General features: G+C 63.1%; 109 protein-coding genes and 1 other RNA gene (2 of these 110 only partly in view). 41 read left to right on the top strand and 69 right to left on the bottom strand.

Annotated elements, in window-relative coordinates:
• From B0G82_RS11115 to B0G82_RS40035, 4 genes are all read right to left on the bottom strand, one after another.
• Window positions 1–139 carry the start of an acyl-CoA thioesterase gene (locus B0G82_RS11115; RefSeq protein WP_116139653.1) on the bottom strand. 368 nt of this gene lie to the left of the window's left edge, so 139 of the gene's 507 nt are visible here — the first part of the coding sequence; the start codon lies at window positions 137–139; the stop codon falls past the left edge of the window.
• A gap of 146 nt (window positions 140–285) precedes the next feature.
• Window positions 286–1,533, bottom strand: coding sequence for a helix-turn-helix domain-containing protein (locus B0G82_RS11110; RefSeq protein ID WP_121307389.1), 1,248 nt, complete (start codon window positions 1,531–1,533; stop codon window positions 286–288).
• Window positions 1,533–2,789 carry an MFS transporter gene (locus tag B0G82_RS11105; protein WP_121307388.1) on the bottom strand — a complete coding sequence of 419 codons (1,257 nt, stop codon included), beginning with the start codon at window positions 2,787–2,789 and terminating at the stop codon, window positions 1,533–1,535. The genes B0G82_RS11110 and B0G82_RS11105 overlap by 1 nt, the downstream gene beginning before the upstream one ends.
• A gap of 115 nt (window positions 2,790–2,904) precedes the next feature.
• Entirely contained in the window at window positions 2,905–3,048 is a 144-nt protein-coding gene (locus B0G82_RS40035) for a hypothetical protein (protein ID WP_199730076.1), read from the bottom strand.
• Window positions 3,049–3,275: 227 nt separating this feature from the next.
• On the opposite strand from B0G82_RS40035, the gene B0G82_RS11100 reads away from it, so the two are divergent.
• Window positions 3,276–3,995, top strand: a complete 720-nt coding sequence (locus B0G82_RS11100) for a helix-turn-helix transcriptional regulator (protein WP_121307387.1) — start codon at window positions 3,276–3,278, stop codon at window positions 3,993–3,995.
• Between the two features lie 182 nt (window positions 3,996–4,177).
• Window positions 4,178–6,601 (top strand): DUF6600 domain-containing protein, encoded by a 2,424-nt coding sequence (locus B0G82_RS11095; RefSeq protein WP_121307386.1) that lies wholly within the window; start codon window positions 4,178–4,180, stop codon window positions 6,599–6,601.
• Window positions 6,602–6,707: 106 nt separating this feature from the next.
• Here the strand turns inward: B0G82_RS11095 and B0G82_RS11090 are convergent, their stop codons facing one another.
• Entirely contained in the window at window positions 6,708–7,679 is a 972-nt protein-coding gene (locus tag B0G82_RS11090) for a thymidylate synthase (RefSeq protein ID WP_116139646.1), read from the bottom strand.
• Window positions 7,680–7,953: 274 nt separating this feature from the next.
• Complete coding sequence (locus B0G82_RS11085; protein ID WP_106283797.1) at window positions 7,954–9,348, bottom strand: sigma-54 dependent transcriptional regulator; 1,395 nt, start codon at window positions 9,346–9,348, stop codon at window positions 7,954–7,956.
• Window positions 9,349–9,883: 535 nt separating this feature from the next.
• Between B0G82_RS11085 and B0G82_RS11080 the strand changes: the two genes are divergently transcribed.
• Both B0G82_RS11080 and B0G82_RS11070 read left to right on the top strand, forming a co-directional pair.
• Complete coding sequence (locus B0G82_RS11080) at window positions 9,884–10,381, top strand: hypothetical protein (protein ID WP_121307385.1); 498 nt, start codon at window positions 9,884–9,886, stop codon at window positions 10,379–10,381.
• A gap of 324 nt (window positions 10,382–10,705) precedes the next feature.
• The gene (locus tag B0G82_RS11070; protein WP_106283800.1) at window positions 10,706–11,206 is read left to right on the top strand and encodes a dihydrofolate reductase; all 501 of its coding nucleotides are present in this window, start codon (window positions 10,706–10,708) and stop codon (window positions 11,204–11,206) included.
• 155 nt (window positions 11,207–11,361) lie between these two features.
• On the opposite strand, the gene pmbA is transcribed toward B0G82_RS11070, so the two are convergent.
• Window positions 11,362–12,732, bottom strand: a complete 1,371-nt coding sequence (gene pmbA, locus B0G82_RS11065; RefSeq protein ID WP_116139640.1) for a metalloprotease PmbA — start codon at window positions 12,730–12,732, stop codon at window positions 11,362–11,364.
• Window positions 12,733–13,049: 317 nt separating this feature from the next.
• Between pmbA and yjgA the strand changes: the two genes are divergently transcribed.
• Window positions 13,050–13,664 carry a ribosome biogenesis factor YjgA gene (gene yjgA / locus B0G82_RS11060; RefSeq protein ID WP_121308655.1) on the top strand — a complete coding sequence of 205 codons (615 nt, stop codon included), beginning with the start codon at window positions 13,050–13,052 and terminating at the stop codon, window positions 13,662–13,664.
• Entirely contained in the window at window positions 13,645–14,289 is a 645-nt protein-coding gene (gene mog, locus B0G82_RS11055) for a molybdopterin adenylyltransferase (RefSeq protein ID WP_121307383.1), read from the top strand. Before yjgA ends, mog begins: the two co-directional genes overlap by 20 nt.
• A gap of 6 nt (window positions 14,290–14,295) precedes the next feature.
• On the opposite strand, the gene orn is transcribed toward mog, so the two are convergent.
• A complete protein-coding gene (orn, locus tag B0G82_RS11050) occupies window positions 14,296–14,907 on the bottom strand; it encodes an oligoribonuclease (protein ID WP_116118010.1) in 612 nt (203 codons plus the stop codon).
• Between the two features lie 145 nt (window positions 14,908–15,052).
• On the opposite strand from orn, the gene B0G82_RS11045 reads away from it, so the two are divergent.
• From B0G82_RS11045 to B0G82_RS11035, 3 genes are read left to right on the top strand one after another with little or no spacing between them, the layout of a single operon-like run.
• Window positions 15,053–16,312: a M48 family metallopeptidase gene (locus B0G82_RS11045; RefSeq protein WP_121307382.1), complete on the top strand. Its 1,260-nt coding sequence runs from the start codon at window positions 15,053–15,055 to the stop codon at window positions 16,310–16,312.
• Entirely contained in the window at window positions 16,309–17,259 is a 951-nt protein-coding gene (gene rsgA / locus B0G82_RS11040) for a ribosome small subunit-dependent GTPase A (protein WP_106283805.1), read from the top strand. Before B0G82_RS11045 ends, rsgA begins: the two co-directional genes overlap by 4 nt.
• Before the next feature lies 1 nt (window position 17,260).
• Window positions 17,261–17,581 (top strand): DUF2007 domain-containing protein, encoded by a 321-nt coding sequence (locus B0G82_RS11035; protein WP_121307381.1) that lies wholly within the window; start codon window positions 17,261–17,263, stop codon window positions 17,579–17,581.
• A gap of 196 nt (window positions 17,582–17,777) precedes the next feature.
• On the opposite strand, the gene B0G82_RS11030 is transcribed toward B0G82_RS11035, so the two are convergent.
• From B0G82_RS11030 to rpsP, 6 genes are all read right to left on the bottom strand, one after another.
• Window positions 17,778–18,716 carry a CobD/CbiB family protein gene (locus B0G82_RS11030; RefSeq protein WP_106283807.1) on the bottom strand — a complete coding sequence of 313 codons (939 nt, stop codon included), beginning with the start codon at window positions 18,714–18,716 and terminating at the stop codon, window positions 17,778–17,780.
• 113 nt (window positions 18,717–18,829) lie between these two features.
• The gene (locus B0G82_RS11025) at window positions 18,830–19,552 is read right to left on the bottom strand and encodes a CoA pyrophosphatase (protein ID WP_121307380.1); all 723 of its coding nucleotides are present in this window, start codon (window positions 19,550–19,552) and stop codon (window positions 18,830–18,832) included.
• A 92-nt stretch (window positions 19,553–19,644) separates the two neighbouring features.
• Window positions 19,645–20,034, bottom strand: a complete 390-nt coding sequence (gene rplS, locus B0G82_RS11020; protein WP_106283809.1) for a 50S ribosomal protein L19 — start codon at window positions 20,032–20,034, stop codon at window positions 19,645–19,647.
• Between the two features lie 145 nt (window positions 20,035–20,179).
• Complete coding sequence (trmD, locus tag B0G82_RS11015; protein WP_106283810.1) at window positions 20,180–20,947, bottom strand: tRNA (guanosine(37)-N1)-methyltransferase TrmD; 768 nt, start codon at window positions 20,945–20,947, stop codon at window positions 20,180–20,182.
• Between the two features lie 25 nt (window positions 20,948–20,972).
• Window positions 20,973–21,701: a ribosome maturation factor RimM gene (rimM, locus tag B0G82_RS11010; RefSeq protein ID WP_116139628.1), complete on the bottom strand. Its 729-nt coding sequence runs from the start codon at window positions 21,699–21,701 to the stop codon at window positions 20,973–20,975.
• 120 nt (window positions 21,702–21,821) lie between these two features.
• Window positions 21,822–22,076, bottom strand: coding sequence for a 30S ribosomal protein S16 (gene rpsP, locus B0G82_RS11005; protein WP_007180912.1), 255 nt, complete (start codon window positions 22,074–22,076; stop codon window positions 21,822–21,824).
• 172 nt (window positions 22,077–22,248) lie between these two features.
• On the opposite strand from rpsP, the gene B0G82_RS11000 reads away from it, so the two are divergent.
• Both B0G82_RS11000 and B0G82_RS10995 read left to right on the top strand, forming a co-directional pair.
• Window positions 22,249–23,433, top strand: coding sequence for a PQQ-dependent sugar dehydrogenase (locus tag B0G82_RS11000; protein ID WP_121307379.1), 1,185 nt, complete (start codon window positions 22,249–22,251; stop codon window positions 23,431–23,433).
• Window positions 23,434–23,744: 311 nt separating this feature from the next.
• A complete protein-coding gene (locus tag B0G82_RS10995) occupies window positions 23,745–24,212 on the top strand; it encodes an NINE protein (RefSeq protein ID WP_116148289.1) in 468 nt (155 codons plus the stop codon).
• Window positions 24,213–24,228: 16 nt separating this feature from the next.
• Here B0G82_RS10995 and B0G82_RS10990 read toward each other — a convergent pair whose 3' ends face one another.
• Window positions 24,229–25,374, bottom strand: coding sequence for a PA0069 family radical SAM protein (locus B0G82_RS10990; protein ID WP_121307378.1), 1,146 nt, complete (start codon window positions 25,372–25,374; stop codon window positions 24,229–24,231).
• A gap of 106 nt (window positions 25,375–25,480) precedes the next feature.
• Window positions 25,481–25,969 (bottom strand): Lrp/AsnC ligand binding domain-containing protein, encoded by a 489-nt coding sequence (locus B0G82_RS10985; protein ID WP_106283820.1) that lies wholly within the window; start codon window positions 25,967–25,969, stop codon window positions 25,481–25,483.
• A 167-nt stretch (window positions 25,970–26,136) separates the two neighbouring features.
• On the opposite strand from B0G82_RS10985, the gene B0G82_RS10980 reads away from it, so the two are divergent.
• Entirely contained in the window at window positions 26,137–27,423 is a 1,287-nt protein-coding gene (locus B0G82_RS10980) for a D-amino acid dehydrogenase (protein WP_121307377.1), read from the top strand.
• 124 nt (window positions 27,424–27,547) lie between these two features.
• Here the strand turns inward: B0G82_RS10980 and B0G82_RS10975 are convergent, their stop codons facing one another.
• The 6 genes from B0G82_RS10975 to B0G82_RS10950 all read right to left on the bottom strand — a co-directional run bounded on the left by B0G82_RS10975 (window position 27,548) and on the right by B0G82_RS10950 (window position 33,887).
• Window positions 27,548–29,338 carry an acyl-CoA dehydrogenase gene (locus B0G82_RS10975; RefSeq protein ID WP_121307376.1) on the bottom strand — a complete coding sequence of 597 codons (1,791 nt, stop codon included), beginning with the start codon at window positions 29,336–29,338 and terminating at the stop codon, window positions 27,548–27,550.
• Between the two features lie 102 nt (window positions 29,339–29,440).
• Window positions 29,441–30,376, bottom strand: coding sequence for an FAD-binding protein (locus B0G82_RS10970; RefSeq protein WP_116118018.1), 936 nt, complete (start codon window positions 30,374–30,376; stop codon window positions 29,441–29,443).
• A 14-nt stretch (window positions 30,377–30,390) separates the two neighbouring features.
• A complete protein-coding gene (locus B0G82_RS10965) occupies window positions 30,391–31,140 on the bottom strand; it encodes an electron transfer flavoprotein subunit beta/FixA family protein (protein WP_116118019.1) in 750 nt (249 codons plus the stop codon).
• 237 nt (window positions 31,141–31,377) lie between these two features.
• Window positions 31,378–32,175, bottom strand: coding sequence for a MetQ/NlpA family ABC transporter substrate-binding protein (locus B0G82_RS10960; RefSeq protein ID WP_116139615.1), 798 nt, complete (start codon window positions 32,173–32,175; stop codon window positions 31,378–31,380).
• Window positions 32,176–32,209: 34 nt separating this feature from the next.
• Window positions 32,210–32,863 carry a methionine ABC transporter permease gene (locus B0G82_RS10955; protein ID WP_121307375.1) on the bottom strand — a complete coding sequence of 218 codons (654 nt, stop codon included), beginning with the start codon at window positions 32,861–32,863 and terminating at the stop codon, window positions 32,210–32,212.
• Window positions 32,853–33,887 carry a methionine ABC transporter ATP-binding protein gene (locus B0G82_RS10950; RefSeq protein WP_012433961.1) on the bottom strand — a complete coding sequence of 345 codons (1,035 nt, stop codon included), beginning with the start codon at window positions 33,885–33,887 and terminating at the stop codon, window positions 32,853–32,855. Before B0G82_RS10950 ends, B0G82_RS10955 begins: the two co-directional genes overlap by 11 nt.
• Window positions 33,888–34,126: 239 nt before the next feature.
• Between B0G82_RS10950 and B0G82_RS10945 the strand changes: the two genes are divergently transcribed.
• Window positions 34,127–35,044, top strand: a complete 918-nt coding sequence (locus B0G82_RS10945) for an alpha/beta hydrolase (protein ID WP_121307374.1) — start codon at window positions 34,127–34,129, stop codon at window positions 35,042–35,044.
• 28 nt (window positions 35,045–35,072) lie between these two features.
• On the opposite strand, the gene B0G82_RS10940 is transcribed toward B0G82_RS10945, so the two are convergent.
• Window positions 35,073–35,873: an enoyl-CoA hydratase gene (locus B0G82_RS10940; protein ID WP_121307373.1), complete on the bottom strand. Its 801-nt coding sequence runs from the start codon at window positions 35,871–35,873 to the stop codon at window positions 35,073–35,075.
• A 48-nt stretch (window positions 35,874–35,921) separates the two neighbouring features.
• Window positions 35,922–36,845: a histone deacetylase family protein gene (locus B0G82_RS10935; RefSeq protein ID WP_121307372.1), complete on the bottom strand. Its 924-nt coding sequence runs from the start codon at window positions 36,843–36,845 to the stop codon at window positions 35,922–35,924.
• Window positions 36,846–37,139: 294 nt separating this feature from the next.
• On the opposite strand from B0G82_RS10935, the gene mltB reads away from it, so the two are divergent.
• Complete coding sequence (gene mltB, locus B0G82_RS10930) at window positions 37,140–38,288, top strand: lytic murein transglycosylase B (RefSeq protein WP_241974522.1); 1,149 nt, start codon at window positions 37,140–37,142, stop codon at window positions 38,286–38,288.
• Window positions 38,289–38,393: 105 nt separating this feature from the next.
• Here the strand turns inward: mltB and cysM are convergent, their stop codons facing one another.
• The 16 genes from cysM to serC form a co-directional block, all read right to left on the bottom strand.
• Entirely contained in the window at window positions 38,394–39,296 is a 903-nt protein-coding gene (cysM, locus tag B0G82_RS10925) for a cysteine synthase CysM (RefSeq protein WP_106283257.1), read from the bottom strand.
• 272 nt (window positions 39,297–39,568) lie between these two features.
• Complete coding sequence (locus B0G82_RS10920; protein ID WP_121307371.1) at window positions 39,569–39,934, bottom strand: helix-hairpin-helix domain-containing protein; 366 nt, start codon at window positions 39,932–39,934, stop codon at window positions 39,569–39,571.
• Between the two features lie 77 nt (window positions 39,935–40,011).
• Window positions 40,012–41,004, bottom strand: a complete 993-nt coding sequence (gene rfaD / locus B0G82_RS10915; RefSeq protein WP_121307370.1) for an ADP-glyceromanno-heptose 6-epimerase — start codon at window positions 41,002–41,004, stop codon at window positions 40,012–40,014.
• Between the two features lie 145 nt (window positions 41,005–41,149).
• Window positions 41,150–42,157 carry a D-glycero-beta-D-manno-heptose-7-phosphate kinase gene (gene rfaE1 / locus B0G82_RS10910; RefSeq protein WP_116139604.1) on the bottom strand — a complete coding sequence of 336 codons (1,008 nt, stop codon included), beginning with the start codon at window positions 42,155–42,157 and terminating at the stop codon, window positions 41,150–41,152.
• On the bottom strand, window positions 42,123–43,526 hold the full coding sequence (locus B0G82_RS10905; protein ID WP_106283261.1) for a UDP-glucose/GDP-mannose dehydrogenase family protein: 1,404 nt from the start codon (window positions 43,524–43,526) through the stop codon (window positions 42,123–42,125). The genes rfaE1 and B0G82_RS10905 overlap by 35 nt, the downstream gene beginning before the upstream one ends.
• Window positions 43,527–43,682: 156 nt before the next feature.
• Complete coding sequence (gene lapB, locus B0G82_RS10900; RefSeq protein ID WP_106283262.1) at window positions 43,683–44,858, bottom strand: lipopolysaccharide assembly protein LapB; 1,176 nt, start codon at window positions 44,856–44,858, stop codon at window positions 43,683–43,685.
• 68 nt (window positions 44,859–44,926) lie between these two features.
• Window positions 44,927–45,220 carry a LapA family protein gene (locus B0G82_RS10895; RefSeq protein ID WP_012433972.1) on the bottom strand — a complete coding sequence of 98 codons (294 nt, stop codon included), beginning with the start codon at window positions 45,218–45,220 and terminating at the stop codon, window positions 44,927–44,929.
• Window positions 45,221–45,480: 260 nt separating this feature from the next.
• On the bottom strand, window positions 45,481–45,672 hold the full coding sequence (locus B0G82_RS10890) for a hypothetical protein (protein ID WP_116139600.1): 192 nt from the start codon (window positions 45,670–45,672) through the stop codon (window positions 45,481–45,483).
• 147 nt (window positions 45,673–45,819) lie between these two features.
• Entirely contained in the window at window positions 45,820–46,143 is a 324-nt protein-coding gene (locus tag B0G82_RS10885; RefSeq protein WP_012433973.1) for an integration host factor subunit beta, read from the bottom strand.
• A 21-nt stretch (window positions 46,144–46,164) separates the two neighbouring features.
• Window positions 46,165–47,898, bottom strand: coding sequence for a 30S ribosomal protein S1 (gene rpsA, locus B0G82_RS10880; protein WP_121307369.1), 1,734 nt, complete (start codon window positions 47,896–47,898; stop codon window positions 46,165–46,167).
• Between the two features lie 164 nt (window positions 47,899–48,062).
• On the bottom strand, window positions 48,063–48,749 hold the full coding sequence (gene cmk / locus B0G82_RS10875; RefSeq protein WP_116118029.1) for a (d)CMP kinase: 687 nt from the start codon (window positions 48,747–48,749) through the stop codon (window positions 48,063–48,065).
• A gap of 35 nt (window positions 48,750–48,784) precedes the next feature.
• Window positions 48,785–50,089 carry a 3-phosphoshikimate 1-carboxyvinyltransferase gene (gene aroA / locus B0G82_RS10870; RefSeq protein ID WP_121307368.1) on the bottom strand — a complete coding sequence of 435 codons (1,305 nt, stop codon included), beginning with the start codon at window positions 50,087–50,089 and terminating at the stop codon, window positions 48,785–48,787.
• Between the two features lie 18 nt (window positions 50,090–50,107).
• Window positions 50,108–51,049, bottom strand: coding sequence for a prephenate dehydrogenase/arogenate dehydrogenase family protein (locus B0G82_RS10865; RefSeq protein ID WP_121307367.1), 942 nt, complete (start codon window positions 51,047–51,049; stop codon window positions 50,108–50,110).
• A 52-nt stretch (window positions 51,050–51,101) separates the two neighbouring features.
• A complete protein-coding gene (gene hisC, locus B0G82_RS10860) occupies window positions 51,102–52,214 on the bottom strand; it encodes a histidinol-phosphate transaminase (RefSeq protein WP_121307366.1) in 1,113 nt (370 codons plus the stop codon).
• Window positions 52,215–52,292: 78 nt separating this feature from the next.
• Window positions 52,293–53,375: a prephenate dehydratase gene (gene pheA, locus B0G82_RS10855; RefSeq protein WP_106283266.1), complete on the bottom strand. Its 1,083-nt coding sequence runs from the start codon at window positions 53,373–53,375 to the stop codon at window positions 52,293–52,295.
• 78 nt (window positions 53,376–53,453) lie between these two features.
• Window positions 53,454–54,500, bottom strand: coding sequence for a 3-phosphoserine/phosphohydroxythreonine transaminase (gene serC, locus B0G82_RS10850; protein ID WP_241974521.1), 1,047 nt, complete (start codon window positions 54,498–54,500; stop codon window positions 53,454–53,456).
• Between serC and B0G82_RS39400 the strand changes: the two genes are divergently transcribed.
• Window positions 54,390–54,839 carry a hypothetical protein gene (locus B0G82_RS39400; RefSeq protein ID WP_241974718.1) on the top strand — a complete coding sequence of 150 codons (450 nt, stop codon included), beginning with the start codon at window positions 54,390–54,392 and terminating at the stop codon, window positions 54,837–54,839. The two genes, serC and B0G82_RS39400, sit on opposite strands and share 111 nt — an antisense overlap.
• Before the next feature lie 6 nt (window positions 54,840–54,845).
• On the opposite strand, the gene B0G82_RS10845 is transcribed toward B0G82_RS39400, so the two are convergent.
• Together B0G82_RS10845 and gyrA are read right to left on the bottom strand one after the other, a co-directional pair.
• Window positions 54,846–55,448, bottom strand: a complete 603-nt coding sequence (locus B0G82_RS10845) for a DUF2059 domain-containing protein (RefSeq protein WP_106283267.1) — start codon at window positions 55,446–55,448, stop codon at window positions 54,846–54,848.
• A 123-nt stretch (window positions 55,449–55,571) separates the two neighbouring features.
• The gene (gene gyrA / locus B0G82_RS10840) at window positions 55,572–58,208 is read right to left on the bottom strand and encodes a DNA gyrase subunit A (protein WP_116118031.1); all 2,637 of its coding nucleotides are present in this window, start codon (window positions 58,206–58,208) and stop codon (window positions 55,572–55,574) included.
• A 487-nt stretch (window positions 58,209–58,695) separates the two neighbouring features.
• Between gyrA and ompA the strand changes: the two genes are divergently transcribed.
• From ompA to B0G82_RS10805, 7 genes are all read left to right on the top strand, one after another.
• Window positions 58,696–59,343 carry an outer membrane protein OmpA gene (gene ompA / locus B0G82_RS10835; protein ID WP_012433983.1) on the top strand — a complete coding sequence of 216 codons (648 nt, stop codon included), beginning with the start codon at window positions 58,696–58,698 and terminating at the stop codon, window positions 59,341–59,343.
• Between the two features lie 193 nt (window positions 59,344–59,536).
• A complete protein-coding gene (ubiG, locus tag B0G82_RS10830; RefSeq protein ID WP_116118032.1) occupies window positions 59,537–60,235 on the top strand; it encodes a bifunctional 2-polyprenyl-6-hydroxyphenol methylase/3-demethylubiquinol 3-O-methyltransferase UbiG in 699 nt (232 codons plus the stop codon).
• Between the two features lie 31 nt (window positions 60,236–60,266).
• Window positions 60,267–60,980: a phosphoglycolate phosphatase gene (gene gph / locus B0G82_RS10825; RefSeq protein ID WP_121307365.1), complete on the top strand. Its 714-nt coding sequence runs from the start codon at window positions 60,267–60,269 to the stop codon at window positions 60,978–60,980.
• Between the two features lie 116 nt (window positions 60,981–61,096).
• Window positions 61,097–61,466, top strand: a transfer-messenger RNA (tmRNA) gene (gene ssrA / locus B0G82_RS10820).
• 162 nt (window positions 61,467–61,628) lie between these two features.
• On the top strand, window positions 61,629–62,873 hold the full coding sequence (locus tag B0G82_RS10815) for an integrase arm-type DNA-binding domain-containing protein (protein WP_121307364.1): 1,245 nt from the start codon (window positions 61,629–61,631) through the stop codon (window positions 62,871–62,873).
• A gap of 61 nt (window positions 62,874–62,934) precedes the next feature.
• Complete coding sequence (locus tag B0G82_RS10810) at window positions 62,935–63,396, top strand: hypothetical protein (protein WP_121307363.1); 462 nt, start codon at window positions 62,935–62,937, stop codon at window positions 63,394–63,396.
• A gap of 57 nt (window positions 63,397–63,453) precedes the next feature.
• Window positions 63,454–63,828 carry a hypothetical protein gene (locus tag B0G82_RS10805; RefSeq protein ID WP_121307362.1) on the top strand — a complete coding sequence of 125 codons (375 nt, stop codon included), beginning with the start codon at window positions 63,454–63,456 and terminating at the stop codon, window positions 63,826–63,828.
• On the opposite strand, the gene B0G82_RS39680 is transcribed toward B0G82_RS10805, so the two are convergent.
• The 5 genes from B0G82_RS39680 to B0G82_RS10785 all read right to left on the bottom strand — a co-directional run bounded on the left by B0G82_RS39680 (window position 63,825) and on the right by B0G82_RS10785 (window position 66,788).
• Complete coding sequence (locus B0G82_RS39680; RefSeq protein ID WP_158608136.1) at window positions 63,825–63,977, bottom strand: hypothetical protein; 153 nt, start codon at window positions 63,975–63,977, stop codon at window positions 63,825–63,827. The two genes, B0G82_RS10805 and B0G82_RS39680, sit on opposite strands and share 4 nt — an antisense overlap.
• 93 nt (window positions 63,978–64,070) lie before the next feature.
• Window positions 64,071–65,483, bottom strand: a complete 1,413-nt coding sequence (locus B0G82_RS10800) for a hypothetical protein (RefSeq protein ID WP_121307361.1) — start codon at window positions 65,481–65,483, stop codon at window positions 64,071–64,073.
• 84 nt (window positions 65,484–65,567) lie between these two features.
• Window positions 65,568–66,077 (bottom strand): hypothetical protein, encoded by a 510-nt coding sequence (locus B0G82_RS10795; protein ID WP_121307360.1) that lies wholly within the window; start codon window positions 66,075–66,077, stop codon window positions 65,568–65,570.
• 5 nt (window positions 66,078–66,082) lie between these two features.
• Window positions 66,083–66,331 carry a hypothetical protein gene (locus tag B0G82_RS10790; protein ID WP_121307359.1) on the bottom strand — a complete coding sequence of 83 codons (249 nt, stop codon included), beginning with the start codon at window positions 66,329–66,331 and terminating at the stop codon, window positions 66,083–66,085.
• Between the two features lie 10 nt (window positions 66,332–66,341).
• On the bottom strand, window positions 66,342–66,788 hold the full coding sequence (locus tag B0G82_RS10785) for a hypothetical protein (RefSeq protein ID WP_121307358.1): 447 nt from the start codon (window positions 66,786–66,788) through the stop codon (window positions 66,342–66,344).
• Between the two features lie 405 nt (window positions 66,789–67,193).
• Between B0G82_RS10785 and B0G82_RS10775 the strand changes: the two genes are divergently transcribed.
• Window positions 67,194–68,540, top strand: coding sequence for a hypothetical protein (locus B0G82_RS10775; protein ID WP_206751612.1), 1,347 nt, complete (start codon window positions 67,194–67,196; stop codon window positions 68,538–68,540).
• A gap of 424 nt (window positions 68,541–68,964) precedes the next feature.
• Here the strand turns inward: B0G82_RS10775 and B0G82_RS10770 are convergent, their stop codons facing one another.
• A complete protein-coding gene (locus B0G82_RS10770) occupies window positions 68,965–70,134 on the bottom strand; it encodes an IS91 family transposase (RefSeq protein WP_121306688.1) in 1,170 nt (389 codons plus the stop codon).
• A gap of 15 nt (window positions 70,135–70,149) precedes the next feature.
• Window positions 70,150–71,028 carry a site-specific integrase gene (locus tag B0G82_RS10765; protein WP_116147360.1) on the bottom strand — a complete coding sequence of 293 codons (879 nt, stop codon included), beginning with the start codon at window positions 71,026–71,028 and terminating at the stop codon, window positions 70,150–70,152.
• A 421-nt stretch (window positions 71,029–71,449) separates the two neighbouring features.
• Between B0G82_RS10765 and B0G82_RS10760 the strand changes: the two genes are divergently transcribed.
• On the top strand, window positions 71,450–72,598 hold the full coding sequence (locus B0G82_RS10760) for a hypothetical protein (protein WP_147439475.1): 1,149 nt from the start codon (window positions 71,450–71,452) through the stop codon (window positions 72,596–72,598).
• Window positions 72,599–72,818: 220 nt separating this feature from the next.
• On the opposite strand, the gene B0G82_RS10755 is transcribed toward B0G82_RS10760, so the two are convergent.
• Together B0G82_RS10755 and B0G82_RS10750 are read right to left on the bottom strand one after the other, a co-directional pair.
• A complete protein-coding gene (locus B0G82_RS10755; RefSeq protein WP_121307354.1) occupies window positions 72,819–74,264 on the bottom strand; it encodes an IS1182 family transposase in 1,446 nt (481 codons plus the stop codon).
• A 111-nt stretch (window positions 74,265–74,375) separates the two neighbouring features.
• Window positions 74,376–75,383: an SIR2 family protein gene (locus tag B0G82_RS10750; protein ID WP_121307353.1), complete on the bottom strand. Its 1,008-nt coding sequence runs from the start codon at window positions 75,381–75,383 to the stop codon at window positions 74,376–74,378.
• A gap of 284 nt (window positions 75,384–75,667) precedes the next feature.
• Between B0G82_RS10750 and B0G82_RS10745 the strand changes: the two genes are divergently transcribed.
• Window positions 75,668–76,258: a recombinase family protein gene (locus B0G82_RS10745; protein WP_121307352.1), complete on the top strand. Its 591-nt coding sequence runs from the start codon at window positions 75,668–75,670 to the stop codon at window positions 76,256–76,258.
• A 180-nt stretch (window positions 76,259–76,438) separates the two neighbouring features.
• Here B0G82_RS10745 and B0G82_RS39395 read toward each other — a convergent pair whose 3' ends face one another.
• The 9 genes from B0G82_RS39395 to B0G82_RS10710 form a co-directional block, all read right to left on the bottom strand.
• Window positions 76,439–76,792 carry a hypothetical protein gene (locus B0G82_RS39395; protein WP_147439473.1) on the bottom strand — a complete coding sequence of 118 codons (354 nt, stop codon included), beginning with the start codon at window positions 76,790–76,792 and terminating at the stop codon, window positions 76,439–76,441.
• A gap of 162 nt (window positions 76,793–76,954) precedes the next feature.
• Window positions 76,955–77,833, bottom strand: a complete 879-nt coding sequence (locus B0G82_RS10740) for a Rha family transcriptional regulator (protein WP_158608135.1) — start codon at window positions 77,831–77,833, stop codon at window positions 76,955–76,957.
• The gene (locus B0G82_RS39675) at window positions 77,817–78,119 is read right to left on the bottom strand and encodes a hypothetical protein (protein WP_158608134.1); all 303 of its coding nucleotides are present in this window, start codon (window positions 78,117–78,119) and stop codon (window positions 77,817–77,819) included. Before B0G82_RS39675 ends, B0G82_RS10740 begins: the two co-directional genes overlap by 17 nt.
• A complete protein-coding gene (locus tag B0G82_RS10735) occupies window positions 78,116–78,301 on the bottom strand; it encodes a helix-turn-helix domain-containing protein (protein WP_121307350.1) in 186 nt (61 codons plus the stop codon). The genes B0G82_RS39675 and B0G82_RS10735 overlap by 4 nt, the downstream gene beginning before the upstream one ends.
• A gap of 746 nt (window positions 78,302–79,047) precedes the next feature.
• Window positions 79,048–80,058, bottom strand: coding sequence for a helix-turn-helix domain-containing protein (locus tag B0G82_RS10730; RefSeq protein ID WP_199730074.1), 1,011 nt, complete (start codon window positions 80,056–80,058; stop codon window positions 79,048–79,050).
• 45 nt (window positions 80,059–80,103) lie between these two features.
• Window positions 80,104–80,418, bottom strand: coding sequence for a hypothetical protein (locus tag B0G82_RS10725; protein ID WP_121307349.1), 315 nt, complete (start codon window positions 80,416–80,418; stop codon window positions 80,104–80,106).
• Window positions 80,411–80,596 carry a hypothetical protein gene (locus tag B0G82_RS10720; RefSeq protein ID WP_121307348.1) on the bottom strand — a complete coding sequence of 62 codons (186 nt, stop codon included), beginning with the start codon at window positions 80,594–80,596 and terminating at the stop codon, window positions 80,411–80,413. Before B0G82_RS10720 ends, B0G82_RS10725 begins: the two co-directional genes overlap by 8 nt.
• Window positions 80,597–80,724: 128 nt before the next feature.
• A complete protein-coding gene (locus B0G82_RS10715) occupies window positions 80,725–80,934 on the bottom strand; it encodes an AlpA family phage regulatory protein (RefSeq protein ID WP_121307347.1) in 210 nt (69 codons plus the stop codon).
• Between the two features lie 117 nt (window positions 80,935–81,051).
• Window positions 81,052–81,885 (bottom strand): hypothetical protein, encoded by an 834-nt coding sequence (locus tag B0G82_RS10710; protein WP_121307346.1) that lies wholly within the window; start codon window positions 81,883–81,885, stop codon window positions 81,052–81,054.
• A gap of 481 nt (window positions 81,886–82,366) precedes the next feature.
• On the opposite strand from B0G82_RS10710, the gene B0G82_RS10705 reads away from it, so the two are divergent.
• A complete protein-coding gene (locus B0G82_RS10705) occupies window positions 82,367–82,726 on the top strand; it encodes a hypothetical protein (RefSeq protein ID WP_106283272.1) in 360 nt (119 codons plus the stop codon).
• Between the two features lie 106 nt (window positions 82,727–82,832).
• Here the strand turns inward: B0G82_RS10705 and B0G82_RS10700 are convergent, their stop codons facing one another.
• Window positions 82,833–83,099, bottom strand: coding sequence for a hypothetical protein (locus tag B0G82_RS10700; RefSeq protein ID WP_116139586.1), 267 nt, complete (start codon window positions 83,097–83,099; stop codon window positions 82,833–82,835).
• Between the two features lie 108 nt (window positions 83,100–83,207).
• Complete coding sequence (locus B0G82_RS10695) at window positions 83,208–84,287, bottom strand: substrate-binding domain-containing protein (protein WP_121307345.1); 1,080 nt, start codon at window positions 84,285–84,287, stop codon at window positions 83,208–83,210.
• A gap of 134 nt (window positions 84,288–84,421) precedes the next feature.
• Between B0G82_RS10695 and B0G82_RS10690 the strand changes: the two genes are divergently transcribed.
• From B0G82_RS10690 to B0G82_RS10675, 4 genes are read left to right on the top strand one after another with little or no spacing between them, the layout of a single operon-like run.
• Window positions 84,422–84,907, top strand: coding sequence for an NAD(P)H-dependent oxidoreductase subunit E (locus B0G82_RS10690; protein WP_116139582.1), 486 nt, complete (start codon window positions 84,422–84,424; stop codon window positions 84,905–84,907).
• The gene (locus B0G82_RS10685; protein ID WP_121307344.1) at window positions 84,904–86,466 is read left to right on the top strand and encodes a formate dehydrogenase beta subunit; all 1,563 of its coding nucleotides are present in this window, start codon (window positions 84,904–84,906) and stop codon (window positions 86,464–86,466) included. Before B0G82_RS10690 ends, B0G82_RS10685 begins: the two co-directional genes overlap by 4 nt.
• A 14-nt stretch (window positions 86,467–86,480) precedes the next feature.
• A complete protein-coding gene (fdhF, locus tag B0G82_RS10680; protein WP_121307343.1) occupies window positions 86,481–89,429 on the top strand; it encodes a formate dehydrogenase subunit alpha in 2,949 nt (982 codons plus the stop codon).
• A gap of 8 nt (window positions 89,430–89,437) precedes the next feature.
• Window positions 89,438–89,689 carry a formate dehydrogenase subunit delta gene (locus tag B0G82_RS10675; protein ID WP_116139576.1) on the top strand — a complete coding sequence of 84 codons (252 nt, stop codon included), beginning with the start codon at window positions 89,438–89,440 and terminating at the stop codon, window positions 89,687–89,689.
• A gap of 119 nt (window positions 89,690–89,808) precedes the next feature.
• Here B0G82_RS10675 and B0G82_RS10670 read toward each other — a convergent pair whose 3' ends face one another.
• The 3 genes from B0G82_RS10670 to B0G82_RS10660 all read right to left on the bottom strand — a co-directional run bounded on the left by B0G82_RS10670 (window position 89,809) and on the right by B0G82_RS10660 (window position 93,137).
• Window positions 89,809–91,533, bottom strand: coding sequence for an FAD-dependent monooxygenase (locus B0G82_RS10670; RefSeq protein WP_106283279.1), 1,725 nt, complete (start codon window positions 91,531–91,533; stop codon window positions 89,809–89,811).
• 147 nt (window positions 91,534–91,680) lie between these two features.
• A complete protein-coding gene (locus tag B0G82_RS10665) occupies window positions 91,681–92,781 on the bottom strand; it encodes a cation diffusion facilitator family transporter (protein WP_121307342.1) in 1,101 nt (366 codons plus the stop codon).
• Window positions 92,778–93,137 (bottom strand): metalloregulator ArsR/SmtB family transcription factor, encoded by a 360-nt coding sequence (locus B0G82_RS10660; RefSeq protein ID WP_181196614.1) that lies wholly within the window; start codon window positions 93,135–93,137, stop codon window positions 92,778–92,780. The genes B0G82_RS10665 and B0G82_RS10660 overlap by 4 nt, the downstream gene beginning before the upstream one ends.
• A gap of 137 nt (window positions 93,138–93,274) precedes the next feature.
• On the opposite strand from B0G82_RS10660, the gene B0G82_RS10655 reads away from it, so the two are divergent.
• On the top strand, window positions 93,275–95,122 hold the full coding sequence (locus B0G82_RS10655) for a tetratricopeptide repeat protein (protein ID WP_121307341.1): 1,848 nt from the start codon (window positions 93,275–93,277) through the stop codon (window positions 95,120–95,122).
• Between the two features lie 112 nt (window positions 95,123–95,234).
• On the opposite strand, the gene B0G82_RS10650 is transcribed toward B0G82_RS10655, so the two are convergent.
• Window positions 95,235–96,536 (bottom strand): MFS transporter, encoded by a 1,302-nt coding sequence (locus B0G82_RS10650; protein ID WP_116139570.1) that lies wholly within the window; start codon window positions 96,534–96,536, stop codon window positions 95,235–95,237.
• 299 nt (window positions 96,537–96,835) lie between these two features.
• Here B0G82_RS10650 and B0G82_RS10645 point away from each other — a divergent pair, with 299 nt between their 5' ends.
• Both B0G82_RS10645 and B0G82_RS10640 read left to right on the top strand, forming a co-directional pair.
• Complete coding sequence (locus B0G82_RS10645; protein ID WP_116139568.1) at window positions 96,836–97,360, top strand: GNAT family N-acetyltransferase; 525 nt, start codon at window positions 96,836–96,838, stop codon at window positions 97,358–97,360.
• Window positions 97,361–97,662: 302 nt separating this feature from the next.
• Window positions 97,663–98,769: a hypothetical protein gene (locus B0G82_RS10640; RefSeq protein WP_121307340.1), complete on the top strand. Its 1,107-nt coding sequence runs from the start codon at window positions 97,663–97,665 to the stop codon at window positions 98,767–98,769.
• A gap of 88 nt (window positions 98,770–98,857) precedes the next feature.
• Here B0G82_RS10640 and B0G82_RS10635 read toward each other — a convergent pair whose 3' ends face one another.
• The 3 genes from B0G82_RS10635 to B0G82_RS10625 form a co-directional block, all read right to left on the bottom strand.
• The gene (locus B0G82_RS10635) at window positions 98,858–99,583 is read right to left on the bottom strand and encodes a DUF2968 domain-containing protein (RefSeq protein ID WP_121308652.1); all 726 of its coding nucleotides are present in this window, start codon (window positions 99,581–99,583) and stop codon (window positions 98,858–98,860) included.
• Window positions 99,584–100,107: 524 nt separating this feature from the next.
• A complete protein-coding gene (locus B0G82_RS10630) occupies window positions 100,108–101,604 on the bottom strand; it encodes a type 1 glutamine amidotransferase (RefSeq protein WP_116139565.1) in 1,497 nt (498 codons plus the stop codon).
• Between the two features lie 150 nt (window positions 101,605–101,754).
• Window positions 101,755–103,512, bottom strand: a complete 1,758-nt coding sequence (locus B0G82_RS10625; protein WP_121307339.1) for a cation:proton antiporter — start codon at window positions 103,510–103,512, stop codon at window positions 101,755–101,757.
• A 205-nt stretch (window positions 103,513–103,717) separates the two neighbouring features.
• Between B0G82_RS10625 and B0G82_RS10620 the strand changes: the two genes are divergently transcribed.
• The 8 genes from B0G82_RS10620 to xdhC form a co-directional block, all read left to right on the top strand.
• Window positions 103,718–104,407: a DUF2848 domain-containing protein gene (locus tag B0G82_RS10620; protein WP_121307338.1), complete on the top strand. Its 690-nt coding sequence runs from the start codon at window positions 103,718–103,720 to the stop codon at window positions 104,405–104,407.
• 7 nt (window positions 104,408–104,414) lie between these two features.
• Entirely contained in the window at window positions 104,415–105,764 is a 1,350-nt protein-coding gene (locus tag B0G82_RS10615) for an MFS transporter (protein ID WP_121307337.1), read from the top strand.
• 208 nt (window positions 105,765–105,972) lie between these two features.
• The gene (locus B0G82_RS10610; RefSeq protein ID WP_116139557.1) at window positions 105,973–106,653 is read left to right on the top strand and encodes a GntR family transcriptional regulator; all 681 of its coding nucleotides are present in this window, start codon (window positions 105,973–105,975) and stop codon (window positions 106,651–106,653) included.
• Window positions 106,654–106,766: 113 nt separating this feature from the next.
• Window positions 106,767–108,146, top strand: coding sequence for an amidase (locus B0G82_RS10605; protein WP_121307336.1), 1,380 nt, complete (start codon window positions 106,767–106,769; stop codon window positions 108,144–108,146).
• 123 nt (window positions 108,147–108,269) lie between these two features.
• A complete protein-coding gene (locus tag B0G82_RS10600; protein ID WP_106283292.1) occupies window positions 108,270–108,779 on the top strand; it encodes a disulfide bond formation protein B in 510 nt (169 codons plus the stop codon).
• Between the two features lie 380 nt (window positions 108,780–109,159).
• Window positions 109,160–110,707, top strand: coding sequence for a xanthine dehydrogenase small subunit (gene xdhA, locus B0G82_RS10595; protein WP_181916703.1), 1,548 nt, complete (start codon window positions 109,160–109,162; stop codon window positions 110,705–110,707).
• Window positions 110,707–113,112, top strand: a complete 2,406-nt coding sequence (gene xdhB, locus B0G82_RS10590) for a xanthine dehydrogenase molybdopterin binding subunit (RefSeq protein WP_121307335.1) — start codon at window positions 110,707–110,709, stop codon at window positions 113,110–113,112. The genes xdhA and xdhB overlap by 1 nt, the downstream gene beginning before the upstream one ends.
• A 96-nt stretch (window positions 113,113–113,208) precedes the next feature.
• Window positions 113,209–113,377, top strand: the beginning of a protein-coding gene (gene xdhC / locus B0G82_RS10585; RefSeq protein ID WP_121307334.1) for a xanthine dehydrogenase accessory protein XdhC. Its footprint extends 848 nt past the window's final position; only the first 169 of its 1,017 coding nucleotides appear in the window; it begins with the start codon at window positions 113,209–113,211; its stop codon lies off the right edge, out of view.

Below are 113,377 nucleotides of genomic sequence, written 5' to 3'. Positions count from 1 at the left end.
ACGCGTACGCGGTTTCGTCGATCCACTTCATCAACGCGCCGCCGTGCACCTTGCCGCCGAAGTTGACCGAGCTCGGCTCGGCCAGAAAGCGGAAAGTGGTTTCGGAACGGTCCAGCGGCGCTGCGGAAGGGTTGCTCATCTTGACTCCGGTCAATCGGATGCATTGAAAGGAGGCGATTATACGAGCGCAATATTGACCCGTCGTGGCTGGGCTTGCAGCGCACGGGTAAAGTCCGGCGGGAGCGCGAGTTTGGCTTTCGGGGAGCTTTCGTTGCGAATGCGCGTTCAGCCCGCCTCGGCAATTTCAGACGCGGCCTCGGAAACGGCCGCGTTTTGCGGCGGGGCCGCCGACATGAAGCGCTCGCGATAATCGAGCGGAAGCACGCCGAAACGCCGCAGAAAAGCCCGCCGCAAGTTCTGCTCGCTGCCGAATCCGCAGTCGAGCGCGATCCGCTTGAGCGGCCGGCGCGATTCGGCGAGCGCGCGCGAAGCCGCCTCCAGCCGCAGCGCCGAGACGGTTTTAGCCGGCGTGCGGCCGACCTCGTCGACGTAGCGCCGCGCGAAGGTGCGCGGGCTCATCCGGGTTCGTTCAGCGAGCCGCTCGACCGACAGGTCGTCGCGCAAATGCGCCGTCATCCAGCTATGCAGCGCCTCGAACGGCCCATTCGCCGAGGCCTGCGCCGCCAGCGCCGCGCTGTACTGCGACTGGCCGCCGGGCCGCTTCATGAAGACCACCAGCCGCCGCGCCGCCTGCATCGCGACCGCGTGGCCGACGTCCTCCTCGATCAGCGCCAGCGCCAGATCGATGCCCGCCGTCACGCCCGCAGAGGTCCACACGACGCTGTCGCCTTCGCCGCGCCCGGCATCGCGGATAAAGATCGGATCGGCATCCACGTGGACGTTGGGAAACCGCTGCGCGAGGCGCGGCGCTTCGCGCCAATGCGTGGTCGCGCGACGGCCGTCGAGCAGGCCCGCCGCCGCCAGATAGAACGCGCCGGTGCACACCGAGCACACGCGCCGCGCACGTGGCGCATGGCGCCGGATCCACGCGACGAGTTCCGGCTGCAGCGTGCAGTGTTCGTCAACGGGGACGCCGGGAACGATCAGGGTGTCGATCGGCTGATCGTCGAGTGAGTCGAGCCGTTCGGTGACGATCGGCAAACCCGGGAAGGTCTGCAAGATGCCGCCGTCGATCGAGGCCACTGTCGTACGGTAGGCCACGGGTTGCGGCACGCGGCGGCTGGGGCTGGGTGAGCTGGCTGCACTAGCCGCACTGTACGGATTAGCCGCGTCGTCCGAACTAGCCGAACTTGCCGAGTTAGCTGGACCAGCCGAATTGGCCGAACTGATCGATATGCCCGTTCGGCCCGCGTCGCAGGCGCCTCCCTCATCGCTGCCCACAGCTTGGGCCACGCCAGCGCCGGCCGTCCCGGCGACCGTCAACTCCGCACGCCAGAACGCCTCCAGCGGTCCGCAAGCGTCGAGCAGCACCAGATCCGGTGCGACCGCGAAAACGATATGACGCACCGCCATCAGGACACCTCCGCCATTAATTGCCGCTTGCGCGACCACGCGTACCCGAGCGTGGCCAGCGCCGCCGCCGCGAGCAGCGGAAATATCGCGGCATTGATCGTCGCCCAGCCGAAACGGGCCAGCAATTGACCTGCAAACAGCGAACCCAGCGCGGAAAACGCGAACGTCGTGAACTCACTGGTGGCCTGCGTCTTGGCCCGCTCCGACGGCCGGTACGATTGCGCGAGCAGCGTCGAGCCGCCGACAAACATGAAATTCCAGCCCACGCCGAGACAGGCGAGCGCCGCATAGAAATGCGGCAGATCGGTCGAACGCAAGGCGAGTACGCCGCACAGCGCAGACAGCGCAATGCCCGTGCCGATCACCCGCAGCACGCCGAAGTGTTTGATCAGCCGCGCGGAAAAGAGCGACGGCGCGAACATGCCGACCAGGTGCCACTGGATGATCTGCGCGCCGTCGCCGATCGTGTGGCCGCAGGCGACTGCGGCGATCGGCGTCGCGGTCATCACGAACATCATCACGGCGTAGCCGAGCGCGTTGTTGGCGAGCGCCGCCGCGAAGATCGGCTGCCGCACGATCTCGCCGAGCGGCCGCGCCGCCTCGTGAGTTGCCGCTGTGCTCGCGATGGGCGCCTTATCGCGATACAGCAGTGTCAGCAACGCAATCGATAAAAGCCCGAAGCCCGTGACCAGCGCATACGAACCCGCGAATGCGACCGGCGCCAGCCAGTCCTTGCTCCACGCGGCAAGCAATGGTCCGCAGACGGCGGCCACCACGCCGCCCGCCAGCACGGTCGAAATCGCGCGGCTTTTGTCGTCGATGCCGACCGCGTCGGCGGCGGCGAGGCGGTAGTACTGCGCGAATGCCTGGAACACGCCAACGGTCGCCGTGCCGGCGCAGAAAGTCCAGAAACTCTGATGAAAGATCGCCCATACGGACACCGCGCCGCCGAGCGCGCCGACGCCCGCGCCGAGCACGAAGCCGGCACGCCGGCCGACGCGCGCCATCAGGAACGACGCGAAGATAGTCGTCAGCGCGGCGGCGACGGTGATCAGCGAGAACGGCAGCGTGGCGAGCGCTTTATCGTCGGCGAGTGTGTAACCGACCAGACCGGTCAGCGTCAGATCGATCGATACCGATGACGTGTACAGCGCCTGGCACACGGCCAGCACGCGCGCGGCGCGCCGGTCGTGCGGATCGGTCTCGCGCAGGCCGGCTGAACGGGCGGGGACGGTGGAAGCGGCGGACGGTGGCATCGAAAGGTCCAAGGCGGCGGAAGTGAGATGACCCGATCGTCACATGAATGCCGGTGGCAGAGATGCCAATGGTGCATCAATTTCTGCCACGCGTGATCAGTGGCCGGCCGCTCGCCTATTTGTGGACCGAGATTCCTTCGTCGATTGTGCCGTACATCGTGATGCTGCCGGTGCCCGCGCTTGAGCCTGACGCGCCGCCGCCCTGCGCACATGCGCCGAGCAGCAATGCCGCGGCAACGACGGCAAGGAGAGTTTTCATGGCTGCGTGTTTCCTGCTAGGACAGGCTTCGATTCTAGCCTGGCGGTCTTGGGCGGCACCGAAGCGCGGCTCGCGGGCCAACACCCAACCCGCTACCCGCTACCTGCCTGCCAGGTTTTCGTAGCTGCTGCATCCGACCCTTCACGCTAAGCTGAAACATCGAATCGCGCGGCCCGATACAGTGGCCTACATGGCGCGACAAAAGCGCTGCTCTCCGGAGACATCAGATGCCTGCCACTCTCGCAGACGAACAGAACCAGCACCATTTCCCCGGCTTGAGCCGCATCGGCGCACTGCTCGCCGATCCCGGCCGCGCCGCCATGCTGTGGGCGTTGATGGACGGCAGCGCTCGCCCGGCCGGTGAGCTGACGATGATCGCGGGGCTCTCGCCGTCGGCGGCCAGCGCCCATCTCGCGCGCCTGACCGACGGCGGCCTGCTCGCACTCGAAGTGCGTGGCCGGCATCGCTATTTCCGGATCGCGTCGCCGGATATCGCCGCGTCGATCGAAGCGCTCGCCAACGTCGCGCAAGTCAGCGCGCCGCAGCGTCCCGTGCCGCGCCCCGCGCGCACCGTGCCGCTCGACATGCGCTACGCGCGCACCTGCTACGACCACATGGCCGGCGAATTGTCGGTGCGCGTGTTCGAGCGGTTGGTCGAAGGCGGTCTGCTGACGCTGCATGGCACGTCGCTGGAAGCGACCGCCGACGGCATTGCCCGCCTCGCCGACTGGGGCATCGACACGTCGGCCCAGAAAAGCCGACGCCGGCGCTTTGCCTGCACCTGCCCCGACTGGAGCGAACGGCGTCCGCACCTGGGCGGCGCCCTCGGCGCAGCGCTGCTCGATTCGTGGACTTCGCACGGCTGGGTCGAGCGCACCGAGCGGCCGCGAATTCTGCGCATCACGCCGACTGGGCATCGTCATTTCGACGCGTTTCTCGCCGCGTGATGCGCACCTGAGTGCGTGACGCGGTTACAGGAAATCGGCAACCAGCTTACGAATCGCCTTATCGAGACCTTTTGTTACACGCTGGTGAGGCGGCCTTACAAAAGTGGGGGTCTTGAAACAAACGCCGCGGGTACAGTGACTGCACGGATGCCGCACGATGCCGCGTCCGTCGGAGCCAAATCATGAGAACAGTCATCCCACACCGCTATTCGAACCGCCGCGTTATCGGCTATACGCTGATCGCAGCCGCCGCCTTTCTGCTGGCAGGCCAGGCCACCTTTGCGCAGGAAATCGAACAGGCGCCGCAGAGCGCCGCCGCCACGCAGAACACCGATCCGCCTGGCCGCGTCGCGCGTCTGAACTACACGGCGGGCGCCGTGACCACCGAACCGGCCGGCGCCACCGACTGGTCGTACGCCCAGGTCAATCGCCCGCTCACCACCGGCGACCAGTTGTGGAACGATCAGAACGCGCGCTCGGAGTTGCACATCGGCTCGACCGCGGTGCGCCTCGGACCGTCCACCAGCCTCGATCTGCTCAACCTCGACGACAACAGCGCGCAACTCAAAGTCGCGCAAGGCACGTTGACGGCGCGCGTGCGCGAGCTCGCACCGGGCTCGTCCTACGAGATCGATACGCCCAATCTCGCACTCGGCCTGAACGGCCCCGGCGACTATCGCGTCGATGTCGCACCCGACGGCAGCAGCACGACCGTCACCGTGCGCAGCGGCGGCGCCACGGTATACGGCGACAGCGGCCAGGTGCCGATCGCGGCCGGCCAGCAGATCCGCTTTGGCGGCACCAACCTGCAACAGCTCGCCGACAATGGCGCGCCTGGCCTCGACGCCTTCGACCAATGGGCGGCCGGCCGCGACGCCGCGGAAGACCGCTCGGTGTCGGCGCGCTACGTGTCGCGCGACATTCCCGGCTACCAGGACCTCGACGCCAACGGCACGTGGCAAAGCTCGCCGCAATACGGCGAAGTCTGGGTGCCGCGCGGCACGCCCGCCGGCTGGGCGCCGTATCGCGACGGCCACTGGGTGTGGCAGGCGCCGTGGGGCTGGACCTGGGTCGACGACGCGCCATGGGGCTTCGCGCCCTACCACTACGGCCGTTGGGCTCAGGTCGACGACTCGTGGGCGTGGGTGCCGGGACCGGTCGCGGTCAGCGAGCCGCCCGTCTACGCGCCGGCCCTCGTTGCCTTCGTGGGCGGCGGTGGCGGCGGCGTGAACTGGGGGGTGGATCTGGCGATCGGCGGAGCGGTCGCCGCCGGCGTCGCGTGGTTCCCGCTTGGGCCAGGCGAGCCGTGGCATCCGCATTGGGGCGGTCACGATCACTGGAGTCCCGGCTACTACAACCGCGTCAACCGGACGACGATCGTCAACAACTACAACCGCAACGTGAATGTGACCAACATTCACAACACATACATCAACTACCGCGCGCCGGGCGCCGTGACCGCAGTGCCGGCGACGGCCTTCGTGCACGGACAGCCGGTTGGGCGCTTCGCCCAGAAGGTCGATCCGCGGCAATGGCGCAACGCACAGATCAACCCGGGCGGTCCGGGCATCGCGCCGGTGCGGGAGAGTTTCGGGCCGGGCCAGCGCAACGCGAATTACCGGCCGCCGGCGGCGGTGACGACGCGTCCGGTGGTGGCGACACGTAGTCCGGTGATGCCGGCGGCCTACCACGACAGCCTCGCGCAGCGTTTCGCGCAAAGCGGCGGACGGGTGCCGGGCGGCGGTCAGCCTATCGTGCGGACCTCGGTGCCGGCGCACATGGCGGGCGGACCGGGCGCGCTGCCGGTGCAGAACGTGCGGGTCGTGCAATCGCATATCGCCGGACGTGCGCCGGGGATGGCAGCCGGTGCGCCGGGTGGACCGAATGGAATGCAGCAGCGGCCGGGCGAAGCACCGCATGGCGGCGAACCGCAAGCGCGGCCGGGCATGCCGCCGCAGATGGCCAACCAGCGGCCGCAGGCTGGCGAGGCGGGCCATCCGTCGAACGGTGTGCCGCGTCCGCCGCAAGCGAACAGTGGCAATCCGGCGGGGTTTGCACAGCAGCAGCAGCAGCAGCGGGGTATGCCGCCGCAGGCGGGTCAGCAGCCGGGCGCGAACCCGGGTTTAAACGAGCGTCACGAGCCGGCCTGGACCCAGCCGCACACGCCGATGGCGCAGCAAGCCCAGCAGCACGGCGGCCCGCAGCCGCAGACAGGACGGCCGGAGTTCGCGGCGCAACAACCCGGCGCGCAGCAGCACGGCGCGCCGCGTCCCGCGGAGAATCCGGCGGCCCAACAGCAACAGCAGCAGGCGCGTCAGCAGGAGATTCGCCCGCAACCGCAACCGTCGCAGCAGCAGGCCCAACCGCAGCGTCAGCCTGAGCCGCGGGCGCCGCGTCCGGCAGAAATTCAGGCGCAGCAACAGCCGCGTCAGCAGCAGGCGCAGCAGCAACCCCGGCCGGAGTTCCATCCGCAGCCGCAGCCGCAACAGCAACCGCGTCAGGAGCCGCATCCGCAGCAGGCGCAGCAGCCGCGTCCTCAGGCACAGCCGCAGCACGGCGACCAGCATTCGGGCGGCGGCAACCACGACGAGCATCGCAAAGGCTGAGCGCCTCCCGCCGGCGGGTTGGCACGGAGCGTAAAAAAACCGCCGCGATTCGCATCGCGGCGGTTTTTCTTTATGCGAATGGGCAGCTTTCCGACCCGCCCGAGGATCAAACAGCCATCGGTGCCGTGAGCGGCTCATGATGCCGGTAGCCGACCAGCGAGAAATCCGACGGCTCGATCTTCTCGAGCCATTCCGGCTCGTACACGCCGGTTTTCGCATACTCCGGCACGCGCTCCGAGATCGCAAAGGCCGGGCTTTCGTACGGTTCGCGCTTGAGCTGCTGCTGCAACATGTCGAGCTGGTTCTCGTAGATGTGCGCGTCGCCGATGAAATAGGTGAACCAGCGCGGCGTGTAACCCGTCAGTCGTCCGACCAGATGCAGCAACGCCGCGCCTTCGGTCAGATTGAACGGCGTGCCGAGTCCGATGTCATTACTGCGAATGTACAGGCACAGCGAAATCTCCTTGGTCACCGCATTGGGCAGGAACTGATACAGCAGGTGGCAAGCCGGCAACGCGATCTGGTCGAGCACAGCGGGGTTCCACGCATGAAACAGAATGCGCCGGTCCGCCGGGTTTTGCATGATCGTGTCCAGACATTGGCGCAACTGGTCGATCGCCTTATACAGCAGGATTTTGTTGCTGCCGTCTTCCTCGAATTCGGTCACCACCTGGAAGCCGCGTGCGGTCGCGTCGGCCAGCTGCGCGCCCGCGTTCGCGTCCAGCACCTTGTAGGCCGGCCACTGGCGCCACTGCACGCCATATACGTCGCCGAGGTCGTCCGGACCCTGGCGATACGGATTGGCGAGCCATTGCGGATTCTGGTTGGCATTCGCGTCCCACACCTTGCAGCCGAGATCGCGGAAATCCGCGGCGCTGCGCGAGGCGCGCAGGAACCCGACCAGTTCGCCCACCGCCGATTTGAACGCCAGTTTCTTCGTGGTGACCGCCGGAAAACCTTGCTGAAGGTCGAAGCGCAACATCGCGCCCGGCATGCTGATGGTGCGGATGCCAGTGCGATTCTCCTGCCACGTGCCGGTGTCGAGAATCGTGCGGACGAGGTCGAGGTATTGTTTCATTCGGGTTCCTTCGAGGCGCGTGCGAGTCGATCCGGGCGCCACGGAGATTGAGCGGAAAACCCGATTTTAACAAGTGCGGCGGGACGACGCCCGGTCGTGACGCGCGGCATCAAAAATATCGAGGGAAAAGGTGAGACGAAGTGTTGCGAGTTTGGCGCGAGCGAACGGCACACGGCCGGTCGCAGGATTGCTCGAAAGGTGCTGAACGCGCTGCTGGAATCCGCTCTTGAAATCGTTTACCGGCCCACGAGACCCGCGAGGCCCGTCGAACGATTTACAGATGCGGCACCGAGGCCGGCAATTCGCCGTGCGGCGTGGCGAGCGGCTCCCCTTCCATATGGCGCATGCCATGCGAGCACAGCAGCCGGTACAACGTAACGCGCGAGATGCCGAGTTCCTGGGCGGCGTCGCCGAGACGCCCGCGGTGACGCAATAGCGCCAGCTCGATCGCCTGACGTTCGGCCGCTTCACGCGCCTGCGCGAGCGACACCGGCACGATCTCCACGTACTCGGCAAGCTCGAGATCGCGCGCCGTGATCGCGCGCCCTTCCGACATCACGATGGCGCGCCGCACGCGGTTGATCAGCTCGCGCACATTGCCCGGCCAGCCGTAGTTATGCAGCGCCGCGATCGCGTCCGGCGCGAAGCCGCGCAAGCGACGGCTTGCATCTTTCTTGAAACGTTCCAGCATGTGCCGCGCGAGCAGTTCGATATCCTTACCGCGTGCGCGCAGCGGCGGTTCATCGATCTGCAATACGCACAGACGGTGGTAGAGGTCGGAGCGAAACCGTCCTTCGATCATCGCCGCGGTCATGTCCACGTGCGTGGCCGAGATGATGCGCACGTCGACGTCGATCGCGCCGTGTCCGCCGAGGCGCTCCACCTTGCGCTCCTGCAGGAAGCGCAACAGGCTCGCCTGGCTTTCAAGCGGCAGATCACCGATCTCGTCGAGGAAGAGCGTGCCGCCGTTTGCCGCTTCCACCCGGCCGATCTTGCGCTGATTGGCGCCGGTAAACGCACCGCGTTCGTAGCCGAATAGTTCGGATTGCAATAGGTGCGGCGGGATCGCGCCGCAGTTGATCGGCACGAACGGCGCATTGCGCCGCGCCGAGCGTTCGTGAATGGCGACCGCCGTCAGTTCCTTACCGGTGCCCGATTCGCCCGAGATGAACACCGGCGCGTCGGTCATCGCCACTTTGCGGATTGAACGGAACAGCGCGAGCATGGCGTCGCACGAGCCGACCATTTCGCCTTCGGCGCCTTGCGACGCATCGTTGGAAGCCGTTTCGCCGAGGGAAATCATGCCGTAGGCGTGACCCACCGAATCGACGATCCTGTCGCCCGAATACGGCACCGTGACGTAGTCGAAACAGTAGTCGCGCACGAGCCGGCGCAACGCGGCGTCTTGCAGTTGTCCCGGCATGGTGGCCGCGACCCAGCCGACATTCGGCATGGTCAGGCAGGATTCGAACGCAGCGATTTCGTGTGGCTGAAATTCGCTAGACAGATCCAGCAGGCCGCCAGCCGCCATTCCGGCGCGAACAGCCCGGCGCACGTCGCGCGCCGACCCCACGACTTCGACATGCCAGCCGCGCTGGTGAAACCGAGTATTCAGCTCCGCGCTCGGATCGCGCGAAACGTAAATCAGTTGCCGCGTTGCGGGTTCCATTATTCAGATCCTCTCGTCAACGAACGTTAAGGATGACGCACGCACCTGAAACGAGTTCAGACACGCTGACTCATTCGGGATTCGCGATATGGCAAAAACCGAACGGCCATTCCATTCCGTGCGGACAGCTGATCCCCAAGAAAGCGGCGTGTGTGTTTGAGACGGCCCGTTAGCGGGCTTTTTTAAATGTGAAGTTCTTTTTCGAGAGCTTACTATACGCGCGCCGCTTGGAAAACAATTATGCGAATTTAATCGCGCACTCCTTACGCTGTGTGGTTTCGCAGGCGATAAACAGTTATTCAGCCGACGAATAAAAGATTAGTGGAAGCGCTTCTCCCTGTGTAGACCGCAAGGTAGTTCGTACCGGCCAATTTAACGAATTACAGGTATTTCCTGCCAATCGTTTCAGCGTTGAAACGTTTTTGTCCCATTTCCGAATTGTGACTCCCACGTTTTCACTCGCATCCTCATCCCTCAATGGATTGCGCGTGATGGCACATGTTTCGCTAATTGCCGTGCACCAGGGAGACACATCATGCAACTCGCTTTCCGCATCGATCTGGGCGGCATTGCACCATGCGCGGCACTTTGCACCGCCATCGCGCTGATCATGCTGCCCATTGGCGCCAATGCACACGAGGCCGGACAGGCTTCATCCGCCACGCTGACGGAATCCGCCGATACAGGCTCCGCCATCTTTCCAAACGACGCGCTGGCCTCATCCGATCCGACGACGCGCGCCGCCAATCGTTTCTCCTGGCTTGCCGCCAACGCGCTGAGCATTCCGGCCGATGCTGCATCGGTGAACGACTTTTCGCTCGACGACCAGGCGCTCGCGCGGCAAGGTGGCGGCGCGGCCGGCATGGTGATGGAGGCCGCGACGCCGCAGCTCATGCGCGGCAACGGCGGCAGCGGCAGCGGCAGCGGCAGCGGCAGCGGCAGCAGCGTGACGCTGTGGGACGAGATCGCCCCGCCCGCGCCTTTACCGATTCCGATCGACGCGACGCGCGCCACCCAAGGCAACGCCGCCTGAATATCTCGCGTGTGACGCTGTATCGGCTGATGGGTCAGCATGGGTTGCGCGAATTGAGGACCGCCGACGAGAAAGCGGCGTCTGCCGCGCGCGATCGCGCGCCCGAATGAGGCGGCGCGGGCCGGATGCGGCCGGTGGTGTTTCGTGAACCTGTATGACGCTGCGTGAAGCCGCGTGGTCAGGCAGCCGCATCCACTGCGGCGAGCGCGCGGCTTGCAGGGCGCGTTCCGGCCGACTACGCGGCCGCCATGCCAAAACCCGCCGCCGCGGCGCGCAGCCGCGCGTCAGGTAGAATCAGTCCGGTTACGTTCCCCTTTCCATTCGATGACGACGCTCACCCTGATCGTCGCTCGCGCCAACAACGGCGTGATCGGCCGCGACAACCAGTTGCCCTGGCGACTTCCCGAAGACCTCGCGTTCTTCAAGCGCACCACCATGGGCGCGCCCATCATCATGGGACGCAAGACGCACGAGTCGATCGGCCGGCCGTTGCCGGGACGCCGCAACATTGTCGTGACACGGGATGCCGCCCGGCGTTTCCAGGGCTGCGACGCGGCCACCACGCTCGAAGACGCGCTCAAGCTCGCCGCTCAGGATCAGGCGCCGGAAGCGTTTCTGATCGGCGGCGCGCAGTTGTATGCGGAAGGTTTGCGGCAGGCGGACAAGCTGATCATCACCGAGATTTCCGCCGACTTCGAAGGCGACGCCACCTTTCCCGCGCTCGACGAAAACGAATGGGAAGAAGTCGCGCATGAAACGCATCGCGCGGATGCACCGAACGATTTCGACTACGCGTTCGTGACATATAAGCGCAAAGGCGCTTAAGGTTCTTTGGCTTGAGACGTTAGCGCCGCGCGCAAAGCAAACGGTCGGCGCCGACCGTCCGATCATGGATAAAAAAACGCCACGCAGTGACTTGCGTGGCGTTCTGCTTTTTACGGGCCAGCTAAAAACGCTGGCCGCACAGAGGCTAAACCCGCTTACTGCCCCGCGATCGTCATCCGTTCGATCAGCACCGAGCCGGTCTGCTTGGTGCCGCGCGTGATCGTATCCGCGCCGATCGCGACGATGTGGTGGAACATCTCCTGCAGCGTGCTTGCCACCGTGATTTCCTCGACCGGATACTGGATCTTGCCGTTCTCGACCCAGAAGCCCGACGCGCCGCGCGAGTAGTCGCCCGTCACGTAGTTCACGCCCTGCCCCATCAGTTCGGTCAGCAACAGGCCCGTGCCGAGCTTGCGCAGCATCTCTTCGAAGTCGTCCTCGGGACGCGTGTTCGAGCTGCGCAGCGACAGGTTGTGCGAACCGCCCGCGTTGCCGGTGGTCTGCATGCCAAGTTTGCGCGCCGAATAGGTGGACAGGAAATAGCCTTCCACCACGCCGTCTTTCACCACCGAACGCTGCCTGGTGCGCACGCCTTCTTCGTCGAATGGCGCGCTGCCCATGGCGCGCGCGACATGCGGGTCTTCGACCACTTGCACGTGCGGCGCGAACACCGGCTTGCCGAGACTGTCGACGAGGAACGAGGTCTTGCGATACAGCGCGCCGCCGCTCGTGGCTTGCACGAATGCGCCGAGAATACCCGCGGCGAGCGGCGCTTCGAACAGCACCGGCACCTTGCGCGTATCCAGGCCGCGCGCGCCGATGCGCGCCAGCGCGCGTTGCGCCGCGTAACGGCCGACCGCTTCCGGATCGGCCAGTTCTTCCGCGCTGCGGGTGGACGTGTACCAGTCGTCGCGCTGCATGTTGCGGGCGCTGCCCGCAATCGGCGCGCACGCGATGTAGTGCCGCGAGTACGGATAACCCGCCAGGAAACCGCGCGAGGTGGCCAGCACGAATTGCGAGTGCTGTGCCGAGACGCTCGCGCCTTCCGAATTCTTGATCTGCGGATCGGTCGCGAATGCGGCATCTTCCGCGCGGCGGGCGATTTCCACCGCTTCGTCCGCGGACAGATTCCACGGGTGATAGAGATCGAGGTCGCGCGGCGCCGTTTCCAGCAGTTCCGCTTCGGCGAGGCCCGCGCAATCGTCTTCCGCCGTGAAGCGGGCGATGTTGTACGCCGCCGCGACCGTGTCCTTCAAAGCCTGCGAAGAAAAGTCCGAAGTGCTCGCATTGCCGCGCTTGTTGCCGATGAACACCGTCACGCCGACCATCTTGTCGCGGTTGTGTTCGATCGTCTCGACTTCGCCGCGCCGCACGGAGACGGACAGGCCGTCGCCTTCGGAAATCTCGGTCGCCGCGTCGGTGCCGCCGAGCGACTTCGCGTGACGAAGGATGTCCGAGGCGATTTCCTTCAGTTCATCCTGGGTATGCGGAAAAAAGCGCTGCTTGACGTCCATGTCTGCTGCCATTGTCGTTGCCGTCCTGTTCGGGGCCGAGCGGCCCTGGGTGGGTTCGCTATGTTCGCTATGTTCGCTATGTTTGCTGTGTTCGCACCGGACACGCTCATGCCTCATGCCTGCAGGCGCGCCCGTGTTTGCGCGTGTGTCTGGTTGCGTATCCCGCGATCATAGCAAGGTACGCGACGCCGTACCTGGCATTCGCTGCGCCTTGCGTCAGGTCGGCCGAGCGCCGCCAGAGCGCCGCCCTGTGGTCGCTTCGCAATGCGCGAGTCCTTGCGCGCGGCGGCACCGCGGGTTCGGTGGGCGCGGCACGTTACAATATCGGCATGACACGCAAAACCCGCATTCAACCCATCGAAACCGCCGAGCCGGAAGTCGACGAGAACGGCTACGACCGTCCCAGCAAGTCCCAGCTCAAGCGCGAAATGCACGAGCTGCAGGAACTGGGCTCGGCGCTGATCGCGCTGCCTAAAGACGCGCTCAAGCGCATGCCGATGCCCGAAAAGCTCGACGACGCCGTGCGCGAAGCGCGCCGCATCACCGATCACGAAGGCAAACGCCGCCAGGTGCAATATGTCGGCCGCGTGATGCGCTCGCTGCTGGACGAGGAAACCGCCGCGCTGCGCACCGCGCTCGACACCTATAACGGCGTCAACAAGGCGGAAACGGCCAAACTCCACTGGATCGAGCGCACCCGCGAAAGGCTGCTCGCCGACGACGCCGCGCTGACCGATTTCATCCGCCAGCATCCGAACGCCGACCCGCAACAAGGCCGCACGCTGATCCGCAACGCCCGCAAGGAAGCGCAGCAGAGCAAGCCGCCGCGCTATTTCCGCGAACTGTTCCAGTGGATCAAGAACGCGGACGGACCGTCCGCGCAGACCGATTCCGACGCCGACGACGCCCTGGACGAAGACGACGATGACGACCGCGACGCCTAAGACAGCACGTCAGCACCCCGATGAGATTGTGATCGGTCTCGTGTCGATCAGCGATCGCGCGTCCACCGGCGTGTACGAAGACAAAGGTATTCCGGCCCTGCAGGAATGGCTCGGCGCGGCGCTCACATCGCCGTGGCAAGTGGTCACGCGCCTGATTCAGGACGACGCGCCGACCATTTCATCCACGCTGACCGAACTGGTCGACGAGGTGGGCTGCGATCTGGTGCTGACCACCGGGGGCACCGGCCCGTCGCGCCGCGACGTGACGCCTGAGGCGACGCTGGCCGTGGCCACCAAGGAAATGCCGGGTTTCGGCGAGCAGATGCGGCAGATCAGCCTGAATTTCGTGCCGACCGCGATCCTTTCGCGCCAGGTCGCGGTGATCCGCGAAACGGCGGAGCACGCGGCGCTGATCATCAACCTGCCGGGTCAGCCGAAGTCGATCAAGGAAACGCTCGAAGGTTTGCGCGACGCCGAAGCAGGCGACGCGGTGAAGGTGCCGGGCATTTTCGCCGCGGTGCCGTACTGCATCGACCTGATCGGCGGGCCGTACGTGGAAACCAACGCCGCCGTGGTGAAGGCGTTCCGGCCGAAGAACGCGCAGCGCGCGCCCCGGCCGGCTTAGGCGATTTTATTCGGCGCCGTTGGCGCTCTCCGGTGCCGACGGAATCAGAAAGTGCTCGCGGTAGTACTTGAGTTCGTCGATCGACTCGTGGATATCGGCCAGCGCCGTGTGCATCGCGCGCTTCTGGAAACCCTTGTAGATGGTCGGCTGCCAGCGGCGGCACAGTTCCTTCAGCGTGCTGACGTCGAGATTGCGGTAGTGGAAGAAGCGCTCCAGATCCGGCATCCAGCGCGCCATGAAGCGGCGGTCCTGGCAGATCGAGTTGCCGCACATCGGCGATTTGCCCGGCGGCACGTAGACGCTCAGGAAATCGCGGATCTGTTCGGTGGCGTCGGCCTCGCTCACCGTCGAGGCCTTCACGCGATCGATCAAGCCCGAACGGCCATGCGTGTTCTGATTCCACTGATCCATTTTGGCGAGCGTCTCGTCGCTCTGATGAATCGCGAGGACGGGCCCTTCAACTAGCCTGTCGAGCGTCGAATTCGTCACCACCACCGCGATTTCAATGATGCGGTCGGAATCGGGCTCGAGCCCGGTCATTTCCATGTCCAGCCAGACGAGATTCATGTCGCTGCGCACGAGCGGCGGCTGTTCGGTGGATGCGAGGATGTCAGTCATGAAGGCAACCCTGAGGGCCGCGCAAACGGCTTGGTGCAAGCCCGCCTGCCACGGCGATTGTTCGTTTGAGATTGGTTTGAGCGTGTTCCCGCCGCGCGGCGGGAAGAAACATATAATTCTCGCATAGATACCACGGAATCCCCGGATGCCCACCCTGTACTTCACCGTTCTGTTCGTCGTCGCCGTCGTGGCGATGGTCGGCACCAAACTGTGGCTCGCGTCGCGGCAGATCCGCTTCGTGGCCGGCCATCGCGAGCAGGTGCCGAGCCAGTTCGCCGGCACCATCGCGCTGACCGCGCATCAACGCGCCGCCGACTACACCGTCGAGCGCACGCGTCTCACCATGATCGAGATCGTCGTTAGCGCAGCCGTGCTGATCGGCCTCACGCTGCTCGGCGGTGTGCAGGCGCTCGATCTGGGCATCTCCGACTGGCTCGGCCGCGGTTACATCGGCCAGATCGCACTGGTCGCCGCGGTGATCGCGATCACCAGCGTGATCGATCTGCCGTTCGATTACTACCGGCAGTTCGTGGTCGAACAGCGCTTCGGCTTCAACCGCATGAGCAAAGGCATTTTCTTCGTCGACCGGATCAAGGGCGTGCTGCTCGGCGCCGCGTTCGGCCTGCCGCTGCTGTTCGTCGTGCTGTGGCTGATGAACCAGGCCGGCAGCCTGTGGTGGCTATGGACGTGGATCGTCTGGGTCGCCTTCCAGATGCTCGTGCTGGTGCTGTATCCGTCGTTTATCGCGCCGCTTTTCAACAAGTTCGAACCGCTCAAGGACGAAGCACTGAAGAGCCGCATCGAAGCGCTGATGCAGCGCTGCGGCTTCGCCGCCAAGGGCCTCTTCGTGATGGACGGCAGCCGCCGCTCGGCGCACGGCAACGCCTACTTCACCGGCTTCGGCGCGGCCAAGCGGATCGTGTTCTTCGACACGCTGCTCGCGCGCCTGTCGGGCAGCGAGATCGAAGCCGTGCTCGCGCATGAACTCGGCCACTTCAAGCGCCGTCACGTGATCAAGCGCATGCTCGTCACCTTCGCGATCAGTCTCGCGATGCTCGCCCTGCTCGGCTGGCTCACGCAGTGCGTGTGGTTCTATGAAGGACTGGGTGTACGGCCGTCGCTGATCGGCGGTAATAGCGGCCTCGCGTTGGTGCTGTTCTTCCTCGCGCTGCCGGTGTTCCTGTTCTTCGTGACGCCGCTCGGCAGCCTCAGCTCGCGCAAGCACGAGTTCGAAGCCGACGCATTCGCCGCGACGCAGACCGACGCGCAAGACCTGGTCAACGCGCTCGTCAAGCTATACGAAGACAACGCGTCGACCCTGACGCCCGATCCGCTCTACACCGCGTTCTACTATTCGCATCCGCCGGCGTCGCAGCGGATCGACCGCCTGCTGCGGCACGCATGAGCGGCCGCTCCCCGAAAGCGCCGCGCGCGCCGTCCAGCGCACGCGTAGGCGGCCTCGTGGTGGCCGCGCATGGCCGCCACTATCTGGTCGCGCCGGATGACGGCAGCGCCATGCTCCAATGCTTCCCGCGCGGCAAGCGCAGCGAGGTGGCGGTCGGCGATCGCGTGATTTACGAGTTGGCTTCGGCGGATCAGGGCGTGATCGTCGAGATCGGCGAACGGCGCAATCTGCTGTATCGCTCGGATCAGTACAAGTCGAAGCTGTTCGCCGCCAACCTCGATCAACTGTTGGTCGTATTGGCCACCGAACCGCATTTCAGCGAAGACCTGCTCGGGCGCGCGCTCGTCGCGGCCGAGGCGAACGAGTTGAAGCCGCTCATCGTGCTGAACAAGACCGACGTCACCGCTGAACTCGCAGGAGCGCGCAAGCGGCTCGAGCCGTATCGCGCGCTGGGTTATACGGTCGTGGAGGTGTCGATCAAGACACAGCCTGAAGCCGCGCGAGCCGCGTTGATCGAACATCTGCAGGGTCATTCGACACTGCTGCTCGGCCAGTCCGGCATGGGCAAATCGACGCTCGTGAATCTGCTGATTCCCGATGCCGAAGTCGCCACCCGCGAGATTTCGACTGCACTGAACAGCGGACGCCATACGACGACCTTCACGCGTCTTTATCCATTGCCGGGTAGCGCGGACGGCGAAGGCGGCGCGTTGATCGACTCGCCGGGTTTCCAGGAATTCGGTCTGCACCATTTGACCGAAGGACGGCTCGAGCGCGCGTTTCCGGAGTTCCGGCCGCTGTTGCCGAACTGCCGGTTCTACAACTGCCATCATTTGCAGGAACCCGGTTGCGCGATTCTCGAAGCGGTCGCGGACGGCCGCATCCGCCGCGAACGGCATGCGCTGTACGCGCAACTCGTGCACGAAGCCAGCCAGATCGTCCGCTGACATGAGACTGATGCGCACGCCGAATCTGATCATCGGCCAGCATTGGGTCAATGTGCTGGCCACTGCCGGCATAGCTTGCGAGTTGCACAATCGTTATCTGAACGGCGCGCTGGGGGATATTCCGGCGGATCAGTGTTCGCCGGAGCTTTGGCTCGTCGATGAGCGCGACGAGGCGATGGCGCGTAGGCTGATCGCCGCGGCTTCGCATGGTCCGGCGGCGGGGTCGCCTGGATGGACGTGCCGTCAGTGTGGCGAGGCGCTCGAGGCGCAGTTTACGGTCTGCTGGCAGTGCGGGACGGCGCGCGATCCGCTGGATGGGTGAAGCGGCTTATCGCTGACCGGCGGATTACGAACGGCGCCGCGGCATGGATGGAAAAGGCCGGGGGCGGTGCCCCCTACACGATTGATTTCCCATGCCTGAAAAGCGAAACCCTACGCGTCGAAGAAACGTAGGGTCGGGCGACAGACTGACAGCGGATTGCACTTTCTTTACAGTTAGTAGCGCCAGCTTGGCGGCGTCAAGCCAGCCACACCGCAATCGTCAGCATCAGCAACAAAATCATCCACAGCACCACCGCGCGCCACACCAGGCCCACGGCCGATTGCAGCGTGCGTGGCGTGCAGTCGTCGCCGACTTGCATCGGGCCGCCGTCGCCAGTGGCGAGCGCGTCGAGGCTTGACGGCTCAGCCAGCGGCCCGCTCAAACGGGCGCCCAGCGCACCGCTACCTGCCGCCAGCAACACGCCGTCGTTCGCGTCCGGCCATTGGCGCGCATGGTTGCGCCATGCATAAATCGCGTCTTCGAAATTACCGACGATCGCAAAACCCATCGACGTCAGCCGCGCCGGCACCCAGTCGATCACGAAGAAAGCACGCTGCGCAAAGCTCGAAAACGCGACGGTGCGATCGTCGACCGGCCGCGCCCACGTGCGCGCCAGATACTCGGCAATCCGGTACAGCACCGCGCCCGCCGGCCCGACCGGAATCAGAAACCAGAAGAACACCCCGAACACATGCCGATGCGAAGCGACCACCGCGTGAATCAGCGTGTGACGCACGATCTCGCTGACCGGCATGTCGACGGTATCGAGCCCGGTCCATTCGCTCAGGACTTCGCGCGCGCGCGGCACGTCGTCGTTATTCAACGCGAGGTGGATGTCCGTGAAATAGTGGCTGAACTGGCGGAAGCCCAGCGTGAAGTACAGCACCGCCACGTTCCACAGGAACGCCAGCGCAAAGTGAATGTGATACAGCACGTAGTAGACGAGCGCGACGACCAGCGTCCACGGCACCACCACCACGAGCCAGGCGAGCAGGCCATGCTTCGGCTTGCCGGCATCAAATCCGTGCGCTGCCGACTCCGCATGGTACTGAAGCAACGCGGACACCGGGTTATTCGGCGACAACGCGCGTATCTGTTCAATGATCAGAGCCAGCAATACGGAGAAAAAAGTCATGCGATGCGCCGTGCTTTTCGAGTTTTACGATTGTTTTATAACGATAGCACAGGGTCGGATGCCACTGAGCGCCGACCTCGACAAACACCCGACAAGTGCACAAGTCATGCGGCTCATGCCGCGAGGAAGCGATAGAAGTTGCGCAGCATGGCGGCCGTTGCACCCCAGATGAAATGGTGGCTACCGACTTCGCTGCTGCTCTCGTCACCTTCAGCTTCAGCCGATGCGGCGCGCGGATAGGGCATCGCGAAAAAGCGGCGCTCGCCGCCTTCATAGCGGAACACGCGCACTTCGTGGTGCGCAGGGTTCATCAGAAACGCGAGCGGCACTTCGAAAACTTCGGCGACCTCGAGCGCGTCCGCCTTCACCGTGAACGGCGGATGCACGAGGCCGATCACCGGCGTCACGCGAAAACCGGTGCCGGTCAGATAGTCGGGCAATGCGCCGAGAATTTCCACACGCGAGGGATCGAGGCCCACCTCCTCTTCCGCTTCCCGCAGCGCGGTTGCGGTGGCGTCGGCGTCGAAGGGTTCATGACGGCCGCCAGGAAAGCTCACCTGACCTGCGTGATCGTTCAGATGGTCGGCGCGCTGAGTCAGCAGGACGGTCAGGCCGTGTTCGCGGACCGCCAGCGGCACCAGCACCGCCGCGACTCGCGGATCGGCGCGGGTATCGCGCCAGGGCGCATCGACGACCATCTCGGGGGTCCAGTGAAGGCGTTGCTCGAAGCGTGCGCGCAGGCCATCAGGCGTGAGACGGTCGGCCGCCACCGGCGGCAGATCGGCGCCTGTCGCTTCGACAGGCAGGGTTTCAGGCTCAAAGACGGGGCGGGTCAACGGGTCTCTCGAAATGAGCGGATAGGGACATTCCGCTATTTTGACCTGGCAAACAAAAAAGCACCCGCGAGGGGTGCTTTTTCTTACAGCATTTACGCTTCGGCAGCGTTGCGATCTTTCTTCGCAACCAGCTTTTCCTTGATCCGGGCCGACTTGCCCGAACGGTCGCGCAGGTAGTACAGCTTCGCACGACGCACATCGCCACGACGCTTCACGACGATGCTTGCCAGCAGCGGCGAGTACGTCTGGAACGTACGCTCGACGCCTTCGCCCGACGAAATCTTGCGGACGATGAACGACGAATTCAGACCACGGTTACGCTTGGCGATCACGACGCCTTCGTAAGCCTGAACACGCTTACGCGTACCTTCAACCACGTTCACGCTGACGATCACCGTATCGCCGGGGGCGAATTCGGGGATGGTTTTCTCGCCGAGAGCGCGGCCGATTTCTTCCTGCTCGAGAATTGCAATCAGATTCATCACTGACTCCTAAGTCCATCTTGTCGACGTTCGTACCTGCCTCGTGAAAACACTTGGCTACGGCCCCGATAGAGGATGGGTTCACATCTGGCACCGTGCACGCATGCGCGGCGCCGCCTAATGTCCGCTTGCAAGACCCAAGGCTTTACGCCTTCGACTCTTCCTTCGCGAGACTCGCAAGCCATGCCTCGTCGGCACGGCTCAACATCTTGTTCTTTCTGGCCTTCACGATCAGATCGGGCCGTTTGTTCAACGTATTGCGCAAGGCTTCACGCCGGCGCCACGCCTCGATTTCCGCGTGATGGCCGCCGAGCAGCACATCCGGCACACGCACGCCGTTGTATTCCTCTGGGCGCGTGTAATGCGGGCAATCCAGCAGCACGTCGACAAAACTATCCTGCACCGCCGACTGCGAGTCGTTGAGCACGCCGGGCAACTGACGCACCACGGCGTCCATCAAGGCCATGGCCGGCAATTCGCCGCCGGACAGCACGAAGTCGCCAAGACTGACTTCTTCGTCGACCACACGGTCGAGCAAACGCTGATCGATCGCTTCATAGCGCCCACACAACAGGATCAAACCGGGCTCGGCCGCGAACTGCATGACGCGGTCGTGATTCAACGTGGCGCCTTGCGGCGACATCATCACAACGCGCGACGCGCCGATGCCCTGCTCCGCCTGCGCTGCTTTCGCGGCGCCGATCGCATCTTCCAGCGGTTTCGCCAGCATCACCATGCCGGGGCCGCCGCCGTACGGGCGATCGTCAATCGTGCGGTAGTTGTCGGTTGTGAAATCGCGCGGATTCCACGTACGCAACCCGTAGCGTTCCTGCTTCGCGGCACGGCTGGTGATACCCCAGTCGGTCAGCGCGCGAAACATGTCAGGAAAGAGCGTGACGACATCGAACTGCATCGCTCTCTCCATTCAGCGAAATTATTTAGTAATCAGCTTCCCAATCGACAGTGATCTGCTTCGCCGCCTGGTCCACCGTTTTGACAAAGACGCCGACGAACGGGATCAAACGCTCGCCGGTGACCGGCTTGCCGCTTTTGTCGGTATCCGGGTATTCGATGCGCAACACCGAGTGCGCACCGTTGTCGATCATGTCTGCAACCTTGCCGAGATTGACCCCGGCAACGTTCACCACATCCAGGCCGAGCAGGTCGACCCAGTAGAACTCGTCGGCTTCGAGAGCCGGAAATTCGCTGCGGCTGATATAGACGCGGGAGCCGCGCAGTGCCAGCGCCACATCGCGGTCAGTGACGCCGCCCAGATGGGCAACCACACTGTCGCTATGCGTTTTCGCCTGCAACGACGGCGCCGATTTGCGCTCCTGGCCTTTGATCAGCCACCAGCGCTTCGCGCTCAGCAACGCATCGCCGCCGTGGCCGGCATCCGCGTGCGCGGCCACCTTGACCCAGCCTTTGAGGCCGTAAGCGTCGACGATTGCGCCGACCTCGACCGCATCGGCCGGCCAGCTTTCCACCGTTTCCATGCGCATTTCCGCCGCACCGGACCCGGCGTTTGCAACTTGGGCTTTCGCCTTGCCTTCGGCTTTTTCGACCGGCTTGCGGACGAATGCACCGAACGGCGCCTGACCAGACGTCTTCGCGCGCGGGGCTGCTGCCTTTACGCGACCTGAACTGCCGGAATCACGTTCAGACATAAAAACACCTTGAAGATAACCTCGCTGCCAGCTTCGACGCCTGCTTCAGCAAAACACCTTGCGCATCGCACTGCTCACGCAAATCGCGCGACCCGACGACGATACGCATGCCAGCTACCATTAAGCAGCCGGCTGCGCCTTTGCAGCTTCCTTCACGAGGCGCTCGACGGTCGGCGACAGTTGTGCGCCAACGCCTTGCCAGTACGTCAGGCGGTCCTGAGCGATACGGAGGGACTCGCCCTTCGTAGCGACCGGGTTGTAGAAGCCAACGCGCTCGATGAAGCGGCCGTCACGACGGTTACGCGAATCGGTTGCGACGATGTTGTAGAACGGGCGCTTCTTGGAGCCGCCACGAGCCAAGCGGATGATGACCATACTAGAATCCTTGAAAACCGGGGTTCGGAACGACTGAAACACGCGATTATAGCGGGAAACCGACGCCATAACAAACACTTACCCGGATAAACTGAACGACGGGGTTGCGCCGGCCGTACAGGCGGGAGCCCGAAACCACGCCGAAACGCCCGAATTACCTGACGGAGCGCCCGTGAAACTCCTGCCGCGAATTGTGTTTTTGCGCGCTTTCTGTACCATCGCCACGCGATTCTTCGCCTCGGCGCGCGATTTGCGAAGCCGGGCGCTTCGCATAGGCACGGCCGTGTTGCTCGCCGCAACTGCCCTGCCATGCCTCGCCGCGCTACCCGTGGACCGGATCAAACTGCCGCCGGGCTTCCATATCGAGGTCTTGTCGGATGCCGTGCCGAGCGCGCGAGCCATGGCGCTCTCGCCGAAGGGCATTCTCTATCTAGGCAGCCTCGACGGCCACGTCTACGCGCTCGAATTGCAGAACGGACGTGTGACGGCCCGCCACGTAATCGCTTCCGGCCTGGAAACGCCGGCGGGTGTAGCGTGGCACGATGGAGCGCTCTATGTATCCGCAGTGTCGAAAATTGTACGCTTCGATGCGATCGATACTCACCTGAACGGTCCGTCCAAACCGGCCGTCGTGATCGACACCTTGCCCACGGAGACGCACCACGGCTGGAAATTCATCGCGTTCGGCCCGGACGGCAAGCTCTACGTGCCGCAAGGCGCGCCCTGCAACGTCTGCCTGAAAGATCGCAACCGTTTCGGGCTGATCGGCCGCATGGACCCGGACGGCAGTCACTACGAAGTCGTGGCGCGTGGCATTCGCAATTCCGTTGGCTTCGCGTGGCATCCCTTGACGCATGAAATGTGGTTCACCGACAACGGCCGCGACCTGCTTGGCGACGACGTGCCGGACGACAAGCTCAACCGCGCGACGCGCGCCGGAATGGATTTCGGCTTTCCGTACTGCCATGGCGGCGACACGCCCGATCCCGAGTTCGGCAAGGACCATCCGTGCAGCGCGTTTACGCCGCCCGCGGTCAAACTCGGTGCGCATGTCGCGGCGCTCGGCATGCGCTTTTACGACGGCCCGATGTTTCCGGCCGCCTACCGGAACACTATTTTTATCGCCGAGCACGGTTCGTGGAATCGCAGCAAGAAGGTCGGCTATCGCGTCGTGCACGTGGTTACAAATCCGGATGGCAGCAATGCCCGCCAGGAAGTGTTTGCCGAAGGCTGGCTGCAATCCGGCGAAACCGAATGGGGACGCCCCGCCGACGTGCTGCCACTGCCCGACGGTTCGCTACTCATCAGCGACGACTACGCCGGCGCAGTCTATCGCGTCACCTACTCGGCGCCGTAGCCCGCTTCGCGTGTCAAGCAACGTCAAACGCCGTGCGCTCGAGAAGCCTGGCCAGTCAATCGACCGCCGGCACCCGGCGCCGTCGATCCAGCCAGTTCCGCGTTCGTCACACCACTCGCCAAGCTGCCATGATCACCCGCTGCACCGCTGCCGCGACCACCTACCCTTCACCCCGCGGCTGAGAGCGCCTTCGCCCCTGCCGCGACTACCCGTCACGTGACCGGCGGCCCATGGCGGGCGTAAAATGCGCGTCGGTCCGCGCGCACTGCGCGCTGCTCCTTTCGACCGCCTGTCACTCTGCTCTGGCCTACATGTCCACCCTTGTCTCGACTTCCCCGCGTTTTAGATCCAAGACGATTACCGCTGCACTGGCGTTCTTCTTCGGCAGCCTCGGCGCTCACCGGTTCTATCTGTACGGCATGCGTGACATCTACGGATGGGCACACGTGCTCGGCACGCTGATCGGCATTCCGGGAGCCATGCTCCTCGTGGCGAGCGAACGCGCTTCGACGCTCGGCTGGGTGCTGGCCTTTCCCGGCGCGATCTCGCTGATCGCCGCGTTTCTCGCCGCGATCGTCTACGGGCTGCGTCCGGACGAAAAGTGGGACGCGCAATTCAACGCCCAGACCCAGCGCAAAAGCCGCTCCGGCTGGACCGTCATTTTCATCGTGATCTTTTCGCTGCTGATCGGCGCCTTCCTGCTGATGACGGGTCTGGCCATTTCGTTCCAGACGTACTTCGAAAGCCAGGTGCAGGCGGCCAAAGCGCTCTCGCAATGATCCGCCGCGCGTCGCGCTAGAAAAGATTCAGTTGAGGGTCGTCGTGTGCCGGCTTATCGGCACGCGGCACGTCGGCCGGGCGAAAGTGCGACATATCCAGAATGCCGCGGTCCCGGCGGTTCAACCCCAGGCGGCGCACCGCCTTGTGGAATCGCTGCTTGAGCAGATCCGCCCACAAGCCTTCGCCTTTCATGCGCGTGGCGAACGAAGAGTCGTAGTCCTTCCCGCCCCGCATGTCCCGCACGCGACTCATCACCCGATCGGCACGATCTGGAAAGTGCGCCGCGAGCCAATCCTTGAATAGCGGCGCAACTTCCCACGGCAGACGCAACACGATGTAGCTCGCGTTGCTCGCGCCGGCTTCCGCGCAGGCCTCCAGCACGCGCTCCATGTCCGGTTCGGTCACGAACGGAATCACCGGCGCGATGCTGACGCCGACCGGAATGCCCGCCTCGCTCAACGTGCGGATGGCGCGCAAGCGCCGCGACGGCGTGGCCGCGCGCGGCTCGAGCGTGCGAGCGATCTCGGCGTCCAGCGTGGTGATGGTGATGGCCGCCATGAATTGCCCGCGCGCCGCCATGGGCGCCAACAAATCGAGATCGCGTTCGATCAGCGACGACTTGGTGATCGCCGCAAACGGATGCTGACGTTCGCTGAGCACTTCGATCACCCTGCGCGTGAGCCGCAGATCGCGCTCGACGGGTTGCCAGGCGTCCGTATTGACGCCCAGCGCGATCGGCTCCGGCACATAGGAGTTCTTCGACAGTTCCCGCTCGAGCAACTCCGGCGCATTAATCTTGGCGTAGATCCGGCTTTCGAAGTCGAGGCCCGGCGACAGTCCCAGATAAGCGTGCGTGGGCCGCGCAAAACAATAAATGCAGCCGTGCTCACACCCGCGATACGGGTTCAGCGACACGCTGAACGGAATATCCGGCGACGCATTGCGCGTAAGAATGGTCTTGGCCCGTTCTTCGAAGACCTGCGTGCGCAAGACTTTGGGTTCGTCATCGTCTTCCGGCGCCGACAGCCAGCCGTCGTCCACCGCTTCGCGCTGGTCGACTTCGTAGCGGCCTTGCAGGTTCGTCACCGCGCCACGGCCTTTGCGAGGCGCGGGCGGCGCGATCGGAAATTCGTTGACGGAGTGGGAGTCGGAGTCGGTCACGGCTGGAACACGTAAAAACGCAAAACGGAAAAACGGCGCAAAACACCTGTACAAATATACAGTGTTTACGCCGTTTGTCGAGCCCCGCCGAGCGCTGTCGCGCGGATCAATCCCCTACCGGAATCGTCAGCGTTTCCTTGATCTCCTCCATCACCACGTAGCTCTTCGACTGCACCGCGCCGGGCAGTTGCAGCAGGATGTCGCCTAGCAGTTTCCGGTAATCGGCCATTTCGCCGATGCGCGCCTTGATCAGATAGTCGAAATCGCCCGACACCAAATGGCATTCCAGCACCTCGGGGATCTTCTGCACCTCGCGGCGGAACTGGTCGAACATGTTGCCGCTCTTGTGATCCAGCGTGATCTCGACGAACACCAGCAGCGCCGCGCCCAACTCCGCCGGATTCACGCGCGCGTGGTAGCCGGTGATCACGCCATCGCGCTCCATCCGCTTGACGCGCTCGATGCACGGCGTGACCGACAGTCCAACCTGTTCGGCCAGGTCCTTCATGGCGATGCGGCCGTCCTGCTGCAGCAGCCGCAGGATCTTGCGATCGAGTTTGTCGAGGGCCCGGACCGGTTGGCGCTGTGTACGCATGATGTTTTTGCTGAAAATCTTGAAAATACAATAACAAAACCTGCCTGACTGTTAATAGTATAGCGGTTAACACTGGGCGATCCGCGATACACCTTGTTAATCGAACGAATTCCACCGAATCGACAAGCGCACCGTCCTCAGACCTCATTTGAATACCTGGAGCATCTATGCGAGTCGTCATTTTGGGCAGTGGCGTCGTCGGCGTGACCAGCGCGTATTACCTGGCGCGCGCGGGACACGAAGTGACCGTGATCGATCGCGAGGCCGGCCCGGCGCTCGAAACCAGTTTCGCCAACGCCGGCCAGATCTCGCCGGGCTATGCGTCGCCGTGGGCCGCGCCTGGCGTGCCGCTGAAAGCCGTGAAGTGGATGTTCCAGAAACACGCGCCGCTGGCAATCCGCCTCGACGGCACGCAATTCCAGTTGCAATGGATGTGGCAGATGCTGCAGAACTGCACGTCGTCGCGCTATGCGGTAAACAAGGGCCGCATGGTTCGCCTCGCCGAATACAGCCGCGACTGCCTGCAAGCGCTGCGCGCCGAAACCGGCATTCAATATGAAGGCCGCACCGGCGGCACGCTCCAGGTGTTCCGCACGCAGCAGCAATTCGAAGGCGCCGCGAAAGACATCGCCGTGCTGCAGGAAGCCAACGTGCCGTATGAACTGCTGTCGCCGGCCGAACTCGCGCGGGCCGAGCCGGCGCTCGCCGCGGTGTCGCACAAGCTGACCGGCGGTCTGCGCCTGCCAGGGGACGAAACCGGCGACTGCCAGATTTTCACCACGCGCCTCGCCGCGCTGGCTGAGGAACTGGGCGTCAAATTCCGCTACAACACGCCGATCGACGCACTCGCAATGGCCGGCGACCGCATCGCCGGCGTGAAGTGCGGCGAAGAACTGGTGCGCGCGGATTCGTTCGTCGTCGCGCTGGGCTCGTATTCGACCGGCTTCCTGTCCGGTCTCGTGAAGATTCCGGTGTATCCGCTCAAGGGTTATTCGATTACCGCGCCGATCGTCAACGAAGCGTCGGCGCCGGTGTCCACCGTGCTCGACGAAACCTACAAGATCGCGATCACGCGTTTCGACGACCGGGTTCGTGTGGGCGGCATGGCCGAGATCGTCGGCTTCGACAAATCGTTGCGCCAGGCGCGCCGCGAAACGCTGGAACTGTGCGTGAACGATCTGTTCCCGGGCGGCGGCGATACGTCGAAGGCGACCTTCTGGACCGGTCTGCGCCCGATGACGCCAGACGGCACGCCCATCGTCGGCCGCACTCCCGTGCCGAACCTGTTCCTCAACACGGGCCACGGCACGCTGGGCTGGACGATGTCGTGCGGTTCAGGCCAACTGCTCGCCGACGTGATGTCGGGCAAGCAACCGGCCATCAAGGCGGACGATCTGTCGGTGCATCGCTATCTCGGCGAGGTTGGTGCCGCGCATCGCCCGGCTTATGCCTAAGTTTTAGCAACGACGCTTCGCCAGAACGGTAGCGCTGGTTTGTGAACGTACAGACCAGCGCCACAAAAACAAACGGCGCCTGACAAGGCGCCGTTTGTTTTTTCAAGCGTAGTGAAAAGCCGCGTCAGAACTGATCTTCCGACAAAGCCAGCACACTCTCTCCACCCTTCGCGTTGACAATCGACGCCTCGAACGCCGACGCCAGCGGCAGCACATGCTCCGCATAAAACTGCGCGGTCGCGATCTTGGCGCCGTAGAACGAGTGGTCTTCGTCGCGCTTTTGAGCCGCCACCAGCATCGCGCGCGCCATCTGCCAGCCGCCCAGCACGACGCCCGCGAGTTTCAGATACGGCACGCTGCCGGCGAACACCGCGTTCGGATCGCCCTTCGTATTGGCTACAACGAAATCCACCGCGGCAGCCAGCGATTGATGGCCCTGCGCGAGGTACTTCTTCATCGAGTCGAACGCAGGGCCTTGCTGTGCGCCGAGTGCTTCGATCGTCGCAGCCACCTCGGCGAGCAGCGACCTCGCCACCTTGCCGCCGTCGCGAACGGTCTTGCGGCCGATCAGGTCGTTGGCCTGAATCGCGGTCGTGCCTTCGTAGATCGGCAGAATGCGCGCATCGCGGTAGTACTGCGCGGCGCCGGTTTCTTCGATAAAGCCCATGCCGCCGTGTACCTGCACGCCGAGGCTCGTCACATCGATCGACAACTCCGTGCTCCAGCCCTTCACGATCGGCACGAGGTATTCATAGATCGCCTGATGCTCCGCGCGCGTTGCTTCGTCGGGATGACGATGCGCGATGTCGCAGTGCGCCGCGGCCACATAAGCCAGCGCGCGCGATGCTTCGGTGAGGCCGCGCATGGTCGAGAGCATACGGCGCACGTCGGGGTGCTGAATGATCGCCACTGATTGCTTCGCGGAGCCATCCACGGGACGGCTTTGCACGCGATCTTTCGCGTACGCCACCGCTTTCTGATAGGCGCGATCCGAAATGCCGACGCCTTGCATGCCGACAGCAAAACGGGCCGCGTTCATCATGATGAACATGTACTCGAGGCCGCGATTCTCCTCGCCGATCAGATGACCGATCGCGCCGCCGTGGTCGCCGAATTGCAGCACCGCGGTCGGGCTCGCCTTGATGCCGAGCTTGTGTTCGATCGACACGCAATGCACGTCGTTGCGCTCGCCGAGCGAACCGTCTTCGTTGACGAGAAACTTCGGCACGATAAAGAGCGAAATGCCTTTCACGCCTTCCGGTGCATTCGGTGTGCGCGCCAGCACAAGATGGGCGATGTTCTTCGCCATGTCGTGCTCGCCCCACGTAATGAAAATCTTCGTGCCGAACAGCTTGAACGAACCGTCGCCCTGCGGCTCGGCGCGCGTACGCACCAGCGCGAGATCGGAACCGGCCTGCGGCTCGGTCAGGTTCATCGTGCCGGTCCATTCGCCGGAAATCAGCTTGGGCACATAGGTTTGTTTTTGCGCTTCGGTGCCGGCGGTGAGCAGCGCTTCGATCGCGCCGTCGGTCAACAACGGACACAGCGCGAACGACAGGTTCGACGCGTTAAGCATTTCGACACACGGCGTCGCGATCAGCTTCGGCAGGCCCTGGCCTTCGTAGTCGACGGGATGTTGCACGCCTTGCCAGCCACCTTCGCCGAACTGGCGAAACGCTTCCTTGAAGCCGGGCGTCGCGGTGACCACACCGTCTTTCCAGCTGCTCGGATTGCGATCGCCTTCGACATTCAGCGGCGCCAGCACGCTACCGCACAGTTTCGCCGATTCTTCGAGAACAGCCTGCGCGGTCTCGAGGTTCGCGTCTTCGAAGCCCGGCAAGCTCGCGATGTCTTCGAGACCGGCCAGTTCTTTCATCACGAACAGCATGTCCTTGATGGGCGCCGTATAGCTCATTTCAGTTCTCCTCCCGCTTCTGATATAAAAAAGGGCGCTGGACTCGATCGGTCCCGCGCCCTTCCTGTGCTGCCAGACGCCTTTTATGCGGCGTTACGGCGCTTAGCCGAGTTCGCTAACGAGCTCGGGCACGAGCGTGAACAGATCGCCCACCAGACCATAATCGGCGACGCTGAAGATCGGCGCTTCTTCGTCTTTATTGATCGCAACGATCACTTTGCTGTCTTTCATCCCGGCCAGATGCTGGATCGCGCCCGAGATGCCGACTGCGATGTACAGCTGCGGCGCGACGATCTTGCCGGTTTGACCGACCTGATAGTCGTTCGGTACGAAGCCCGCGTCGACCGCGGCACGCGATGCGCCGAGTGCGGCATTCAGTTTGTCCGCCAGCGGTTCGAGGACCTTCGTGTAGTTCTCGCCGTTGCCCAAACCGCGGCCACCCGAGACGATGACCTTCGCCGACGTCAGTTCCGGACGGTCCAGCTTCGTCACTTCGCGGTTGACGAAGGACGAGATACCGCTGTCCGCCGCCGCTTCGATTTTCTCGACCGTTGCGCTACCGCCTTCAGCTGCGACTGCATCGAAACCCGTCGTGCGGACCGTGATGACCTTGATCGGGTCAGCCGATTGCACGGTTGCGATGGCGTTGCCGGCGTAGATCGGGCGCTCGAACGTGTCCGGGCTATCCACCGCGGTGATATCGCTGATCTGTGCGACGTCGAGCTTCGCTGCGATACGCGGCGTGATGTTCTTGCCGTAGGCGGTTGCCGGCGCGAGGATGTGCGAATAGTCCTTCGCGATGTTCAGCACCGTCGCTTCAATGTTTTCCGCGAGGCCTGCTTCGAGTTGCGGCGCGTCGGCCAGCAGTACTTTGCTCACGCCTGCAATCTTCGCTGCGGCATCCGCCGCGGCTTGCGCGTTGTGCCCTGCCACCAGCACGTGAATGTCGCCACCAATCTTCTGGGCCGCTGCGATCGTGTTCAGCGTCGCGGCCTTGATCGATGCGTTGTCGTGTTCTGCTATTACCAGATTCGTCATTTGCTCTGTCTCCCTCACAGCACCTTGGCTTCGGTCTTCAGCTTCTCGACCAGCGTCTTCACATCCGGCACCTTCACACCGGCGGAGCGCTTGGGCGGCTCGACAACCTTCAGCGTCTTCAGGCGCGGCGTGACATCAACGCCGAGGTCTTCCGGCTTGAGGACTTCCAGCGGCTTCTTCTTCGCCTTCATGATGTTCGGCAGCGTGACGTAGCGCGGCTCGTTCAGGCGCAGGTCGGTCGTGACGACAGCAGGCAGCGTCAGCGACAGCGTTTCCGCGCCGCCATCCACTTCGCGCGAGACGGTCGCCTTGCCGTCAGCAACAACCACCTTCGATGCAAACGTGGCTTGCGGCAAACCAGCCAGCGCGGCGAGCATCTGGCCGGTCTGGTTCGAATCGTCGTCGATAGCCTGCTTGCCGAGAATGATCAGCGAAGGCTGCTCCTTGTCAACCAGCGCCTTCAGCAGCTTGGCCACGGCCAGCGGCTGCAGTTCCTGCGAAGACTCGATCAGGATCGCGCGATCCGCGCCGATCGCCAGCGCCGTGCGCAGCGTTTCCTGCGATTGCGTCACGCCCGCCGACACGGCGATCACTTCCGTCGCCACGCCCGCTTCCTTCAAACGCACGGCTTCTTCAACCGCGATTTCATCGAACGGATTCATCGACATCTTCACGTTCGCGATGTCGACGCCCGTGCCGTCCGACTTGACTCGAACTTTCACGTTGTAATCGACCACTCTTTTGACTGGCACCAGGATTTTCATGCACACGCTCCAAAGTTACGAATACGTCAACCCAACGAACATTATAACGACTGCCCTCATCGCAGCCCGGTCGCGGGTGCTTTAGCAGGAGGATATCGCTCCTCAATGGCGTGACGGCAATATCGAACGGTCGTTCTATTTTAATCCCGAAAAAACCCGGGCGACAACCCCGGGTTAAGCCCTACGACTCTAAATTTGCATTGCCGTCGTGTTCTGCTTGCTCTGCAGGCCGCCGTCTCACCAGGCGGTGATGACCGACCCGCCGAATTTGCTTTCGACGAACTGCTTCACTTCCGGCGAATGATACGCCGCGACCAGCTTGGCGACCCACGGCTTGTTCTTATCTGCCTCGCGGATTGCGATGACGTTCACGTAAGGACCCTTGGGGTCTTCAATCGCGATGGCGTCCTGCTTGGGCTTCAGACCCGCTTCCATCGCGAAGTTCGTGTTGATCGCAGCCGCGTCCACGTCGTTCAGCGAGCGCGGAATCTGTGCGGCATCGAGTTCGACGATCTTCAGCTTCTTCGGGTTGTCGACGATGTCGAGCGGCGTCGCCTTCAGGCCCGCGTCGGCGCGCAGCTTCAGCAGACCCTGCTTTTGCAGCAACAGCAGCGCGCGGCCGCCGTTGGTCGGATCGTTCGGCACCGCGATCTTCGCGCCCGGCTGCAGTTCGGCGAGCGTCTTCACTTTCTTCGAATAGATACCCATCGGATACGTGACCGTGTCCGCGATACGGATCAGCTTGTAGCCGCGGTCCTTCACCTGCGCCTGCAGATACGGGTCGTGCTGGTAGCTGTTTGCGTCCAGATCGCCGCCGGCGAGCGCCGCGTTCGGCTGCACGTAGTCGGAGAATTCGACGATCTTGATGTTCAGACCGTTCTTCGCCGCGACCGTCTTCACGACTTCCATGATCTGTGCGTGCGGACCGCCGGTCACGCCGACCTTGATCGTGTCTTCGGCGTAAGCCGCGTTGGCGGCGACGAGCGATGCGGCACCGAGCGCGGCAGCCAGCTTAAGAATGAAACGACGTTGCATGATGGACCTTTCCAAACCTGTCGACTTTGTTGTTTTACTTATGGCTCAAACAACGCACGAGCCAATCCCCGAACGACTGCACCAACTGCACGAAGACGATCAGAATCACCACGACCGTCAACATCACTTCCGGCAGGAAACGCTGATACCCGTAGCGAATGCCGAGATCGCCGAGACCGCCGCCGCCGATCGCGCCCGCCATCGCCGAATAGCCGACCAGCGAGACGAAGGTGATCGTCAAGCCGGCGACCACGCCCGGCAGCGATTCCGGCAGCAACACCTTGAAAACGATCTGGCTGGTGGTCGCGCCCATCGCCTGAGCCGCTTCGATCAGACCGCGATCCACTTCGCGCAGCGCCGTCTCGACCAGACGCGCGATGAACGGCGCGGCGGCGATCGTCAGCGGCACGACGGCGGCCGCCGTACCGATCGACGAACCGACCACGAGACGCGTGAACGGAATCACCGCAACCAGCAAAATGATGAACGGCGTCGAGCGCACCGCATTGACGACTACGCCCATCACGCGATTCACGGCGATGTTCTGCAACACGCCCTGGCGATCCGTCAGATACAGCAGCACGCCGAGAGGCAAACCCACCAAAGCGCCGACCAGTCCGGAAATGCCCACCATGACGAGCGTTTCCCAGAACGACTGGACGAACATATCGAACATTTCACTCAACATACGAGAGCTCCTCCACCACCACGCCCTGTTCACGCAGATACGTCAGCGCCTGCGCCACCTTCGCCGGTTCGCCGCCCGCGAGCACCGCGAGCGAGCCGAACGCCTGCCCCTGGATCTCGTCGATCTGGCCGTGCAGGATGTTGAAATCGAGTTCGTAGCGGCGAATCGTTTCGGAGAGAATCGGTTGATCGACACCTGAGCCGGTGAAGGCGAGCCGCAGCAAGTGGCCGCTGCCGGTCTTCAGGCGTTCCGCCACGCGCGCCTTCATGGCGGGCGGCAATTCCTGCGCGATCACGTCGCCGATCAACGCGCGCGTGACTTCGTGATGCGGCTGCAGGAACACGTCGATGACCTTGCCCTCTTCGACCACACGGCCGGCATCCAGCACGGCGACGCGGTCGCAGACCTGCTTGATCACGTCCATCTGGTGCGTGATCAGCACGATGGTCAGGTTCAGTTCGCGGTTGATGCGCTTGAGCAGGTCGAGAATCGCGCGCGTGGTTTCTGGATCGAGCGCGGAGGTCGCTTCGTCGGAGAGCAGCACCTTGGGCTTGCTGGCCAGAGCGCGCGCGATGCCGACGCGCTGTTTTTGGCCGCCGCTGATCTGCGCCGGATAGCGGTCTTTCTGTGCCGACAGGCCGACCAGTTCGAGCAGCGGCAGCACGTTCGCTTCGATTTCGTCGCGCTTCATGCCGGCGAGTTCGAGCGGCAGCGCGACGTTCTCGTAGACCGTGCGCGAAGACAGCAAATTGAAGTGCTGGAAGATCATGCCGATCTCGCGGCGCGCCTCGCGCAATTGCGCGGCGGGCAGCGTCGTCAGATCGCGGCCGTTGACGACGATATTGCCTTCGCTCGGGCGCGTCAGCAGGTTCAGGGTGCGCACGAGCGTACTCTTGCCCGCGCCGCTGCGGCCGATGATGCCGAACACCTCGCCCGCCGGAATCGACAGATTGACGTTGTGCAGCGCCTCGACCCAGCCCCGGGGCCCGGCGAACCGCTGGGAGATATTGCGTATTTCGATCATGGAAAAACGAAACGGCGGAGGCTGCCGGCGAGCGTTGTGTGCTCCCGGCAAGCGGCCGCCGTTGCTTTTATTGGGATTTGAGCCCGCAATTCTACCGCAGCGTCGTCATTCCCTTTAATAATCAATTACGATCTTTTCATAACCTGTGGGCATTAGAGGCATGCTCAGTGCAAGACCCTCGCGCCCGCATAGTCGCTGCGACTATGATCGGGCGGACCAGAACAGGATAAGCGGCGGTTATGCAGACATCATCCCAAAGCAGCAATGTGCGGCCCGGCGTGGGCAAGCGCAGCGGCAACGGCAACGCCGGCGAACCGCAGCGCGCCTCGGTGACGACCTCCGACGGCGTCGACTTGCCGCTGTACCGCTGGGCGGCCACCGTGCCACCGCGCGCCATAGTCGCCCTGCTGCACGGTCTCGCCGAGCACGCCGGCCGCTACGCAGCGCTCGCTGCGCGGCTGAACGCGGCCGGCATCGAACTGGTGGCGATCGATCTGCGCGGCCACGGCCACGCGCCCGGCAAGCGCGCCTATGTGAAGCGGTTCGACGACTATCTGCTCGACGCGCAAGCTTTGCTCGACGCCGCCGCGCCAAGCTGCGCTCCGCTCTTCCTGATGGGCCACAGCATGGGCGGCGCTGTGGCCGCGCTGTATGCGATCGAACGCCTCGACGCGAGCGGCCGGCGCCTGAATGGGCTGATCCTGTCGAGCCCGGCGCTCGCACCCGGCCGCGACGTGCCGCGCTGGATGCTCAAGCTGAGCCAGGTGATCAGCCGTCTCTATCCAAGTTTCCCGGCGATGAAAATCGACGCCGCTTTGCTCTCACGCCTTCAGCCCGTGGTGAACGCCAATCGCAACGATCCGCTCGTGCATCACGGCGCGATTCCCGCGCGCACCGGCGCGGAACTTCTGCTGGCGATGGCGCGCATCGAACGCGGCCGCGCGGGCTTACGGGTACCGCTGCTGGTCTATCACGGCACCGCCGACAAGCTCACCGAACCCGCAGGCAGCCGCGAATTCGGCCAGCATGCAGGCTCGCCGGACAAAACCCTCACGCTGCACGAAGGCAGCTATCACGAGACGATGAACGACCTCGACCGCGATCGGGTGATCGGCGCCTTGATCGAGTGGATTGAAAAACGGCTGGTGATCCGATAGAGCCTGAGTCGCGCGTGGCTAGCCGGCGTCACGACTTCCAGTCGGGCGGCCGTTTGTCGATGAAAGCCTGCACGCCTTCGAGCGCCGACTCGTCCATCATGTTGCAGGCCATGGTCTGGCCGGCGAGTTGGTAAGCCGCCTCGATACCCATTTCCAACTGACGATAGAAGAGGCCTTTGCCGGCGCTCACGGCTTCGACCGGTTTCGCGCAAATGCTGGTGGCGAGCCGCGCGATTTCCGCGTCGAGTGCATCCGTTGGAACCACGCGGTTGACGAGACCTTGCTGCTTTGCCGCGGCGGCATCGATGAAATCGCCGGTGAGCAGCATTTCAAGCGCTGCCTTGCGCGACAGGTTGCGCGACAACGGCACGGAAGGCGTCGCGCAGAAGAGGCCGAGGTTCACACCCGAAACGGCAAACCGCGCCGTGTCGGCGGCGACCGCCAGATCGCACATCGCGACGAGTTGACAGCCGGCCGCGGTGGCAATGCCCTGCACCCGCGCGATCACCGGTTGCGGCAAGCGCTGGATCGTCATCATGAGCTTCGTGCAGCGGGCGAACAGCGCCTGGTAGTAAGCCAGCGACGGCGCCGCGCGCATTTCCTTCAGATCATGCCCCGCGCAGAACGCCCGGCCCGCGCCGGCGATCACGACCACCCGAGCGTCCGACCGCGCGATTTCGCTCAATGCCGTCTGAAGCTCGTCGAGCAAAGCGTCTGAGAGCGCGTTGAAGGCATCGGGCCGGTTCATCGTCACACGCACGACGCCCGGCACGCCGTACGCGCCGTGTTCGATCTCGATCAGTGAAGCGTTGTCCGCATCGGCATTCATGGCTCGGTCCTAATGCGTTTTGAGTGGATGGCGCCGCGGCCTGGCGCCTCAGATCCCCGCCAGCGAGCGCACGTGCGCGACTACGCTGCGCCCGAGCGCGGACAGGTTGTAGCCGCCTTCGAGACAGCTGACGATCCGTCCGTGCGCATAACGCTTCGCGATCTCGCGCATCTGATCGGTGATCCAGGCGTAATCGTCCTCGACGAGACCCATGTTGCCGAGGTCGTCCTCGCGATGCGCGTCGAAGCCCGCCGAGATGAACAGCATCTCCGGCTTGAACTCATGCAGGCGCGGCAACCACAGCAGGTCCACCGCTTCGCGCACCGCCATGCCTTTCGAGCGCGCCGGCATCGGCACGTTGCACATGTTCGGCGCCTGATTGTCGGCACCGGTGAACGGGTAAAACGGATGCTGGAAGATGCTGCACATCAGCACGCGCGAGTCGCCCGAAAAAGCAGCTTCGGTGCCGTTGCCGTGATGCACGTCGAAGTCGATGATGGCGACGCGCGCGAGGCCGTGCACTTCGAGCGCATGACGCGCGGCGATCGCGACGTTGTTGAAGAAACAGAAGCCCATGGCACGCGCCGGTTCCGCGTGGTGGCCGGGTGGCCGAATGCTGCAGAAAGCGTTGTCGTAACGGCCTTCGATCACCGCATCGGTCGCGGCGACTGCGGCGCCCGCCGCACGCAACGCGGCTTGCAAACTATGCGGGTTCATCGTCGTATCGGGATCGATTTCGGCGGTTCCTTCGACGGGAGAGCGGCTGCGGATATAGTCGACGTGAGCTTGCGTATGCACGCGCAGCAGCGCGGCATCGTCGGCGAGCGGCGGCGACTCGCGTTCGATCAGCGAGTCGATGCGGCTCGCGATCAATTGATCTTCGATTGCCTGCAGACGCGCGGGGCATTCGGGATGCCATTGCCCCATGTCGTGCAGCAGACAGTCGGCGTGGGAATAGAAGCCTGTTGCCATGTTTCTCTTTCTGCGGCGTCACGCCTTCGAGGCGCGCGCGGCATGTCTCCATCCAGGGGCGCGCGCCCTCGGCGCGCCAACATTCATCAAGTTACCACACGATGCGGCTGTGACGCGTCAGGCACAGTTTTGCCGGAGGCGTCGGGTATACTGCCCCGATCGGTTTTTCCCCGTCTTTCCCTTGTCTCCTGCGCCACGCGCCTTTAGCTCACTATGACCGTCAAGCTTGCTCTGTCTGCACGAAACCGGCTACGTATCAGAACCATGGCCGCCGCACTGTCCGTCGCATCGTGCATGTTCATGGCAACCAGTCCGGCGAGCGCGCAAAGCGCCGGCAAGAAACCGCCGGTGCTGCTCGCGCAAGGCCAGCCGCAACCCGCCGTGCCGCAAGGGCAAACGTTTGAAGAAGAGATCATCCCGCAGCGCTACGCGAACAATGCCGACGTCAATGCGTTCATCAACGACATGGTCGCGCGTTACGACTTCGACGAAGCCTCGTTGCATTCGCTGTTTGCCCGCGTCAGTTATTCGGCCACCGCAGTCAAGCTCGTGACGCCGTCGCCCTCGCCGTCGGTCAAGAACTGGCGCGTGTATCAGTCGCGCTTCCTCGACCAGGTCCGCATCAATGCCGGCGTGCGCTTCTGGCGCGCGAACCAGGCCACGCTGCAACGCGCCTATGAAGAGTTCGGCGTGCCGCCGGAAGTGATCGTCGGCATCATCGGTGTCGAGACGATCTATGGGCGCTTCATGGGCAACTTCCGCGTGCTCGATGCGCTGACCACGCTCAGCTTCGACTATCCGAGCACGGCCAATCGCGCGGATCGCCAGGCGACCTTCCGCAAGAACCTCGAAGACTACCTGGTGTGGACGCGCGACTCGCAGATCGATCCGACCACGGTGCTCGGCTCCTATACCGGCGCGATCGGCATTCCGCAGTTCCTGCCGAGCAGCATCGTGCAATACGCGGTGAGCTACGACGGCAACAAGCAGATCGATCTGCGCACGAGCCAGGCGGACGCGATCGGCAGCGTGGCGAATTATCTGCGTCAGAACGGCTGGGAAAACGGCCGGCCGGTCGTGTGGAAGATCGGCTCGGACGCCGGCAGCCTGGGCGTCGCGCAAGCAGCCGCGGACGGTCAACCGGAACCGCACTGGCCGCTCGATCAATTGCTGCGCGCCGGCTTGCTGCTGAACGAACCGGGTGTGGATGTGGCGTCGGAAGCCGGCACGCCGGTGACCGTGGTGGACCTGCCCTCACCGGGACGCGGAACCGAGTTCATGCTGGGCCTGAAGAACTTCTACGTGTTGACGCGCTATAACCGCAGCTTCTTTTATGCGCTAGCGGTGTACCAGCTGGGTCAGCGGGTGAAGGCGCAGATGGAAGCCGGCGACGCGACGAACGCGGGCAATAACGCGGCGCCGCCGGCTGCGGCTTCGCAATAATTTCCATGCGGTCGCCGGGTGCGCCTGGCGGGTCGACGAGATGAAAAAAAGCGCCGGTCTCGAACCGGCGCTTTTCGTTGGCGAGCGAGACTTTGAGCGACGCGCTTACGCGGGAAACACACCCGTCGACAGGTAGCGATCACCGCGATCGCAAACGATGAACACGATCGTCGCGTTCTCGACCTGCCGCGCGACGCGCAGCGCGACTTCGCACGCACCGCCCGACGAGATGCCGGCAAAAATCCCTTCCACCGACGCCATGCGGCGCGCCATCGCTTCCGCAGCGGCCTGGCTCACGTTCTCGACGCGGTCCACGCGGCTGCGATCGAAGATTTTCGGCAGATAAGCTTCGGGCCATTTGCGGATGCCCGGAATACGCGAACCTTCTTCGGGTTGCGCGCCAATGATCTCGATGGCCTGATTCTGTTCTTTCAGATACGTGGACACGCCCATGATCGTGCCGGTCGTGCCCATCGACGACACGAAGTGGGTAATGCGCCCTTCCGTATCGCGCCAGATTTCCGGACCCGTGCCTTCGACGTGCGAGGCCGGATTGTCCGGGTTGGCGAACTGATCGAGGATGATGCCCTTGCCTTCGCGCTGCATCTGCTCGGCCAGATCGCGCGCGTACTCCATACCGCCCGTGACCGGCGTGAGCACGATCTGCGCACCATATGCGGCCATGCTCTGACGTCGTTCCACCGACAGATCTTCCGGCATGATCAAGACCATCTTGTAGCCACGGACCGCGGCCGCCATGGCGAGCGCGATGCCCGTATTGCCGCTGGTCGATTCGATCAGCGTGTCGCCCGGTTTGATGCGCCCGCGCGCTTCCGCTTTCTTGATCATCGACAACGCGGGGCGATCCTTCACCGAACCCGCCGGGTTGTTACCCTCGAGCTTCGCAAGAATCACATTATTGCGGCTGCGGATCTCGTCGTCGGGAAGCCGGACGAGTTGTACGAGCGGCGTGTTGCCGATCGTGTCTTCAATCGTTTTGTAAGCCATATCGGTCTGGAGCTGTCGATGCGCGGAGTCTTCAATCGTTCGATTCTAAACCACCGTGCCCGCGGCTGCCGTGCGGCCCTTCTGCCCGCATGGATGCAGGCGCCCGTGCGGGAGCGCCCGCAACGCAAAAAGCCCGCGGCTGAGTACCGCGGGAGCCAGTCATCTGCATGACAGCTGAAGGAGCTTTATTGCCAACTCCGACCATGAAGGGGAAACGAAGGAGCAGGCTCCGCGCGCGGGTCACGAAACCCACGCGCGGAGTCCGCGTCAGGCTATTTCTTCACTGCCACCGTGGCGTTGCTCTTCGGCGTGGCGGCCGGAACGGCCGCGCCTTTGGTCTGTGCAGCCGCCGCAGCCTGCGGGTTAGCAGCCGCGCCAGCCGGACCGACAGCGAGACCCTCCGCCTGCAGGCGCTCGACGGTATGCCCGCCCATGCCTTTGACGCGCTTGCCGAGGTCGGCCGGATCCTTGAACGGACCATGCGCTGCACGCTCTTCGAGAATGGCTTTCGCCTTGGCAGGACCGATGCCCTTGATGCCGCGCAACGCATCCTCATTAGCCGTGTTGACGTCGACCGCCGCATAAGCGTGGCCAAAAGCGGCGAGCATGGCCGCGGTAACCAGAATTTTTCGAAACATATGGAATCTCCCTCGTACAACCGGTTGGCGACCATCACCAACCGGGAGATTCCAGTTTAAAGAGGGATCCGAATTATTTACACCTGGCCGAATAGCCAACGCACGTAACGGTCGACACCTTCCTGCACGCTCAGGAACGGCGCGTCGTAGCCGGCCGCGCGCAGTTTCGACTGATCCGCCTGCGTGAAGCACTGGTACTTGCCGCGCAACGCGTCGGGGAACGGAATGTATTCGATCAGCCCACGCTGCACCTGATCCGCGAGCGACAGCGCCGGTTGGTTGTTCAGCGAGCGCAGCGTGTTGACCACCGTGCTGGCGATGTCGTTGAACGGTTGCGCGCGGCCGCTGCCCAGGTTGAAGATGCCCGACTTGTCCGGATTGTCGAAGAAGAACAGGTTGACCTTCACCACGTCTTCCACTGAGACAAAATCGCGCGTCTGCTCGCCCGCCGCATAGCCGTTATATTCGCCGAACAGCTTGACTTTGCCCTCGGCGCGGAACTGGTTGAAGTTGTGAAACGCTACCGACGCCATGCGCGCCTTATGCGTTTCGCGCGGCCCGTAGACATTGAAGTAACGGAAGCCGGCAATCTGGCTCTTCGCCGTGGGCAGCACGCGGCGGATCACCTGGTCGAACAGGAACTTCGAATAGCCGTACACGTTCAGCGGCTGTTCGACTTCGCGCTCTTCGACGAAACGGCTCGAGCCGCCGTACGTTGCCGCCGAGGACGCATACAGGAACTGGATGTTCTGCGCGAGGCAGACATCGAGCACGTCGCGGCTGTAGCGGAAGTTGTTGTCCATCATGTAGCGGCCGTCGGTTTCCATCGTATCCGAACAGGCGCCTTCGTGGAAAATCGCGCGCACCTTGCCGAAGTCGCCACGCTTGAAGCGTTCGACGAATTCGGTCTTGTCGAGGTAGTCGTCGATCTCGCAGTCCACGAGGTTCTTGAACTTGTCCGCCCGCGTGAGATTGTCCACGGCGATGATGCGTTGTTCACCGCGCTCGTTGAGCGCCTTCACGAGATTGCTGCCGATAAAACCGGCCGCGCCGGTGACGATGAGGGTCATGATTGATGATCCTGCGGTAGTGAGCTTGGCATTGGATCGGAGTCAGCGCGTGGCGCTCGCTCCGATCGACAGGTTCAGTCGACGCCGCCCGGATCCCATTTGCACGCCATTCACAGAAGGACAGCGAGGGACCCGGCGGGCCGCATCAGTGAAAAAGTTCGTCGTAGTCGACGGTGGCGGTGCCGAGTTTGCCGACCACGATGCCGGCCGCGCGATTCGCGAGCCCGACCGCCTCGACCAGCGTGAGACCCGCGCCGAGCATGGCGGCGAGCGTGGCGATCACGGTGTCGCCCGCGCCCGAGACATCATACACTTCGCGCGCAACCGCCGAGGCGTGCAGGATGCCGTCGTCCGAGAAGAGCGTCATGCCCTCTTCCGAACGCGTGAGCAGCAGCGCCTTGAACTGCAGATCGGCGCGCAGCTTCGTCACGCGCGCGATCAGATCTTCTTCCGATTTCCACTGGCCGACCACTTCCCGCAATTCGGCGCGGTTCGGCGTGATCAGCGTGGCGCCGCGATAGCGTTCCCAGTCGTCGCCCTTCGGATCGACCAGCACCGGCTTGCCCACCGCGTGCGCCTTCGCGATCATCTGCGTGACGTGGGTCAGGCCGCCCTTCGCGTAGTCGGACATGAGAATCACGTCGTGCGAGGGCAGCAGTTCATCGAATCGCGCGAGACCCGCGAGCAGCACTTCGTGCGCCGGCGAGTTCTCGAAGTCGACGCGCAGCAACTGTTGCTGGCGCGACAGCACACGCAGCTTGATCGTGGTGAGCAGCGCCGGATCGCGTTCGAGGTGCGGCTTCACGCCGCTTTCGTCGAGCAGTTGCACGATGCGCTCGCCGGGTTCGTCATGGCCGACCACGCACAGCAAGCCGGCTTGCGCGCCGAGCGCGACCGCATTGCGCGCGACGTTCGCCGCGCCGCCGAGACGGTCTTCCTGACGCTGCACGTGCACGACCGGCACGGGCGCTTCCGGCGAAATGCGGTTCACGTCTCCAAACCAGTAGCGATCGAGCATGACGTCGCCCACCACCAGCACGCGCGCGGCGGCGAGCTGTTCGCGCGGCACTACCGTGAGCTGCGGTGCGGGCGTGCTCGGCACGGCGCCCGGCGCGGTCTCAGGCAACGGCCGGAAGTTCAGAGGGTTGGGCATAAGGGCGTCCAATCGAGTGGTAGTCGATGCCGAGTTCGGTCATCGCGTCCGGTTCATACAGGTTGCGGCCGTCGAAAATCAGCGGCGACTTCAGCACCGATTTCAGATGAACGAAATCCGGGCTCTTGAATTCTTTCCATTCGGTCACGATCACGAGGGCGTCGGCGCCGGTGAGCGTTTCGTCCTGCGTAGCCGTGAAAGTGAGACGCGCGAACTGGTCCGGTGCGTCGTGCAGGTCCATGGCGAACACGCGGCGCGCTTCGGTCACCGCGACCGGATCGTACGCGCGCACCTGGGCGCCGCGCGCCAGCAGTTCCGAGATCAGGCGACGGCTCGGCGCCTCGCGCATGTCATCGGTATTCGGCTTGAATGCGAGGCCCCACACGGCGAACGTGCGGCCGCTCAGATCGTCGCCGAGCTTGCTTGTGATCTTGTGCACCAGCACGTCTTTCTGCTTGTGATTCACTTCCTCGACCGCTTCGAGGATGCGCAGATTGTGGCCGCTCTCGCTCGCCGTGCGGATCAGCGCCTGCACGTCCTTCGGGAAGCACGAGCCGCCGTAGCCGCAGCCGGCGTACAGGAAGTGATAGCCGATCCGCGGATCCGAGCCGATGCCGCGGCGCACCGCTTCGATATCCGCGCCGACGCGGTCGGCCAGATTCGACATCTCGTTCATGAACGAGATGCGCGTGGCGAGCATGGCGTTGGCGGCGTATTTCGTGAACTCGGCCGAGCGCACATCCATGTACAAAGTGCGTTCGTGATTGCGGTTGAACGGCGCGTACAGACGCTTCATCAGTTCACGTGCGCGCATGCCGGGTTCGTCTTCGTCAATGCCGATCACGATGCGGTCCGGGCGCATGAAGTCGTCAACCGCCGCGCCTTCCTTCAGGAACTCGGGGTTGGACACCACCGAGAAACGATGCTGCGCGCTGGCGGCGAGCCCGCGTTTAGCCAGCTCCTCTTCGACCACCGTACGCACGCGCTGCGCGGTGCCGACCGGCACCGTCGACTTGTCGACGATCACCTTGAAGCCGTTCATCGTGCGGCCGATATTGCGGGCCGCTTCGAGCACGTATTGCAGATCGGCCGAGCCGTCTTCGTCCGGCGGCGTACCGACCGCGATGAACTGCACGTCGCCGTGCGCGACACTGGCTTCGACATCCGTGGAAAACGTGATGCGGCGTGCCGCGCGCGTGCGGGCGATCATCTCCTGCAAACCGGGCTCGTGGATCGGCACGCCGCCGCTGTTGAGGATTTCGATCTTGCGCGGATCGACGTCGAGACAGAAAACGTCGTGACCGATCTCGGCGAGACACGCGCCAGTGACAAGACCCACATAGCCCGTGCCGATAATGGTGATTTTCATACGCTTTCCGGTAGAGGGTTCCGGTGAGGATTCCCGGCGATGAAGCCGGTCAGAAACACATTGCGAAATCCGCCCGCGCAGAGGCGGTTGCCATACGCCGGGCGTCGGCGCGACCGCGCGCCGGAAACCGGCATCGCCGTCGTTGCCGCGCGAGCATCAGTTCGATGCGGTGATCGGCTCGACGCGGCGCGGCGCATAGGTTTCCCACCCGCTGCAACCCGGGCACTGCCAGTAGAAAAGCCGCGCCCTGAAACCGCAATTCTGGCACGTATACCGTGGCAGATTTTTGGTGCGCTGACGGATCAGCGTGCGCATCAGTTCGAGTTCGCTGCGCCGCGGTTCTTCCGCGACGGCTTGCTGCGCCTCGAGCAGCCGCGTCATGCCCGCCAGGTTCGGCGACTTCTGCATTTGCGAGCGCGCCAGCGCGTGGGCGGCGTCAGGTCCGCGCAGCGATGCGACGTGCTGATAGGCGACATCGAGCAGATCGTTGGTCGGATAGCGGTCCACCCACGTGGTCAGCAGATCGGCGCCATCTTGCGGGCGGCCGAGCGCCTCGTAGGCCTTCATCAGCTTTTCCGCGACCAGCGGCAGATAGGCCGGATTCTGCTCCTCCACCCGACGCCATTGGGCGATGGCCGCTTCCTGCGCGCCGCCGGCCGCGTCGACGTCGCCGAACAGGATCGTGGCACGTACGTTGGTGGGGTTCGCCTTCAGCGCGAAGCCGAGCTGCCGGCGGGCTTCGTCCGGCTTCTTCTGTTGTAGCGCTTCCTGGGCGAGTTCGCAGTGGAATTGCGCGATTTCCTTATCGAGCGACTCGGCGCCCATCGTTTCCAGATGACGGGCGGTGTCGATCGACTTGACCCAGTCCTTCTCGATTTCGTAGATGGTGAGGAGCGCGCGCTGTGCGCCCAACGCGTAGTCGCCGGTTTCGAGCGAGCGGAACGTTTCTTCCGCGCGATCGAGTAGGCCCGCCTTCAGGAAGTCTTGCCCCAACTCGTAAAGCGCATGATCGCGCTCGCTGACCGGCAGGTCGGCGCGGCTCAACAGGTTCTGGTGCACGCGAATCGCGCGATCCGTTTCGCCGCGGCGCCGGAACAGATTACCCAACGCGAAGTGCAACTCGACTGTTTCCGGATCGAGCTTGACCACTTCGATGAACGCGTCGATCGCCTGGTCCGGCTGCTCGTTGAGCAGGAAATTCAGGCCGCGAAAATACGAGCGCGGCAGGTTGGCGCTTTCGGACAGCAGCGTCTTGAGGTCGTAGCGCGCGGCCATCCAGCCGAACGCGAACGCGACGGGTATGACGAGCAGCCACCAGAAGTCTAGATCCATGCGATTAATGCAAATGTGCGGGAAAGCGAAGACGGAAAGCCGCGTTCAAAACGCGCGGCGCAAGGCATTCAGATCAGCGGCGGCATAGGCGGTTGTTCGACCACGACCGGGGTTTCGCGCGCCACCCGCAACTCGCGCTTGAGCCGGCCATTTTCCATGCGCAAGCGCAGCATGGCCGGCATCGACGACACCAGCCCGGCCAGCAGCCCCACCACGAAGAACGCGAGGCCGATCAGGATCAACGGCGCCGACCATGCGTAGCCGGCGAGGAAATTCAGCGTAGCAGGTTGTGTATTGGCGAGCGCCAGCACCAGCAGCAGCACGAACACCAGCACACGGATCAGCCAGACGATAAATTTCATGAATAGGTCTCTTGACGGCAGTTGCGGGGTGACGCCGGCTTGATGACGCGTCGCGCCACGGTGTTGCCCGCGCCGAAGTGACCCGTATTGTAATTGAAGCCCTCGCGGCTGGGCAGGAAGTGGGGGATTGAGGGGTTATGGGAGGTTGTCTTGTTTGGGCGGTAGGTGAGCGGGTGCGGCGGTGGGTTAGCGCTCAGCGGCTGTGTTCGCGGGCCGTGCCGGCTTGCGTGCTTGCAGGCAGCGCGGTGCTTGCATGCGGATCATCGTGGCGGCGTGCGGTGGGCCTTGCTTGCCTGCGAGGGCGTCTGTCCGCCCGTTCGCGCGCCGTACGTGTTTGCCACGCCGGCTTGCGCGCTCGCGGTACGTGTGCCGCCGCGCAAGCCTTGCTGCAGTTGCGCGTTACGCATGAACACGAGCTGCGGGCGTGCTCGCGCGCCACGCTTGTCGGCCACGCGCCGGCCCCGGGCGACACGCCGCCGAGCAAAACGCCAACATACAGGCGAAAAAAAACGCCCGAAGGCGCTTTTTCTGGTCTTTTGCCGACTGGCTTTGGCCGCTGACGCTACCAATGCCACGCTGCAAACGGCACAGCGAAGCATTTACAGGTCGTCATCCGGCTCTTCGGCCTTCAACGGCTCACCCGCGCGACGATCTACCCGTTCACGCAACTCCTTGCCCGGCTTGAAGTGCGGTACGTACTTCTCAGGTACCAGCACCTTCTCGCCCGACTTCGGATTACGCCCGACGCGGGAGGGACGGCGGTTAAGGCCGAAGCTGCCGAAGCCGCGAATTTCGATGCGGTGACCGTTGGCAAGTGCCTCCGACATCGCATCGAGCATCGTCTTCACCGCGAAATCCGCATCTTTAAGGACAAGTTGCGGAAATCGCGCAGCCAGTTGGGCGACCAATTCCGATTTGGTCATACTGCAGCAGACCTCTCAGACTTACTGGTTCTGGCCGTCGAGCTTGGCCTTCAGCAGCGCGCCGAGGTTCGTCGTGCCGGTGGCAGCCGAGCTCGAGTCCGACGAAGCCAGGCCACGAATCGCTTCCTGTTGCTCAGCCGAATCCTTGGCCTTGATCGACAGGTTGATGCCACGCGACTTGCGATCGATGTTGATGATCATCGCGTTGACCTTGTCGCCTTCCTTCAGCACGTTGCGAGCATCTTCCACGCGGTCTTGTGCGATTTCCGAAGCACGCAGGTAGCCTTCGACTTCCGCCGACAGCTGAACCACTGCACCCTTCGCGTCCACCGCCTTGACCACGCCGTCGACGATCGAACCCTTGTCGTTCATGGCAACGAAGTTGCTGAACGGGTCGCCTTCGAGCTGCTTGATGCCCAGCGAGATGCGTTCCTTCTCGACGTCGATGCCGAGAACGATCGCTTCCACTTCGTCGCCCTTCTTGTACTTGCGAACTGCTTCTTCGCCCGTTTCCGACCACGACAGGTCCGACAGGTGAACCAGACCGTCGATGCCGCCCGGCAGACCGATGAAGACGCCGAAGTCCGTAATGGACTTGATTGCGCCTTGCAGCTTGTCGCCCTTCTTGAAGTTGCGGCTGAAGTCGTCCCACGGGTTCGGCTTGCATTGCTTCATGCCGAGGCTGATACGGCGGCGGTCTTCGTCGATTTCCAGAACCATGACTTCGACTTCGTCGCCCAGTTGCACAACCTTCGACGGTGCAACGTTCTTGTTCGTCCAGTCCATTTCCGACACGTGAACCAGGCCTTCGATGCCCGATTCGACTTCGACGAATGCGCCGTAGTCGGTGATGTTGGTGACCTTACCGAACAGGCGCGTGCCCGACGGGTAACGGCGCGAGATGCCTTCCCACGGATCGTCGCCCAGTTGCTTGATACCCAGCGAAACGCGGTTCTTCTCTTGATCGAACTTGAGGATCTTCGCGGTGACTTCCTGGCCAACCGACAGCACTTCGCTCGGGTGACGCACACGACGCCATGCGATGTCGGTGATGTGCAGCAGGCCGTCGATACCGCCGAGGTCCACGAACGCGCCGTAATCCGTGATGTTCTTCACCACGCCTTCCACGATCGCGCCTTCCTTCAGCGTTTCGAGCAGCTTTGCGCGCTCTTCGCCTTGGGTCGCTTCGATCACAGCACGGCGCGACAGCACGACGTTGTTACGCTTGCGGTCGAGCTTGATGACGCGGAATTCCAGCGTCTTGCCTTCGTACGGGGTCGTGTCCTTGACCGGACGCGTGTCGACCAGCGAACCCGGCAGGAACGCGCGGATGCCGTTGACCATGACGGTCATGCCGCCCTTAACCTTGCCCGTGATCGTGCCGGTCACGAGTTCGTTGTTGTCGAGAGCCTTTTCCAGCGACAGCCACGAAGCGAGGCGCTTAGCCTTGTCGCGCGACAGGATCGTGTCGCCATAGCCGTTTTCCAGCGCGTCGATCGCGACGGAAACGAAGTCGCCCGCCTGCACTTCTACCTCGCCCGCGTCGTTCAGGAACTCTTCGAGCGGGATGTAGGCTTCGGACTTGAGACCAGCGTTGACGACCACGAAGTTGTGGTCAACACGCACGACTTCGGCGGAGATCACTTCGCCGGCGCGCATGTCTTGCTTGGTCAGCGACTCTTCGAACAGAGCCGCAAAAGATTCGGTATTCGGGGTAGAGGTTTGCAGGTCGGACATAAAAATCAAAATTTGCATGGTTCTCGCGGTGCCCGGCTGGCCGGACGGTCAGCAATTTCGGCTAGAGTGCGAATGCCACGCGGGGTTATAGGGTTAAACACAACGCTTCACGACGATCGCAAAGCACCTACTGACAACGGACTTCTACTGCGCCCACGCCTGAAGCACAACGCGTACTTTCATCAGGCATGCGGGACTAAAGCTTCATACCACTGCACCACTTGCTCGACCGCCTGGTCGACCGACAATGCCGAGGTATCAAGCAGCTTTGCATCCGCCGCGGGCTTGAGTGGCGCGGCTGCGCGCTGACTGTCACGCTCATCGCGCTCACGCAAATCCCGGAGCAAGTCATCTATATTAGCAGAAAATCCTTTTTGGATCAATTGCTTATGCCGGCGCGCCGCGCGGGCCTCCACGCTGGCTGTCATGAACACCTTCAGCACGGCGTCCTGGAAGATCACCGTGCCCATGTCGCGGCCGTCCGCGACCAGCCCCGGTTCCTTACGGAAAGCCCGCTGTCGCGCCACCAGTGCGGTGCGCACCGGCGCGTGCACGGCGATCGCGGAAGCGCGGGCGCCGACTTCCTCGGCGCGAATCTCGGCCGAAACGTCGACGCCGTCGAGCTGCGCCAGTCCCTCGCGAAAGGTGATGTGCAGGTCGTCGATCAGTTTTACAAGGGCGTCGGCGTCGTCGGCCGCGATGTCGTAGCGCAGGCTCGCGAGCGCGGCGAGACGGTACAGCGCGCCGCTGTCCAGCAAGTGGAAGCCGAGGCTCGCGGCCACCAGCGCGGCCACGGTGCCTTTGCCGGAGGCACTCGGGCCGTCGATCGTAATGACGGGCGTCTGGTGAAAGGGACGGGTCGGTTTCATCGAAAAAGTCGCACGTCAGTCGATTCGAAATCGAATCAGGGTTGGGCGAGCGCGGTAAAGCGCTCGAAATAATCGGGAAACGTCTTGCCGACGCACTTCGGATCGTTGATCCGCACCGGCACGCCGCCGAGGCTCACCAGAGAGAAGCACATGGCCATGCGATGATCGTCGTAAGTGTCGATTGCGGCGTTCGGAGTCAGCTTTTCTGGCGGTTCGATAACGATGTAATCCTCGCCTTCCTGCACCTTGGCGCCGACCTTGCGCAGCTCCGTCGCCATCGCGGCGAGGCGGTCGGTTTCCTTCACGCGCCAGCTGGCGATATTGCGCAGCGTGGTCGCGCCGTCCGCGAACAGCGCCGCGACGGCGATCGTCATCGCGGCATCGGGAATCAGGTTGCAGTCCATGTCGATCGGTTCGAGCTTGCCGCTGTCATGGCCGACGCCGCGCACTTCAATCCAGTCGTCGCCCATCTGCAGGTTCGCGCCCATCTTGATGAGCGCATCGGCAAAGCCGACGTCGCCCTGGATGCTGGCCCGGCCGACGCCCTCCACTTTCAGCGGGCCGCCGCCGAGCGCGCCGGCCGCGAGGAAATACGAAGCGGACGACGCATCGCCCTCCACCATGATCGTGCCCGGCGACTGATACCGCTGCCCCGCCGGCACCACGAACTGATGCCAGCCATGGCGCTCGACCTTGATGCCGAAGCGCTCCATCAGCTTGATCGTGATCTCGATGTACGGCTTCGAAATCAGTTCGCCATCCATCTGCACGGTGCTCACGCCGCTTTCGGTGCGCAGAAGCGGCAGCGTCATGAGCAGCGAGGTCAGGAACTGGCTCGACACGTCGCCGCGCACGGTGATGGGCGCGTCGGCGTTGATCCGCCCCGGGCGAATCCGCAGCGGCGGATAGCCATCGTTCTCTTCGTAGTCGATCTTCGCGCCAAGCTGGCGCAGTCCGTCGACCAGATCGCCGATCGGACGCTCGTGCATGCGCGGCACGCCGTGAATGCGATAGTCGCCCCCGTTGACCGCCAGCGCCGCCGTCAGCGGACGCACCGCCGTGCCGGCGTTGCCGAGAAACAGATCAGCCGTGCGCGCCGTGAACGCGCCGCGCGTGCCGGTCACGACGCAGGTGTCGCCGTCGCGCTTCAGACGCACGCCGAGCTTTTCGAGCGCGTCGAGCATCACGCGGGTGTCGTCGGAGTCGAGCAGATTCGTGATCGTCGTCTCGCCTTCGGCGAGCGCGGCGAGCAGCAGCACCCGGTTCGAAATGCTCTTCGAGCCAGGCAGACGAATCGTGCCGGACGCGCGGGAAAACGGTCCGAGATCGAGGAATTCCATGATTGAGTCCAGTTCCGGTTATTTCGACGCGTCGCTATTCGCGACGCCGGCCGCGCGCTGTTCCTGCCATTCGGTGCGCGCCACGCGCGAGCGCGCGAACACGGCTTCGAGGGCGGCGCCGTCGGCGGCTTCGATGGCCGCGCGCAGACGCGCGAGCACGGCCGTGTAGGCGTCGAGTTCGTCGAGCAACGCGACGCGGTTGGCGACGCACACGTCACGCCACATTTCCGGGCTCGACGCGGCAATGCGCGTGAAGTCGCGGAAACCGCCCGCGGCGAACGAGAATTTCAGCGCGGCGTCGGGCGAATTGAGAATCTGTTCGACCAGCGCGAACGAGAGCACGTGCGGCAAATGGCTGACCGACGCGAACACGCGGTCGTGCTGCTCGGGCGCCATGTTGCGCACGAGCGCGCCGGTGGCGCGCCACATCGCCGCGACGCGGTCCACGTCTGCCGGCGCATTCTCAGGCAGCGGGCACAACACCACATTGCGGCCGACATACAGATCAGGCAAGGCTGCTTCCACGCCGCTGGCTTCGCGGCCGGCGATCGGATGCCCCGGCACGAACTGGCCGATGCGTGCGCCAAGCGCCGCCCGGGCTGCGGCGACCACGTCCGACTTGGTGCTGCCGGCGTCGGTGACGATCGTCGCGGCATCGAGGAACGGCGCGATGCGTTCGAGCAGCGGCTGCGTCTGCGCAACGGGCGCGGCCAGCAGCACGAAGTCGGCGCCACGAAGCGCTTCACTGAGCGCGGCGTCGTCGTTTAGCGCGGCCGTGCCGTCGATCACACCCAGTTCCAGAGCACGCTCAGTCGACGCGGACGAACGCCCCACACCGATCACCTTGCGCGCGCCATCGGCCTCGCCACGTTCGCGCAGCGCACGCGCGAGCGATCCGCCGATCAGGCCGACACCGAAAATTACCAGCTTGTTAAATGAAAACGCGGCCACGTCGGTCACAAATAAAGCGCGCCTTTCATGCCGACGAGGCGCGCGGGTCCAGGGTTACCGCTTACGCGGCGGCGAGCGTCTTTTCGAGCGCCGCAATGAATGCTTCGTTTTCTTCCGGCAGGCCGATCGTGATGCGCAGCCACTGCGGCAAACCGTAGTTGCCGACCGGACGCACGATCACGCCTTGTTTCAGCAATTCGAGGTTGACGCGGTTGCCGGCCGCGTCGTCGTTGCCGACGCGCACCAGCACGAAGTTGCCGTGCGACGGCACATAATCCAGGTTGAGCTTGTCGAACGCTTCGGTCAGACGGCGATAGCCTTGCGCATTCAGCGCGGCGCTCTTTTCCAGAAACGCTTTATCGTTCAGCGCGGCTATCGCCGCGGCTTGCGCGAGCGTGTTCACGTTGAACGGCTGACGCACGCGATTCAGCAAATCGGTCAGCTCAGGTTGCGCGATCGCGAAACCCACGCGCAGACCCGCAAGACCGAAAGCCTTCGAAAACGTGCGCGACACCAGCAGATTCGGATAGCGGCGCACCCACGCGATCGCGTCGTAGCGCTTTTCTTCCGGCAGATATTCCGTGTACGCCTCGTCCAGCACGATGACCACGTGGCGCGGCACCTTGTCGAGAAACGCCTCGAGCTTCGGGCCTTCGATGAATGTGCCGGTCGGGTTGTTCGGATTGGCGACGAAAATCAGGCGCGTGTCGTCGGTGACGGCGGCGAGCATCGCGTCGAGGTCGTGACCATATTTAACAGCCGGCACGACGATCGCGCGCGCACCCAGGCCTTGCGTGGCCAACGCGTAAACCGCGAACGAGTACTGTGCATAAACGATCGACTGACCCTTTTCCACGAACGCGTGCGCGGCGATTTCCAGGATGTCGTTGCTGCCGTTACCGAGCGTGACCCAATCGGGCGGCACGCCGTAACGCTCGCTCAGCGCAGCCTTCAATTCGAACGCATTTGCGTCCGGGTAGCGGCCCAGTTCGCTTGCGGCCCGCGCCATGGCGCGTTGCGCCGACTCCGGCATGCCGAGCGGATTTTCGTTCGATGCGAGTTTCACGATGGTCGCTTCGTCCAGACCGAACTCGCGGGCCACTTCCGAAATCGGTTTGCCTGCAGTGTAAGGCGCAATCGCGCGCACGTAGGAAGGACCGAAAGGCGCTGTCATGAAAATCTCCGAACGACTATGAGTAATTGAAGGCGCGACGGCCGCTGCGTGATGCCGCGGGCCGCCGCGCGAATATCATTAGCGGGCGCGTGGATACGAGCCCAGAATCTTCAGGAACGCGGCCTTCTCGCCAAGTTCGGCGAGCGCGGCGGCGACCGCCGGATCGTCGCGATGGCCTTCGACGTCGATGTAGAAGTAGTACTCCCACGTGCCGACGCGCGCCGGGCGCGATTCGAAGCGCGTCATGGACACGCTGTGACGCGCCAGCGGTTCCAGCAGTTTGACCATCGCGCCCGGTTCGTTGACGACCGACACGATCAGCGACGTCTGGTCGTAACCGCTCGGACCGGCCGGCTGCTTGCCGATCATCACGAAGCGGGTGCGGTTGTGCGGATCGTCCTGAATCAACGCATACGCGACTTGCAGGCCGTAATGGGTCGCCGCGCGATCGCCGGCGATCGCCGCCACGCTCGGATCTTCCGCTGCCATGCGCGCCGCTTCCGCGTTGCTCGACACCGCCTGGCGTTCGAGATGCGGCGCGTTGGTCGACAGCCAGCGCTGGCACTGGGCGAGCGCCTGCGCATGCGCGCACACGCGCGTCACGCCGGTGAGCCCGCCGTTCAGCGTCAACAGATTGTGGTGAATCGGCAAAGCCAGCTCGCCGCCGATCGTGAGTTGCGTTTGCAGCAGCAGATCGAGCGTGCGCGACACGGCGCCTTCGGTCGAATTCTCGACCGGCACGACGCCGAATTCCGCGGCGCCGGCTTCGACCGAACGGAACACTTCGTCGATCGACGGACATGGCAGACCTTCGATCGACTGACCGAAGTACTCATGCATCGCCTGTTCGCTATAAGTGCCGACCGGGCCGAGATACGCGGCCTTGATCGTCTTCTCGAGCGCGCGGCTCGCGGCCATGATCTCGCGCCAGATCGCGCTGATATGCTCGCTCGCGAGCGGCCCCTCGCTCATGTCCTGCAGGCGCGCGATCACCTGTTGCTCGCGCTCGGGGCGAAACACCGGCGCGTTGAAATGCTTCTTGACCTCGCCCACTTCGAGCGCCACGGCGGCGCGCTGATTGAGAAGCGCGATCAACTGCGCGTCGAGCGCGTCGATGCGTTCGCGAAGCGGTTTGAGTCGGGTATTGAGTTCGTCGTCCATGCGTGAAAACGGCCTTGCCGGTAGCTGCTGCAAAAATGCGTGCTGGAAAGGATGCGCGCGCCTGCTAGCCAGTGTGGCTCAGGCGCTGCGCTGTTCGAATTCCTTCATGTATTCGACAAGCGCTTTGACGCCCTCGAGCGGGACGGCGTTATAAATCGACGCCCGCATGCCGCCGACGGACTTGTGGCCCTTCAGCTGCACCATTCCCCGCGCTTTCGCGCCGGCCAGGAAATCCTCGTTGCGCGACTCGTCCGCGAGGAAGAACGGTACGTTCATCCGCGAGCGCGAGCCACGTTCGACCTTGTTCAGATAGAAGCTGCTCGAGTCGATCGCGTCGTACAGCAGTTTCGACTTCTCGACATTACGCGCTTCGATCGCGGCGAGGCCGCCCTGCTTCTTCAACCACTTGAACACCAGCCCGGCGATGTAGATCGCATAAGTGGGTGGCGTGTTGTACATCGAATTGTTCTCGGCGACGGTCTTCCATTCGAACGCCGACGGGCAGATCGATTGCGCGCGATTCAGCATGTCCTCGCGCACGATCACCACCGTCACGCCGGCCATGCCGATGTTTTTCTGCGCGCCGCCGAACAGCACGCCGTATTTGGCGATGTCCATGGGACGCGACAGGATGTGCGACGAGGCGTCGGCCACCAGCGGAATATCGCCGAGATCGGGAATCTCGAATGTCTCGACGCCGTGGATCGTCTCGTTCGTGCACAGATGCACGTAAGCCGGGTCGTCCGACAGTTTCCATTCCGAGCGGGCGGGGGCGCGTGTGAAACCGTCCGCCGTATGACCGCTCGCCGCCAGATGCGCGGTGCCGTACTTCTGCGCTTCCTTGAACGACTTCTGCGACCAGGAACCCGTCACGACGAAATCCGCGCGCGGCTTCGCGCCCATCAGATTCATCGGTACGATTGCGTTCTCGCCGAGACCACCGCCTTGCAGGAACAGAATGCGATGGCTTGCCGGCACGTCGAGCAAGTCGCGCAAATCGACGAGCGCTTCCTCGTGGATCGACATGAACTCTTTGCCGCGATGGCTCATTTCCATCACGCTCATGCCGCTGCCTTGCCAATCGAGCATTTCGTCGGCGGCTTGACGCAGCACTTCTTCGGGCATGGCCGCAGGGCCGGCGGAGAAATTAAAGACGCGCATCGTGAGATCCTGGAAGCAGGCGCAAAAAAAGAAGAGCGCGCAAAGATCGGCGAAGTTGGCAGCCGAGGAAACAACCGCCACGACGCTGACCACGCAATTTTGCCGGCGCGATTTTCTGACGCGGATTTCAGACCATTTCGCGCCGAAAAAGAAAATGGCCGTCTGCGCGTGTGCGCAAACGGCCATTATCGCATTGTCAACGCAATGCCGCCAAACCCGGCGCGCCATACAGCCTACGAGGCGAACCTGCCGGGCGGCGGCCGGCGCGATGTCAGCGCGGCCTTTCGACCTTTTGTCTGTTGACCAGACTTACTTGGCCGGCTTGACCGAAGCGACTTCCTTGTCGGCCTGGTCACGCGTTGCCTTGATCGATTGCGGCATGTACTTTTGCATCAAGCCGTTCACGACGTCGCGGCCAACCTGGTCTTGCACCTGGATGAACTTGCGGCCGGTCGGGCTCTTGTAGAACGCCGTCAGATCCTTGATTTCCGACGTGCTGTAGTACTTCGCGTAAGCGTCGTACTGAGCTTGCATGGCGTCCTGACGGAAATTGTCCGTGGCGAACACCTGGCCTGCGCCGTCAACCAGCTTCGGCACTGCATTCTTTTGCAGCGTCGGGACGGAAGCCTGCTTCTGCTTGTCCGTCATCGTCTTGTTTTCGCTCAATGCGTCCGACAGGATAGCCGGAACCAGCTGCTTGGCTTGCATCTGGGCACTGTTGCCGATCGCACCGACGAGCTTCTGCGCGTCGATTGCGTCCAACAGGTCCTTGATTGCAGCCTGCTTGGCCGGATCAACCGGTGCTGCGGCAGTAGCCGGAGCCGCCGGAGCCGAGCTCTGAAGCGCTTGAGCCATGGCAAAGGTCGGCACGAGGGCAGCCAGCAACATCAGTTGTTTGAATCGTTTTTGCATCATTACTCCCTAATAGAAATGAACTTGAGCAGCAAGCCGCGCGGGACACGTATCAGCCCGACACGCCATTATTCCCGGCGCAGCTTTCAACTAATCACTGAGACTGTAAGGCGCTGATGCGAATCAGGCCGCACCGCCCTCTTCGCCACCGTTGTCACCTTCTGCGGGACCTTCGGCGTCGCCTTCCGCATCACTTTCTGCCTCGGCCTCAGCAACCTGTTGCAGACCTGAAAGCTTGGTCCCTTCGTCAAGGCTGATGAGTGTAACACCTTGGGTTGCGCGTCCCATTTCTCGAATTTCCGAGACCCGCGTACGGATCAGCACGCCGGTATTGGTGATCAGCATGATCTGCGCTTCCTGATCCACCAGCGTCGCGGCCACGACTCGGCCGTTACGCTCCGACGTCTGGATCGCGATCATGCCCTTCGTGCCGCGACCATGACGGGTGTACTCGGTGATCGGCGTGCGCTTGCCGAAACCGTTTTCCGTTGCGGTGAGCACCGACTGCTGCTCGTCGCCGGCCACCAGCAGCGCGATCACGTTTTGACCTTCCTCGAGCTGCATGCCCCGCACGCCGCGCGCTTCGCGGCCCATCGGGCGCACGTCGTTTTCGTCGAAGCGAACCGCCTTGCCGGAATCCGAGAACAGCATCACGTCGTGCTGGCCGTCGGTAATGGCGGCGCCGATCAGGTAGTCGCCGTCATCCAGACCGACCGCAATAATACCCTTGCGCAACACGCGGCCAAAGGCTTCAAGCGGCGTCTTTTTTACGGTTCCTAACGCGGTGCCCATAAAGACGAACTTGTCAGCCGAGAATTCCTTCACCGGCAGAACAACCGTAATCTTTTCGCCTTCCTGAAGCGGGAAGATATTGATGATCGGACGGCCGCGCGAGTTCCGCGAACCTTGCGGCACTTCATAAACCTTCACGCTGTAGACACGGCCGCGATTCGAGAAGCACAGAATGTGATCGTGCGTGTTCGCGATGAACAGCGTGTCGATCCAGTCGTCTTCCTTCATGGCCGTGGCCTGCTTGCCGCGGCCACCACGCTTCTGCGCGCTGTATTCGGACAGCGGCTGCGATTTCACGTAGCCGGCGTGCGACATGGTCACGACCATTTCCTGCGGCGTGATCAGGTCTTCGGTGTTCAGTTCGGTGGCGTTCAGCTCGATCTTCGAGCGGCGCGCGTCGCCGAATTCGGCTTTAATGGACGTGAGTTCGTCGACGATGATCGCCGTAATGCGCTCCGGGCGAGCCAGAATGTCCAGCAGGTCGGCGATTTGCGCCATCACTTCGCGGTACTCGCCGATGATCTTGTCCTGCTCTAGGCCAGTGAGGCGCTGCAGACGCATCTGCAGAATTTCCTGAGCCTGGGTGTCGGACAGACGGTAGAGGCCGTCGGACTGCATACCGAACGACGGATTCAATCCGTCAGGACGATAGGCTTCGCGACCTCCCGCCGTCGCGTTTTCCGTCTCGGCGCGCGACAACATTTCGCGCACCAGCGACGAATCCCACGGACGCGCCATCAATTCCTGCTTGGCGATCGGCGGAGTCGGCGCGGCCTTGATGATCGCGATGAACTCGTCGATGTTGGCGAGTGCAACGGCCAGACCTTCGAGCACGTGGCCGCGTTCACGCGCCTTGCGCAGTTCGTATACAGTGCGCCGCGTCAGCACTTCCCGGCGATGCGACAGGAAGCACGACAGCATTTCCTTCAGATTCAGCAGCTTCGGCTGGCCGTCGACCAGCGCGACCATGTTCATGCCGAAGGTGTCCTGAAGCTGGGTCGCCTTGTACAGATTGTTCAGAACGACTTCCGGCACTTCGCCGCGCTTGAGCTCGATCACGACGCGCATGCCGCTCTTGTCGGACTCGTCGCGGATGTCGGAGATGCCTTCGAGCTTCTTCTCGTTGACCAGCTCGGCGATGCGCTCCAGAAGTGAGCGCTTGTTCACCTGGTACGGCAGTTCGTCGACGATGATCGACATACGCTGACCGCGGTCGATTTCCTCGAAGTGCGTGAGCGCGCGCATCACCACGCGGCCGCGGCCGGTGCGATAGCCGTCGCGGACGCCGGCCACGCCGTAGATGATGCCGGCGGTCGGGAAGTCGGGTGCCGGAATGATCTCGATCAGTTCGTCGATCGTGGCTTCCGGGTTCTTGAGCAGATGCTGGCACGCGTCGACAACCTCGTTGAGGTTGTGCGGCGGGATGTTGGTCGCCATGCCGACGGCAATGCCCGACGAGCCATTGATCAGAAGATTGGGAATGCGCGCCGGCAGGATGGCCGGTTCGTTTTCGCTGCCGTCGTAGTTCGGCGTGAAATCGACCGTTTCCTTGTCAATGTCGGCCAGCAGTTCGTGGCCGATCTTCGCCATGCGGATTTCGGTGTACCGCATCGCCGCGGCGTTGTCGCCGTCGACCGAGCCGAAGTTGCCCTGACCGTCCACCAGCATGTAGCGCAGCGAGAAGTCTTGCGCCATCCGGACGATGGTGTCGTAAACAGCCGTATCGCCGTGCGGGTGATATTTACCGATGACGTCGCCGACAATACGCGCCGACTTCTTGTACGCCCGGTTCCAGTCGTTGTTCAGTTCGTGCATCGCGTACAGCACGCGCCGGTGCACCGGCTTCAGGCCATCGCGAACATCGGGAAGCGCACGCCCCACGATCACGCTCATCGCGTAATCGAGATACGAACGGCGCATTTCCTCCTCTAGGGAGATTGGCAGAGTCTCTTTGGCGAATTGATCCATTATCCGTATCTTTTACGTGCCAAGACGACGGCTTAACTTCAATTCGCCGCGCCTTCGCGTAAGCATTGCAGGCGCAACGCATCACGCGATTCTAACATGCCGCGAATCCGCCCCCGACGAACGTACGTATACCTATTAGTAGGGTGCACACGAGGCGCTCGTCGGCGCTCCTTTTTTGAGACTGGTCAGGCTCGATTCGTGCGTGGGGCAATTCGCCGCTCAGCCATGACTGGCGGAGCCTCCAGAGGATTACTTCTGTTGCGCATGCACCACAATTGGAGGGTGATTCGATCGGGGGCAGATTTTTTTATCGTTGGACGGGAACGATATGGCAAAATGCCAACGCACAAAGAGTTAGACACTGCTCGAAGTCTACACAGCACGTTTTTTGTTCTACACCGATGTTATACTTCGAGCAATGTATGACTTGTCTTCGTCAACAGGCTCGCAGTAAACCTGCGGTAATCTCAATTTCGAGAGGAGAAATATGAATAAACTTTCAAAGCTCGCGTTCATTGCAGCTACCGCGGTTATGGCTGCATCCGCCATGGCACAGTCGGTGCCGGCGTCGCGACAAGCTACGAACGACAACTGGGTGAATGGTACCGGCGAATACGTGTGGATGAACGGCACGAATGAGCTGTGCTGGCGCGATGCGTTCTGGACGCCGGCAACGGCCAACGCAAAGTGCGATGGCGCTCTGGTTGCTCAAGCTCCGACTCCGCCGGCTCCGGTCGCACCTGCACCGGCTATTACGAGCCAGAAGATTACGTATCAAGCTGACGCACTGTTCGACTTCGACAAGGCCATCCTGAAGCCGGCCGGCAAGGAAAAGCTGGACGATCTGGCATCGAAGATCGGCGCGCTGAACCTCGAAGTCGTCGTCGCAACGGGTTACACGGACCGCATCGGTTCGGACAAGTACAACGACCGTCTGTCGCTGCGTCGTGCTCAAGCTGTGAAGGCATACCTGGTCAGCAAGGGCATCGAGTCCAACCGTATCTATACGGAAGGCAAGGGCAAGCGCAACCCGGTCACGACCGGTTGCAATCAGAAGAACCGCAAGCAACTTATCGCCTGCCTCGCACCGGATCGTCGCGTGGAAGTCGAAGTTGTCGGTACTTCGAAGCAGTAAGCTACAAATACCGCAGTATCAAAGCCCCGCTTCGGCGGGGCTTTTTTTATGTCCGGCGAGGTGCTCGGCACCGCATCCCGAACCGGGCCCGGACCTTGAGCGGGCGGCATTTTGCCGCCCAGTCCCTCGACCTATATACTCAGGGTTTATCCTCGAGCGCCCGCTCACCGCTCTCTTCGAGGCAGCTTCCGCCATGACCAACGCCGATCCCCACGAACTGCAGAAATTTAGCGATCTCGCGCACCGTTGGTGGGACCCGAATGCCGAATTCAAGCCGTTGCATGAACTCAATCCGATTCGCCTGGGCTGGATCGACGCACACGCGCATCTCGCGGGCAAGACCGTGCTGGATATAGGCTGCGGCGGCGGCATTCTGTCCGAGTCGATGGCCGGGCTGGGCGCCCACGTGAAAGGTATCGACCTGTCGACCCAGGCTCTGGGCGTGGCCGATCTTCACAGCCTTGAAAGCGGTGTAACCGTCGATTACGAAGAGATCGCCGCCGAGGCGCTCGCCGCTCGCGAACCCGCCAAATACGACGTCGTGACCTGCATGGAAATGCTCGAGCACGTGCCTCAGCCCGCCGCCATCGTCGAGGCGTGCAAGACGCTGGTGAAACCCGGCGGCTGGGTGTTCTTTTCCACCCTGAACCGCAATGTGAAGTCGTACCTGTTCGCCGTGATCGGCGCCGAATACATCGCGCGCATGCTGCCCAAGGGTACGCACGACTACGCACGCTTCATTCGCCCATCGGAACTGGCGAGCTTCGTGCGCGACGCCGGCCTGCGCACGGCCGATATCAAAGGCATTGTGTATAACCCGCTCAGCAAGCATTTCACGCTGTCCGCCGACACGAGCGTGAACTACATGCTCGCCTGCCGCCGCGACGTTTGATCCGCCCCGACCCGCCGGAACTATCGAACCAATGAGCGATCCCACGCCCCTGCCCCAGCGCGAAGACAATGAAGACGCACTCGGTCTTTGCCACGCCGTCCTGTTCGACCTCGACGGCACGCTAGCCGACACCGCACCCGACCTCGCGGCGGCCGTCAACAAGATGCGCCACGATCGCGGGCTCGAGATGGTGCCGCTTGAAGATCTGCGGCCGCTCGCATCCGCGGGCGCGCGTGGGCTGATCGGCGGCGCGTTCGGGATCGGCCCCGATAGTCACGAATTCGCGTCGATGCGCGAGGAATTCCTCGCCAACTACGAAGCGGATCTGTGCATCGAGACGACACTGTTTCAGGGCATTCCCGAGATGCTCGACGAACTGGACGCACGCGGTGTGCGCTGGGGCATCGTCACGAACAAGGTGGCGCGGCTCACCGAGCCGCTGATCGCACAACTCGGCCTCGAAGAGCGCGCGGGCTGTGTCGTAAGCGGCGACACCACGTCACATTCGAAACCGCACCCGGCGCCGTTACTGCATGCGGCGCGCGAACTGGACGTGGCGCCAGAGCGCATCGTTTACGTGGGCGACGATCTGCGCGACGTGCAGGCCGGTTTCGCCGCCGGCATGAAGACGGTCGCGGCGGCGTACGGATACTGCGGCAACGACATCCCGCCGACGCAATGGCATGCGCAACACGTCGTCCAGTCGCCGGCGGAATTGCAAAGGCTGCTGCGCGACATCGGCTGAGTCGCGACGTCGACCGGCGCAAAGGCGAAAACCAAGGCCGCGCCAATGAGTCAGGACGCAGCCGTCAAACTATTGTAAAATCTGCGTCTGGCTCAGAAATTTGAGCAACGAACCGCGGGGGCGACCTGGTTTCGACAGGGGTTGCGAAGCGGCTAGGGCATGTCGAGGCCCCGTCACCTCGTAAATCAGCGGGAAAAACGTAACTGCAAACGACGAAACGTTCGCACTGGCAGCCTAAGGGCCGCCGTCCTCTGCCTAGTTCACTGACGGGCTAGAGTCGCAAGACCGGTAGCAATACCGACAGAGGTCATATACGTCAGTTAAGCCTGGGTGGTGTCACGACATCCGGGTCGAAAATCTAGTGAATCGCCGTAGTGCAGCGTGTTCGTCCGCGTCACTATGGTTAAATCAAAAGACAGAACTACACATGTAGAACTAGTCGTAGAGTGCTTCTGGACGCGGGTTCGATTCCCGCCGCCTCCACCAATTGCCGTTCTCGGGTGTTCCCGATAAATACCGAAAACCCGCTACAGTCAAGGCTGTGCGGGTTTTTTGTTTCCCGAATGATCCCAAGGAACCCCATCAGTACCACCGTTCAAGGGTGGTATTCTTGGTGGTATTCGACAATAACGACAGACCGATACCACCATGGCACTGACCGAACTCCAGGTCAAAAACGCACGCTACAACCCAGACGGCCAGGGCAACCGATTAACCGACGGTGACCGCATGTACCTGCAGCTCACAGCCTCGGGGGGAAAGCTCTGGCGGATGAACTACCGATTCGGCGGAAAGGACAAGACGCTGTCCCTCGGCCAGTTCCCCGAAATTAAGCTCGCTGAAGCCCGCCGAAAGCGAGCTGCCGCACGTGAAAAACTTGCGGCCGGCATTGATCCCGGCGAAGCCAAGAAGGCCGAGAAGCGCACACAGCGCCTCAACGCTGAAAACTCGTTCGAAGCCATTGCTCGTGAGTGGCAAGCCAAGTATGCGCCCACCTGGTCGGAAGGCCACGCCAAGCGCATCTTGCGGCGCCTTGAAATTGATGCGTTCCCATGGATAGGCAGCAAGCCGATCGCCGACGTCACACCACCAATCGTGCTCGACGTGCTGCGCCAAGTCGAGAAACGTGGCGCGCTTGAGACTGCGCACCGCCTCCACGCAAATATCAGCCAAGTGTGCCGCTATGCCGTGGCCACCGGTCGGGCCGAGCGCGACGTAACTGCCGATCTGCGCGGTGCGTTGCCGCCAGTCCAACCGGAGCACATGGCTGCCCTCACGGATCCCCAAGATGTCGCCGAGCTGCTGCGCGCCATAGACGGCTACAGCGGAACGTTTCCGGTGTTGTGCGCTCTACGACTCGCCCCGCTGCTGTTCCAGCGCCCAGGGGAGCTTCGTGCAGCTGAATGGACCGAATTTGACCTCGACGCCGCGACTTGGGAAATCCCGGGCGAACGGATGAAACGCAGCAAGCAGGGAAAGGCTGCGGGCGGTGCACATATCGTGCCGTTACCCGATCAGGCCGTCGCTATCTTGCGGAAATTGCACGCGCTGACAGGCGGCGATCGATTCCTATTCCCTAGCGTCCGGACGAAAGATAGACCAATGAGTGACAACACGGTCAACGGTGCCTTGCGCAGACTGGGGTTTGACGGCGACACGATGACCGGCCACGGCTTCCGAGCAACGGCGCGCACCATCATCGCGGAGGTGCTCGGCATCCCGGCTGAGATCATCGAAGCACAACTCGCGCACGCGGTGAAAGACCCACTCGGCCGGGCGTACAACCGTACCAAGTTCCTCAAGGAGCGGCGCACGATGATGCAAAAATGGGCCGATTACCTCGACCAGCTAAAGGCGGGAGCACAGGTCGTCCAGATGGTTGCGGTCGGCTGACGGGTTAGAGTACGCTGTCCCTTATTTCTCTTAAAACGAACAAAAACCAACGGGGAACAGCATGGAGCGACAGCAGCACGCGCGATCGGCTGATACGCAGCCGGACGCAACCGATCTGCCATACCTGAACGCACCCGCCGTCGTCGATCGGCTCATCCGAGACTTCACGCGCACGGCTCTCGACGCTGTAGGGAGAGCCGATTTTCTGGCTTACCTCGACTTCGAGTGCGGCCGCATGAACAGCCTGCTCCTCGGCGGCCCGGAGCCGACCAATCGCTATCAGCGCACCCCTTGGAACGCGCCCGGGCAGTTGGGCGAGTACGTGCAGAAAGCGCTGCTGATCACGGGCGAGACGCGCCTCGCGGTGCGCGACGCCTTCATGTGGTACATCGATCGCCTGTTCAGCACCGTGGACGTGGAGAGCGACTTCGACGCCGAAACGGTCGAGCCGCTAATTGCCGATCTTCGGGGCGCACTGACGGGCAACTTCACGCCGCGCACGTGGGCAACTGGCCGCAAATGAGCAGTGCGCCATTCTGCCCCAGTCTCGCAGCGATCGCGGAATGAGGACAATACCCCCATGAAATCGATAGCCACAGCCGCAGTAATCGCCTTGGTGCTTTGCTCGGCCACCGCAGCGATGCAGGCGATGGCCCAGACAAAGCCGAAAAGCCACCCGTTTGCATACAGCGAGGATCCAGGCGTACGCATCTTCTATTACAAGAAAAAATGCGAAGCGGCGGGCGTAGGCAAGGAATGGCACTACGCCGTCTATCACTTCCCGGCAGGCTACTGGCCTGGATGCTGGCGAATCCCCACTAAGCGCGATCTTCAACACCTGGCGGAGGTTTGCCCGCTCCACGTTGCAGACGGCGGAGCGATCGGAATGGGTGATGCGTGCCTTTTGGCCGGATCGCGCGGGATATTTGACGCTCCGGACGGAAGCACGTTTTAAGACGCCAGCGGCGCGCTCGTCGGGCTGCCCACGTTTTTGGAGGTGTGCGGGTGTTTCACGAGCGAGATATCGCCCGAGACGACATCCGTATCGGCCGTCACGGTACCGGTGTTGTGCGCGATCTTCGAGAGGCCGTCTGGGCAGGACATCGACCGACTGAACCTACGGACATGAGGCGACGACGTGCCCAAGCTCCAGTGCGCTCATTGCTTCCACACCATTTCGCTATAGTACGGAGCCTGCTAGCCGCCCGCGCTTTGAATGCGGTCGACGAAGCCGGTACCGCGTTCGAACTGCACCTCGGTGAAGTAGTTGCCGAACGGCGTAAAGTCGTGCGTCCCGCCGACGATGTAGTAATCGGACTGCATCGCGCCGTGCGTGAGCCGCAGGTATCGCCCAGCCTTGATCGACTCGCGGCCTTTCAGACGCATCGAGCCCGACTCGAGCACGACGTTGTCCTTGTTCTGGTCGAGCAGCTGCTGCCGCCGGCTGTTGATCCAGTCGAGTGCCCCGTTCCTGGAGGTGTCGCGACGAGGACCATACTGCGTGCCGTTGCCGTTGCTGGTTTCGCCTATGCCCGCCTGCTGCGTGGTTTCCTCCATCTTGCGCACGCCATATAGCGCCGGGTCGATGTTTCCGTAATCCCTCACGTAGAAAGGCGCGCTGTCCTGTGCTGACTGGAACGCCAGCATTCTGGCCGTCGAGTCGTAGTTCAAAACGAAACGCGGGCAGTCGGCCCTATAGTAGTTCGCGACGTGCGCGTCCGTGCGGGACACTGTCATGCTCACGACCTCGCCGCGATCGATGTCCACGATCATCGGCTCTTTGTCTGCCTCGACCGGCATCAGGTACTGACCGGTGGCCGCCTCCCTGAACGGGTTCGGGCGATAGACCGCAAACGGGCCCGCCTCGCGATCCTCGATGAAGAACTCGTTCCACGGTCCGATATCGCCGTGAGATTTGACCAGCGCGTCCACCGTGCCGCCATCGAACGAGCCGACGCCGAAGGGCGACACCTGTGCGCCCGTCACCTGAACATCCGTCGAGATCGGCATAACGGCGTTCGTGCTCGCCGCATTCTTCGACATGTTCGCGAGATACGGATTCACCACCTTGTCGAACACCGCCTGCACAAACGGGCCCGCTTGCATGATGTTGTCGAAGTCGCCGAACTTCGCGAAGAACGGGAAGCTGGTGATCATCGCCGCGGCGTCCTCAGGGGCGTTCGGCATGAAGAAGATCTGCATCATTTGAAGGATCTTTCCGTAGTCGTGGCCCGTGATAACCACGCTCCGGGTCGGCTGGCCAGCAGCGGACATACCCTCCATCCGCTGCACCTGCGAGACGAAGCCGCGCATCATGATCTGCACGTTCGTGCCGTCCGTCGTGTGGCTCCATGCGGAGAGCCGGGTAACGATGGAATCCATCGGTTCGATGACGGCGTAAAGGGAGTCGAGCACATCCGTGTCGACCTTGTCCGCAAGTGCGACCGAGAACGTCCCGGCCGGCTCTCTCACGGATTTGGAGACGCGCACGGGGTTGGCCTCGGACAGGAACGGCGTGAGATCCACAACGCTCGACTGGCCCGCGTAGCGAACCGAAACAGGCGTGCTGCCGTTGACAGTCTTGCGCGCGATATTCTTGTGGAGAAGCACCTGAATGCCAGGCTTTCGTACATCTATCTGCATGTTCGTCAACGAAAAGTAATGGAGCGCCACACCGAGCGGGCGCCCGAGGGATCAGAGATTGGGAAGGTTGCCGTTGATGGCCTCGCGCAGCGCAACAGATGCCTGCCAAAAACTGAAGATGCGCCGATCGGTGCGGCGAGAGGCGACATAGCGCTGCCGCAATGCGACCAGCAGCTTCTGCTCACATTGACGAACTGCGGCGTCCAACGCTTGCTCCATCTCGCGACGCTCGAGTGCTGCCACAGCCTCATGTGCGAAGCGCAGCGCGCGGGCCGTCTCATCGACCTTGGCGGCAGCAGCCACGGCACGTGGCTTCGCTTCACCAATGAGAGCCGTCAAATCGCGCACGTCAGCGTCGATGCACGCGAGACGCATCGCCGCAACCGCCTCATCGATCGCGCCAGTGCGTACATCTGTTACCAACTGATCACGCGCGGCGGCTTTCTCGGCGAGACGATTCTCGATGGACGCAACTTTGGCCGCGACGACCGCCAGAGCATCCCTGACCACGCTGTGCTCGCGCTCGGCGCGAATAGCTTGTTCGTGTTCGTACGTGTTCATGTGTATCAGTCCAATGCAGAAATAAGGGTTTGCAGACGCGCAGCCGAGGCTTCGGCTCGCCGGCGGGCTTCTCGTTGAATTTCAGCGTTAGTAGCCGCTTTCAATTCGTCCTCGGCACGTGCGAGGGCTTGGTCCTCGTCGCGGCGCGCGCGCTCGGCGGCGTCGATCTCGGCGCGCAGTGTTGAGGCGTCCTCTCCAGACAACAGCGCAGCGCGCAGCGCTGCGCGCAGGGATTCGATGGTTTTCTTTGCCATTGCGGCTCCTTCACTTGAAAAGCAGCGCAGCCAGCGCAACCGGCATTGCGCGGTGCTCGTTCAGGCAGTGCTCAATTCGCGTCGCGTCGTCGGCACCAATGCGGCCATCGAGAAGCCCTCGCTCACAGGCGGCGCGGGCCTCTGCCTCGCCCTGCGAATGGCCGCCGTGCGTGACGCGATACGCCCGCTTTCCGCCAAGCAGCGTGTCGGCGTTCGGAACTTCGCGGCGGCGCGCGGCCGAGTCGATAACGGCCTCCTTGATCCTCTGGTTAGGCACGTCGCCAAGCGCTTTCACGAGTGGCAGCGCCACGTGACTGCGGCGCACACTGACCACCCTGCGGGCGGGCGTCGGATGCTCAAGCGGCGCGGGGAGCGACTTCGCGAGCGTGCGACTGCCCGCCGTGTGTTGGCCGGCCACTTCCGCACGAAGCGCCGCCTTCAGTTCGTTGAAATTCACTGAGAAATCTCCGGTTGAATGACCGAACCACGCTCCGCGCGCGGCCGGGTCTTGATCCACTTCGACACTTCCGACTGACGCCACGCGATCGTCGCCGGCGACGTGCGAACCGGAACAGGGAAACCGCCAGAGGCAATGAGTCGATCAAGCGTCGTCGACGCGAGCCCGGTCCGATCGAGCACAACAGGACGACGGATGAGTTTTTCAGGTAAGTGGGCCATACGGGAACCCAATCAGTTGCGACACCACCAGCATCCCGTCACGACTCGCGCGTGGGGTGCCATGAGATGCGATGGGGGATTGAAGGCGAGCCGCATCGATGAGAAAAGCGCCCAGTTTTCAGGGGATATCGTGGGAAAAGTCGTGACGTGAGCATGGGTGCGTTATCCCCGCGCGCCGATGCACATGCCCGAATACGCCTATGCGAAGCTCTCATCTGCTCTCCGCGAGCGCCGGATCAGCGCTGCCGACGACAGTCGCGTCGAGCTTCACGAGATGGCCGGCGTGCCCGGGTTCTTGGCGTTCAGATGCGAGCGACTGCACCTCGAGCTATCGCCGAGCGCCTGCGCCAAGAGCTACATGACCCCACGCAGCGAGGCGTGTGTAAGCTGCGCGATCGGCGCGCGCCACGCGCGAGAGGTCGAGCCCGCTGCGGCGGCGCAGAAGCGATCGGCTACGCGACCGTCAATCAACGCCTCGCCCGACGAATCCGACATCCAGGACCGACTGAATCGCCGCGCCGCGCTGCGAGCCACAGGCGGACAGTCGGCGGCGCTCGCGTGCATCCGCTGCCTGAAAAGCGCCGCGACGAACGGGCGGCTGATCGGCCGCATGCGCCTCGTACGTGCGCAAACGATCTGTGTGAGTTGCTACAACCGAGAGAAAGAGGTGCTGCGTGGCGCGAACGCTAAAGGTGCCCGCCCGAAAATGTGGGCCGGAAGGTTACGCCGTACGCAGATCGTCTGCGTTGAAGGTGGCGTCCAGAAGCGAATCCCAATCGGGCTGTCCACCGGCGTCGACGAAGCGCTGCGCTATGCCGCGCGCGTCCATCCGAAGGTCCGCCTCGTCGGCGTATTCGTGGCGGACGATTTCCACCTGCTCGTCGCACCGCACGGCGAAGGGTTCGACCGCGCGAAACGGGAGCGTCGCGAGCGCATCGCAGCGCGGAAAAACGCGGGAGCGGAGGCACGTCGCACCGAACAGGCGCTGGCCGAACCGGAAACCACTGACAAACATGACGCTTCAGCAACGAGCGCGCCTCCGGCCGCCGAGGCACCGCGCAAGCTGGTTGCCGGCGCACGCATCGGGCTCCTCGAGCTCCAGCGCGACGTCGGCCGCGGCAAGTGGGCGTGCGTCTGCGAGTGCGGACGGACAACCGTGCAGCACGCGACGACGCTGCGCGGAACGCGAAAACCCTCTTGCGGATGCGGTTCGAGCGCACCGACCGTCAAGAATTATCTGCCGCGGCAGCCCGCGCACATGGCGCCGAAACCCAGCAGAACGTCGGCCATTGTTACGGGCATGCAGCTAGGCCGCCTGACCGCCCTGCGGCACGTACGAGAGACAAAATGGCGATGGAAATGCGTGTGCGGCAGCGAACGCACTCTCGACTCGGCCACAGTTTTTTCACGAAAGATACGACACTGCGGCTGCGGCGGAAAGAAGCGCGCCAACGTAGCGACAAAAACGGCCGACGAGCAGCTCCGGGCATTCTACGCGCCCATGCCGGCCGTCCTCCTCGGCCCTCTTTGACGTCCCTTCTACTACGGGTTGCCGAGCTGGCATCGGTCCCAGAAACGCGGCTCGACTTCTAACCGGCCACTACTGTTAAGCGTTGTTCGACGCCTGCCCATGTCTGCCACCGCGTGAGTACACGACGACGCATGCGGGCAGGCGTTGGACAACGCTCGAGGGAGGAAACCGCGGAGTGGACCAGGACGGCAGAAATTTACGCAGCTATGGGGATTTAAGTGCTCTCATGAACTGCGGAGACTCACAACCTTCAGTCGAAGCGAGGGTTTGGTGGTCACGTAAATGTTCTGCTGCATCCATGCTGCACGTCTGTAGAGGTGTCGCGAGCGCGGCAAGGTCTGCTGGTAGCGACAGGCACAAGCGTCTCCTCCCGCTCGTTGCCGAAGAGCCGACGGTCGGTCTGGACAGCCAGGGTGATTCATCTTCATACGTTGCTTCGGCAAGTGGGCGGAGCGCGAATTGGGTGGCTGCGCAGGAGGATGTCGATGATGATCATCGGCGCGCTGCAATGCCGGCAGACGAACTTCGGGGCGGGAGTGCCCGGTGACGGACCTTCGCTCACAGTAATGGAAGCTGGCACGTCTGGCAGCGCCCGTATCGCAGCCAGATTCTGCCGACGCACGGGATTGGCCAGCAGACCATAGTGGCGAATCCGATGGAAGCCGACAGGCAGTACATGCAGCAGGAAACGCCGCATGAATTCCTGTGGCTCAAGCGTCATCGTCTTCTGGCGCGTGCGGCCGTTGGCCCGGTAGTCCTTCCACCGGAAGGTCACGCCCCGGTCGTCGAGCGCGATGAGCCGCTGGTTGGAGATGGCCACGCGATGCGTGTAGCGCGACAGATACGCAAGCACCGCTTTCGGTCCCGCGAACGGGCGCTTCGCATATACGACCCATTCGCACGTACGCAGCGGCGCGAGCCACCGTGCGAAGGCAGTGGGATCGGCAAGCCCGGCGTACTCGCCAAAGAAGCGCAACTGGCCCCGGCGATGTGCATGGGTGAGCTCTTCCAGGAAGCGCCGCCGGAACAGCCGGGAGAGCACACGGACTGGCAGGAAGAAGCCGGGGCGGCAGGCGACCCACCGCTCACCGTCTGGCGCAAGGCCTCCGCCGGGAACGATGCCGTGTACGTGAGGATGGTGCGTGAGCGCCGAGCCCCAGGTGTGCAGCACGAGTGTCGCGCCGATCTGTGCGCCCAGATGCTTTGTGTCGGCGGCGATGGTTCGGAGGGTTTCGGCGGCAACATCGAACAGCAGGCCGTAGAGCACCGCCTTGTTGTACCAGGCGATCGCGCTGATCGCAGCAGGTAGCGTGAAGACCACGTGGTAATACTCAACCGGCAGCAGATCGGCCTGGCGTGCCTCGAGCCACCGGTGTGCGGCGCTCGCCTGGCACTTCGGGCAATGGCGGTTACGGCAGGAGTTGTAGGCAACCTCGATCTGTTCGCAACCGGAACACCGCAACACATGTCCACCCAGCGCCGCGCTGCGGCACTGTTCGATCGCCGACATGACCTTCAGCTGTCCCAGACTCAGCTGTACGGTCCGTCGCCACAAGGGCCCATGCGCGCGGAAGACGTCCGCGACTTCGGGCACGGCTGTGTGCCGTGTTCAGCCGTTGTTCTGAAGTTTCTCCAGCGGACTGATCACCTCGCGCAGCAGGTCGGTGGCGACCTGCGCATAGAGTGCTGTCGTCTCCAGCTTCTTGTGCCCCAGCAGGACCTGGATCACGCGGATGTCGACCTTCTGCTCCAGCAGGTGGGTCGCAAAGCTGTGACGTAGCGTATGCATCGAGACACGCTTGTCGATGTTGGCGGCCTCGGCGGCGGCATGGATGGCGCGATTGAGCTGCCGCGTGCTGAGCGGATCGACCGGATCGAGGCCCGGAAACAGCCAGCCGCGCTCCAGCATCCGGCCCTGCGCGTGCGCCACTCGCCACCAGACACGCAGGCGTTCAAGCAGCACCGGCGAGAGCATGGCGTAACGATCCTTGCGGCCCTTGCCCTGTTCAATGCGCAGGGTCATGCGCTGGCCGTCGACGTCGCCGACCTTTAACGCCACCACCTCACTGGCGCGCAAGCCGGCACCGTAGGCGACCGATAGTGCGGTCTGATGCTTCAGATTGCCGGTGGCGGCAATCAGGCGGCCCACTTCGTCCGGGCTGAGCACGACCGGCAGGACGCGAGGCACGCGCACGGGTTGCATGCGTGCCATCAGGTCGGGCTCGTGGAGCGTGATCTCGAAGAAGAACTTCAGTCCGGTGATCGCCGCGTTGAGCGACACGGGTGACACGCCGTGGTCGACCAGATGCAACTGGTAGCGCCGCAGGTCCTCGACGGTGGCGGTGTCAGGAGAGCGTCCGAGAAAACGCGTGAACTCGCGTACGACACGCAGATAACCGGCCTGCGTCTTCGGTGCGAGCTGACGCATGCGCATGTCGTCGGTCATGCGCTGGCGCAGGGGACTGATGGGCTGAGGTGTGTGGGTCATGACTCTGCTCCCGTTGAACGACGAGGCGGATTGCCTCGCCCTTCAACATGAAAACAGAGTCGGCTTCCTCTCCAGAACCACTAGCATTGGACCGAAGCCCCATACCGCGCGAGCGGTTTAGTCCATCGACCCTAAGCCGTCCTTCGATGTGCTGAACTCGGTGCCCGAAAGCGGTCAACTGCGCCGCAATGTTGGTGCGAATTAAATAAATGGGCCACTGCGAAAGCTTGGGCTAATACATCCGCTCATGCACTCGGGGGATCGCCTTGGTTTGCGTCAATTTTTGACGTCGACGGATTACATAGCGGTGATCTGCGAGTACAAATTGGGAAGGGTTGACTTTGTTTCCTATAGTGTAGACATTTCGTTGCAGGTGGCGGGCTCTTTGATCTGTTTGGCTCATCAACTTGGGAGCTTTCCCATGTCGACCCGAAACGACGAGGTTGTACCAGTACGGGATATTCAGTTCATCCTAGTTCATGGCACTTTTGCGACAAATGCTCCATGGATGGCTGACTCGTCAGCCCTCGTTGGAAGTCTGCGTGCAGAATTCGGCGACGACGTGCTAGTCACACCGTTCAACTGGGATGGAAAAAACTCGTTCGCGTCTCGGAAATCTGCCGAAATAGAACTAATGAGTCTCATCGAAAAGATGTCGATCGACAGAACGTCGCCACCGATTGTGATCATCGCACATAGCCATGGAGGAAACGTTGCGCTCAGAGCCGTTTCCAGGGTCCGAAAACCTACAAGAATTCTAGCTTTGGTAACCTTGGGTACTCCATACATAATTTTCAGGTATCGTCGAAACCCATTCTACAGACTTTATGCAGGGGCGTTCTCTTTGTGGTTTGGGGCGCCAATACTATTGGTGGCTTTGGCCATGCTAACACTTGAAAATTGGTATTCCCTTATTATTTGCGGACTGGCCTATCCGGCTTTAGTTTTTTTCACCTATCCGATTTTGTACCGAAAACTCGAATTCGCCACACAATCGGCCAATTCGAAAATTCACGATCAGGAATTGAACCCAAGCGCAACGGAAGTCCCATTGTTGTGCATCCGGCATCGAGCGGACGAGGCGCACATCGGTCTATTCGTCCTGCAATCCATCAAACAGGTTGAAAAGATACTATTTTTGTTTGCCACCATTTCGGACGAGACTCGATATTTCCCTTTCCGACTAGCATTAGTTTTCCTCGCAATTGCGATTGAGTTGGCGATCATTGGAGGAGCACGGGATTGGACGCAGTGGTTGAATGCACCAATATCTCTCTTGTTGATTGCTCCGATCAGCGTAGTGGCGAGGCTGATTACCTCTCATAAATGGGGTCTCGGAGGTCGCCCCAATATCACGTCGCTCTGCTTCGATGTCTCGGCGGAAGCATATCCGGAAGTATCGTCAGACCGTCACGAGCAAAATTTCTCATTGATCTTCGGAGCTTGGAGAACGGCTGCGGCGTACGGCGCGAGAAGATTGATGACGCCACACTCGATGGGTTACTCGGATCCAGCAGCAATCAAAAGAATTTGCAGCTGGATTAAATATGTAAGATCGGTCTACCTATAGGGAAACGGTATCGCCGCATTCGCGTCGACGATTTGATGAAGTAGTCGTTCAGCGTGGTGCCCGTCAAAAGCGGTCGGACGCCAGTGTCGGTTTCTGGCCGAGGGCGTGTGGAAACGCAATTTTCGAGGCTGAGGGCGAAGTTGGCGGTCGGGTCAATCAAGTTTGGTACGTCGAAGTTGTGCTATTCGAGCATCCCGAGCGCAAGAAGCCCCTCAGGGCCTTAGCTCCCAGCCATCCTGATTGCCTTCATTGTCCTGGCAACCCCAAGTATATTCATGACTCGCTTGAGGTTGTACGCCAGCACCTGAAGGCTCATTTCGGTGCTCACCCGTCCGAGCGTCCGGGTCAGGAAGTGTGTAGCACCCATCCAATGCTTCAGCGTGCCGAAGCCGTGTTCAACGGTGCTTCGTCGGATGGTCATCGCGTCAGGCTTCCGGTCGAGTCGACGCTGCATGGCTTCAAGTACATGTTCGTGCTCCCATCGTCGGATGCGGCGATAGTCGCTGGGCGAACATCGCTCCTTGAGATGACAACGCGGGCATGCGCTGGGCCAGTATACGTTCAGATTCATGCCATTCTCGACGGTCTTGAACCGATGAATGGAGCGCTCGCCAGCGGGGCACCGATACTCGTCGTTCCTTGCAACGTAGATGAAGTCGCGCTTGGTAAAGAGCCTCTTCTTCCTTGATGCCGAGGTAAGTGGCTTCGGGACATACGTTTTGATCCCGCCCAGTTCGCACGCGCGGATATCCGGGCCGCTGAAGTAGCCCCGGTCAGCTAACACCTTCAGCTTCGGCCTGCCCATCGCGTTCTTCGCCAGGAAAGCCATCTTGCTGAGTTGACCGTGATCGCCTCCGATATTCGTCACTTCGTGTTCGACAATCAGATGATGCTTTGTATCCACGGCAGTCTGGACGTTGTAGCCCACGGTACCGGTCCTCTTGCCACCGCTGGTCATTGAGCGGGCATCTGGGTCGGTAAGCGACAACTGCTTGTCCGGTTCTTTCTTCAGTTGCTCCTTCATCTGCTCTAGCTCACGCATCCGCTGACGCAGCAGAGCGATCTTCTCGTACAGGCGAACGGTCTTCACATCGAAACCTGTCGGGCTGATCCGATCTGCGGTTTCAATCATGTCGAGATATCGCTGAACGCTTTCCTCGATCTGCTGCTGACGCTTGTCGATCTTGCCAGCCGTATAGTTCCTGTCACGGCTGTTCACGGCTTTGAACTTGCTGCCGTCGATTGCCACCATGTCGCTGGATAGCAGCTTCAGTCCGCGACATAGTTCGACGAAACGACGGCATACATTCCGAATGGCTGCGCCATTGTCGCGACGAAAGTCGGCGATCGTCTTGAAGTCTGGTGCGAGACGTCCTGTCAGCCACATCAGCTCGACATTGCGTTGGCATTCACGCTCAAGACGCCTGCTAGACGGCACCCGGTTCAGATACCCATAGATATAGATCTTGAGCATCACGCCCGGATGATAGGACGGCCGACCTGTGAGCGCCGGCGTGGTACCGTTGAAGCCGAGTTCGGCCAGGTTCAGTTCGTCGACGAAGGCATCGATCACCCTTACCGGGTTGTCCTGGCCAATGTAATCATCGACGCATTCGGGAAGTAGTGCGACCTGCTTGCGGTCATCGCCTTCAACGAATCGCTTCATGAGTCACCCGGTCTCAGTGCGTTGATTCAGTTTAGGCGATAAATGCGTTTTCACACGCCCTCGGCCGGCTGCTGCCTGACGTGAGGCGTTCGAGGTTCATGACACCACGAGCTATTCCTCTACGAAGCGTTGGAGTTTCGATAGTTCAATGGGGTCTCGCCCGCTAAAAATTTCATGGATGGAACGGCGCGATGCACCGATCAGACCACGCTGGAACACGTCTTCAAGCGCTGTTCTCTGTTGGATTGCCGCTCCGGCCGTAGGAGCAATTTTCCGCGCCTGGTCTGCGCCATCCGGCGATACGACGAACAACTTGAGGTTGTGATTCGTGACTGCGTCGGCAATGATCTCGTTTATGTGATCGTCCCTGAAGCCGTATCCGATAACCATCAGTCTTGAGTCACCGCGGGTAAGGTATTCCGTGAGAAGAGTTTGATACCACTGCAAGACGGGCACGAGTCCGATTTCATTCGCCTTGTTCCCCCCCATGATTAGCATAGGGCCGCCTTGGTCGTTTTGCGTCCAATTAGACGATCCATGCAATTTGATATACGGTTGACAGCCTGCCTCGACCCGAAACCCCTCGGCGGGCGCAGGCGTCCAGTTTCCGAACCAATGCTGCATAGGATGACGGTTCGGGTCTGGTACTGACCGCATACCCGGAATTGTCGAGCCGTGCCAGCGACGCCGCCCCAAAGGATTAGCAAGCAAGGCTACGTCGTGCGTCAGGTAGTGATACTCAAGAAGCAGGTCTTGATTCAGCGTGAATATGGCGTCGAAGTTTGTGAGGAATGGGCGAATCGCTAGATTTCCATCGTTGTTCTGGTCGAAGTTCTGAAGCCCAAAGAAGCATTGGTTCATCAAGTTGAACATTCCGAGCACGGCGCCGCGGAGACTCTGAAGGTCATCAGCATGTGCCGGCTCACGGCGCACCAAATCCTGCAACTCAGCAAGCGCATTTTCGAATCCTCCTGCCAGCTGGCTTCGCCATAGCAGGTCAGACAAGAAGGCGTTCGAATTCACTTCGGGCCAACCGAGCAGGTACTCGAACGCTTCGGCCGCCAACCAACCGCCCCAGTTGCGGCTGAAGCCGGCGCCGAGCAAAAGCATGCAGGACATAAGACCTCCGTGCTAGTCGTTATCGCAAGACAAAAATTTGCAACTTATCCTATCAGGCTGAAGTTGCCCCTGTAACTCAGGACACGCGGACACCGTTAGGTTGATGCCCTCGAGCGCTGCGCAACACAGCAGATGGATCCGACAACAGTGACCTGGCCAAAATCGAGCGGTTGTGTGCACAGACAACGGGGTGACCAATAATCGGCTTGACTACTTTTGATCGCCCTCGATAATCGTTACAGCGTTTTTGAGCATGCCTAACAACGTTGAAAACGAAGGGAAGAATGAGCCGCACATTTCTTTACGCGCGTGTAAGCACCGCAGACCAGACCACGGCCAACCAGCTCGCAGAAGTACTCGCGGCCGGTTTCGCTGTGGAGCCGAAGCGGATCGTCCAGGAAAGCATCAGTGGCAGTGTGCCGGCGAGCGAGCGACTTGGTTTCGCAAGGTTGCTCGATCGCCTCGAGGCGGACGACGTCCTGATCGTCACCAAGCTCGACCGGCTCGGCCGTAACGCAATGGACGTACGCGTTATGGTTGAGCGCCTCGCCGAGATGGGCGTGCGCGTGCACTGCCTGGCGCTCGGCGGAATGGACCTCACCAGCGCAGCCGGCAAGATGACGATGGGCGTGCTCACCGCCGTGGCGGAGTTCGAAAGAGACCTATTGATCGAGCGCACGCACGCAGGGCTCGCGCGCGCACGCGCCGAGGGAAAGAAGATGGGACGACCGAAGGCCATCGCCGATGGGAGGCGCGGCGCCGTCCTCGACCGACTGGCTGCCGGCGACAGCGTGGCCAGCATCGCGCGCGACCTCGGCGTGTCGAGGCCAACGATCTCGCGGATCCGTGACGCCGCCCAGCAGGTGACTGCATGACGGGCGGCAAAGTCAACGAGGCCTTGCTCAACTGGCGCGCGCGGCTCGCGACGCTGCCAGCGGATCAGCGCGCGACAGCGACAGCCGTCCTGCTCACACTTGTGCGGGCACGTGAGACCGCAAGGCAAGAGCCGGCACAATGTGCTAACCCTCGCACCTAGCGCGCGACGGCCATCTTAGTCATCGGCCGCGGCGTTCGATCAAAAGCAGCGCTTCGACCATTTCCAACTCACCACGAAGCGAATCGGCAACCTGAGTCAATCGGGCGACCGGGTCGTCGATCGCCCCATTTTCGGTCGATTCACCGTCAACATCTCGCTCGCGGGCTGGTCCCACCACCGCCAAATGTGTAAATATTGAAGCATCACCACGTAGTTCTCTGCGCCACCCTTCTGTCCTCGCGCGGGCCGATACCGCTTGACGTGAAATCATAAGCTCTGACGCAATCGAACCGAACGTGATTGCGCTGCTCAATTCCCACGCGAGCCGGCAAATTCGCCAGCGCTCGGGCGGCGCCTTGGTCCTTCCTGCCACAGTTGGCCTCCTGTGAGATTGTAAACAGCGCGAGTCCGCTGTTTACGAGCCTCCGCTGAAATGTAAACAAAGTCGACGGAAGTCGTTATTTTTCAACGCGATCAGATCGGACCGCCGACAACAAGTGCGCGTGCTCCACTGACGCACACCGCAGGGTCGAGATCACAGAGCCTCCTCAGCCTGCATCCGGCGGAAGATCGGACGCAAGTGAGTCCGCAACTCGGCGAAACGACCAACGTACCAGTGCGGCACCGTTTCGCGTGGTGCCCGCGTGTCGATGAGGTTTTTTCCGAATCGCAGGCCTTCAGGTGTCACCAACCAGAAGGACTTCACTCCTCCACCGAAGCGCTTCTGCGTCGTGCGGCGCGTACGCTTCTCCATCAGCCCAGCGTACTCCAGCAGGCGATTGAACCGGACCGCGCTCAGTCCCACGCCAGCCTCTTTCAGCAGCACCGATATCGGAGCCGTTGCTTCGCTCGATCCCGGCATGGCATCAGACGGCGCGTCGACGACATAGGCCGGCAGCAACGTTTCGTCGAGGCTGTGATTCTTCGCCACGTGTCGAAGCAGTGCCACGCGACCGCTCGGACTGACATTCAGCAGCCGGCCAATACTCTCCGCCAAGGCTAGGTCACCGATTGGCGACTTCAGTGTGGGAGCCGGCGCGGCGTGCTTCTGAGTATCGCTAGCCATCGCGCGCAGCGTCTCGCGCATCGCCAAGAACTCCGCGACCAATTGCTTCTGACCGAGGCACGACTTGCGACCACCGATAAACGGCATCGTGACCAGCGCGCCGTGCTCGTCCAACTCGATCAGGCGGCACGCCTTACCGCTGGCATCTCGGTACTCACTCGGCCCAAAATTGGGCTCAGTGATCGTCTGGTCCGCGATCAACGAGTCGAGCGTGCGAAGCACGTGCTTGTGGCTGCGGCCGAATGTACGCGCGATCTTCAGGCTGTCGACTACCGGCACACCATCACGCAGGCGCACCAGGGACTCGACCGCATCGAGACGGGCCGTCGAATCAACGAGCGTGCGCACGGCTAACCTCCCGAAAGACTTCTGAGCCGCGAATAGCAGTCTCCAGCCTGCGTGCGGCGTTGTACTCAAGCCGACGCGCATGCTGGTACGCCACATAGGCTTTCCTCGTGGAGCGGCGGAACGATGCGTCAGCGACGTCGACGTGCTCGATGCCGCGGCGCTCCTTGAAGCGAATACAGGCGCATTCATAGTTGTAGCGAGCGTCGCGACGTGCGCACTGCGCCAAGTAGTGCTCGGCAGCACGACGAGCAACGTCCTCGGACGTCCAACGGTAGCGGGCCGTCATTGCGCACCTCCGGCCAGCAGGCGCTCGACGTCCTCACGGTTCCAAAACACTCTGCTGCCAATTTTGACCGGCTTGATCGGTCCGCCGCCGTGCGCGCTCCAGCTTCGGATAGTTGCATGCGCAAGGCGCAAAGCTTCCGCAACCTCGTGCGACTTCATCAGTGGGTGACTTCCGGTACTCATGAGTAGATCCTTCGACCCAAGCGGGCCTGTTGATGTACTCGCAGCATCGCGTCACGACTCCCACACGCACAGACCATCGCAAGCAACATTTTTCCACCTGCCGCATCCATAATCGGTAGCCGAACGACTCGCATGGGGAAGAAAAAAATGGTGCGAAACGACAAGCCGGTGCACGTTACTGAGTGGGATGGACTATTGCCGCTGCCTGACGGCGCGACAGACGAGCACTTGCTCGAGGACGCTGACGCACTGCCTACTTGGGACATCCTGCGTGACCGCCCCCCCGCGCTTTGACGGCGAGAAGGTTTGAGCGCACGCCAGCAAAGGGCCACAAAAAAAGCCCCGGCCAAACATCGGTCGGGGCTAAGTGCTGCGGGTTTGGACGACCTCGCGGTCGAGGTCATTGTCAAGTCACGACGATCCCGCGTGCGGCACGTCCCGCAGGCCAAGCGAAGCACCGGCGGCGTCTCACGCGCACGCTCGAGCAAGAGCGGCGACTTCGCTGTCGCTCGGCGCGACGATAGCGCTCAAGATGCCGCCGCACGCGCTCAGGCCATCGGCTGCTAGTTCCTTCGCGTCGACCTCACCAAGCCGGCTGCCATCCTAAATGTGACGCCGAACGGCAGCCGCGTGCTGCTCGGGCGCGACAGCCGCAGCCGCTGAACCCTACGCCCGCCATCGGTGCCGCAGCGCGGCCGCATGCGCACGATTTCGGCATATCGATCGAGTCATGCGCAGACCTCCAGTCACGCTGCGATGCGTCCACCGGCGCTCCTCTGCCGCAGGAGCGCCTTCGCAGCTGACGTCGTTGCGCGCGAGAGTTCGGAGCCGCGTTCCGCCGCGTCGCCACCGGCCGGTAACGGATCCAAAGGGGTGACCGGCATCTGCCGCGGCGCAGGCGGCTTGCCGCCGTTGTCGATCGCAGCCTGAATGCGGGATTGATAAGAGGCATCGCTCTCGCCGGCGTTCGGCTCGCCGACGCCGACCTCATGCGCCTTCGCTTTACGCGACTCAGGCGAGAGCCACCAGCCACCGCCGCTGCCCTTGCGCGCCACAGGCATAGCGGCCTTCGAGTCACGGCACCAGTTTCGCCATGTGGCGAACCAATCAAGCCTCAGACCGCGGCTGTCTGGTTGCGCGATCCAGTAATCCCGGAACCGCTGCGCGACAGCTCGCACGTGGTCATCGCTCCACTTGGCTGCGCGATTGACGTCCGTATCCTCGAGCGCCCACAGCCTCCACTCATCTGGCAAAGTCCAGTCTTCTGACAAGCGCGAAGCGCACGCAGGCCCCCGCTTTGCTGTCGGCGGAGCATAAGAATGGTTCATTGACGGTTTATATGACGTATTGGCTGCAGCTGTCGCACCCCGTTCCGGCGTGTGCTGCACCCCGTTCCTACGTGAGCTGCACCCCGTGGTGTCATCACGTGCACCCCGTTCCATGTAACGGGGTGCATCGCCTGCAGGTCGTGAAATGCAGAGGTCGAAACATATCGGGCGACGATCGGCGCGATCGATACGATCGGCGACAATGCGTTGATTTCCCCGGGTGATTAGGCCGACTTGCTCGAGCACATCGAGCTTAGTACGGACAGTTCTCTCCGACAGACCGGTGTCAGCCGACAGCTTCGATGCAGATGGGTATGCCGTTTTTCCCAGTTTGTCGGCATAACTGGCCAGACAAAGGAGAACATGCCGCGCTGGAGCGTCTCGCGTGATCTGCTGCTTAATGGCCCACGCCATTGCCTCGATGCTCATCGCGGGCCTCCTTGTGATCTGGCCGCACGGGTTCGAACATAGGCGTCATGCGTTTCCCGCCTCGACAGTTGCCGCGCGTTCCAACACAGCGCGCGTGAGCGCCCCAGCGACGCATACGATCGCGCGATCGGCCTCATCAGCTAGCTCGCGCCAGGCGCCGGAAGCGACGTCGAGATGCTCGAGCACCGCGTCGATCTGCTCGGCCTCACCGGCGTCGAGCAGGGCGCAAACAAACTCAGCGACGCGCGTCGCGTCCATGTCGCCAAACCGGCGAACCAGGGCGTAGGCATGCCCGAGTTGCGTGACCGCACGCTGACGCTGGGCGCGAAGTTCGGGATCGGCCGGCAGGAAGTCACGCACGGCGCGCCTCCACACGGACGGATTCAGCCAAGCGGCGCAGCGCTTCACCGGCCACGTCGAGTGCGGCACGGTCGGACGGCGCCATCGCGGCAGCACGCAGCGCGTCGCGGGCGATTGAGGAAGGGGTTTGATGTGTGTTCGCGCGCGGGGACGCGATAAAATGAACGATAGCTGCCATGCGGGCCTCCAGATAGGACCGTGTTTCAGTCAGGAAGGAGCGAACGCGCCAACGTTCGCTCCTTCCGCTTTGCCTCCCTGCAACGAGAGAGGCGATCGCATAGTGCCATAGCGTGCAGCCAGCACAAGTCACGCGGCCTCCGGTGCACGGTAGCCGGCCGGATTTTTCAGAAATTCATCGATGTCCCCGCGGCGCCAGCCGACCGATTTCGCGCCCAGGCGAACTTGACGCGGGAACGTGCCGGCGGCTATGCGTCGGTAGACCTCCGAGGTGCTCGAGCCGGTTTCCTCTAGGACTTTGGGTAGGCGAAGGATCGCCATCGGATTGACTGCGGACATACGGGCTCCATTGGGACGTTCCGGGACGATCCCGAAACAATGGAGCCATTTCAAAATCGGAACACATGCCGATCAAGGGATTTTTTATATCTATAAAAGTTGATGTTTATCAATTAGTTACAGCATTTTCCGAATCGGAAATAGATCCGGCGCAGCGACTGAATCGGCGTGCCGATTCAACTTAGACGATTTGCGGCCGTTTTTGGATCGGCCGCCCGTAATTCCCGCCGGCATCATGCGAAGAATGGACGGTAATGTAATGGGGCCGCGCTCACTGAGAGCGCCGTGCGGAATTTGGTTAATGATTTTTGCGGCCAGCGATTCCTTCGTATCCCCCGCGGCACATAGCGCACGCGCTCGGGCCGCCACCCAGGCCGCTACGATTGCGCTATCGTTCGGGCCCGGGGACAGGGAAACGGCATCATCACCGGAGTTGCGAGCCGAGATGGTCGAGGCAGAGACGTCGGCGACAAGCTCGGCGGCACTAGCTAAGTCAGTCCGTGCAGGCGGTGTTTCGGCGAGCGAGCGGGTGGTGGCTATCAGGTCGAGCAGGACCGGCTCGATATCGGCCGCCAGGAAGCATCCACACTCGTAGGGCAGCGACCTAAGGCGACCGTCCATATAGTCCACGTAGTCAAGCTCTCCCGAGCGATATCGATCATGAAGCTCTTGGAGAGTGACCCGCGGATCGTAGGTAAATACTGGAAGATTAAATGCCTCGAGCATGGCGAGCCCCTCACCAGTGTTTAGCTTCACGGCAACAGCACCACTTTCCAGGCCCTTGATATCAAACCACGCCGGAGCGCTTTCGCCCGCATCATCAAGGGCTGCGCATAAAACTGCAGCAGCCTCAGCTTCCGTACAGTTCAGCTCCGAGACGATGCGGGCCAAAACGTCGCGCACAGGAATGTAACGAGCGCGACGAGCGTCCAGGAATTTTTTCGCGAGCATAAGGGAATGAGGACAAACTGAGGAAGGCCGATTTTACCGCTGCAGGAAGGCTTCGGAGCTGATGGGAACAGCCGGGACGGAATCAGCGGGCATGGGGAGCTAGGGTTCGACTTCGGTGGTATTTTCGGTGGTATTTGCGCCGAAAACACGGTCCTAACCTCTTTAAAAACATACCGTTGCGGACGCAATGTGAGTGCCGCCGCCACCAGGACATGTTTCACGCTGCACCAGCAAGTCTCATCGAAAACCCGTAAGCGGCCTGCTGCTTGCGGGTTTTTTCGTATCCCTCACGCCCTTCCCGCTGCGCGCTTTCCCGCACTATCCTTTTCTTATCTCATCCGCGCGCCGTCGCGTGGCCGACCCTATCGCGATCCTCAGATGAAGAAGTGATTGGAATAAACGCATCCGCTCAGTCGTTTGATCCTCACGCGCGCACGCCGTGCCTCGCGTGAGACCAACACCAAAATCAGGAGCCGACATCATGCGCAAAACTCTTTTCTGCCTCGCCCTTCTCGCCCTGCAACAAAGCGCTTTCGCCGAAGCGCCAAAGATCGTGGACGGACGCTTCGTCAATGCAGACGGCATGACGCTCTATACCTTCGACAAGGACACCACACCCGGCGTGAGCGCCTGCACGGGCGGCTGCATGAACTACTGGCCGGCGGCCACGGCCAGCGCGTCGGACAAACCCTCCGGCGACTGGACCGTGATCACCGGCGCGGACGGCAAGCCGCAATGGGCGTACAAAGGGCATCCGCTCTATCGCTACGCAGCGGACAAGCAGGCGGGAGACATGAAGGGAGAAGGCTTCAAAGACATGTGGCACACGGCAAAACCTTAAGCGCGCGCCGCGCGCTGGCAACACCACGGCACACTAAACCCGAGAGTCAAACGGAAGACGCCGGCAAAACGCCGGCGTCGCACTCACAACGGACACCTGCCTGCGCCTATTCGTCTTTAGGACACTGCAGATTGCAACCATTCGGATCGCCCAGATCGCCGCGCTTGCGCATGGCTGACTTTTTACCGCTCTGGTATTTGTCCGAAGGAGACGACGCCGCAAACGGCATTTGCGGATGTTCGGCGAGACGGAACTGGTCTTGCAGGATGCCGCCCGGAACCCCTGGCGAATTCTGTGCGAAGGCAACTGACGCGGTGGCGAGGAGCACACCAGCCGTCGCAACGGCAGCACATACGTGAAGAATGACTTTCATATCGATCGGCGCGACGTAGCGCGCGGTTTAGGCGGAAGCGGAAGCTTAGAGAGTATCCCAAACGGACGCCATACGCAGCGCCAAACATAGACTGATGTTTACGGCCGCTTACGCCACCGCTTCGCCCAGGCCCTCTTCAAGATCCACCACCTTGCCGCAGTCGTGCGGGTCATAGCCTTCGAGCTGATCGACGCTATGGCGAAACGCGCTGCCGCGCAGCAATCCAAGCACGGTCGCAAGCGGTATACGTTCGAGGCGCGCGCGGTCGCACGCAAAATAATAGTCCTCGTCGACAATCGGAATGAAGTCGAGACCGAAGTGATGCGCCGCGGGCTCCACGCCGAAACCCACATCCGCCATGCCGCTCGCGACGAACGCCGCAATCGCCGAATGCGTCAGTTCGGCCGACGCATAACCATTGACCCGATCCGGATCGACTCCGACTTTCCGTAGCGCGAGATCGAGCAACATGCGCGTGCCGGAGCCGGGTTGTCGATTCACAAAGCGGATATCGTCGCGCGCGAGATCGCTCAGGCCGGCGATTCCCTTCGGGTTGCCTTTACCAAGAAAGAGCCCTTGCTTGCGCCGCGTGAGATGCACGAGCACGTGACGCTGCGGATCGAGCCAGCGCCGATACGCATCGGCGCATGCCGCACGAAACTCGCCGAGCGGCAAATGGAAGCCGGCCAGATCGCATTCGCCGCGCGCAAGCGCGCTGACGGCGTCCGCGCTGTCGCGATACTTGATGTCGACCGGCAACTCGTCGGCGACCAGCGCCGTCACGAGCGCGGCCACGGCGTAACCGTGCGACGCGAAAATGCGCACGTCGTCGGCGGGCGGCGCGAGCCAGCGGTTCAGATCGCTCGCCACTTCGCTGGCGAGCGCCTGCATATTGCCGTCGAGCCGTTCCCCGCACAGACGCTGCGCACGCAAGACCGCTTGCCCGAGTTCGGACAGCACCGAGCCGCGGCCGCGCTCTTTCGCGATCAGCGGACCGCCCAGACGCTCTTCGATGCTGCGCAGTAAACCCCACGCATGACGGTAGGACAAACCCTTAAGCGTCGCGGCCTGCGCGATGCTGCCGGATTCATTCACCAGCGCGAGCAACGGCACCACGTCCGACAGGCTTGCCTCTCGGCCGTCCGGACCCTTCACCACCAGTTGCGCCTGACACTCGATTCTGATCATATATGTTGAACTCTTTCCTATTGCATCGGCCGAAATGCCCGCCTATTGTTCGGCTATCCCATATCGAATAAACGAAGCATAAGTGCACGCATTATGAATAACAAGTGCATATATGACTTTGGAGGAGCCCCCACTTGGACGATTCCATCGCCGTCGCGCCGGATCAACTCGTTGAGCGTCACGCGCAGCCGGGCGTGTCGCTGCTAGCGGTCTTGCACGCGATTCAGGACGAAGTCGGTTACGTGCCACCCGCCGCGGTCGCGCCGCTAGCGCGCGCCATGAACCTGTCGCGCGCGGAAGTGCACGGCGTCATCACCTACTACCACCACTTCCGCACGCAGCCGGCCGCAGCCGTCACGGTGCAACTGTGCCGCGCGGAAGCCTGCCGCAGCATGGGCACCGAAGCGCTCGCACAACATATCGAGGCGCACACCGGTTGCCGCTTCGACGGCGAACATCAGCACGGCGCGACGGTGGAACTGGAATCGGTGTATTGCCTTGGCCAATGCGCGCTGTCGCCGGCGCTGATGCTCAACGGCACGTTGCACGCCAGAGTCACGCCGCAAAAGTTCGACGCGATCTTCGCGGCCGCCAGCAAGTGCGTGGAGGTGACGGCATGACGCGCATCTACGTTCCCCGCGATTCGTCGGCATTGGCCCTCGGCGCTGACGCGCTCGCGCATGCAATCGAAGCCGAAGCGGCACGCCGTGGCGTCGCCATCGAACTGGTTCGCAACGGTTCGCGCGGCCTGCTGTGGCTCGAACCGCTCGTCGAAGTTCAGACGCCTGAAGGCCGCATCGGTTACGCGAATGCCGAAGCCGGCGACGTCGCCGCTCTGTTCGACGCCGGCTTCCTCGAAGGGGGCGCACACGCAAACCGCGTCGGCGTGGTCGACGACATTCCGTATCTGAAGAAGCAGCAGCGCCTGACCTTCGCGCGCATCGGCATCACTGACCCGCTTTCAATCGACGACTACGTCGCTCACGGCGGCCTCGAAGGTTTGCGCCAGGCTCTGCAAACCGATGGCGACGCCGCCTGCGAAGCGTTGATCGAATCCGGCCTGCGCGGCCGCGGCGGCGCGGCCTTCCCCGCCGGCATCAAATGGCGCACGGTGCGTGGCGCCAAAGCGGCGCAAAAGTACATCGTCTGCAACGCGGACGAAGGCGATTCCGGCACCTTCTCCGATCGCCTCGTGATGGAAAGCGATCCGTACGTGCTGATCGAAGGGATGATCATCGCGGGCATCGTGACGGGCGCGACGGTCGGCCATATCTACGTGCGCAGCGAGTATCCGCATTCGATCGCCACGCTCGAAGCGGCAATCGCGAAAGCACGCGTCGCCGGCTGGCTCGGCGACAGCGTGCTCGGCTCACCGCATCGCTTCGAACTGTTCGTCGCGAAAGGCGCCGGCGCCTATGTATGCGGCGAGGAAACGGCGCTGCTGGAATCGCTCGAAGGCAAGCGCGGCATTGTGCGCGCCAAGCCGCCGGTGCCGGCGCTCGTCGGCCTGTTCGGCCAGCCGACCGTGATCAACAACGTCATCACGCTCGCCACGGTGCCGATCATCTTCGCTCGCGGCGCGGCGTTCTACAAAGACTTCGGCATGGGCCGCTCGCGCGGCACGCTGCCGTTCCAACTCGCCGGCAATGTGAAGCAAGGCGGCCTCGTCGAACTCGCGTTCGGCGTGACGCTGCGCGAATTGCTCTACGACTACGGCGGCGGCACGGCGAGCGGAAGGCCCGCGCGCGCGGTGCAAGTGGGTGGCCCGCTCGGCACGTATCTGCCGGAGAGCCAATGGGACATTCCGATGGACTACGAGGCGTACGCGGCAGTCGGCGCGGTGGTGGGCCATGGCGGCCTGGTCGTACATGACGACACCTCGAATCTCGCCGAACTCGCGCAGTACGCCATGCACTTTTGCGCGCTCGAATCGTGCGGCAAATGCACGCCGTGCCGGATCGGCTCGACGCGCGGCGTCGAAGTGATCGGCCGGATTCGCAACGGCGACACGTCCACGCGACAAGTGCAATTGCTGCGCGATCTGTGCGACACGATGGTGTCCGGTTCGCTTTGCGCGATGGGCGGCATGACGCCGTTCCCGGTGTTGTCCGCGCTCGATCATTTCCCCGAAGACTTCGGTCTCGCCGACGTATCTCATCACGCGCCGAAAGCGGCCTGACCCAGGAGCCCACCATGTCCGACGTGCTCAACTCTCCCACTGGCGGCTGCGGCTCCGGCAACTGCGCGTGTAAATCGCAAGCCCAGCAGCAACGCGCGCCCCGCTCCTTCTTCGACGACACCGATTTCGGCACGCCCGAGCGCCACGCCGACATCGACGTCACGCTGGAAATCGACGGCCAGTGCGTCACGGTTCCGGCCGGCACCTCGGTGATGCGCGCCGCCGTCGAAGCAGGCGTCAACGTGCCGAAGCTCTGCGCGACCGATTCGCTGGAACCGTTCGGCTCGTGCCGTTTGTGTCTCGTGGAAATCGAAGGCAAGCGCGGTTATCCCGCTTCGTGCACGACGCCGGTCGAAGCCGGCATGAAGGTCCGCACGCAGACCGATCGTCTGCAGTCGCTGCGCCGCAACGTGATGGAGCTGTACATCTCCGATCACCCGCTCGACTGCCTCACCTGCCCCGCCAACGGCGACTGCGAACTGCAGGACATGGCCGGCGTGACGGGCTTGCGCGAAGTGCGTTACGGTTTCGACGGCGCGAATCACCTGAAGGACAAGAAAGACGAGTCGAATCCGTACTTCACTTACGACGCGTCCAAATGCATCGTCTGCAATCGCTGCGTGCGCGCGTGCGAAGAAACGCAGGGCACGTTCGCACTGACCATCGCTGGACGCGGTTTCGAATCACGCGTGGCGGCCAGCGAAAACGTGCCGTTCATGGAGTCGGAGTGCGTATCGTGCGGCGCGTGCGTGGCCGCCTGCCCGACCGCGACCTTGCAGGAGAAGACCGTCATCATGCTTGGCCAGGCCGAGCATTCCGTGGTGACGACGTGCGCGTATTGCGGCGTCGGCTGCTCGTTCAAGGCGGAGATGAAGGGCAACGAGGTCGTGCGGATGGTGCCGCACAAGAACGGCCAGGCCAACGAAGGCCACGCTTGCGTGAAGGGCCGCTTTGCCTGGGGCTACGCAACGCACAAAGACCGCATCACCAAGCCGATGATCCGCGCGAAGATTACCGATCCGTGGCGCGAAGTCAGTTGGGAAGAAGCGCTCACGTATGCCGCGTCGGAATTCCGCCGCATTCAGGCCAAACACGGGCGCGATTCGATCGGCGGCATCACGTCGTCGCGTTGCACGAACGAAGAAACGTATCTGGTGCAAAAGCTCGTGCGCGCCGCGTTCGGCAACAACAACGTCGATACCTGCGCGCGCGTTTGCCACTCGCCGACCGGCTATGGATTGAAGACCACGTTGGGCGAATCGGCGGGCACGCAGACTTTTGCATCCGTAGATAAAGCCGACGTAATCATGGTGATCGGCGCGAATCCGACCGACGGCCATCCGGTGTTCGGCTCGCGTCTGAAGCGTCGTGTGCGTGAAGGCGCGAAGCTGATCGTCGTGGATCCGCGCCGCATCGATATCGTCGATACGCCGCACGTGAAGGCGTCGCATCATCTGCAATTGCGGCCGGGCACCAACGTGGCTGTAGTGAATGCACTGGCGCATGTGATCGTCACGGAAGGTCTGGTTAACGAAGCGTTCGTAGCGGAGCGCTGCGAAACCCGCGCGTTCGAGCAATGGCGCGATTTCGTCGCGCTGCCCGAGAACGCGCCGGAAGCGACCGAAGCGCTGACCGGCGTGCCGGCTCAGTCGGTACGCGAAGCCGCGCGCATCTATGCGACCGGCGGCAACGCCGCGATCTACTACGGCCTCGGCGTCACCGAACACGCGCAAGGCTCGACCATGGTGATGGGCATCGCCAACCTCGCAATGGCGACGGGCAACATCGGCCGCGAAGGTGTGGGCGTCAATCCGCTGCGCGGCCAGAACAACGTGCAGGGTTCGTGCGACATGGGCTCGTTCCCGCACGAACTGCCGGGCTACCGCCACATCAGCGACACGGTCACGCGCACACTGTTCGAAGACGCCTGGAACGTCACGCTGCAACCGGAACCGGGCCTGCGCATCCCGAACATGTTCGACGCCGCCGTGCACGGCACCTTCAAGGGTCTGTACTGCCAGGGCGAAGACATCGTGCAGTCGGATCCGAATACTCATCACGTCTCGGCTGCGTTGGCGTCGATGGAATGCATCGTCGTGCAGGACATTTTCCTGAACGAGACCGCCAAGTACGCGCACGTGCTGCTGCCGGGTTCGTCGTTCCTCGAAAAGGACGGCACGTTCACCAACGCGGAGCGCCGCATCTCGCGCGTGCGCAAGGTCATGCCGCCGGTGCCGGGCTACGCCGACTGGGAAGTCACGGTGATGCTCTCGCGCGCGCTCGGTTATGAGATGGACTACACGCACCCGTCGCAGATCATGGACGAGATCGCGCGTCTCACGCCCACCTTCCACGGCGTCTCGTACAGGAAGCTCGACGAGATGGGCAGCATTCAGTGGCCTTGCAACGAGAATGCGCCGGACGGCACGCCGACCATGCACATCGACAGCTTCGTGCGCGGCAAGGGCAAGTTCGTGATTACGAAGTTCATCGCGACGCCCGAGAAGGTCACGCGCAAATTTCCGATGCTGCTCACCACGGGCCGTATCCTGTCGCAGTACAACGTCGGCGCGCAGACACGCCGTACCGAGAACTCGCGCTGGCACGACGAGGATCGGCTGGAAATCCATCCGCACGACGCCGAAGAACGCGGCATCAAGACGGACGATTGGGTCGGCATCGAATCGCGCGCGGGACAGACCGTGTTGCGCGCGAAGGTGACCGAACGCATGCAGCCTGGCGTGGTCTATACGACGTTCCACTTCCCCGAGTCGGGCGCGAACGTGATCACCACCGATAGCTCGGATTGGGCGACCAACTGTCCGGAGTACAAGGTGACCGCGGTGCAGGTCATGCCGGTCGAACAGCCGTCGCAATGGCAGAAGGACTATTCGCGTTTCAACACCGAACAGCTCGATCTGCTGAAGCAGCGCGAGCTGGCCAACGCGACATCGGGCAAGTGAGGCCGGGCATGGACAATCAGAACCTGATCGACATGGCTAACCGGATCGGCGATTTTTTCGATTCGATGCCGGACCGCGAGGAAGCGCTCGCCGGCATCGCCGACCATATCCGCCGCTTCTGGGAGCCGCGCATGCGGCGCGCGCTGCTCGCTTCGCTCGATGAGCCGGATGCGAGCGGTATCGCGATGTCGGCTATCGTCGAGGAGGCGCTCGTTAAACATCGCGAGCAATTGACGCCGGCGGCGCCGACAACGGTGTAGCCGGGCGCTGCGGCTGCGGCTGTGCAGCCTGGCCGCTTGCTCCGCTATCTCGCCATTCACCGTGAACCAGCTAGCGGGCATCACTGCGCTTACCGCTTAAGGTCGGCAAGCCGCCCGCATCACAAAGCCGCCTGCTCCGGTATTTCGCCATTCACCGTGAACCACGCCTCGCAATGCCGCAACAGGCCGTGCAGATCGGAACCGGTGCGTCCGCGCGCACTGATGTAACCGTCCGGCCGCACCAGATAGAACGACGGCCGCGTGCGCCCATACGATTCGGAGAGCGCGGGACCGCCATCGCCGTTGGTATCCGTGATGCGCCAGATGCGCACCGCGCCCGGCAGCAATCGCTCGACTTCCGCCGCCACGCGTTCCATTTCCGCGTCCGGCGGCGGTTCGTGCTTCGCGGCGGGATCGAGCGGCGTTTCGTCGACGGGCAACGGCGGCACCAGCAGGAACAGCGAGAAGAACGCCGGGTCGTGCAGATCGAAAACGCAACCAACGCCGGGCGCGCGGCCCAGCGGTCCGTCCACCACATGCACCAGCGCATCGGGCGCGCGCTCGCCGGCACGCGGGCCGCCGTCGAGCACGCGTTCGAGCGTCAGCGGACTGCGCCGGTACTGGATCGACAGCTCGCTGATGGTGGCGCGCGCCGCGTCGCGCAGCGGACCCAGCGCGGCGAGCACCGGCATCACGCGTTCGCGCAGCAGCTTGAGCGGTCCGTGATCCGCCTCGGCCATATGCGTGATGAAACCGGTCTGCCGCAGCACGTCACGTTCGATCGGATGACGTTCGGTGTGATAGGTGTCGAGCAGCCGGTCCGGCGCCGCGCTCTTCAGCACACGCGCCAGCTTCCAGCCGAGATTGAACGCTTCCTGAATGCCGGTGTTCATGCCTTGCGCGCCGGCGGGGCTGTGCACATGGGCGGCGTCGCCGGCGAGGAAAATGCGGCCGACGCGCAGCCGGTCCACCATGCGGCTGTTCAGATGAAAATACGAGGACCACGCCAGGTCCGACACGTCGACCCGCTCGCGCACGCGCCGGGCGATCAGCGCCTTGCATTCCTCGAGCGACGGCGCCGGCACCTTGTTCAACGGCGGTTCGCCCAGCACCGCGGGCGTCGCGGGCGGCGCGACGGCGGCAGGCTCGAGCGCATGATCGGCGATCAGGCGATGCCGGCCGTGGCCCATCGGAAACAGCGCCACCAGTCCTTCGCCAGACGCGAAGATATGAAACTCGTCTTCGGGCCAATCGGTTTCGGCGTGCAGATCGGCAAGCAGGAAAGTCTGCTCGAAGGTCTTGCCTTCAAAGCCCAGACCCAGGCGATGACGGATCGCACTATGCGCGCCATCGGCGGCGATCATGTACGAAGGCCGCATCGTCTCCGTGTGACCGTCCGCGCGGCGCAGCGTCGCCTGAATGCTGGCGGAGCCTTGCGCAAACATGGTCAGCTCGACACCGCGCTCGACCGTCACGCCGAACGTTGCGAGATGCTCCGTCAGCAAGCGCTCGGTCACGGACTGATCGAGAAACAGCAGATACGGATAGCGCGTGTGGAGCGGATCGAAATCGAGTTGCGCGAGACGCATGCCGTTCGAAAACAGATTGGCGATGCGCGCGCGATGGCCGAGTTCGAGAAACGGTTCGACCAGCCGATGCTGCTCGAGCAACTCGAGCGTGCGCGCCTGGATGCCGATGGCCCGCGAATACGGGTTGGGCTGCATGGCTTTGTCGATCAGGCGCACGGGGATGTGGGCACGCGCAAGACTCATCGCCGCGGCGAGCCCCGTGGGGCCGGCGCCGACGATCAGCACCGGCGACGCATCGTTTGCGGCAGCGTCCATGCGGAACTCCGGAAACAACAATGCGTTCTAGTGTACGCCCGCAGGAACTCGGCCTGAAGCGTCGCCGGCAAGCCGCCGACGGTGCGCTGCATCAATCATGCGATTGGCCTGGGCTTGCCGTGGGCGTACCGCGCACACACGTTTGCCTCAATGCGCGTGCGGCGCATGATCCATTGCACACCGATGGTCCGTGGTGCCGAGGTCGACTTGCAGCGTGGCGTGATGCATCGAGAAACGTTCGCGCAGCGTGACGACGATCACGTCGAGCGACTCGTCGCCGGGGTGGCCGTCGGGCATCACCAGATGCACGCTCAGCGCATTGCCGGTGGTCGAGAGCGCCCACACATGCAGATCGTGCACATCGACGACGCCGGGCTGCTCCGCCAGATAATCGCGGATACTTTGCAGATCAACGCCGGGCGGCACGGCGTCGAGCGCAAGGCGCACCGAATCGCGTAACAGGCCCCACGTGCCGACCACCACGACCGCCACCACGAGCAGGCTCATGACCGGGTCGAGCCACGTCCAGTTGGTGTAGAGAATCACAAGGCCGCTCACCGCGACCGCCGCCGAGATGCCGGCATCCGCCGCCATGTGCAGGAAGGCGCCGCGAATGTTCAGGTCTTCCTTCTGCCCGCGCATGAAGAGCCACGCGGAAATCCCGTTGACCACCACGCCGACCGTCGCGACGACGAACACCGCGAACCCCGCCACCGGCGCAGGATTCATCAGCCGCCCGATTGCTTCGGCGACGATCACGCCGCACGCAAACAGCAGCAGCCCGGCATTGACGAGCGAGGCGAGAATCGACGAGCTGCCGTAACCGAACGTGTAGCGCGCCGACGGGCGACGCGTGGCGAGCCATGACGCGCCCCAGGCGAGCAGCAGCCCGAGCACATCGGAGAGATTGTGGCCGGCGTCGGCGAGCAGCGCGGTGGAATGCGCCAACACACCGTAGACGGCTTGCGCGATCACGATGGCGATGTTCAACACGACCGCGAGCGCGAACGCGCGGCCGTGACCTGCGACGGGAGCATGGGCGTGGTGATGGCCGGCGTGGCCGTGGGCGTGACTGTGGCCGCTATGACTGTGAGCGTGGCCACTGTGGTTGTGACTGCTTTCACTGTGGCTGTGACTGTGACTGTGGCTGTGGCTGTGGCTGTGGGCGCCGTGCGCCTGACCGGCGTGGCCCGAGGTGCGATCGTAACGGTCTGCAGCAACAGTGTTCGGAGTTTCCGGTTTCTTCATGACGGTTCCAGTGAATCATCGCCGGCCGGTTCGGCCACGTGTTCGAGCATGCCGGCCAGCATCGCGCTGATGTGGCGGTCGGCGGCGAGATAAAAGACCTGCTTGCCCTGCCGCTCCGCGCGCACGATCCGCGCCGCGCGAAGCAGCCGCAAATGATGGCTCACGAGCGACGACGACAACCCCAGCGCCTCGGCAATCGCCCCGACCGCGCGCCGCTCGTCGAGGCACGCCAGTACGATGCGCAAGCGCGTGGGGTCGCCGAGAAGGCGAAACAGATCGGCAAGCGGCACGATCGTGTCCACCGAGCGATCGTCAACGCTCGCAGACGACGAATTGGAAGCAAGGGAAGAAGCCATGGCAGGCGGTGCTGCGGAAGAACATATGAACATGTATTCATATGTTATAGATATTGGGACAACCGGTCAATTCGGAGCGCGGTCCGGCGAGTGTGGGAAAATGCGGCCTCTGCCTCACCCGAATGCCATCCCCCGTCATGCAACCTGTATTTGACCGCGCTTTCGCGGCGCATCGTGACGGCCGCCTCGACGACGCCGAACGCGGCTACCGCGCGACGCTCGACGGCAATCCCGCGCACGTCGATGCGTTGCACCTGCTGGGCGTTCTGCGCCACCAGCAGGGCCAGCACGCCGAAGCCGCCGAGCTCGTGCGGCGCGCGGTGAACCTGCGTCCGGAAGACGCCGCGCTACAACTGAACCTGGGCAACGCGCTGAAAGCGCTGGGCCAGATCGACGACGCCATCGAACAGTTCCGCAATGCGCTGACGCTCGCGCCGTCGTTCCCGATGGCGCACTACAACCTCGGCAACGCGTACGCCGCCGCGGGCCGTCATGAAGACGCCGCCGACGCGTTCGAGAGGTCGTTGCGGCTGCAACCGGACGACGCTTCGTCGCACAACAATCTCGGCAATGCGCTGCACGCGCTCGGACGCCACACGGAAGCCATCGCCGCGTTCCGGCGCACGCTCGAACTGCGCCCTGGTCACGCCGGCGCGCTCAATAACATGGGCATGTCGCTGAACGCGCTCGGTCGTGCGGAAGAAGCGATCCCGTGTTTCGAGACGGCGTTGGCGGCCGAGCCGCGCTTCGTCGCCGCGCACTTTAATCTCGCCAACACCTTCGACGCCACCGGCCGCCATGCCGAGGCGGTCGCGTCGTTCAAGGCGGCGCTGAGCTTGCAGCCGAACCTGCCGCCGGCGATCTTCGGCATGGGGAATGCGCTCGCGGCATTGGGGCGCCACGCCGAGGCGCTCCCGTATCTCGAACGCGCCGTCGGTCTCGATCCGCAATTCGCGCTCGCGTGGCTGAGTCTGGGCACCGCGCACCAGGCGCTGGGCGCGCATGGCCCCGCCGTGCGTGCGCTGGATCAGGCGCTACGTCTGCGGCCCGATCTCGCCTCCGCGCATATGAACCGCGCGCTCGCGTGGCTCGCGCTGCGCGATTTCGCGCGCGGGCTGCCGGAGTACGAGTGGCGCCTGCAAACCATGGCGCAGCCGCTGATCCAGACGCTGCCGCGCTGGCACGGCGAGCCGATCGCCGAACGTACGCTGCTGGTTCACGCCGAGCAGGGTTTCGGCGACACGCTTCAGTTCGTGCGCTTCGTCCCGCTGGTCGCGCAGCGCGCGGCGCGCGTGGTGCTCGAAGTGCAGCCGCAACTGCTGCCCTTGCTGGCTCCGGCCGCGCAAGCCTGGCGCGTGACGCTGATCGCCCAAGGCACGCCGCGTCCCGCCGCCGATCTGCAATGTCCGCTGCTGAGTCTGCCGCTCGCACTCGGCACGACGTTCGACACCATTCCGGACCGCACGCCCTATCTCAGCGTGCCGCCCGCCTACGGTCGCAAATGGCGCGGGTCGCTTGGCGGCCAGGCGAAGCGCAAGATCGGCATCGCGTGGTCGGGACGCATCCAGCAAAACGAAACGCGTTCGATGCCGCTCGTCGCGCTCGATCCGCTGTTCGCACTCGACGGCATCGACTGGATCGTGCTGCAGCCCGAGTTGAGCGCCGACGAACGCGTGGCGCTCGACACGCATCCGCGGGCAGCGTCGATTCATCGCTTCGACAAGCGGATCGGCGACTTCGCGGACACGGCGGCGATCATCGAACGGCTCGACGCGGTGGTGTCGATCGACACGTCGATCGCGCACGTTGCCGGCGCGCTGCGCAAGCCACTGTGGTTGATGCTGCCGTTCGCGGCGGATTGGCGCTGGTTTGCCGGCGAAACACGCAGCCCCTGGTATCCGGGCGCGACGCTGGTGCGTCAGCCGCAACCTGGCGCGTGGGGCGATGTCGTCGAGGCCGTGGCGAATGAGTTGCGCAAGGCCTAGCGCGCACGCCGCCCGGCGAAGTCAGCCGTCGTCGCCAAGCACAAAACAAAAACCCCGCGTTCGTGAGAACGCGGGGTTTTCTCTTGCCCGAGTGAATCAGGAAGTGTGAAGCTCAGGCCGTCCGATATTGATTGCGCGATTCTGGCGTGCGATACAGCACCAACGTCGCGATCAATCCGCAAATCGCCGCCGCACCCAGGAACAGACCCGGTGCCGCCTTGTTGCCGGTGGAGTGGATCAGCAACGTCGAGATTGCCGGCGTGAAGCCGCCGATCGTCGTGGCGAGGCTGTAGGCGAGCGAGAAACCGGCGGTCCGCACTTCGACCGGCATGACTTCGGTCAGCGCCACGACCATCCCGCCGTTATAGCTGCCGTACAGGAACGACAGCCACAGTTCGACTTCCAGCAGACGCGCGAACGACGGGTCCGCCACCAGCCACTGCAGCGCCGGATACGCGGTGATGATGGTGAGGATAGTGAACGTCAGCAACACCGGACGCCGGCCGATACGGTCGGACAACGCCCCCGCGAGCGGCAACCAGATCAGATTCGACAGACCGATACAGACCGTGACGACCAGGGTATCGATCGACGACAGCTTCAGCACTTCCTTGCCGAAGGTCGGCGTGTACGCCGTGATCATGTAGAACGACACCGTGGTCATGATCACCATGCCCATGCCGCCGAGCACGATGCCCCAGTTCGCGGCCATCGTCTTCATGATCTCGCCCATCTTCGGATGGTGCTTGCGCGCCTTGAACTCCTCGGTTTCCTGCAACGAACGGCGGATCAGGAACAGGAACGGCACGATCAGGCAGCCGATCAGAAACGGCACGCGCCAGCCCCAGGCGCTCATCTGGTCGGCCGGCAACATCTTGTTGAGGAACACGCCGATCAGCGCGGCGAACACCACGGCAACCTGCTGGCTGCCCGACTGCCACGCGCAGTAGAAGCCCTTGTTGCCCTTGGTGGCGATCTCGGACAGATACACCGACACGCCGCCCAGTTCAACCCCGGCGGAAAAACCCTGCAACAGCCGGCCGCCCAGAACGAGCACCGGCGCGAGCAAGCCGATCGTCGCGTAACCCGGAATGGATGCGACCGTGAGCGTGCCGAGCGCCATCAAGCCCAGCGTGAGGATCAGGCCTTTGCGCCGGCCGTGATGATCGATGTAAGCGCCGAGGACGATCGCGCCGAGCGGCCGCATCAGGAAGCCCGCGCCGAACACCGACAGCGACAGCATCAACGACGCGAATTCGTTGCCGCTTGGAAAGTAGGTCTTGGCGATCGCCGAAGCGTAATAGCCATAAACCATGAAGTCGTACATCTCAAGGAAGTTGCCGCTGACCACGCGGAAGACTGTCTTGACTTTGGATTCTTGCGATGTGGAAGTAGCGTGTGTCGCTGTTGACATGACATTCTCTGATAAGCCTGTCGCCACGCGGGAATCGGCGACGGCAGGCAGTTGAAACGATCCACCGGTTCTGGCAAGCGGATGCCGGACGGCTGCAAGAGAACGCGCCCGGGGCGCTGCATTTTCATGCTGAACGCATTGTTGCGATATCAGGGTAAACGTTGTGATTCACGTGGTAGCTGCTCCACGTAATGTTACCGTTGAAGCCGCTGTCGCGAAATGCATACAGTTTTCTTACACAGAATAGCCGGCCGTCGCGATAACATTCGCAGCCAGGCATTCCGTTGATCACTACCCCGATGCGAACCACCCCCGCTCTTACACTGCGCCCCGCCACGCTTGCGGATGCCGCGCTCATCGCTTCGATCCACACCACCAGCTGGCAGGCCACCTATCGCAACCTGTTGCCCGACGCATTTCTCGACGGCGAAGTGACGCGCGAACGTGCGGCCTATTGGGAAGCGCGGCTGAGCGCCCCCGGCGGCGAACGCCGCATCGTGCTGATCGCCGAACTCGCCGGCGAGCCGACGGGTTTCGTCTGCGTCGAACGTCAACCGGAGTCCGCGTGGGGCGTGCTGCTCGATAACCTGCACACGCTGCCGGGCTATCAGGGCATCGGCGTCGGCAAGCTGCTCATGCGTGCCGCCAAAGACTGGGCTCGCGCGCAAGGCGAAGCGCAACTCTATCTGTATGTGCTCGAAGGGAACGCGCCGGCAATCGGCTTCTATGAGCGGCAAGGCTGGCAGTTCGTCGGCGCCGAACCGGATCATATGGGCGGCGTGGATATTACAGCGTTGCGCTACGTCTACAGACTCGATCGATAGGACAAGCATGGCTCGCTTGAGCGATGTCGAGGCCCAACTCAAGCCAAGACGATTCGACACGACCATTCGGAAATTTCCGCACTCCAACTCGACTGCATCCCGGTAGCATCCTCCACACCCCTACGGCTTCACTGAGTGACACGCCCATGCGCCCGTGTGCTTGTCCAGCACAACGCGAGTGGTCGGCGTCGACGTACGGCGTGCATGTCTGGCGTTTCACGCGCATCGCACCGAGGCCTGAGTCCCCGCAGATCCCGTGACCGCCGAGCGGCGGCCCCTTTAAGAGGCGCTGGAAACGACCGATGTCCACCATTCCTTTCACCCCGATCCAGGGCTATCTGGCCATGCCGCGCCTGCGTCCGCTGGGTCAAGTGCCGGCATCCTTCGGCCGGGACTGGGCACTGCTTCCACCGGGCTACAGTTTGCGCACGGAACTCAAGGCACTCTACGCAGCCATGCTGCGCACGTTCTGCCTGAGCGACCAGGCCATTCGCTCGCTTTGCCGATGGTCGCAGTCGGAACAACCGCGCGCGACTACGGTGCCGGCTCCGGTCCTCGAAAAACCATTCGACGCGGCCGCGCAAATGGCTGCGGCCGCTGCGGCCGTCCCGCCAGTTCTGCCGCGTGCGTATGCAACGGCGGTACGCGGGTCCGGCCATCACTGGAGTGCCTTGGCAGGCAGCGCCTGCGTGCTCGGCGGCGCTGCGATGCTTGGATGGATCGGGTTCGATCATCTGATGCATCCTGGCACCGTCACTCATATGGATGCCGCGGGCAAGGTCTCGCACGAACGCGACTCGCGGTCAGTGAAGGCTCAGCCACCGGCCGCAGTCAACGCTGGCGCCGCGGATAACGTCGCGGCAAGCAGGTCCGCGGCAGTCGCGGCATCAATGCCCGCGCTCTCGAATGCGGCGCCTGCATCCAGCTCTGCGGCGGCAGCGGCGTCGGTGTCGGTGCCTGCTTCGAACTCTGCCTCCACATTGCGCTTCGCTTCGCCGCATGTCTTCGCCGATAAGGCCGTCTCACATCGCCGTCAGGTCGTCCGCGAGCAAAGCCGCAAGCAACACGGACAAATTCATCCGCGCGTCGCGCGTTTCGTCGCCGCAAACCGACCATCGCACGCAATGGTGAGCGCCGCAGAGGTGGCACGCAGCGCGGCCCCACAGGTCGCAGCAAATGCGTCGCCAAAGCTGTCGGCTGCCGGAGCTTATTCGCCGATCGCTCCGGCTCGACTTGGCGTCGACGAATACGCGGGCGTAACCATGTCAGCTGCGACACATGTCCGCGATACCATGCCAATGCCGCGCACCGGTTCGTCAAACAATGCGTCCGGCACCAGCGGGACCGAATGGATGAACCATCTTTCACATCGACGCGTGACCGACGTTCCGGATCAATTTGCGAAGTAAGCACCCACGCGACCGCATAGACGTCGCGTAGCAAAAAAGCCCGGCCAATTCATCCACGAATTGGCCGGGCTTTTTTACGTTCATACATTTACTTCTGAATCGGCAATCCCATTTCGGTTTGCCGTTGCAGTTGCAGCACTTCGCCCTGCACCTGGCGTAGTTGCGCTTGCGCCCTTTCCTTCTCCGCGTGCAGCGTGGCCGCTTCGCCTTGCGTTTGACGCTGATAGTCGTTGACCTTGGCCTGCTGCGTGCGAGCCACTTCAAGATCGGCCTGCAAGCGTTTCGCGCGATCTTCGGACATTGCAATCACGTCTTCGATGTAGGCCTTCTGCGCCTGCAACTGCGTGCGGCGAATCTCGACATCAGCGAGTTGCGCCGTCTGCTGGGCAAAGCCCGCATAGATCGCTTCCGCGCGCGCCATGTCCTCGGACTTGATCACACGCCAGAAATGCTTGTCCTGAAATAACGCGACGTAGTACGTCATTTCCCGCGGATGGAAAAACAGACTGGCGCCATAACTGCCGTTATACGTGGTGCGCAGTTCGCTGAGCTTCGCGTCGTGAATCATCTGCATCAGTTCGGCGACATTGCCTTGCGCATCGCCGGCCGTAGGCGACGTGGCCGACGCGGTTGATGCCGCGTTGCGCAGCGCCTCGGCGACGGGCTGCGGCGTCAGGGTGTTGATGGCTGGCCGTGTACCGGCCACCGGCGCGGCCTCGTCGCCTTGCGCGGCCAGCACGAAACCGCCCTGCTGCAATAGCGCACACGAGGTCGCGAGCAGCATGGCGCGCCGTATTAATAAGGGATACTTCATACGTGCATGCTCCATGCGAATCCAAAACAGCCGCAGATTATCGCGCGGATTCGCCGTTAAGCGAAGCATTCAAACGTCACGCCGACGGACTTTAAATCGAGATAAACGGCTGACGAATGATTTGATCAAGTCGGCGCGCCCGTCGCGAAATAAACGTATCCGGATACGACGAAAATGCGACGTTCCGCCTCGTGCGAATGACTTTTAATTTGCGTGACGGTGGCACGAACTCAGCCGTAAGCGGATGCGCAATATGGAGATAGAGCGCCTGGCAGCAAGATGCGCACAGTTCGATCAAGAAAAAACTCGCATTCCTGATTATCTATCTCGGCAACAGGATGTCTGCGACTTCAAAGAACTCGTACTGCCGTATGCATCGGCAGGCCGATGCGAGAGTCGAGCAAGAAACGAATCGGAAAACAGCAGGGGAAAAACTCAAGAGGCGCACCGTTGACAACCGCAGCGGTGCGCCTCCAGCAAACGACCTACTCAGCGAGCCACCCCGCCTCGCCAGCCAGCGCGTCTTAAAACCGTGTCTCGCGCGCCACCCGCAGGAATGTATCGAGCAACGGCGTGCAGTCGAGCAACTCCGGCCCACCCGCGCGATGAAACTCCGGGTGCCATTGCACGCCCATTACGAACGGCGCGCGCCGGTATCGCACGGCTTCGATGATGCCGTCCGACGCCGACACCGCTTCGATATTGAGATCGCGGCCGAGCGTCTTGACCGCCTGGTGGTGTATCGAGTTGACGATCGCATCGCGCCGGCCCGGGAACATGTTGGCGAGCGTCGAACCGTCCGGGAAATGAATGCCGTGCCGATGCTGATCGTAGTTCTCGTTGACGTGCGTGGCCGCCGTCGGCACATCGGTGGCGATGTCCTGATACAACGTGCCGCCGAACGCCACGTTGATCAGTTGACAGCCGCGGCACACGCCGAGCACCGGCTTGCCCGACTCGACGAACTCATGCAGCAGTTCGAGTTCGTACATGTCGCGCACGCGATCGCCCGGCCATTCGTGACTGGCCGCCTGTTCCGCGTAGGACTGCGGCGAGACGTCGGCACCGCCTTGCAGCAGCAGGCCGTCGAGATGCTTCGCGTAGTCGCGCAAACGGATATTGCTCGGATGCAACATGCCCTGATGACCGACCGTCGGAATCATGAACACCAGCACGTCGCGCGACATCACCCAGTGCGCGATCGATTCCTCGAGATACTGCAAGGTCTTGCCGCGCAATCCCTTCGCACCCGGCTCGGGATGAAAAATACGCGCCGACACGCCGATGCGCAGCGTGCGCTGCGTGATCCTCTGGCCCGCGCGATCGAAAATCTGGCGCGCGCGCGCCGCGACGATGCGGCCGAACACGGTCCATGCCGAATCGTTGTGCTTCAGATAGCGCGGCGGCGACGGCGGCAAGGCGTTGGGCGGCGGCGGGTTGGACGCGGTGAAGTCGGGCGCCGCGCCGAAACCGGGCGGCGGCGAGCCCGCCCGGCGCTCGGTGGAAGCCGGAATCTCTTCGTTCACTGTAACGTCTTCGACGGAGCTCACCAGCTCGCCGTCCACGGGTTCACTGCCGACAGTTGGCGGCGGCCTCATCGCATGAACGCCGGCACGCCGCGCGTCCCGTTCATGAACTGCCGCTTCCTGCTTTGCGGTGGATGCCGCGGCCGCGCTGCGTGCTTCCGCCGCGTCGCGTTGCCGCGCCGTTTGCGGATCGGCGGGCGTGACCGCCGACGCGCTGTCGGGGTCGTCCGTCGACGATCGCACGGCAGCTTCCTCGGCAGCCGGCGTCGCAGGGGACACTGCCGGCGTGGACGTGGATGAAACATCCGGCGGCGTCACATCCTTGATCGGCGACTGGATGGCATCTTCGTGCGAGAGGGGTAGCGAGGCCGCCGGATCGGGCGGCACCGAGCCGGCTGTCGACGCACCGGGCGGAGTGCCGGACGGCGCGGGCGACGCCGAAGGCGGCGTGGGATTGCCGGGCTTGCCGGCATTTTCAGGTTTGTTTTCGCTCATGACAGTCAGACAGGCGCCTTCCACGCGAACGAATGAATATGCCCTGATTATCCGCTAGCGAGCCAAGCGCCGCAAACCCGCACACAATTGCTCACATTGTCGCGGGCGCCCCGCGGTGCTCGGCCCGGAGAACCGCGAGGCAAGTCTGACTCAAGGATCCGGCTGCTCTTCGAAAGTCTCACGCAAGGCGATCTGCATGGCCGCGTGGATTTTCACGCACCAGCGCCACACCAGCGCCAGCAGTAACGCGGCGCAAACCAGCACCGCGGCGAGCAGGCCGGTCGGCGGCAGAATGCCGCCGGAAAGCGCCGAGACCAGCAGAAACACGCCGACCATCGAGACCACCGGCACCAGATCGGAGATTGTGTAGCGGATCGCGCTCGTGAAGCGCCCCGCCGTCGCCGGTTGCACGCTGACTTCGGCAAGCAGCAAGGCAAGCGACTTGAGCTTGCGATAGACGGCGACGAGAAACGGCAGCGACACGACCAGCGCGACGCTCCATAACACCACGCGTTGCATCGGCTCTGAACTCACCCAATGTGTGAGCCACGCACTGGTAAAAGGCGCGCTATACGTCACGATCAAAAATATCGCGGCGACCAGCGCCAGGTTGACAGCGATCTGCAGAATGATCCGCCGCGTCATGCTGAACAGCGTGGGTTCGCCGCTTCCCGTGCTCAAGCTGCGCAACCATTGCCCGTACATGCCGAATACGTTCGCGAGAGTGCGCGGCATGGCGTGACCGAGGCGCTGCGTGAGCGGATCGGCCGCGCGGATCAGATACGGCGTGAACAACGTGGTCAACGCCGACACCGCCACCGCGATCGGATACAGAAACGCGCTCGTCACCTTCAGCGTCAAGCCGAGCGACGCGATGATGAACGAGAACTCGCCGATCTGCGAAACGGTCATGCCGACGCGCATCGCCGTGCGGCCATCCTTACCGGCGAGAAAGGTGCCGAGCCCGCACGACACGATCTTGCCGACGATCACCGCCACCGTGATCATCGCGATCGGCCATGCGTAGTCGATCAGCACGGCCGGGTTCAGCATCAAACCGATGGTCACGAAGAAGATCGCGGAAAAGGCGTCGCGCAGCGGCGCGATCAGATGCTCGATCCGGTGCAGATGGCGCGATTCGGCCATGATCGCGCCGATCATGAACGCGCCGAGCGCGATGCTGTAGTCGAGCTTCACGACCAGCAGACAAAAACCGAAGCAGAAGCCGAGCACGGAGACGAGCAGCATCTCGTCGCTCTTCGCGCGCGCCACGTAGTTCAACGCGCGCGGCACGACCAGAATGCCGACCACGAGCGACACCGTCATGAACAGCAGCAGCTTGCCGAGCGTGACCACGGCGACGCCCGCGCTCAACTGCCCCGTCTGCGCAATGCCCGACAGCAGCACCAGCATGGCGATGGCGAGAATGTCTTCGACGATCAGAATGCCGAACACAAGTTGCGCGAAACTCTCGCGCTTCAGGCCCAGTTCGGAGAGCGCCTTGACGATGATGGTGGTCGACGAGATCGCGAGGATCGCGCCGAGGAACAGCGAATCCATCGAACTCCAGCCGAACGCGCTGCCGATCTCGTAACCGATCCACAGCATCAGCACGATCTCGGAGAGCGCCGCGACGATCGCCGTCGCGCCGACCTTGAAGAGCTTGCGCAGGCTGAATTCGAGGCCGAGCGAAAACATCAGGAACACCACGCCGAGTTCACCGAGCGTCTGAATGGTCTGCTCGTCGTGGATCAACTGGAATGGCGGCGTGTACGGCCCGATGATCACGCCGGCCGCGATGTAGCCGAGCACCACCGGCTGTTTCAGGCGATGGAACAGCACGGTAACGACGCCGGCGAGCGCCATCACGACCGCCAGGTCCTGAATGAAGCCGATGCCATGGTGCATGGATACGTCCCTTACAAAAAGTAATATTGAAAACGCAGTTTAGCAAAGGAACGCGGCACCCCGCCGCACGTCGGCGCTCGAAGAAATGGCATTGGCGGCAAGCCGCGCCCCTCACCCGCGGCGTCCGCAAGAATGTTTTTGGCGTGCTGGACTCCGGTGAAATATCACAATAATATTTGCAGAATATTTTCCCTGGAGTTGAGTAATGCAGCAGGTGTCCTTCAATGTTGTAGACCGTTCCGGCGGCAGCTGCGCCGCGATCGCCGAGGTGAATCGCCTGACCATTGCCGGCTGGGCAGGGCGCGATCAGGCCGCGATCGAGCATCACATCGCCGAACTGGCTGAACTCGGCGTGAAGCGGCCGTCCACCACGCCGTGCTTTTACCGCCTCGGCGCGGAACTGCTGACGCAGGCCGAGCTGATCGACGTGGTCGGCGTGAAGTCGAGCGGCGAAGCCGAATGCGTGCTGGTGCAGACAAAGACGGGCTTGCTCGTCACCGTGGGTTCGGATCACACCGACCGCGAAGTCGAGGCCTACGGCGTGACCGTCTCCAAACAGGTCTGCCCGAAACCCTTGGCGCGCGACGCCTGGCGTTTCGACGACGTGGCCGGCCACTGGGATCAGCTTGAGCTACGCGCCTTCGCAGTCACCCGCACCGGCGAGCGGCGCGTCTATCAGCAAGGCAGCGTGGCATCGCTGCTGCCGGCCGCCGATCTGCTCGCGCGCGCGCCGCTCGCGCAAGGCGCGGCGATGTTCTGCGGCACGCTGGCGGTACAGGGCGGCATCGTCGGCATGGCCGACGGCGATGCGCTCGAACTCGAATTGCACGATCCCATCCTGAACCGCACGCTGCGCCACGCCTATCGCGTGCGCGCGCTACCTATCGTCGAATGAGGCATTCATGAGCTCCCCTTCGCTATCCGCCGCCGACGCGTCTTCCGACGCCTGGCTCGAAGCCGCCGCCCTGCGCAAAATCACCTGGCGCATCATGCCGTTCCTGTTTCTCGTCTACGTGCTGTCGTATCTGGACCGCGTCAACATCGGTTACGCGAAGCTGCAGTTCACCGGCGACCTCGGCTTGTCGAACGCGGCGTACGGACTCGGCGCGGGGATCTTCTTCTTCGGCTACTTCGTGTTCGAAGTGCCGAGCAATCTGCTGCTGAAGAAGTTCGGCGCGCGCGCCACGATCGCCCGCATCACGATGCTGTGGGGCCTGCTGTCGTGTCTGATGATGTTCGTACGTACGGAGACAATGTTCTACGTGCTGCGCTTTTTTCTAGGCGTCGCCGAAGCCGGGCTGGTGCCGGGCGTAGTGCTCTATCTGACCTTCTGGTTTCCGTCGGACCGCCGCGCGCGCATGGTCGCCGTGTTCATGGCGGCGATTCCGGTTGCGGGCATCATCGGCGCGCCGTTGTCGGGCTTTCTGATGTCGGCGCTGCATGAAGCGCACGGCTTGCGCGGCTGGCAGTGGATGTTCCTGATCGAAGGCATTCCGTCGATCCTCGCCGGCTTCTGGGCGCTCGCCGTGCTGCGCAACACGCCCGCCGAAGCCGCCTGGTTGAGCGACGACGAAAAGCGCGTGATTCTCGGCCGTCTTGCGCGGGAAAACAGCGCGGCCGCAGCGGCCGGCGCCGAGCATAGCCTCGCCGTGGCGTTGCGCTCGGGCCGCTTCTGGCTGCTCACGCTGATCTATTTCTGCCTCGTCACCGGCAATGCGGGCTTTTCGTTCTGGCTGCCGCAGATCGTCAAGGATCTCGGCGTGACGAACCTCGTCACCAACGGTTTCGTCACGGCGATTCCGTATCTGGCGGCGGGCATCGGCATGATCCTGATCGGGCGCTCGTCGGACATCACCGGCGAGCGGCGCTGGCACTATGCCGTGTGCTGCTTCATCGGCGCGGCGGGCCTGCTGGGCAGCGCCTCGGTGACCAACTCCATTCCGCTCGCCGTCACCGGTTTGTCGATCGCGTACATCGGCATTCTCGCGGGCTTCGGCATTTTCTGGTCGATGTCGACAACCTTCCTGCAGGGCACGGCCGCGGTCGCCGGAATCGCGGTGATCAACTCGATCGCGAATCTCGCGGGATATGTGAGCCCGTATGTGCTCGGCATCGTCAAGGACGCGACGCAGAGCGTGACGTTCGGGCTTGTGTTGATCGCGGGGGCGCTGATTGTAGGCGGGCTGGTTACGCTGATGATGCCGCGCGTCAAGGTGCAGCAAGCGGCGGCAGTCGCGCCGAGCCGCGCCTGACAGACGGCGATGGACGCGATCTGGCGACGCGCCGGCGGAGAATACGCGCGTCGTGCGAAACGAAAGCGAGCGCGGGACCGCGTTCCATTCGCGCCGCCTCTGGAGAGCGCGGGCTGATCGCCCACCAGCCGCGGCGCGCAGCCGACCCGCGTCGCGCGCGCAAAACCTTGCTCTACAATGCGGACGACATTGTCCGCTGCCACTTCACATGACGCTTTTGCAGACCGCCCGCCCTTCCACGCCCGCCCGCGCGACCGCCGCCGCGAGTCTCGCCGAGCAGGCGTATGCGTTCGTCAAGCGCGAGATCATCACCATGCGCCTGCGGCCGAGCGAGGTGCTCAACGAAGCGGAACTGATGGCGCTGACCGGCATCGGCAGGACGCCGGTTCATCAGGCGCTGCATCGGCTGGTGCACGAAGGCATGCTGACCATCATGCCGCGCAAGGGCATCATGGTCCGCCCGGTTTCGCTCGACGACGTGCTGGCGATCATCGACGTGCGTCTCGTGAACGAAAGCTACTGCGTCGAACTGGCCGCACGCCACGCGCAACAGCACGACTACGACGCGATGCAGGCGCTGCTGGACCGCTCGGCCGTGTGCGTCGCCGCGCACGATATCGAAGGCATGATGGATATCGACCGCGAGTTTCATCTGGCGATTTCGGCGGCCTCGCGCAATCCGGTGCTGGCCGACATCCTGCGCGGGCTGCATGAGCGCTCGCTGCGCTTCTGGTTCATTTCGCTGTCCGAGCCGCATCATCTGGAGGACGTGCACGAGGAACATCTCGAACTGTTTGACCTTCTGCGCAAACGCGACGCCGAAGGCGCGCGCCAATCCGTGCAAAAACATATCGAAGCGTTCCGCGCCACGCTTTTCAACCGCATCTGATCGACCGCATTCGAGCCACCGCATTCAGCTCACGCATCTAGCTCATGCATCTAGCTCATGCATTTAGCCCAACGACCGGCTTCGCCCGGTTCAACCGGATTTCTACCGACATCATGGCCACTGAATTCACGCCTTTTCCGCCGCTAGCCCAGCTTGCCGCCGACCTCGCCGCCGGACGCACCACGAGCCGCGCGCTCGCCGAGACCGCGCTCGAACGGATTGCCGATCCGGCCGGCCAGGGCGCCGCTGTCTTCATGCATGTCGACGCCGACAGCGCCCGCGCCGCCGCCGACGCACACGACCGTCTGCGTGCCGCCGGCACCGTGCTCTCGCCGCTCGCCGGGATTCCGGTGTCGGTCAAAGACCTGTTCGATATTGAAGGCCAGCCGACCCGCGCCGGTTCCACCGTGCTCGCCGACGCCCCCGCCGCCAAGGCGGACGCCGTCGCGGTCGCGCGTTTGAAGCGGGCGGGCGCGGTGCTCGTCGGCCGGACCAATATGAGCGAGTTCGCGTTTTCCGGACTTGGTTTGAATCCGCACTACGGCAATCCGCTGTCGCCGTACCAGCGCGGCGTGAAAGGCGATGAGCGGATTTCGGGCGGCTCGTCGTCGGGCGCAGCGGCTTCCGTCGCGGACGGCATGGCGGCCGTTGCGCTCGGCACCGACACCGGCGGCTCGATCCGCATTCCGGCTGCCCTGTGCGGCCTGACCGGTTTCAAACCGACCGCCGACCGGATTCCCAAACAGGGCGGCGTGCCGCTTTCGTCGACCCTCGATTCGTTCGGGCCGATCGGCGTTTCGGTGGCGTGCTGCGCGCTGGTGGACCGCATGCTGGCCGGGCTCGAGCCGCGCATTCCGGCCGCTCGGCCGCTGGAAGGCGTGCGCCTCGGTGTGCTCACCAATTTCGTTACCGACGGCGTCGAGCCGGCGGTCGCCGCGGCAATCGACACGGCGCTCAAGCATCTGGAAGCGGCCGGCGCGATCGTCAGCGAAGTGCGGTTCGCGCCGCTCGACCGTTTGCCCGAGATCAACCGCTTCGGGTTCTCGCCGATCGAAGCGTATGCGTGGCATCGTCCGTTGCTGGAAAAGCATCGCGAGCAATATGATCCGCGTGTGCTGGTGCGCATTCTGAAGGGCCAGCCGGCCAGCGCCGCCGACTATCTCGACCTGCTCGCCGAACGCGAGGCGATGTTGGCCGAAGCCGCCCGCACGTTGTGGCAACGTTTCGACGCGGTCGTCGCGCCCACGGTGCCGGTGGTGCCGCCGCGCGTCGCCGATCTGGTCGACGACGATGACGCCTTCGGCCGCACCAACGCGTTGATCCTGCGCAACCCGAGCGTGTTCAACTTCCTCGACAGCTGCGCGCTGTCGCTGCCGTGCCATCTGCGCGGCGACGCGCCGGTCGGCCTGATGCTGGCCGGCGCGCCGCACGCCGACGACGCGCTGCTGGCCATCGGCCGCGGCGCCGAAGCGGTGCTCAAGGCGATTCGCTGACCGAGCAACGCCAACGCGCTCGATCAGGAAATACGCCGTAAAAGCAGGATAAGCGGCGCGGCGGGGGTTCGCGCTAGAATCGCGGGCACCCGCCCTTTCCGTTTCGAGACAGCCACACGATCCATGAATAACGACACTGCAATGCTGCGCCGCGAGCGCTCCCTGCTGGTTCTGCTTGGCCTGATCTGCGTTGCCCTCGTGGGCGGCGCGCTGTATCTGCAGTATTTTCTGCACGAAGACCCGTGCCCGTTGTGCATCATCCAACGGTATTTCTTCCTGCTGATCGCGATCTTCGCGTTCCTCGGCGCACGTTTCAACCACTGGCGCGGCGTACGTCTGCTGGAAGTGCTGGCCGCCTTGTCGGCGCTGGCCGGCATCGTCACGGCCGCGCGTCATGTGTATGTTCAGGCGAACCCGGGCTTTAGCTGTGGCTTCGACGCACTGCAGCCGTTGGTCGACAGCTTGCCGCCCGCGCATTGGCTGCCGGGCGTGTTCAAGGTTGCCGGGTTGTGTGAGACGGCCTATCCGCCCATCCTGGGCCTGACGCTGCCGCAATGGTCGCTGGTCGCGTTTGTGGTCGCTTTCATCCCCTTGGCGCTGACGCTGGTTCGCAACCGCCGCCGGATTGCCTGACCGGCGTTCTGCCGCCCCGCGTTCACCATTCCTGAACGACTAAAGCCGGATTTTGTGCCGCCGAACGCGCGACGCGAAATCCGGCATTTTTTCGCCCCCAAACCACGCCGTCTCTGGTCCGCCAGACCGTCTATTTCCCCCGCAACGCCCCGCCCCGCCTGGTTTTCAGACTTCCGCCGGCTCACGCAACTTCCCGCCTTGCCGCGAATCGTACTTATCTCATGACCGCTTCCGAATAAGCTTCATGCGAGATGGGAAATCTTTTTGGGACAAGGTAATGCTATCTTCGGAACTGGATGGCGATCTACGTGCGCGAGGCCGGCTTCGGCGCGGCCCCATGCGTAACGCGCGCCCGGTCCGCACTGTCTTTCGGATTCGCCATGACAACGCAAACCATCCGCTTTTATCACCAGGGGTCCGTCCGTGAGGTTGCGGGCGTGCCTGCGTCGCGCACCGTGCTTCAGCACCTGCGCGAAGATCTGCATTGCACCGGCACGAAAGAAGGCTGCGCGGAAGGCGACTGCGGCGCCTGCACGGTGGTCATCGGCGAACTGGACGCGCACGGTGGCCTCGCGCTGAAAGCGGTCAATGCCTGCATCCAGTTTCTGCCGACGCTGGACGGCCGCGCGCTCTTCACCGTCGAAGATCTGCGCGCCGCCGACGGCGCCCTGCACCCCGTGCAACAGGCCATGGTCGATTGCCACGGTTCGCAGTGTGGCTTCTGCACGCCCGGTTTCGTGATGTCGATGTGGGCGCTGTACGAAAACCAGCCGGCCGCCGCCGGCCTGCCCACCCGCGATGAGATCAACGCCGCGCTCTCCGGCAATCTGTGCCGCTGCACCGGCTACCGGCCGATCGTCGACGCGTCGCAGAAAATGTTTGACTATCCGCAATTCCCGCGCGTGACGCTCGACCGCAAGGCCGTCGCGGATCAGCTGCGCGAACTGCAACGGCGCGACACCTTCGAATATTGTGCGCCCGACACGCGCGGCGCCGCGTTCGGTTCACCCACCTTTTATGCGCCGATCTCACTCGATGCGTTCGCCAGACTCCGCGCCGACCGTCCACACGCGCGACTGCTGGCCGGGAGCACCGACGTCGGCCTGTGGGTCACCAAGCAATTCCGCGATCTCGGCGACATTCTGTACATCGGCAACGTCGCCGAATTGAAGACGATCGAGCGCGATGCGCAGACGCTGACGATCGGCGCCGCTGTCACACTTGAAGAGGCGTATGCGGCACTCGCCATCGACTACCCCGAACTCGCCGAACTGTGGACGCGTTTCGCGTCGCTGCCGATCCGCAATGCCGGCACGCTCGGCGGCAACGTCGCGAACGGCTCGCCGATCGGCGATTCGATGCCGGCGCTGCTCGCGCTCGGCGCCGAAGTCGTGCTGCGTCATGGTCCAAAAACGCGCACGCTGCCGCTCGACGCCTTTTACCTCGGCTACCAGAAGACCGCGCTCGCGGCCGGCGAATTCCTCGCGGCGCTGCGCGTGCCGCGGCCGGCCGGCAATCTGCGCTTTCGTACCTACAAGGTGTCGAAGCGCTACGACCAGGACATCTCGGCCGTGTGCGCGGCGTTCGCGCTGCACCTCGGCGAAGACGGCGTGATTCAGCAAGCCCGCATCGCGTTCGGCGGCATGGCGGCGACGCCGAAGCGGGCCGCGCAGACCGAAGCCGTCCTGAACGGCGCAAGCTGGGACGAAAGCACCGCGCGGCAAGCCATGAATGCGCTGGTCGCCGACTACCAGCCGCTCACCGACATGCGCGCGTCGAGCGCGTATCGACTGAAGGTGGCGCGCAACGTGCTGTGGCGCTTCCACCTCGAAACGCGCGATGACGCGCCCCTCGCCCTCTTCGACGTGAATGCGTTCGCGTTCGAAGCCGGCGCGCCGGACGCCGCCGTTGCGAAGGAGCCGTCGTGATGAACCGCACCGATGCTTTTGTCGAACATGCCGCGAGGCACGTTGCACACGCAAGCGACGCGGCGATCGGCGTGTCGCTGCCGCATGAATCGGCCGCGCTGCACGTGAGCGGCGAAGCGACCTACACGGACGACGTGCCCGAACTGCAAGGCACGCTGCACGCGGCGCTCGGCCTGTCGCGGCATGCGCATGCGCGGATCGTGTCGATGGATCTGGACGCGGTCAGGAAAGCACCGGGCGTGATCGCCGTGCTGACTGCGGAAGATATCCCCGGCGAGAACAATTGCGGCCCCGTGCTGCACGACGACCCGATTCTCGCCGTCGACGAAGTGCTGTACCTCGGCCAACCGGTGTTCGCCGTGATCGCCGAAAGCCACGACCTCGCCCGCCGTGCCGCCGCGCTCGCAAAGAGCGACGACGTGATCCGCTACGAACCGCTCGAAGCCATCCTCACACCCGCCGAGGCCAAAGCCGCAAAGCAGTTCGTGCTGCCGCCGCTGCATCTGAAACGCGGCGAGCCGGATGCAAAGATTGCCGCAGCGCCGAACCGGATCAGCGGCACGTTCGAAGTCGGCGGGCAGGAACAGTTCTATCTGGAAGGCCAGATTGCGTACGCGGTGCCGAAGGAACTGGACGGCATGCTCGTCTACAGTTCGACGCAGCACCCGAGCGAGATGCAGCAGGTGGTCGCGCATATGCTCGACTGGCCGCAGCACAATGTGGTGTGCGAATGCCGGCGCATGGGCGGCGGCTTCGGCGGCAAGGAATCGCAATCGGCAGTGTTCGCCTGCGTGGCCGCACTCGCCGCGAAACTGCTGCGCCGTCCGGTCAAACTGCGCGCCGACCGCGACGACGATTTCATCATCACCGGCAAGCGCCACGACGCGCTCTACGCGTACGAAGCGGGCTTCGACGACAGCGGCCGCATTCTCGGCGCGCGCGTCGAAATCGCGTTGCGCGCGGGCTATTCTGCTGATCTCTCCGGCGCGGTCGCCACGCGCGCCGTCTGCCATTTCGACAATGCGTACTACCTGTCCGACGTCGATATCGTCGCGCTGTGCTGCAAGACCAACACGCAATCGAACACCGCGTTCCGCGGCTTCGGCGGTCCGCAAGGCGCGCTCGTGATGGAAGTGATGCTCGACAGCATCGCGCGTCAGTTGGACTGCGATCCGCTCGACGTGCGCCTCGCCAACTACTACGGCATCGGCGAGCGCGACACGACGCCGTACGGACAGCGCGTCGAGGACAACATCATCGCGCCGCTGACCGATGAGCTGCTCGGCACCAGCGACTATCGCGCGCGCCGCAAAGCGATTGCGGCCTTCAACGCGAGCAGTCCGGTGCTCAAGCGCGGCATCGCGTTTTCGCCGGTGAAGTTCGGCATTTCGTTCAACGTGCCGTTTCTGAATCAGGCTGGCGCGCTGGTGCACGTGTACAAAGACGGCTCGGTGCTCGTCAATCATGGCGGCACGGAAATGGGCCAAGGGCTCAACACCAAAGTCGCGCAAGTGGTCGCCAACGAGTTCGGCTTGCCGCTCTCGCGCGTGCGGGTCACGGCAACCGATACTTCCAAGATCGCGAACACGTCGGCAACCGCGGCTTCCACCGGCAGCGATCTGAACGGCAAAGCGGCCGAAGCCGCGGCAAAAACCATTCGCGCGCGGCTCGCTGAACTCGTCGCCAAACAACTCGGCGGCACGGCGAACGACGTGCAATTCGCCAACGGCGAAGTGTCAGTGAACGGTGGCGCGATGCCGTTCGAACAACTGGTCGGCGCCGCGTATCTGGCGCGCGTGCAGTTGTGGTCGGACGGTTTCTACACCACGCCGAAAGTGCATTGGGATGCGAAAACGCTGACCGGTCACCCGTTTTATTACTTCGCGTATGGTGCGGCGGTCTCGGAGGTCGTGATCGATACGCTGACCGGCGAATGGAAACTGGTGCGAGCGGACGTGCTGCACGACGCCGGGCAATCGATCAATCCGGCCATCGACATCGGTCAGGTGGAAGGCGGCTTCATTCAGGGCATGGGCTGGCTCACCACCGAAGAACTCTGGTGGAACCGTGACGGCCGCCTGATGACGCACGCGCCATCCACCTACAAGATTCCCGCAGTCAGCGACACGCCCGCCGCGTTCCACGTGCAGCTCTATCAGAACCGCAACGCCGAGCCGACCGTGTTCCGCTCGAAGGCCGTCGGCGAGCCGCCATTGCTGTTGCCATTCTCGGTGTTTCTGGCGATTCGCGACGCGATCGCGGCGGCGGTGCCGGATGCGCAGGAGGCGCCGCAATTGCGCGCGCCGGCCACGCCCGAAGCGATTCTCGACGCATTGGACGCCTTGCAGCCGCAGGCCGCGCCGCCACCGGCAACGGAACCCGCGACGACCGTCACGACCGCTTGAAAAGATAACCCCACGGCCTGACGCGACACGAACGCGCCAGGCCACACTCAACCAGCCGCACGGACACCCCGCGCGGCCACGCATGGAGAACGCCGGATGCAAGCCTGGCTGCCTGACCTGCAACAACTGCTCGCGCACGGTGACGCCGCCGTGCTGGTGACGGTCGCGCGCGTCGAAGGTTCGGCGCCCCGCGAAGCCGGCACCAAGATGATCGTCACGCGCGATTCGGCGAAACACACCATCGGCGGCGGACACCTCGAATGGA

The sequence above is a fragment of the Paraburkholderia sp. BL17N1 genome, from assembly GCF_003634175.1.
In the GTDB taxonomy this organism is placed as follows: Bacteria; Pseudomonadota; Gammaproteobacteria; order Burkholderiales; family Burkholderiaceae; genus Paraburkholderia.
Note: the sequence above shows the minus strand (reverse complement) of the source record. Positions and strands in the feature narration are given on the sequence as shown.

Bases quoted from the DNA above. Each gene is read 5' to 3' on its own strand.
- B0G82_RS10985 (WP_106283820.1), bottom strand. From the start codon at position 25,969: ATGCGTACACAGCGCCAACCGGTCCGGGCCCTCGACAAACTCGATCGC.
- B0G82_RS39680 (WP_158608136.1), bottom strand. From the start codon at position 63,977: ATGTCCTGCCCAGACGGCCTCTCGAAGATCGCGCACAACACCGGTACC.
- B0G82_RS10625 (WP_121307339.1), bottom strand. From the start codon at position 103,512: ATGCACCATGGCATCGGCTTCATTCAGGACCTGGCGGTCGTGATGGCG.
- B0G82_RS10665 (WP_121307342.1), bottom strand. From the start codon at position 92,781: ATGAAGAAACCGGAAACTCCGAACACTGTTGCTGCAGACCGTTACGAT.
- B0G82_RS10885 (WP_012433973.1), bottom strand. From the start codon at position 46,143: ATGACCAAATCGGAATTGGTCGCCCAACTGGCTGCGCGATTTCCGCAA.
- B0G82_RS10980 (WP_121307377.1), top strand. From the start codon at position 26,137: ATGCGAGTCGTCATTTTGGGCAGTGGCGTCGTCGGCGTGACCAGCGCG.
- rpsA (WP_121307369.1), bottom strand. From the start codon at position 47,898: ATGCAAATTTTGATTTTTATGTCCGACCTGCAAACCTCTACCCCGAAT.
- B0G82_RS10775 (WP_206751612.1), top strand. From the start codon at position 67,194: ATGCCCGAATACGCCTATGCGAAGCTCTCATCTGCTCTCCGCGAGCGC.
- B0G82_RS10955 (WP_121307375.1), bottom strand. From the start codon at position 32,863: ATGTTGAGTGAAATGTTCGATATGTTCGTCCAGTCGTTCTGGGAAACG.
- B0G82_RS10610 (WP_116139557.1), top strand. From the start codon at position 105,973: ATGACGCTTTTGCAGACCGCCCGCCCTTCCACGCCCGCCCGCGCGACC.
- aroA (WP_121307368.1), bottom strand. From the start codon at position 50,089: ATGGAATTCCTCGATCTCGGACCGTTTTCCCGCGCGTCCGGCACGATT.
- B0G82_RS10715 (WP_121307347.1), bottom strand. From the start codon at position 80,934: ATGTCCGCAGTCAATCCGATGGCGATCCTTCGCCTACCCAAAGTCCTA.
- B0G82_RS10620 (WP_121307338.1), top strand. From the start codon at position 103,718: ATGCAGCAGGTGTCCTTCAATGTTGTAGACCGTTCCGGCGGCAGCTGC.
- cmk (WP_116118029.1), bottom strand. From the start codon at position 48,749: ATGAAACCGACCCGTCCCTTTCACCAGACGCCCGTCATTACGATCGAC.
- B0G82_RS10940 (WP_121307373.1), bottom strand. From the start codon at position 35,873: ATGAATGCCGATGCGGACAACGCTTCACTGATCGAGATCGAACACGGC.
- rplS (WP_106283809.1), bottom strand. From the start codon at position 20,034: ATGAATCTGATTGCAATTCTCGAGCAGGAAGAAATCGGCCGCGCTCTC.
- rfaE1 (WP_116139604.1), bottom strand. From the start codon at position 42,157: ATGCCCAACCCTCTGAACTTCCGGCCGTTGCCTGAGACCGCGCCGGGC.
- B0G82_RS10975 (WP_121307376.1), bottom strand. From the start codon at position 29,338: ATGAGCTATACGGCGCCCATCAAGGACATGCTGTTCGTGATGAAAGAA.
- ompA (WP_012433983.1), top strand. From the start codon at position 58,696: ATGAATAAACTTTCAAAGCTCGCGTTCATTGCAGCTACCGCGGTTATG.
- B0G82_RS11035 (WP_121307381.1), top strand. From the start codon at position 17,261: ATGAGACTGATGCGCACGCCGAATCTGATCATCGGCCAGCATTGGGTC.
- B0G82_RS40035 (WP_199730076.1), bottom strand. From the start codon at position 3,048: ATGAAAACTCTCCTTGCCGTCGTTGCCGCGGCATTGCTGCTCGGCGCA.
- B0G82_RS10695 (WP_121307345.1), bottom strand. From the start codon at position 84,287: ATGATCAGAATCGAGTGTCAGGCGCAACTGGTGGTGAAGGGTCCGGAC.
- B0G82_RS10920 (WP_121307371.1), bottom strand. From the start codon at position 39,934: ATGTTTCGAAAAATTCTGGTTACCGCGGCCATGCTCGCCGCTTTTGGC.
- B0G82_RS11090 (WP_116139646.1), bottom strand. From the start codon at position 7,679: ATGAAACAATACCTCGACCTCGTCCGCACGATTCTCGACACCGGCACG.
- B0G82_RS11085 (WP_106283797.1), bottom strand. From the start codon at position 9,348: ATGGAACCCGCAACGCGGCAACTGATTTACGTTTCGCGCGATCCGAGC.
- B0G82_RS10805 (WP_121307362.1), top strand. From the start codon at position 63,454: ATGAAATCGATAGCCACAGCCGCAGTAATCGCCTTGGTGCTTTGCTCG.
- hisC (WP_121307366.1), bottom strand. From the start codon at position 52,214: ATGACAGCGCCTTTCGGTCCTTCCTACGTGCGCGCGATTGCGCCTTAC.
- B0G82_RS10700 (WP_116139586.1), bottom strand. From the start codon at position 83,099: ATGAAAGTCATTCTTCACGTATGTGCTGCCGTTGCGACGGCTGGTGTG.
- trmD (WP_106283810.1), bottom strand. From the start codon at position 20,947: ATGCAGTTCGATGTCGTCACGCTCTTTCCTGACATGTTTCGCGCGCTG.
- B0G82_RS10810 (WP_121307363.1), top strand. From the start codon at position 62,935: ATGGAGCGACAGCAGCACGCGCGATCGGCTGATACGCAGCCGGACGCA.
- cysM (WP_106283257.1), bottom strand. From the start codon at position 39,296: ATGGCTTACAAAACGATTGAAGACACGATCGGCAACACGCCGCTCGTA.
- B0G82_RS10660 (WP_181196614.1), bottom strand. From the start codon at position 93,137: ATGGCTTCTTCCCTTGCTTCCAATTCGTCGTCTGCGAGCGTTGACGAT.
- B0G82_RS10630 (WP_116139565.1), bottom strand. From the start codon at position 101,604: ATGAGCGAAAACAAACCTGAAAATGCCGGCAAGCCCGGCAATCCCACG.
- B0G82_RS10945 (WP_121307374.1), top strand. From the start codon at position 34,127: ATGCAGACATCATCCCAAAGCAGCAATGTGCGGCCCGGCGTGGGCAAG.
- B0G82_RS10745 (WP_121307352.1), top strand. From the start codon at position 75,668: ATGAGCCGCACATTTCTTTACGCGCGTGTAAGCACCGCAGACCAGACC.
- fdhF (WP_121307343.1), top strand. From the start codon at position 86,481: ATGTCCGACGTGCTCAACTCTCCCACTGGCGGCTGCGGCTCCGGCAAC.
- xdhA (WP_181916703.1), top strand. From the start codon at position 109,160: ATGACAACGCAAACCATCCGCTTTTATCACCAGGGGTCCGTCCGTGAG.
- B0G82_RS10790 (WP_121307359.1), bottom strand. From the start codon at position 66,331: ATGGCAAAGAAAACCATCGAATCCCTGCGCGCAGCGCTGCGCGCTGCG.
- B0G82_RS10960 (WP_116139615.1), bottom strand. From the start codon at position 32,175: ATGCAACGTCGTTTCATTCTTAAGCTGGCTGCCGCGCTCGGTGCCGCA.
- rfaD (WP_121307370.1), bottom strand. From the start codon at position 41,004: ATGACCCTCATCGTCACCGGCGCGGCCGGTTTTATCGGCAGCAATCTC.
- B0G82_RS11110 (WP_121307389.1), bottom strand. From the start codon at position 1,533: ATGGCGGTGCGTCATATCGTTTTCGCGGTCGCACCGGATCTGGTGCTG.
- mltB (WP_241974522.1), top strand. From the start codon at position 37,140: ATGTTCATGGCAACCAGTCCGGCGAGCGCGCAAAGCGCCGGCAAGAAA.
- B0G82_RS10895 (WP_012433972.1), bottom strand. From the start codon at position 45,220: ATGAAATTTATCGTCTGGCTGATCCGTGTGCTGGTGTTCGTGCTGCTG.
- B0G82_RS10755 (WP_121307354.1), bottom strand. From the start codon at position 74,264: ATGAAGCGATTCGTTGAAGGCGATGACCGCAAGCAGGTCGCACTACTT.
- B0G82_RS10635 (WP_121308652.1), bottom strand. From the start codon at position 99,583: ATGAAGTATCCCTTATTAATACGGCGCGCCATGCTGCTCGCGACCTCG.
- B0G82_RS10765 (WP_116147360.1), bottom strand. From the start codon at position 71,028: ATGACCCACACACCTCAGCCCATCAGTCCCCTGCGCCAGCGCATGACC.
- B0G82_RS10935 (WP_121307372.1), bottom strand. From the start codon at position 36,845: ATGGCAACAGGCTTCTATTCCCACGCCGACTGTCTGCTGCACGACATG.
- B0G82_RS10705 (WP_106283272.1), top strand. From the start codon at position 82,367: ATGCGCAAAACTCTTTTCTGCCTCGCCCTTCTCGCCCTGCAACAAAGC.
- B0G82_RS10970 (WP_116118018.1), bottom strand. From the start codon at position 30,376: ATGACGAATCTGGTAATAGCAGAACACGACAACGCATCGATCAAGGCC.
- B0G82_RS10650 (WP_116139570.1), bottom strand. From the start codon at position 96,536: ATGTCAACAGCGACACACGCTACTTCCACATCGCAAGAATCCAAAGTC.
- B0G82_RS10685 (WP_121307344.1), top strand. From the start codon at position 84,904: ATGACGCGCATCTACGTTCCCCGCGATTCGTCGGCATTGGCCCTCGGC.
- B0G82_RS10795 (WP_121307360.1), bottom strand. From the start codon at position 66,077: ATGAACACGTACGAACACGAACAAGCTATTCGCGCCGAGCGCGAGCAC.
- B0G82_RS10675 (WP_116139576.1), top strand. From the start codon at position 89,438: ATGGACAATCAGAACCTGATCGACATGGCTAACCGGATCGGCGATTTT.
- B0G82_RS10905 (WP_106283261.1), bottom strand. From the start codon at position 43,526: ATGAAAATCACCATTATCGGCACGGGCTATGTGGGTCTTGTCACTGGC.
- gph (WP_121307365.1), top strand. From the start codon at position 60,267: ATGAGCGATCCCACGCCCCTGCCCCAGCGCGAAGACAATGAAGACGCA.
- yjgA (WP_121308655.1), top strand. From the start codon at position 13,050: ATGACACGCAAAACCCGCATTCAACCCATCGAAACCGCCGAGCCGGAA.
- B0G82_RS10750 (WP_121307353.1), bottom strand. From the start codon at position 75,383: ATGTCCTGCATGCTTTTGCTCGGCGCCGGCTTCAGCCGCAACTGGGGC.
- B0G82_RS10600 (WP_106283292.1), top strand. From the start codon at position 108,270: ATGAATAACGACACTGCAATGCTGCGCCGCGAGCGCTCCCTGCTGGTT.
- B0G82_RS10735 (WP_121307350.1), bottom strand. From the start codon at position 78,301: ATGAGTACCGGAAGTCACCCACTGATGAAGTCGCACGAGGTTGCGGAA.
- B0G82_RS10640 (WP_121307340.1), top strand. From the start codon at position 97,663: ATGTCCACCATTCCTTTCACCCCGATCCAGGGCTATCTGGCCATGCCG.
- ubiG (WP_116118032.1), top strand. From the start codon at position 59,537: ATGACCAACGCCGATCCCCACGAACTGCAGAAATTTAGCGATCTCGCG.
- B0G82_RS11105 (WP_121307388.1), bottom strand. From the start codon at position 2,789: ATGCCACCGTCCGCCGCTTCCACCGTCCCCGCCCGTTCAGCCGGCCTG.
- B0G82_RS10965 (WP_116118019.1), bottom strand. From the start codon at position 31,140: ATGAAAATCCTGGTGCCAGTCAAAAGAGTGGTCGATTACAACGTGAAA.
- xdhB (WP_121307335.1), top strand. From the start codon at position 110,707: ATGAACCGCACCGATGCTTTTGTCGAACATGCCGCGAGGCACGTTGCA.
- B0G82_RS10645 (WP_116139568.1), top strand. From the start codon at position 96,836: ATGCGAACCACCCCCGCTCTTACACTGCGCCCCGCCACGCTTGCGGAT.
- gyrA (WP_116118031.1), bottom strand. From the start codon at position 58,208: ATGGATCAATTCGCCAAAGAGACTCTGCCAATCTCCCTAGAGGAGGAA.
- B0G82_RS11100 (WP_121307387.1), top strand. From the start codon at position 3,276: ATGCCTGCCACTCTCGCAGACGAACAGAACCAGCACCATTTCCCCGGC.
- B0G82_RS10605 (WP_121307336.1), top strand. From the start codon at position 106,767: ATGGCCACTGAATTCACGCCTTTTCCGCCGCTAGCCCAGCTTGCCGCC.
- B0G82_RS11045 (WP_121307382.1), top strand. From the start codon at position 15,053: ATGCCCACCCTGTACTTCACCGTTCTGTTCGTCGTCGCCGTCGTGGCG.
- orn (WP_116118010.1), bottom strand. From the start codon at position 14,907: ATGACTGACATCCTCGCATCCACCGAACAGCCGCCGCTCGTGCGCAGC.
- B0G82_RS11080 (WP_121307385.1), top strand. From the start codon at position 9,884: ATGCAACTCGCTTTCCGCATCGATCTGGGCGGCATTGCACCATGCGCG.
- B0G82_RS11030 (WP_106283807.1), bottom strand. From the start codon at position 18,716: ATGACTTTTTTCTCCGTATTGCTGGCTCTGATCATTGAACAGATACGC.
- B0G82_RS10995 (WP_116148289.1), top strand. From the start codon at position 23,745: ATGTCCACCCTTGTCTCGACTTCCCCGCGTTTTAGATCCAAGACGATT.
- mog (WP_121307383.1), top strand. From the start codon at position 13,645: ATGACGACCGCGACGCCTAAGACAGCACGTCAGCACCCCGATGAGATT.
- B0G82_RS10670 (WP_106283279.1), bottom strand. From the start codon at position 91,533: ATGGACGCTGCCGCAAACGATGCGTCGCCGGTGCTGATCGTCGGCGCC.
- B0G82_RS10720 (WP_121307348.1), bottom strand. From the start codon at position 80,596: ATGGCAGCTATCGTTCATTTTATCGCGTCCCCGCGCGCGAACACACAT.
- pheA (WP_106283266.1), bottom strand. From the start codon at position 53,375: ATGGACGACGAACTCAATACCCGACTCAAACCGCTTCGCGAACGCATC.
- rimM (WP_116139628.1), bottom strand. From the start codon at position 21,701: ATGTCTGAACGTGATTCCGGCAGTTCAGGTCGCGTAAAGGCAGCAGCC.
- B0G82_RS10730 (WP_199730074.1), bottom strand. From the start codon at position 80,058: ATGAGCATCGAGGCAATGGCGTGGGCCATTAAGCAGCAGATCACGCGA.
- B0G82_RS10615 (WP_121307337.1), top strand. From the start codon at position 104,415: ATGAGCTCCCCTTCGCTATCCGCCGCCGACGCGTCTTCCGACGCCTGG.
- B0G82_RS39675 (WP_158608134.1), bottom strand. From the start codon at position 78,119: ATGACGGCCCGCTACCGTTGGACGTCCGAGGACGTTGCTCGTCGTGCT.
- B0G82_RS11095 (WP_121307386.1), top strand. From the start codon at position 4,178: ATGAGAACAGTCATCCCACACCGCTATTCGAACCGCCGCGTTATCGGC.
- pmbA (WP_116139640.1), bottom strand. From the start codon at position 12,732: ATGGCAGCAGACATGGACGTCAAGCAGCGCTTTTTTCCGCATACCCAG.
- B0G82_RS10950 (WP_012433961.1), bottom strand. From the start codon at position 33,887: ATGATCGAAATACGCAATATCTCCCAGCGGTTCGCCGGGCCCCGGGGC.
- rsgA (WP_106283805.1), top strand. From the start codon at position 16,309: ATGAGCGGCCGCTCCCCGAAAGCGCCGCGCGCGCCGTCCAGCGCACGC.
- B0G82_RS10760 (WP_147439475.1), top strand. From the start codon at position 71,450: ATGTCGACCCGAAACGACGAGGTTGTACCAGTACGGGATATTCAGTTC.
- B0G82_RS10655 (WP_121307341.1), top strand. From the start codon at position 93,275: ATGCAACCTGTATTTGACCGCGCTTTCGCGGCGCATCGTGACGGCCGC.
- serC (WP_241974521.1), bottom strand. From the start codon at position 54,500: ATGCCCGAAGAAGTGCTGCGTCAAGCCGCCGACGAAATGCTCGATTGG.
- B0G82_RS11070 (WP_106283800.1), top strand. From the start codon at position 10,706: ATGACGACGCTCACCCTGATCGTCGCTCGCGCCAACAACGGCGTGATC.
- B0G82_RS10710 (WP_121307346.1), bottom strand. From the start codon at position 81,885: ATGCTCGCGAAAAAATTCCTGGACGCTCGTCGCGCTCGTTACATTCCT.
- B0G82_RS10845 (WP_106283267.1), bottom strand. From the start codon at position 55,448: ATGCAAAAACGATTCAAACAACTGATGTTGCTGGCTGCCCTCGTGCCG.
- B0G82_RS10815 (WP_121307364.1), top strand. From the start codon at position 61,629: ATGGCACTGACCGAACTCCAGGTCAAAAACGCACGCTACAACCCAGAC.
- lapB (WP_106283262.1), bottom strand. From the start codon at position 44,858: ATGGATCTAGACTTCTGGTGGCTGCTCGTCATACCCGTCGCGTTCGCG.
- rpsP (WP_007180912.1), bottom strand. From the start codon at position 22,076: ATGGTCATCATCCGCTTGGCTCGTGGCGGCTCCAAGAAGCGCCCGTTC.